Here is a 112271-nt window from a genome sequence, read left to right on the forward strand (position 1 = left end):
CAGCCGAGCGTGGGGGAATCGGCGACCGACGACAACGCGGCGAGGCGCGGTGCCAGGCGTCGGGAGCCCGGCATGATCGGCGAGACACCCCCTAGGCGCGACGTCCCCACGGAGACCCGGCCGTACGAAGCGTCCCCGCACGACGCCTCGTACGGCCGTCAGGCTGTCCGCGCCCCACTGCGGGCGCCCCGCGCGGTCACCGGGCTCACGTGGTTGTCAGGGTTCCACGCGCGCGTGGACCTGCTCCGCCAGCTCGCGGCGGTAGTCCGCGTACGCGGCCCGCAGCGCGGTGCCCGGCCAGCCGTCGGGGAGCAGCGGCCAGGGCAGCACCGGGTCGGCCAGCAGATGCCGTACGACGGCCGCGAACACGGTGAGCCGGTCGGCGGGCCCTGGGGCATGGGCCACCCGGTCGAGCAGGGCCCGCGCGGTGGCCGCCCAGGCGTTCAGCGGCCACAGCTCCGCGGCCAGCTCGGCGGCGGGCCGGCCCGGCCGGGCCGTGTAGTGCTGGACCACGGGGTCCAGGTCGTCCGGCAGCGGGCGGAGCAGGTTCGCGGGGCGCAGCCAGACCCCCTCACGCAGCTCGGCCAGGCGCAGCCCGGCGAGCCGGGTGCGCAGCTCGGCGCGTTCGGCGGGTCCGCGGCCGGTCGCGGTGACGACCACCATCTCCCAGTCGCCGTCCCACGCGCGCGTGTGCGGCCGTACGGCCTCGTCCTGGCGGCGCCGGCGTTCCAGCAGCCGGTCACCGATGCGGTAGCCGGTACCGGTGCGGCGCAGATCCCCGGCGGCCGTCATCCGGCTGAGCGCGGCCCGCAGCGTGGAACCGCCGACGCCGAACGGCGCCACCACGCGCGCGAGGTCCTTCGCCGGCAGCTCCGGCGGGTTCGCGCCCAGCAGCAGGCTCAGCACGACCGACCGCGCGGACAACGGGCGCAGGTCGGGTTCGTTCGTCGGCATGGCCTCGTACTCTACGGCGCACAGCCGGTCGTTGCACTATTGCTGCGACCGCGGCGTGAGTGCAACACTCCGTTCATGGCCTCGACAGTCGCGCACCCGCAGCAGGACGCCGCCACCCACGCCCCGGCTCACACCAACGCCCGCGCCGCCGCAGAGAGAGCCACTCACGCCGTCACCAACCAGCCGCCGCCCCTCGCGCCGTACGACGCGTCGGACGACACCGCCCTCCTGGAGGGCCTGCGCCGGGAGGGCGCCGGATGGGCCGAGGAGGACGTCCGGCGGCTGGGCCGGCGGGCCGGGAGCGCGCAGGCGCAGGAGTGGGGCGACCTGGCCAACCGGCACGAGCCGGTGCTGCGCACCCACGACCGCTACGGCCACCGGATCGACGAGGTCGAGTTCCATCCCAGCTGGCACCACCTGATGGAGGTGGCCGTCAGCGAGGGACTGGCCGGAGCGCCGTGGGCGGACGAGCGGCCCGGCGCCCATGTCGCGCGCACGGCGGGCGGGCTGGTGTGGGGGCACGCGGAGGCCGGTCACGGCTGCCCGACCTCGATGACGTACGCGGCGATCCCCGCGCTGCGCCGCGAGCCCGCGCTGGCCGCGGTCTACGAACCCCTGCTGACCAGCCGGGAGTACGAGCCCGGCCTGCGGATCCCGACGCGGAAGCGGGGCCTGCTGGCAGGGATGGGGATGACCGAGAAGCAGGGCGGCTCCGACGTACGGACGAACACCACGACCGCCACGCCCACCGCCGAGCCCGGCGTCTACACGCTGCGCGGACACAAGTGGTTCACGTCGGCGCCGATGTGCGATGTGTTCCTGGTGCTGGCGCAGGCCCCGGGCGGTCTGTCCTGTTTCCTCGTCCCGCGCGTGCTGCCGGACGGGACCCGCAACCCCTTCCGCGTCCAGCGGCTGAAGGAGAAGCTGGGCAACCGCTCCAACGCCTCCTCCGAGCCGGAGTTCGACGGGACGGTCGCCTGGCTGGTCGGCCCGGAGGGGCAGGGCGTCAAGACCATCATCGAGATGGTCAACTGCACCCGCCTGGACTGTGTGATGGCCTCCGCGACGCTGATGCGCAAGACGCTGGTGGAGGCGGGCCACCATGTGCGGCACCGCACCGCGTTCGGCGCGCGGCTGCTCGACCAGCCGCTGATGCGCAATGTCCTGGCCGACCTCGCCCTGGAGTCGGAGGCCGCGACCACCCTGACGCTGCGGCTGGCGGGCGCCGCCGACCGCGCGGTGCGCGGGGACGCCGGGGAGCGGGCGCTGCGCCGGATCGCGACCGCCGTCGGCAAGTACTGGGTCACCAAGCGCGGCCCGGCCTTCACCGCCGAGGCGCTGGAGTGCCTGGGCGGCAACGGCTATGTGGAGGAGTCCGGGATGCCGCGGCACTACCGCGAGGCGCCGCTGCTGTCGATCTGGGAGGGCTCCGGGAACGTCAACGCCCTCGACGTGCTGCGCGCGCTGGGCCGGGAACCGGCCGTGGCGGAGGCCCTGTTCGCCGAACTGGCCCTGGCGCGCGGTGCGGACGCCCGGCTGGACGCGGCGGTCGCCGGGCTGAAGGACGGTCTCGCCGAGGCGTCTCCCGCGGGTGCCCGCAGGCTCGTGGAGCGGATGGCGCTCGCCCTTCAGGCGTCCCTGCTCGTCCGGTTCGCCCCGCCGGCCGTCGCCGACGCCTTCTGCGCGACGCGGCTGGGCGGCGACTGGGGGTACGCGTTCGGCACGCTGCCGGGGTCGGCCGACCTCGACGCGATCCTCGACCGGGCGCTGCCCGGGGGCGACTGACCGCCCGCGCGGAGCGCGGTGTCCGCCGGTCCCGCCGCGTTGTCACCGCCGTGGTGCAGACTCGCGATCATTCGGCACCACGGCTGGGGGGCGACGTGTTCACGGGGTCGACGAGGCCGACTGGGCTTCGCTGCGGCATGCGTACGGCAGCGCGGAGGACGTGCCACGGCTGCTCCGGGGCCTCGCCTCCCCGGACCCCGCCGAGCGGGAGACCGCGCTCGACGGGATGTACGGGGCCGTGCACCACCAGGGGGACGTCTACGACTCGACGCCGGCCTGTGTCCCGTTCCTTTTCGCGCTGCTCGCCGAGGAGGAGGTGGCGGAGCGCGGGAGCGTGCTGGACCTGCTGGTGAGCATCGGTGGGGACGGCGAAGCTGGTGCGGCGGCTGCTGGACTCCGGGCACGCGGTGGCCGCCGCCGAGGCGTGCTGGGCGGTGGAGCGGGACGCGGGTGCGGTGCTGCTTGTACTGCTGCGGGACCTGGAGCGCGACGGCCGTGCGGCGGCGCAGGCGCCGGCGCGGCTAGGGGGTGTCTCGTCGATCAGGCCGGATCAGCGAGCGGCGTCTGACCGGGTCCGCGCGCGTGTGGGACCGACGGACGCCGCGTGCGCGCTCGCCCGGATCACCGGGGACGTCTCCCCCGTCGCGCCCGTGCTGCGCGCCGCCTGGGAGGAGAACTCCCACACCCGCCCGCCGATCGCCGGGTGTCTCGCCGCGCTGGACGGCGCCGCCGCCGCGCCGCTGCGGGACCTGGCCGAGGCGGAACCGGCCACGCGCCGCCGGTACACGGCGCGGACGGACGTCCACGGCAGCCACGACGTGCTGGGCGACGAGGAGCCGCTGCGGGTGTGCCGTGCGGTCGCGACGCGGTAGCCACCCGGCCGACACCACTGTGACCTGCGGCGACGGCGTCCTGAGGGGTGACTGTCAGTGGTGGGGTGCAGACTGGCCGGTGTCTGGGACAAAGACGTCGCGGAGGTGATCGGCATGACCGAGGTACTGCTCGCCGTGGGCACGCGCAAAGGCCTTTTCATCGGGCGCCGGCGAGGTGGTGGCGCGTGGGAGTTCGACGAGAGTCCGTACTTCAACGCGCAGGCCGTGTACTCGGTCGCCATCGACACCCGCGGCTCCGCGCCGCGCCTGCTGGCCGGCGGGGACAGCGCGCACTGGGGCCCGTCCGTCTTCCACTCGGACGACCTCGGGCGCACCTGGACCGAGCCCGCCCGGCCTGCCGTCAAGTTCCCGCAGGACACGGGTGCTTCGCTGGAGCGGGTGTGGCAGCTGCACCCCGCGGCGGCCGAGCCGGACGTGGTGTACGCGGGCACGGAACCGGCCGCGCTGTACCGCTCGGAGGACCGGGGGGAGAGCTTCACGCTCGTCCGTCCCCTGTGGGACCACCCGACCCGCTCGCGGTGGATGCCGGGCGGCGGCGGAGAGGGCCTGCACACCATCCTCACCGACCACCGTGACCCACGCGCCGTGACGGTGGCCGTGTCGACGGCCGGGGTGTTCCGCACCGGCGACGGCGGCGCGAGCTGGGCGCCGTCCAACTCCGGTGTCTCCGCGGTGTTCCTGCCGGATCCGAACCCGGAGTTCGGCCAGTGCGTGCACAAGATCGCCCGGGACGCGGTCACCCCGGACCGGCTGTATCTCCAGAACCACTGGGGGGTGTACCGAAGCGACGACGCGGGCGCGCACTGGACCGACATCGGCGAGGGCCTGCCCTCCACGTTCGGCTTCGCCGTGGCGACCCATCCGCGCCGCGGGGACACGGCGTACGTCTTCCCGATCACCGCGGACTCCGACCGCGTGCCCGCCGGCCGGCGCTGCCGGGTGTTCCGCACGGCGGACGCGGGCAGGACGTGGGAGCCGCTGACGGCGGGCCTTCCGCGGGAGGACCACTACGGCACGGTGCTGCGCGACGCGATGTGCACGGACGACGCCGACCCGGCGGGCGTCTACTTCGGCAACCGCAACGGCGAGGTGTACGCGTCGGCCGACGACGGCGACAGCTGGCGGCAGTTGGCGTCGCATCTGCCGGACGTGCTGTGTGTGCGGGCCGCGGTGGTCGGATGAGGCGGTCGGACGGGGCCGTCGGGACGGTGTCGGGGGTGCCGCGACCGGCCGTTCCGGGCGCCGGGCGTTGGCCACCGGTTGATCGCCGTGTGGCGTACGGCAGTAGGGTGACGCCCGTGGCACCACGACCGTTGCATGAAATCGTCGAACCGGGCTGGGCGAAGGCCCTCGAACCCGTGGCCGGAAAGATCGCCGAGATGGGCGACTTCCTGCGCGCGGAGATCGCCGCGGGGCGCACCTATCTCCCGGCCGGGCAGAACGTCCTGCGGGCCTTCCAGCAGCCCTTCGACGAGGTGAGGGTCCTGATCGTCGGACAGGACCCTTATCCGACCCCGGGGCACGCGGTGGGCCTGTCGTTCTCCGTGGCCCCCGAGGTGCGGCCACTGCCCGGCAGTCTGATCAACATCTTCCGGGAGCTGCAGGCGGACCTGGGGCTGCCGCAGCCGTCGAACGGCGATCTGACGCCGTGGACGCAGCAGGGGGTGCTGCTGCTCAACAGGGCGCTCACCACCGCCCCGCGCAAGCCGGGAGCGCACCGCGGCAAGGGCTGGGAGGAGGTCACCGAGCAGGCCATTCGCGCGCTGGCCGCCCGCGGCAAGCCGCTGGTGTCCATCCTGTGGGGCCGTGACGCCCGCAACCTCCGCCCGCTCCTCGGCGACCTGCCCTCCATCGAGTCCGCCCACCCCTCCCCCATGTCGGCGGACCGCGGCTTCTTCGGCTCCCGCCCCTTCAGCCGCGCCAACGACCTGCTGATCCGCCAGGGCGGCCAACCGGTGGACTGGCGCCTGCCGTGACACCCGTCGGGTTCCTCGCCGTCGACTCCGGTGGGTCCGGTCTGCGAGTCGTCATGGGCACGGTGGAGGGCGGTCCGCTCGGCCGGCGGGAGTCACGCGTCCCGGTGCGGACGGGGGCGCGCGGGATCGACGCCGGGCATCTGATGGAGCAACTGGTGCCGTTGGTGCGGGCGTTGGCCGCCGAGTCCGGGGTGGCGGAACCGGAGTGCGCCGTGGTCGGCGCCGCCGGGTTCGGCACGCTGGGTGACGCGCTGCGCGCCGAACTGCCGGGTGCCCTGGGGCGGGAGTTCGGGGTCCGCCGAGTGGCGCTCGCCGCGGACGCGGTCACGGCGTACGTCGGGGCGCTCGGTCCGCGGCCCGGCGCCGTGATCGCCGCGGGCACCGGTCTGATCGCGATCGGCACGGACCTGACCCGGTGGCGGCGGGCGGACGGCTGGGGCCATCTGCTCGGCGACTGCGGCAGCGGAGCGTGGATCGGCCGCGCCGGACTGGAGGCCGCGCTGCGGGCGCACGACGGACGGGCCGGCGGCTCCACCCGCCTGCTGGCCCACGCCGAGCAGCAGTTCGGCCCGCTGCCGGGCCTGCCCCACGCGCTGTACCCCCGCAGCGACCGCCCCGCCGTGCTCGCCTCCTTCGCGCCGCAGGTGGCGGCCTGCGCCGCGGACGACCCGGTCGCCGCGGACATCCTCCGCGCGGCGGCCCGGCACATGGCCGACTCGGCCGCCGCCGTCTGCCCCGCCGACGGCGCACCGGAAGTGGGCCTGTCCGGAGGTCTGTTCAAGATGGGCGAGCCGCTGCTCGGGCCCGTGCGCGAGGAACTGGCGAAGCGCCTGCCGCACGCCCGTTGCGTACCCGCCGAAGGCGACCCCCTGCGCGGAGCGGTACGTATCGCCACCGCTCTCGCGACGGACACCCTCACCCTCCCGGGGGACGAGAAGCTGCTCTGCCTCACCTCTCCGGAGTAATGATCCGGCCATAAGGTTTCGGCCACACCGGACGGTGCCGCACGGCCCGCCGCGACGAAAACCCGCTGATCAGTTCTGATCTCCACGTAACTCATCAGACAAAACCGGACGGATACCGCTCACCTGCCCCCTCCCCGAACAGGGGAGCCACGGAAGCCACTAACATGCGGCACCATGAGCTCCTCCACTGGGCCCGCGTCCGGCCTGCCAGTACGAATGCCGCGCCCCCGCCAGCCCGGGCGGCACCGCCGACCCGAGCCCCTGGCGGCTCCCGAGGGCGCGCCCGCGCTCGTCCTCGCGGTGCCCGGCGCGCCCAGCGCCGCCACGCGCGGTCTCGCCGAGGAGATCGTGAGCATCGCCCGCTCCGAGCTGCCCGGCCTCGACGCCCGTATCGGGTACGTCGACGGGGACGACACCGAGTTCCCCACGCTCCAGGCCGTGCTCGCGCACGCCGCCGACGAGCGCACCGCCCGCTTCGAGCAGGCACTCGCCGCGGGTGTGGACGCCAAGGAGCCCGAGGGTCCCGTCGCCGTCGTCGTTCCCCTGCTGGCCGGCCCGGACGCCGCGCTGCTGCGCCAGGTCCGCCAGGCCGTCATGGACAGCCGGGTCGCGGCGGAGCTGACCGATGTGCTGGGCCCGCACCCGCTGCTCGCCGAGGCGCTGCACGTGCGGCTGTCGGAGGCCGGCCTGGCCCGCGCCGACCGCGCCCGGCTGTTCACCGTGGCGACCGCGGCGGACGGCATCATCCTGGCCGCCGTCGGCGGCGAGGAGGCCGTGCAGGCGGCCGGGATCACCGGCATGCTGCTCGCCGCGCGCCTCGCCGTGCCGGTGATGGCCGCCGCGCTCGACCAGGAGGGCTCGATCGCCTCCGTGGCCGAGCAGTTGCGCTCCTCCGGCTCGCAGCAGCTGGCGCTGGCGCCGTACCTGATCGGCCCGGAGATCGACACCGCGCTGGTCGAGGCGGCCGCCGCCGAGGCCGACTGCCCCGCCGCCGAGGCGCTGGGCCCGTACCCGGCGATCGGCAAGCTCGCCATGGCCAAGTACACGACGGCCCTGGGCATCGCCCCGCAGCAGCCCCAGGGCGCGCCGGTCCGCTGACCCGGCAGGCACCGCCGTACGACAGAAGAACGAGCCAAGGGCCCGCTCCGCACCCGGAGCGGGCCTTTGGCTCATGGGCCTTTCAGCCGAGGACGACGCACGACGCCGCCGTCACCTCCACGGCTCCCGCGCGCCGCGGCCACCCCGTCGCCGGGTCGACGGCGAACCAGGTCACGTCGCCGGAGCGCTCGTTCGCGACGTACAGGAAGCTCTCCGACGCGGTGAGTGCGCGGGGCCAGTGGCCGCCGCAGGGCACCGTGCCGGTCAGCCGCAGGCTCTCCCCCTCGACGGCGAACACGGAGAGCACGTCCTCGCCGCGGGTGGCCGTCCACACGAACCGGCCGTCGGACGAGACCTCGATGCCCGACGGGTACGCGTCACCGGCCGGAGCCCCGGGCAGCACCGGCGTCTCGGCCAGCGGTCGCAGGGTCCCGTCCTCGGCCTCCCAGCGGCAGACGGTGACGGTGGGGCTGAGTTCGTTGACGACGTAGGCGCGCGTGCCGTCGGGGTGGAAGGCCAGGTGACGCGGTCCGGAACCGGGCCGCAGGGCGGTCTCCCGGTGCGGGACGAGACCGCCCTCCTTCAGGGCGCACACGCGGACGGAGTCGGTCCCGAGGTCGACGCTGAGGACCCATCGTCCGCTCGGGTCGGGCCGTACCTGGTGGGCGTGCGGGCCCTGCTGGCGGGGTGCGAAGGGTCCCGACCCGGTGTGCCGGAGCGTTCCGGACGCGGCGGCGGCGAGTGTGCCGTCGGCGCGCAGCGGTACGACGGTGACGCTGCCGGAGCCGTAGTCGGCGGTGAGGACGTGTCCGGCGTACACGCTGAGGTGGGTGGGTCCGCCGCCGACGCGCACCGGCGCCCCGGCGGGTTCCGGGACCGCGCCGTCCACGCGGTACGCGACCACCGCGCCCTCGGCCGTCTCGCTGACCGCGTAGAGCGTGCGCCCGTCGGGCGCCAGGGCCAGGTAGGAGGGGTCGGGCAGGCCGTCGACGCCGCTGAGGAGCGTGAGCGCGCCGCTGTCCGGGTCGACGGCCGCCGTCACCACCCCGGGGCCGCCGGCCGCCGTGAACGACCCGATGAACGCCCGCCGCCGTTGTCCGCCGTCTGCCACCGCTGTCCCCTCTCGGTCCTGGGCTTCTGCGGTGACGGTAGCAGCGGATCACGGAAGGTCTAGACCAAGCGGGTGAATGTCTCGGAACTGCCGCCTCAGGGACTCGCCGGTCGCGGCTCACGCGGTGGGCAGGCGTCGCTTCGGGCTGCGGCCGGCCGGCGCCACACGCCGTGGGAGTCGCCCCCTCCGCGGGCGGCGGGCCGCACGCGTCCAGGCGCCGCGCGAGGCGGTGCGCAGCGGCGGGCACGCGCCCGGCACCCGACCCCCGGCTGCCGCCTTGCGCGCTCGCCAACCGCCGCGGCACCTCAGCCGGTGGACAGTCGCCCCCACCCTCGCCAGTGGTCACCTCACACGATGTGCCACCAGCCCACGCGGTGGGCCACCGCCCCACGCCCGGCCAGTCGCCGCCCACGCCCAGCCAGTCGCCGCCCACACCCTTCCGGGCGACGGCCGTCCGACTCCCCTGTCGGCCCCGGGCTACGCCCCCACCAGCGGCGACCCCGGCGGCGTCCGCAGCGGAGTCGCCAGTTCGGCCAGCGCGCGCTCGAGGCCGTGCAGGTGGGCGAGCGCCGGTTCCGTGGCCGACGGCTGCGGCGTGAGGCCGGCGATCTCGCGCTCGGCCGGGCCACCGGTCAGCGCCTCGACCGCGGCCTGCACCCGCCAGCACGCGGCTGCCAGCCGGGCGTCGTGGGAGGCCTCCGGGTCGGCGGCGACGGCGACCAGGCCGCGGACCTCGCGGGCGCAGTCGTCCAGCAGGGCGAGCACCCGGCGGGCGCGCCGCTTGCGGCCGAGCATCGGGTTGAGCGGGTGCACCAGCGGGGCGACCGCGAGCCGGACCCGGGCGAGCTGCTGCTCCAGCTCGGCCACGCGCGGGGCGGGGTCGGCGGCCGGGTCGCCGGCGAGCCGGGCGGCGGCCTCGGCGGTGCAGGCGTGCACCGAGCGCAGGGCGCGCTGGATCCAGGCGTCGGTGACCCGGTGGGTGGTCACGGGCAGCACGAAGAGGACCGCCAGGACGGCGCCCAGCGCGCCGATGCCGGTCTCGGCGACGCGCAGCGCGAGCAGGGCGGGTTCGAGCATGCCGAGGAGGCCGTAGAGCAGCTCGGCGAGCAGGGTGACGCAGAGCATCATCCAGGTGTAGGAGACGGCGGCCGTGTAGAAGATGCCGAAGACGCAGACGGCGATCAGGGCGGCGGAGGGTACGGCGGCGCCGTGCAGCGGGACGGCGACCAGCAGGCCGAGGCCGATGCCGAGCACCGTGCCGAGGACGCGCCGGAAACCGCGGACGAGGGTCTCGCCGCGCGAGGTGGTGTTCACGAAGATCCACCAGGTGGCGCCAACGGCCCAGTACCACCGCTCCCCGGACACCATCTGGCCCACGACCAGCGCGAAGCCCGCGCCGACGGTCGCCTGGACCGCCTGGCGGGTGGTGATCCGGCCGAGCCCGGTGCCGTCCGGCGGGGCGACGGCGGGCGCGGGGGGCGTCCGGCGCTCGTAGCACCACAGGCCGAACCGCACGGCCGCCGCGGCCGGCACGGACAGCAGGACGGCGGCGTACAGCTCGGGCAGGTGGCGCGGGGTCGCCTGGAGGAACTGCGCGATGAAGTAGGTCATGAAGGCGAACACGCCGAGGCTGTGTCCGCGCGGGCCCCAGCGGCGGGCGTAGACGCCCGCGCCGACCACGGCCAGGAAGAACAGGTCTCGCAGGACGGGCTGGTCGTGCACCTCGGCGGCGACGGCGAGCACGGGCAGGCCGACGACCGGCAGCAGGGCGGTGGTGACGGCCTGGCCGCGCACGGTGGCGTCGGTGACGGTGAACAGGGCGAGCAGCGCGGCGAGGCCGCCGATGACGGCACCGACGAGGGAGTGGCCGGCCAGCCCGCAGACGACGACCGCGAGACCGACACCGAGGACCGCGCGCGTCGCGAAACGCAGCCGCGTCCGCCCCGGATCCGGAGCCACGAACACCCTCTTCAGCACTGCTTACCGCCCCCTCGAGCTGATCGGCACGAAAAAGGCGCCGCGGGATCCGCAGCGCCATCGACCTCACCATGACAGCATCACTGACGCCACTGGCTCAAGTGGCCCGGTCGCGACTGGTCCATTGGCCCATGGGGAAGGGGTGGGATGCGTCCGGCACCGGGCCATCGGACCATGGCGAGTGGTTCAGCCGACGGTCGGCGTGCTGGGCCATTGGTACAGTCGTTCAAGATCATCGAGGAGGAGGCCGCGCACCATGGCCGTGGACGAACTGGACACCCGCATCCTGCGGCTGCTGCTGGAGCAGCCGCGCACGAGCGTGCGGGAGTACGCCCGCATCCTCGGGGTCGCCCGCGGCACCCTTCAGGCCCGGCTCGACCGGCTGGAGCGGGAGGGGGTGATCACCGGCACGGGCCCGACCCTCTCCCCCGCCGCCCTCGGCCACCCGGTGCTCGCGTTCGTCCACATCGAGGTGACCCAGGGCCACCTCGACGACGTGGGCGACGCGCTGGCCGGCGTACCGGAGATCGTCGAAGCGTTCTCCATCACGGGCGGCGGCGATCTGCTCACCCGGGTCGTGGCCCGCGACAACGCCCACCTGGAGGACGTGATCCAGAAGCTGATCAGCCTCCCCGGCGTCGTCCGCACCCGCACGGAGGTGGCCCTGCGCGAGCGCGTACCGCACCGGCTGCTGCCGCTGGTGGAGTCGATCGGGCGGTCGACGAAGGCCTGAGCGGCGCAAGATCCGCACTTTGGCATCCTGGCTTCATGAACACTCTCGGTGGAATCTCGGTCATCTTCGATCTCGACGGAACGCTCGTGGACAGCGAGCCGAACTACTACGAAGCGGGCCGGCAGATCCTCGCCGAGCACGGCGTACCGGACTACACGTGGGCGGATCACGAGCGGTACGTCGGCATCAGCACGCTGGACACCATCGCCGACTGGAAGCGGCGGTACGACCTGAGCGCGCCCACCGAGGAGCTGTTCGCCGCCAAGAACCGCCGCTATCTGGAGCTGGCCCGCGCCGCGACGCCGGTCTACCCGGAGATGCGGAAGTTCGTGGAACTGCTCGCCTCGGAGAAGGTGCCGATGGCCGTGGCGTCCGGCTCCTCGCCCGAGGCCATCGCGGCGATCCTGACCGCCACCGGCCTGGACGCCTTCCTGCGCACGGTCGTCTCCGCCGACGAGGTTCGGCACGGCAAGCCCGCCCCCGATGTGTTCCTGGAGGCGGCCCGCCGCCTCGGCGCGGCCCCGGCCGACTGCGCGGTCGTGGAGGATGCCGCCCCGGGCGCCGCCGCCGCGCACGCCGCCGGCATGCGCTGCATCGCCGTTCCGTATGTCGCCGAGCAGGCCGACGACGCCCCCTTCGCCACGGCGGGTCTGCTCTTCCGCGGGGGGCAGGAGGAGTTCACGGCACGGGCGGCCTACGACTGGCTCGTCCGCGCGGCTGCGGGGTCCTGAGCCACCGGGCCCACGGCGACGCACCAGCAAGAGCCCCTCGGTCCCACGGCCCCACGGTCCCGGCCGATTCGGTCGGGACCGTTGACTCGCTCCAGGCCCACCTCTACCTTCTGGTCGATTACTCGTACGCCATCCGAAATCTCGAACACGCTGAGTCGATCAGAGGAGCAGCATCCATGGCACCGCCCCTCTCCCGCCGGACCCTTCTCCAGTCGGCGATCGTCGCCGCGACCACCTCCGGCCTCGCCGCCACCCCGACGACGGCCACCGCGACCGCCGCGGGCTCCGCCGCCGCGGGACCCTCCGGCTCGGGCTCGGCCGCAGCACTCCCGCCACCGGCCGCCTGGACAGTGCGCCCCTTCGCCCTCAAGGACGTGACCCTCGACAACGGCCTCTTCGCCGACAAGCGCCGGCTGATGCTCGACCACGCCCGCGGCTACGACGTGAACCGGCTGCTCCAGGTCTTCCGCGCCAACGCCGGCCTCCCGACCGGCGGCGCGGTCGCCCCCGGCGGCTGGGAGGGCCTGGACGGGGAGGCCAACGGCAATCTCCGCGGCCATTACACCGGCCACTTCCTCACCATGCTCGCCCAGGCCTACGCGAGCACCGGCGACCAGGCGTACGCGGAGAGGATCCGCACCATGGTGGGCGCCCTCGCCGAGGTCCGCGAAGCACTGCGCCGCGACCCGGTCGTGCTGCCGGCGGAGGGCAGATTCGGCGGGGCGGCGGAGAACCCGCGGGGCTCCTACCAGTACGTCGACCTGCCCTCCGAAGTCCTCGCCGGGAGCCCGGCGATCACCCTCGCCGCCTGGGTCAAGCCCACCCACGCGAGCACCTGGGCCCGGGTCTTCGACTTCGGCGACGACACCACCCGCTACATGTACCTGGCCGCCCGCAACGGCGGCGGCGTCCCACGCTTCGCCCTCACCACCGGCGGCCCCGGCGCCGAACAGGGCATCGACGGCACCGCTCCCCTCCCCCTGAACCAGTGGAGCCACCTCGCCGTGACCCTCGCGGACGGCACCGGCACGCTCTACGTCAACGGCACCGCCGTGGCCCGCAACACCGCCATGACCCTCACCCCGGCGAGCCTCGCCACCCCGGCCCACGCCTGGCTGGGCCGCTCCCACTTCCCCGCCGACCCCGTCTTCGCGGGCGCCTTCGACGGCTTCGACGTCTGGTCGCGCGCCCTGACCGCCGCCGAGATCACCGGCCTGCAGAACAGCCGCCCCGCCGACGCCCCGGCCGGACGCGGCGACCTCGCGTCGTACGCCTTCGACGAGACCGGGGGATCCACCTTCGCCGACGCCTCCGGCCGCGGCCTGACCGCCACCCTGCGCCGCACCTGGGGCGGACCGAGCCACCCCGGCTTCCTCGCCGCGTACCCCGAGACCCAGTTCATCGAGCTGGAGTCGATGACCCGCGGTGACTACACGCGCGTCTGGGCGCCGTACTACACCGCGCACAAGATCCTGCGCGGGCTGCTGGACGCCCACCTCGCCACCGGCGACGACCGGGCCCTCGACCTCGCCTCCGGTCTGTGCGACTGGATGTACTCCCGGCTGTCCAAGCTGCCCGACGCCACCCTGCAACGTATGTGGGGGATCTTCTCCAGCGGCGAGTTCGGCGGCATCGTCGAGGCGATCGTCGACCTGCACGCCCTCACCGGCAAGGCGGAACACCTCGCGCTGGCCCGGCTGTTCGACCTCGACCGGCTCATCGACGCCTGCGCCGCGAACACCGACATCCTCGACGGCCTGCACGCCAACCAGCACATCCCGATCTTCACCGGGTACGTCCGGCTGTACGACGCGACGGGCGAGGAGCGCTACCTCGCCGCGGCGAGGAACTTCTGGGACATGGTCGTACCCCATCGCATGTACGGCATCGGCGGCACCAGCACCGGCGAGTTCTGGAAGGCGCGGGACGTCATCGCGGGGACCCTCAGCGCCACCACCGCGGAGACCTGCTGCGCCTACAACCTGCTGAAGCTCGGCCGGACCCTGTTCTTCCACGACCAGGACCCGGCGTACATGGACTACTACGAACGCGCCCTCTACAACCAGATCCTCGGCTCCAAGCAGGACAAGCCGGACGCGGAGAAGCCGCTCGTCACGTACTTCATCGGGCTCACGCCCGGCCACGTCCGCGACTACACCCCCAAGCAGGGCACGACCTGCTGTGAGGGCACCGGCATGGAGAGCGCCACCAAGTACCAGGAGTCGGTGTACTTCACCCAGGCCGATGGCAGCGCCCTCTACGTCAGCCTCTACAGCCCCTCCACCCTCACCTGGGCCGAGCGGGGCGTCACCGTCACGCAGACCACCGACTACCCGCGGGAACAGGGAACCACTCTCACCGTGCGTGGGCGCACCACCACGTTCGCGCTGCGGCTGCGGGTGCCGTCCTGGGCGACCGCCGGCTTCCGGGTGACCGTGAACGGCCGCGCCGTCGACGGAACTCCGCGCCCCGGCACCTACTTCACCGTGCGCCGCACCTGGCGCAGCGGCGACACCGTGCGGGTCAGCGTCCCCTTCCGGCTGCGGGTGGAAAAGGCCCTGGACGACCCGACGCTCCAGACCCTGTTCCACGGCCCCGTCAACCTGGTCGCCCGCAGCGCCTCCACGGACTACCTGACGTTCGGGCTGTACCGCAACGCCGCCCTCTCCGGCGACCTGCTGCCCACCTTCACGGCCGTGACCGGGAAACCCCTCCACTACACCCTCGACGGCACGGAGTTCGCCCCGTTCTTCGAAGGCACCGAGGACCCCACCCACGCCTACGTCCGCCGCTCCGAACCGCGCGTGATCCTCGGCGGCACCGACTCCGGCGTGGCCAACCCGGCCAAGGCGGACGGCACGACCCTCCTCGACGAGATCTGGGCGGGCGCGCCGTTCGCCGACAAGGGCGCGCTGGTGTCCCGGGTGCGGGCCACCGTGGACGCGTGGGTCGCGGCGGGGCTGATGGGCGGGGCGGACGGCGAGCGGGTGGTGGCTACGGCGAGGAGGGCGACGTATGTCTCTTAGGTTCTCTTAGGGGCTGGTGTCTCTCAGGGGTCTCTTAGGCGCCGATGGTTCTCAGGGCCTGACCGGTGGGCGGACCGCGTCGGCGGTCACGACCGGTGGGCGGGCCCCGCCGGCGGCTACGACCGGTGGGCGGGCCCCGTCGGCGGTCACGACCGGCGGCGCGGCTTGCCGCGCTTGGCGGTGCTGGCTCCGCCGCTCCTGGTCGCCCCGCCGGAGCGGGCGCGCGGATTCTTGCCCGCCGTGCGGGCGCCGGCCGCGGGCTTGCGCGCCTGGTCCTTCCCGGCATTCCCTGCCTTCCCGCTCTTCCCGGCCTTCCCGCTCTTCCCGGCCTTCCCGCTCTTCCCGGCCTTCTCGGTCTTCCCGGCCTTCTCGCCGCTCTCCTGCTGGGGGCGGGTGCGGCCGCGGGTGCTGTTGACCGTGCGGCCACGGACGATGCCGATGAAGTCCTCGACGAGGTCGGTGGTGGCCTCCTCGGGCCAGGACAGGGCGACGCTCGACTGGGGGGCGTCCGTGACCGGCCGGTAGGTGAGGTCGCGGCGGTGGTGCAGACGGGCCAGTGACTGCGGGACGACCAGGACGCCGATGTTCGCCGCGACCAGCTCGATCGCGTCGGCGGTGGTGGCGGGGCGCTCGAAGGCGGGTTCGCCCGGCGGCCGGTCCCAGCCGAGGACGTCGTCGAGGGGGTGCAGGACCACTTCGTCGGCGAGGTCGTCGAGGGTGATCTCGTCCGCCGCGGTGATCACGTGGTCCTTGGGGACCACGACGACGGTGGTCTCGGTGTAGAGGGGGATCGCGCTGAGGACCGTACGGTCGACGGGGAGGCGGACCAGGCCCGCGTCCGCGCGGCCCTCCCGCAGGACGTCGGAGGCCTCGGCGGGCTCCACCTGGACGAGCGTGAGGGGCACGTCGGGCGAGCGCTGCTCCCAGACCCGCACCCACTTGGCGGGCGTCACTCCGGGGACGTACGCGAGCCGGAACGAGGGGGAATCCGCCGAGTCGGTCATTCCGCCAGGTTACCGGCTGTGGTCGGAGGCCCCGTCGGCGGCCGATAGTCTGGACTGCATGAAGTCGCACCAGAGCACCCAGACGATGAAGCCCGCGACCGCGGCGAAGAAGCTGGGTGTGTACCTCCCCGCCACCCCCGCCGAGTTCCAGGAGGGTGTCGTCTCGCGCGCCGAGCTGAACGAGCTCCAGGCGAACCCGCCGGAGTGGCTGCGGGAACTGCGACGCAACGGTCCGCACCCCCGGCCGGTGGTCGCGGCGAAGCTGGGCGTCTCCATCGCCGGCCTCGCCCGCGGCGGGGTCACGGAGGCGCTGACCACCGAGCAGATCGAGGCGCTGAAGCAGGAGAGCCCCGAGTGGCTGGAGAAGGAGCGCGCCACGCAGGCCGAGGTCCGCAAGGAGGCGGCCCGGCTGAAGCAGCGCGCCGCGGAGCGCGCGCAGCAGGGTGACGGGCGCGCCTGACACGCGAGCGGCGGCCGAGGACCGGTGCCGGCGACCGGCGACCGGGACTGACTGGCGACTGGCCGACTGGCCGACTGGCGACTGCTGGTAGGCAAGGCGACAAACGGACTCGTCGACACACAGCACACAGCGACACCCGGGAGCCGGTGTGACCGACCGACACGGCATCGACCAGCCCGCCGGCCACCTGCCCTTCGTCGCCCTGGTGGTGATGGAGGCGGCCACGGCCGGGGCGGAACCCCTCTACCAGGAGAACTTCGTCCTGGTGCACGCTCCGGACGAGGCATCCGCCCGCGCGCGGGTCGTGCGGCGGGCCCGGGACGCGGAGACCGGCTACCTGAACGACCGGGGGCAGACGGTCACCTGGCGGCTCAAGGCGGTCGTCGACGTCAAGCAGGCCGAGGACGCCGACCTCGCCAAGGACGCCGACCTGTACACCCGGCACTTCCGTGACTGGGCGGCGTACGAACGGGTCGAACCCCTGCTGTCCCGGGACGGCGACCCGGCGTAGACCGCTCGGCTGTCGTGCCGGGCCGGATACGGTGCCGCTCGCGGTGGGCCGGTGCGTGCCGGGGACCTCGCATGGGGCCGCGCCGGACCGGGTACACGGGGGGACCGACCGGACGTCGGGAGGCACGTGATGAGCATGAGCGAGCAGACACCGTCCCAGGCCGAGGGTGAACGCGACGACGACGTCACCGGTACCTACGATCCGCCGCGCACCACCCCCTCCCAGGCGGAGGGCGAGCGCACGGACGATGTCGAGGACGTGACGCAGGCGCCGCCGGGCGAGGGCGCGGACCGGCAGGCGGGTTACGCGCGCGCCCGGGACGACGAGGAGCCGGGGGCCCACTCCGGCCAGGAGAGCCAGGCCCGCGAGCGGGTGGTGCCGGGCACGGCGAGCGCGGCCGAGGGCTACGGCGCGTCCGGCGGAACGGCGAGCGGGGAGCCGCTGACCGGTGTCGAGGAGCCGGCGGACGAGCGGAACCGCTGACGGAACCCGTCGGCTGCCTCCTCGGTCCCCGGCGGCGGCCCGCGGAGAGCCGGAGGTGAGGCGCATGACCTCCGAGACGGTGACGGTGCCCGCCCATGAGGTGGCGCTGGCCGGTGATCTGACCGTGCCCGGGGCCGACGTCCCGGCGGTGGTGCTGTTCGCGCACGGCAGCGGCAGTTCCCGGCACAGTCCGCGCAACCAGGCGGTGGCGGCGGAGCTGAACCGCGTGGGGCTGGGCACGCTGCTGCTGGACCTGCTGAGCGAGCGCGAGGAGCACGAGGACGCGCGGTCGGGCCGGCACCGCTTCGACATCGGTCTGCTGGCCGGGCGGCTGGTGGACACGATCGACTGGCTGGAGCGGCAGGGCGGGAAGAGGGGCTGGGGCGAGGACCTGCCGGTGGGTCTGTTCGGAGCCAGCACGGGTGCCGCCGCCGCGCTGGTGGCCGCGGCGGAGCGACCGAGGCGGGTGTACGCGGTGGTCTCCAGGGGCGGGCGCCCGGATCTTGCCGGTGAGTGGCTGCCGCGGGTGGAGGCGCCGGTGCTGCTGATCGTGGGCGGTGCGGACGAGCTCGTGCTGGGGCTCAACGAGGAGGCGGCGGCGCGCTTGGCGGCGCCGCACCGGATCCATGTCGTGCCGGGGGCCACGCATCTGTTCCCGGAGCCGGGCGCGCTGGAGGAGGTGGCGACGGCCGCCGGCGACTGGTTCCGGGAGCGGCTCGGGACCGGGGCTCAGGGGGCCTGACCGCCGCCTGCCCGCCGACCCGTACGCGGGTTCGCGCGTTGCCCGACCAGCCGCGGGCTTCCGCATCCTTCCGCGCATATGCCTGCCGTGCTTCGCCGTGCTCCCGTGCGCCCCCATGGAAAAAGGAATCCGCAATCCGCCATCAGGTTGAACTGGGCAGTACATGATTCAAGTGCCCGTTCGGTGAAGTGATCACCGAATTCCACGTTTCGACTGAGGCGGGGGTAACCGATGAGCGGTTCCGTCAAGGAACCAGAACAGGCATGGACAGTGGAATGTGCCCCTGGCGCATTCCCTCTGCTCGGCCACGGTATCGCCTTGTTCCGCCGGCCGCTGGCGTTTCTGAATTCTTTGCCGGCGCACGGGGATCTGGTGGAGGTGCGGTTGGGCCCGCAGCGCGCCTGGGTCGTGTGCCATCCGGAGCTGGTGCGCCGGATGCTGCTGGACGCGCAGACGTTCGACAAGGGAGGCACGCTCTACGACAGACTCCGCTCACTGATGGGCGACGGTGTCGTGACCTGCCCGCACGACCGGCACCGTCGGCAGCGACGGCTGCTCCAGCCCGCCTTCCGCCCCTCCCGCGTAGCCGACCACGCGGACCTGATGGGCAAGGAGGCCGAGTCGGTGGCCGCGAGCTGGCAGGCCGGACAGGAGGTCGACGTCAGCGCGGCCATGATGACCGTGACGGCCCGGGTGATGAGCCGGGTGCTGTTCTCCGACTCCCTGGACGCGGCGACCCACGCGGAGGTGCGGCGCTGCCTCGCCGATGTCGTGCGCGGCCTGTTCCTCCGTACGATCGTGCCGGTCGACGCGGTCTTCGCGATCCCCATACCCGCGAACCGCCGCTACCGGCGCTCCGTCGACCGGCTGCACGCGATCGTGGCCGCGGCGGTCGCCGAGCGGCGCCGGGGAGCCCACCGCGACGACCTGCTGGGGACCCTGCTGGCCGCCGCCGCGAGTGACGAGGACGGGGCCGTCACCGACCAAGAGGTCCACGACCAGCTGATCACCCTGCTGCTCACCGGCGTCGAGACCACCGCGCTGTGTCTGGCCTCCGCGTTCGCCCTGCTGGGCCGTGACCCGGAGGCGGAACGGCGGCTGCACGCCGAGCTCGACACGGTGCTCGCCGACGGGCGGCGGCCCGGCCCCGGCGATCTGCCCCGGCTCGACTACACCCGCGCCGTCGTCACCGAGACGCTGCGCCACTCCCCGCCCGGCTGGCTCTTCACCCGGGTCACCACCCGCGACACGGAGCTGGCGGGCCGGCGCATCCCCCGGGGGACGACGGTGCTGTACAGCCCGTACCTGCTCCATCACGACCCCGCGTCCTTCCCGGACCCCGAGCGTTTCCTCCCCGACCGCTGGCTGCCGGGAGGGACCGCCGCCGCGCGGGACCACGCCCTGGTGCCGTTCGCGGCGGGCAGCCGCAAGTGTCTGGGCGACGGTTTCGCCATGACGGAGGCGACGCTCGCCCTGGCGACCATCGCCGCCCGCTGGCGACTGGCCCACCGCCCCTGCCCCTCCCGGGACTCCCGTCCCGCGGTCACCCTGGGCCCGAGGACCCTGCGCATGACCTGCGTACCGCGAACCCGCGAGCGGGTCGGCACCACGCACCGCACGACGATCCGCGTACCGCACTCCCGAACGGCAGGTGACAACGGTGTCGACGACGCATGAGGAAATCACGGCCTCCCGGCAGGGTGGAATGCGCAATTCCAGCCTGAAGGAGCTGATCGACGCGCAGCTGTACATGCCCTTTCCGTTTCAACGGAACCGGCATGAGGCGGAGGCGGCGGCGGGGGTGGAGAAATGGCTGCGGGAGTTCGGGCTGCTGGAGGAACCCGGTGTGGCGGCGATGATCGCGGCCACTCGCCCCGCCGAACTCGCCTCGTACAACAGCCCGGCCGTGGATTCCGGCATCCTCCAGATCATCGCCAATCAAATCGCCTACCAATTCGTCTTCGACGACAAGGCGGAGGAGGTCGGTCACCGCTGGCCGGACAACCTGCTGCCCATGCTCTGCGAGAGCATCGCGATCCTCAGGGACGGCGCGGCGCCGACCACCCGTCTCGGAGCGGCGCTGGCCGACCTGTACCGCCAGGTCCAGGAGCGGTGCACCCCCGAGCAGGCCGCCCGGTGGGCGTGGAAGAGCCGTGAGTACGTCCACGGTCTGCTGTACGAGGCGGTCAGCCAGACCAGCACCTCGCCCGTGCGGATCGACCTGTGCACGTCGATACGCTCGCTCACCGCGGGCATCGAACCGTTCTACCCGCTGTACGAGGCGGCGCAGCCGTGCGAGCTCGCACCGGAGGAGCTTCACCATCCGGTCATGCGGCGCATGGCGCGGCTGTCGGTGGACGCGGCGGTGTGGACGGCCGACCTGTTCTCGGCGGTGAAGGAACAGCGGACGGGCGGAATGATCAATCTGGCGCTCGCCCACCAATTCGAGCACCGCTGTTCCCTGCCCACCGCCGTCACCCTGGCTATCCGGCAGATCAACGGCGCCATCAGCGAGTTCGAAAGGCTCTGGACCGGGATCCGGGCGGAGCTGAGCCCCGCGGGCCTCGGCTACGTGGACGGCATGATCGGCTGGATCAGCGGTTGCTACCACTGGTCGCGCACGGTCCCGCGGTACGCGGACACTGCGGCGACACCCGCGCTGGGCTGACGCTCGACCGACTGGCCCTCCACGCGAGGGCCAGTCATATCTCATTACCAGGCGTAGGCGGCGTCAAACCTCCCAAGCCTCTGATTCACCCGTCCCTGTCGTCTTCCTGCCCCACAAGGGCGTACCACCTGGCATTGAGGGCGTACGCTCGGCGCTGCCCGCCACGACCAGCGACAGGAAGCAGTGGGGCACATGGCGTCTGTGTCACGGCAACCGATCACCCCCTCCCGGCCGTTGTTCGAGCGCCATCGAGAACTCGACGCGCTCGACGACGCGTTGTCGCAGCTGCGCTCCGCCGCTCGTGGGGCACGCTCCCGGCACACCGGACTGCTCACGTTCACGGCCCCGGCCGGAATGGGGAAGTCCGCGCTCCTGTCCGAGGCGCGGATCCGCGCGGCCGGGCACGGCTTCACCGTCCTGTCGGGCGGGGGCAGCGAGACGGAGCAGGAGGTGGCGTTCCGGCTCATCCGGCAGTTCGTGCAACCCGTCCTGGCGACGATGGAGGAGGCGGAGCTCCGCACGTTTCTGGGGAGTTGGTACGACATCGTCGCCGCCGCGCTCGGCCTGGAGGCGACGAACACCTCGTCCGTGCCGGACCCGACCGGAGTGCGCGACGGCCTCGACTGGGTGATGACACGGCTCACCGTGCTGAGGAAGCCCGTCGTACTGCTCCTCGACGATCTGCACTGGGCCGATCTCGAGTCACTGAGCTGGCTGACCTCGTTCGCCCCGCGGGCCGCGGACCTTCCGCTCCTGATCGTGGCCGCCTACCGGCCCGACGACCTGCCGGCGGAGGCGGCCCCATTCCGCACCCTGGTCGAACGGCACGCGAGCCGCCCCTACACGCTGGCTCCGCTCAGCGCCGCCGGCGTGGCACGGATCGTGCGGGAGGAAGTGGGCGAGAGCGCCGAGGACACGTTCTGCGAGGAGTGCTGGACGGTCACCGGCGGCAACCCCTTCGAGACGGTGGAACTCGCCATCAGGCTGGGCGAGCGGAACCTGAACGGCACCGAGGACGACCTGCCCGTCATGCGGAACCTCGCCGCCGCCGTCAAGGGCCCCGGCATCGTCGAGCACCTGCGGGCGCTCGGCACGGCCACCCGCCGTTTCGCGCACGCGGCCGCCGTCCTGGGCGCGCCGTTCTCCCCGAGGCTGGCCGCCGACCTCGCCGCGGTCGGCGAGACACAGGCCGCCCATTCGATCGAGAAGCTGCGCGCGGCCCGCATCGTGGCCGAGGGCGCGAACCCCGACGGCACCCTGGATTTCGTGCACCCGATCATCGCCACGGCGATCTACCGGGACGTTCCCGACGCCCTGCGGGGCGGCATGCACAACGCCGCCGCGGTCGCCATCCGGACGGCGGGGTACGGCATCACCGCGGCCGCCCGCCACCTCCTGGAGGTGCCCTGCGAGGGCAGGCCCGAAGCAGTCGAGTGGCTCCGGGAGGCTGCCCGGGAGTACCTGCGGTCCGGCGCCCCGGAGGCCGCCCGCCGACTGCTCACCCGAGCCCTGCAGGAACCGCCCCTCCCGGAGGACCGCGCCCCGCTGCTGCACGAACTCGCCTGCACCACCTTCCTCATCGACCCCAGGGCCACCGTCATCCACCTCCGTGAGGCGCTGGCGGAACCAGGGATCGAACCCGAGCTGCGGGCCTCCATCGTCTTCAAGCTCAGCCAGGCCCTCGCCCACACCGATCGCATGGAGGAGGCGGCCACCCTCGCCTCCGAGGAGGCACGGCAGACCCACCACCCCCGCGTCCGGCTCCGGATGCTGGCCGACCACTTCGTGTGGAGCATGTTCCGCACCGACGAGCCGGACTCGGCCAACCGCTCCCGCCGACTGAACAAGCTGGCCGACAAGCTGACCGGCCGAGGTCCGGAGGAACGCTGGATCCTGGGGCTGCGGGCATGGGACGCCCTGCTGCGCGGCGAGCCCCGGCAGTCCGTTCTCCGTTACGCCGAGGACGCTCTGCGCGGTGGCATGCGCTGGACCGACGAGAACCGGGGCTTCGAGATCCCCGTCTCCGTCGCCCTGGTGTTCATGTACGGCGACCAGCCGCGCCGGGCCGAGGAGTTGTTCAACGACGGCATGGCCGAGTGCGAGACCAAGGGATGGCGCGGCTCTCATCTCGCCGTCGGCCAGACCCTGTTCGGCTACATCCGCTACCGCCGGGGCAACCTGCCCGAGGCCGAGCACTGGGTACGCCAGGGCCTGCAGACCGCCGAACGCGTCGAAGGCGCCGTCCCCGCCCAGTGGTTCGCCATCGGCATCCTCATCCAGACGCTGCTGGCCCGTGGCAGGATCGCCGCCGCCCGCCGGGTCGCCGACGAGCACCGGTACGGCGAGGTGGTGCCGAACGCCGTGATCTACCCGGACCCGCGGACCGTGTACGCCGAACTGCTGCTGGCCGAGGGGCGTTACACCGAGGCCGCCCAGCTCCTGACCGAGGTCGGTGACTGGCTGGACGGCCGCGGCTGGCGGAACCCCTCCTGGTGCCCGTGGCGGCTGGATCTGGCCGCCGCGCTCGCGCGGACCGCGCCGGAGCGGGCGGTGCGGGTCGCCCGGGAGGCCGTGACGTATGCGCGGGACTTCGGCGCCGCCTCGGTGATCGGGCAGGCGTTGCGCGCCGAGGCCGAGGTGACCGGCGGGCGGGCGGCGCTGGAGCTGTACGCGGAGGCCGTGGAGCACCTGGAGCAGTCGCCGTCGGCGTACGAGCTGGCCCGGGCGCTGGTGGGGCACGGCGCCGCGCTGTCGCGTGACGGCCGGCTGCACGACGCCGCCGACCGGCTGTACCAGGGCCTGGAGGTCGCCGTGCACTGCGGTGCGGAGGCGCTGGCCGCGCGGGCGAGGGAGGAGTTGTCGACCGCCGGACTGCGCCCGTTGCCCCTGCGGTACGCGCAGACGGACACTCTCACCGGGCACGAGCGCCGGGCGGCGGAGCTGACCGCCCAGGGGCATCCGGTCGCGGTGGTCGCCAAGGAGCTGCACCTCACCGAGCAGGGGGTGCGTCAGCTTCTCTCCGCGGTCTACCGCAAGCTCGGTACCGATCCGGCGGGCCTGTCCGAGGCGCTGGAGGCGTTGCCGCGGCCACGGGGGTGAGCCCGGGCCGCGGGTGCGGACGTACGGCTCTCACGAACCCGGTCGTACGGCTCTTGCAGACCCGCTCTCATCTCACGAACCGTCTCACGAGCCCGCGAGGAAGCTGAGGCGTACCTGGCGCTGGGGGTTGTCCCGGTTGGTGTCGACCAGGCACACCGACTGCCAGGTGCCCAGCTCCAGCCGTCCGTTCAGCACGGGCAGGGTGGCGTGCGGCGGGACGATGGCGGGCAGGACGTGGTCGCGGCCGTGGCCGGGGCTGCCATGGCGGTGCTGCCAGCGGTCGTCGGCGGGCAGGAGGGTGTGCAGGGCGGTGAGCAGGTCGTCGTCGCTGCCCGCGCCCGTCTCGATGATGGCGATGCCGGCCGTGGCGTGCGGGACGAAGACGTTGAGGAGGCCGTCGCGTCCGGCGGCCGCCTCCCTGAGGAAGGCCTCGCAGTCGCGGGTGAGGTCGACGACGGTCTCCTCGGAGCCGGAGGTGACGTGCAGCACTCGGGTGGTGAACGCATCTGACATGTCCCCCATCCTGTCCCATCGGACCCGCGCCCGGGCGGACCGGCCGTCCGCGCCGGGAAGATCCCCGGCCCCCACGCTGTTGAGAGCGGCGTGAACAGCGCGCGCGAGGTCGAGGTAGTCGTCATAGGCGCCGGTCAGGCCGGTCTGGCCGGTGCCTTCCATCTGCACCGGTCCGGGTTCCAACCGGAGCGCGACTTCGTGGTGCTGGACCACTCCCCCGGTCCGGGCGGGGCGTGGCAGTTCCGGTGGCCCTCACTGACGTACGGCAAGGTGCACGGGATGCACGCGCTGCCGGGCATGGAGCTGACGGGGGCGGACGCCGGACGGCCGTCGTCGGAGGTGATCAGCGAGTACTTCGCGACGTACGAGCGGACCTTCGACCTGCGGGTCCGGCGGCCCGTCGACGTGCGGGCCGTGCGGGAGGGCCCGGGCGGGCGGCTGCTGGTGGAGTCGTCGGAGGGGACCTGGGCGACGCGGGCGCTGATCAACGCGACGGGCACCTGGGACCGGCCCTTCTGGCCGCGCTACCCGGGCCAGGAGACCTTCCGGGGGCGGCAGTTGCACACGGCGCAGTATCCGGGACCGGAGGAGTTCGCCGGGCAGCGGGTGATCGTGGTGGGTGGCGGTGCCTCCGGTACGCAGCATCTGCTGGAGATCGCGCCGTACGCGGCGTCCACCATCTGGGTGACGCGCCGGCCGCCGGTCTACCGGGAGGGGCCGTTCGACGAGAACGCGGGCCGCGCCGCGGTCGCGCTGGTCGAGGAGCGGGTGCGGCGGGGGCTGCCGCCGCAGAGCGTGGTGTCCGTCACCGGGCTGCCGCTGACCGACGCGATCCGGCAGGGGCTGGCGGACGGGGTCCTGGACCGGCAGCCGATGTTCGAGCGGATCACCCCGGAGGGGGTGGCGTGGGCGGACGGGCGGCAGGTGGAGGCGGACGTCATTCTGTGGGCGACCGGGTTCCGGGCCGCCATCGATCATCTGGCGCCGCTGCGGCTGCGCGAGCCGGGCGGCGGGATCCGGGTCGAGGGGACGCGCGCTGCCGTCGATCCGCGCGTTCATCTGGTGGGCTACGGGCCGTCGGCGAGCACCATCGGTGCCAACCGGGCCGGCCGCGCGGCCGTACGGGACATCAGGCGGCTGCTGGCCGGGGAGCCGGTCGCGGCGTGATGTCCCGTCGCGTCAGCGCTTCGGGCTCTGGCTCTTCTGCTGGGCGTTGAACTCGGCGACGTTGCGCTGGTGTTCGGCGTAGTCGGCGGTGAAGCGGGTGTCGCCCGGCTTGACCGTGACGAAGTACAGCCAGTCGCCCGGCGTGGGGCTGATCGCGGCACGGACCGCCTCCTCGCCCGGGTTGTCGATCGGCGTGGGCGGCAGGCCCATGCGCTGGTACGAGTTGTACGGGCTGTCGATGCGGGTGTCGTCCAGCGTGGTCTTGAGCGTGGACCGGTTCAGCGCGTAGTTGATGGTGGAGTCCATCTGAAGCGGCATGCCGCGCTCCAGGCGGTTGAAGATCACCCGGGCCACCTTGCCCATGTCCTCCTTGGTGGCGGCCTCGGCCTGGACGATGCTGGCGATGGTGACGGCCTGGTAGACGTTCATGGCGTTGCGCTGGGCGCCGGCCGCGATCGGGGCGCCGTTGAACTTCTTGTTCGCGTTCTCGACCATCGCCGACAGCAGCGCCTCGGGCGTGCTGTTCTCCGCCAGTGGATACGTCGCCGGGAAGAGATAGCCCTCCGGGTTGCCCTCGGCGTCGAGCGGCAGTTTGAGATTGGCCTTGGCCAGGGACTTCCTGGTGGTGCCCGCGGGCAGTTCGAGGGCCTTGTCGACGGCCTCGTAGACCTGGGCGGCGCGCCAGCCCTCCGGGATGACCAGGGACGTGGGCTTCTTCTCCTCCTCGTCCTGGAGGGTCAGCAGCGGCACCGCCACGGCGGTGCCGGCCACGACGGCTCCGGTCGCGATGAGGGCCATGCGGCCTCGGCGCGTCAGTCGGATCGTGCTCCGTGACGGAGTGTTCATCTGCATGCGGGCACGGTAACCCGCATAACCTCACAAACCTGGCATATCTTCATCTTGTCGGCTCCAGTTGCGCGTCACGGCGGACCAGCGCGGCATAGCGGCCCTGGAGCGCCAGCAGCTCCTCGTGCGTACCCCGTTCGACCGCGCGGCCGGAGTCGAGGACCACGATCTGGTCGGCGCCCCGGATGGTCGACAGCCGGTGGGCGATGGTGAGCGTGGTGCGGCCCGCGGAGAGCGCGTCGATGGCCTGCTGTACCGCCTGCTCGGTGCCGGTGTCCAGGGCGCTGGTCGCCTCGTCGAGGATCAGCACCGGCGGGTCGCGCAGGATGGTGCGGGCGATGGCCAGGCGCTGCTTCTCGCCGCCGGAGAAGCGGTGGCCCCGCTCGCCGACCACGGTGTCGTAGCCGTCGGGCAGGGCGGCGATGTGGTCGTGGATCTGGGCCGCGCGGGCCGCCGCGTGCAGTTCCTCGTCGGTGGCGTCGGGCTTGGCGAAGCGCAGGTTGTCGGCGACGGTCGCGTGGAAGAGGTACGTCTCCTGGGAGACCACGCCGACCGCGCGGGCGAGGGTGTCGAAGTCCAGGTCGCGCACGTCGACGCCGTCGAGGGTGACCCGGCCGCCCGTGACGTCGTACAGCCGCGGCACGAGATAGCCCAGTGTGGACTTGCCGGCGCCGGTCGGCCCGACGACGGCGAGACTGCCGCCCGCGGGGACGGTGAGGTCGATGCCGTCGAGGACGGGGGCGCCCTCGTCGTCGTAGCGGAACTCGACGTTCTCGAACCGGACCTCGCCCTTGACCTTCTCGAGGCGGACCGGGCGGTCCCGTTCGGTGATGTCTATCGGCAGGTCGAGATATTCGAAGATGCGCTGGAAGAGCGCGAGCGAGGTCTGGATCTGGACGCCGGTGCCGAGCAGGCTCACGGTCGGGCGGAACAGGCCCTGCTGGAGGGAGACGAAGGCGACGATCGTGCCGAGCGAGACGTCCGGGCCGCCGAGGGCCAGGGCGAGGCCGGCCGTCCAGTAGATGACGGCGGGCAGCGCGGCCATGACGATCGTGATGACCGCCATCCGCCAGCGGCCCGCCATGTTGGAGCGCACCTCCAGCTCGACCAGGCGCTCGGACTCGTCGGCGAACGTCTTCGTCAGCGACTCGGCGCGGCCCATGGTGCGGCCGAGCAGGATGCCGCTGACCGAGAGCGACTCGGTGACCGTGGCGGCCATGGTCGCCATCTGCTTCTGGCGCTGGGTGGTGATCCTGCGGCGTTCGTTGCCCACCCGGCGGCTGATCCAGACGAAGACCGGGAGCAGGAGCAGCGAGACGACCGTCAGCCGCCAGTCGAGGGCGAGCATGGCGACGATCGTCGCCGTGACGCCGGTGAGGTTGGAGACCAGAGAGGTCGCGGTGGAGGTGACGGTGGCCTGCATCCCGCCGATGTCGTTGGCGATGCGGGACTGGACCTCGCCGGTGCGGGTGCGGGTGAAGAACGCCAGCGACATGCGCTGGAGGCGGCCGTAGACCGCGGTGCGCAGATCGTGCATGACGCGCTGGCCGACGGTGGTGGAGATCAGCGTCTGGAGCACGCCGAAGACGCTGGTGAGCACGGCGCTGAGGATCATGCCGAGGGCGAGCAGGGTGAGCAGGCCGGTGCGACGCTCGGGGATCGCGACGTCGAGGATCGCCTTCAGCAGGAAGGGCGTGGCGACCGAGACGACCGACGAGGCGGCGACCAGGAGGCCGACGACGGCCAGCCGGCCGCGGTAGGGACGGAAGAGCGCGAGGATGCGGCGCACCTGCCGGGGCTGTTCCCCGGCGTCGGCGGGCGGGCTCCAGTGGGGTTCGTTGTCGGGGTGCATGGCTCCTACGGAGGTGGGGCGGCGGGTGGCGGTGCGGTGGGGTCCGACCCGCCTGGGGCGAACGATTGAGGATGGTAGCTCATTGTTACCTATACTCACAATGAACGGTGTCCTGATATTGTTCCCGTATGACCACCCCTGATCCCGAGGCCCTGCTCGCCGAGCAGCTGCTGCGGCTGACCCGCCGGGTGCACCGCATCCAGAAGCGCCATCTGGAGCAGCGCGGCCTGGGCATCACGCCCGCCCAGTCCCGCCTGCTGCGCACCCTCGCGCACTACGGCTCGCCGCCCCGTATGGCCGATCTCGCCGAGCGTCTGGAGGTCGTGCCGCGGGCCGTGACCACGCTGGTGGACGGACTGGAGGCGAGCGGGAAGGTGCGCCGGGTGCCGGATCCGGCGAACCGCCGGGTGATCCGCATAGAGCTCACGGACGACGGCCGCGAGGCGCTGCGCGAGCTGCACGGGGCGCGGCGGTCGGCGGCGCAGGAGATCCTGGCGCCGCTGACGGAGGATCAGCGGACGGTGCTGGAGGGGTTGTTGGACGCGCTGGTGGACGGGTCCGGCGAGCGGGGTCGCTGAAACCTTTCGCGAGGTGGGAGCGGCGTCGGGAGGCCGCGGCCACCGGGGGAGGGTGGCCGCGGCCTTGTCGTTCGCGGTGGGGTGATGGCGGTTCAGCAGCGCCGGCGGTCCTCGGTGAGGACTCCCTGGACGGTCGTCAGCGTGCGGTCGTAGCAGGTCGACGGGTCGGCCGGGCCGGCCGGGCCGGCCGGGCCCGCCGGGGATCCGTACAGGCGGTAGCGCTCGCTCGTCGTGGCGACCGCGTGCCGTTGGTCGCGCGGGACGTTGACGGTGTAGGTGGCGTCGCCCGTGTAGGTGTCGTCGAGCCGTGACCACGCGATGCGGCGGTCGTCCTGTGGGCTGCCGTCGTGTGTGGGGCCGTGCTGTGTGGTGACGGATGTGGCCCGGTCGCCGAGGGTCAGCACCGTGCGCAGCCGGTCCGCCGCGCCGAGGGTGGTCGTGCCGGCCATCGTGTACGTCCGGTGGGCGCGCGTGGTCCGGGCAGGTCCGCGCCCGTCGACGGTGACCGTCTCGTGGTCGGTCCACTGCGCGTCGAGCGCGTCCGTGGTCTCGCCGTCGGTCCAGCGGTGCGCGGAGGTGTGGGCGAGGGAGCGGCTGACGGTGGTGGCGACGCGGCCGTGGGAGGTGTCGACGTAGCCCGAGACGGTGAGCCGGTGGGCGGCCTCGGTGTCCGCGCGGTGGCCGTCGTTCTCCGGACCCGGTGTGTAGACGGAGGAGTTCGCCGGCGCGCCCTCCCGGTGGACGGTGAGCCCGCCGGGGACGTGGGTGCGCTTCTCGTCCTGCCAGACGAGGACGTTCACGGGGGTGCTCCAGCCGGGGCGGCCCTCGGGCAGGCCGGCGACGGAGACCTCGATCCGGTGCGGGCGGCCGTCGTTGAGGAGTCCGGCGAAGGGGGTGAGGTCGTAGGCGATCGGCTTGATGTCGAAGGCGCGCGGACCCGGGACGACGTACCAGAGGAAGGGGTTGGACCAGCCGCCGGTCCACACCGTCGGGAACGGCGTGGCGATTCCGGCCAGTCGTCCGTCGACCCGGAGCTGTACCTCGCGGTACGGGCCGTCGTCGGCCTGGCAGGAGTACGGGGCGGAGGACGGCACCGTGAGGTACCAGTACTCCTCGCAGCCGCCGCCGGAGCCGGTGGCGTACACCTCGGCGACGACACGTTCGGTGTTGCGCGGGGTGGTGAGGGTCGGTCCCTTGGTGGGAGTCGATCCGTCGGCGGTGGGCGGTTCCTCGGTGAGGGTGAGGACGCGGTCGGGGGTGTCCGGCGGGGCGGGTGTGGTGGGCGTGGCCCGGTAGAAGGTCAGGGTGACCTTGACGTCGATGACGCCCGTGTAGGTGTCGTCGACGACGTTGCCGATCAGCATCTCGACGTCCTGGGCGCGGCGGAGGGTGTCGCTGTAGCGCGTGACGTCCTTCTCCACGGACCAGGTGATGCCGTCCGGTGACGGCTGCGGGGTGGAGGTGCGGAAGATCTCGACGCCGCCGACCTGGAGGTGGCCGAGACGGTCGTACTGACGGCCCTTCACCTTGCCGTCGAGGCGCAGCACGACCTTGCTCCAGCGGTCGCCGCAGCCGTCGGGTGGGGTGTAGGTGCCGCGGTAGGGGGTGAAGTCGCGGAACCGGGCTTCGGCGAGGGTGACTTCGCAGGACTCGGCGTCGGGCTTCGGGACGGGCGGGGCGGCGGTGAGCGGGTCGTGCCAGTCGGTACCGAACTCGGCGGGGACATCGGCTGCTTGGGCGGGGGCCACCGAGGGCAGGATGCTGACCAGGAGGGTCGCTCCCGCCAGCACCGCGCCCCTTCTGAGCATGGACATGATGAGCCGGTTTCTCATGGCGGGTGTTCTACGGGGGTTCGGCGGCGGCCGCAATGAGGCATCCCCGGCCGCGTGCGGGCCACCGTCCGGCCACCGCTTGCCAGTCTGTGCGGTCCCGTGGAAAACCGTTTGCTATTGACCATGTCCCGCGGCGAACCTTTCACGGTTTGGTGCCGCCGTTCATTCCCTGACCGAGCCCCTGGGACGTCATGCAGATCCAAGACCTTCCGTATCCCGACCCGGGTGTGCCCGACGCGCGCTCGGGGCCCCGATTCCTGTGGTGGCTCTTCCGGAACCAGCTGGGCGGCCAGCTGAAGTCGCTGGCCTGGGGCCTGCTGCACTTCGTGTCCGTGTCCGCGCTGCCGTTCTGCGTCGGGTTCGCCGTCCAGGCCGTCGTCGACCGCTCCGGCTCCCGGCTCGCCCTGGCGGGCGGGCTGCTCGCGCTGTGCGGGATCGGCGTCGCGGTCGGCGACACCTTCCTGCACCGCGCCGCCGTCACCAACTGGATCGGCGCCGCCGCCCGCGTCCAGCAGTTGCTCGCCCGCAAGGCCGCGCAGCTGGGCTCCGCGCTGACCCGGCGGGTCGCAGCCGGCGAAGTGGTGGCCGTCTCCACCGGCGACGTCGAGAAGATCGGCTGGTTCGTCGAGGCCGTCTCCCGGTTCACCGCCGCCGCCCTCACCGTCGTCCTGGTCGCCGCCGGACTGGTCGTGTACCAGCCCGCGCTCGGGGTGGTCGTCGCCATCGGCGTGCCCGTGCTGGCGGTCGCGGTGCTGCCGCTGCTCCCCCGTGCGACCCGGCGCGCCGACATCCAGCGCGAGAAGGCGGGACGGGCCACCGAGCTGGCCTCCGACACGGTCGCCGGCCTGCGGGTGCTGCGCGGCATCGGCGGCGAGGAACTGTTCCTCGACCGCTACCGCCGCGCCTCCCAGGAGGTCCGCCACGCGGCCGTGCGCAGCGCCCGGATGTGGGCGCTGATCTCCGCCATCCAGGTCCTGCTGCCCGGACTGCTGCTCATCTCGGTCGTCTGGTACGGCGTCCACCTGGCCCGCGACGGCCGGATCACCGTCGGCGAGCTGGTCACCGTCTACAGCTCCGTCATGATCATGACCTACCCGCTCCGCCACTTCGAGGAGATCGCCATGGCGTACTCCTTCTCGCGCCCCTCGGCCCGGCGGGCCGCGCGCGTGCTGTCGCTGGAGCGGGCCACCGACACCGACGGGACACGCGCCGCCGACCTGCCCTCCGGCGATCTGTACGACCCGGCCACCAGGCTGCTCGCGCCCTCGGGTCTCCTGACCGCCGTGGTGTGCGGCGACCCGGACGCGGCGGGGCGGCTCGCGGAACGGCTGGGCGGCCACGCCGCCGAGGCGGGCACGCCGGTGCTCCTCGGCGGCGTGCCGCTGGACGAGCTGCCGCTCGACACCGCGCGTACGGCCGTCCTCGTCCAGGACAAGGACCCCGTCCTGCTCTCCGGCACCCTGCGGGAACTGCTGGACGTCCCGTCCTCGGGTGCCGTGGGCGCCGAGCAGGCGCTGGCCGCGGCGCAGTGCGGGGACGTGCTGGCGGCGCTCGCGCAGAGCTCGCTGGACATCGACGACCCGCTGGACGCGCGGATCACCGAGCGCGGCCGGTCCCTCTCGGGCGGTCAGCGCCAGCGGCTCGCGCTGGCCCGGTCGCTGCTGACCAACCCGCAGGTGCTGGTCCTGGACGAGCCGACCTCCGCCGTCGACTCCCACACCGAGGCCCGCATCGCCGAGGGCCTGCGGAACCTGCGCGACGGCCGCACCACGGTCGTCTTCACCTCCTCGCCGCTGCTGCTCGACCGCGCGGACCGGGTAGTGCTGGTCCACGAGGGCCAGGTCGCGGCGGTCGGGCCGCACCGGGAGCTGGTGCGCGACGAGCCGCGGTACCGCGCGGTGGTGACTCGCGAGACCGAGGACGAGGCGGCTGGGGCCGCTGGTGTCGCGGCCGTCGAGTCCGCCGGCGGACTCGACGAACTCGGTGAACTCGCCGAACTGAACGAACTGGAAGAGATCGAGGAGACCGCATGATCGGCGTGGCGCCACCGGACTACGACCCGGCGGCCCCGACCACGGCGAGCACCCTGCCGGTCGGCGCCCCCGCGACCGTACGCGCCTACGTGGCCGAGCTGTTCCGCCGGCACCGCCGTGCCTTCCTGCTCCTCATCGGTGTGAACACGGTCGCCGTGGTCGCCTCCATGGCGGGCCCCTACCTGCTGGGCGGGCTCGTCCAGCGGGTGACCGACGGGGACCGGGAGCTGCACCTGGGCCTCACGGCGACGCTGTTCGTCGTGGCACTGGTCGTCCATGCCGGGTTCGTGCGCGAGGTGCGGCTGCGTGGGGCGATGCTCGGCGAGCGGATGCTGGCCGATCTGCGCGAGGACTTCCTCGTCCGGTCGGTCGGTCTGCCCCCGGGCGTCCTGGAGCGGGCGGGCACCGGTGATCTGCTCTCCCGGATCACCACCGACATCGACCGGCTCGCCAACGCGATGCGCGAGGCCGTGCCCCAGCTGGCGATCGGCGTCGTATGGGCCGGGCTGCTGCTGGGCGGACTGGTCGTCACGGCGCCGCCGCTGGCCGCCGCGGCGCTGCTCGCCCTGCCGCTGCTCGTGGCCGGCTGCCGCTGGTACTTCCGCCGGGCGCCGTCCGCGTACCGGTCCGAGGCCGCGGGGTACGCCGCCGTGGCCGCCGCGCTCGCCGAGACGGTGGACGCCGGGCACACCATCGAGGCCCACCGGCTGGGCCGACGCCGGGTGGAGCTGTCGGAGCAGCGGATCCGTGAATGGACCCGCTGGGAGCGGTACACCCTCTGGCTGCGGTCGGTGCTGTTCCCGGTCATCAACCTCACCCATGTGACGGTCCTCGGTTCGGTGCTGATGGTCGGCGGGGTGTTCGTGCTGCACGGGTGGCTCGACGTGGGGCAGCTCACCACGGGCGCGCTGATCGCCCAGATGCTGGTCGACCCGGTGGGGCTGATCCTGCGCTGGTACGACGAGCTCCAGATCGCCCAGGTGTCGCTGGCGCGGCTCGTCGGCGTCCGCGACATCGAGCCGGACGCCGGGGACGCCTCGGTGCTGCCGGACGGCCGTGACGTGCACGCCGACCGGGTGCGCTTCGGGTACCTCCAGGGCGTGGACGTGCTGCGCGAGGTGTCCCTGAAGGTGGCCCCCGGCACCCGGCTGGCGCTCGTCGGCCCCTCCGGGGCGGGCAAGTCCACGCTGGGCCGGCTGCTCGCCGGGATCTACGCGCCCCGGGACGGCCGGATCACCCTCGGCGGCGCCGAACTGTCCCGGATGCCGGCCGAGCGCGTCCGCTCCCACGTGGCCCTCGTCAACCAGGAGCACCACGTCTTCGTGGGCTCGCTGCGCGACAACCTCCTGCTCGCCCGGACCGACGCCGTGGACGCCGAGCTGTGGGCGGCGCTCGGCGCGGTCGACGCGGACGGGTGGGCGCGGGCCCTGGACGACGGCCTGGACACCGAGGTCGGCTCGGGCGGGCTCACGCTGACGCCGGCTCAGGCCCAGCAGATCGCCCTGGCCCGCCTGGTCCTGGCCGACCCGCACACCCTGGTGCTGGACGAGGCCACGTCCCTGCTCGACCCGCGCGCCGCCCGCCACCTGGAACGCTCCCTCGCCCGCGTCCTCGACGGCCGCACCGTCGTGGCCATCGCCCACCGCCTGCACACCGCCCACGACGCCGACGTCATCGCCGTCGTCGAGGACGGCCGCATCAGCGAACTGGGCAGCCACGCGGAGCTGGTCGCCGCCGACGGGGCGTACGCGGCGCTGTGGAGGTCCTGGCACGGGTGAGCCGAGCGGCGGGCCGGGCGGGATGCGCGGGATGCGGCCGGGTGCCGGCCGGGAAGGCCGTCCGTAGCCGAGGGCGAGCCTCCGCGCGGGGCGACAGCCGAGGGCGAGCCTCCGGGCGGGGCCGTGGCCTAGGGCATCCCCGCGTACGGCCGTAGCCGGGGGCGAGCCTCCGTGCGGGGCGACAGCCGAGGGCGAGCCTCCGGGCAGGGCCGTGGCCGAGGGCATCCCCGCGTACGGCCGTAGCCGAGGGCGAGCCTCCGCGTGCGGCCAGAGACTAGGGCGAGCCGCCGCCGGAGCCCGTCGCCACGGGACAGTTCCTGCCTGCGGCCCTCGCCATGGCAGAGGCTCTGCCATCGGCCTCGCGCCCGCCACCCGAGCCAGGGCGCCCCCGCGTACGGTGGCGGGTGCCCCGCCCCCGGGCCCTTGCCGTTGCGCGGTTCCGAACAGGGGTGGAAGGCTGGATAGCGGCGGCGCCGGCTCGGGGGCGCGCCCGCGGTCCGTGGCGGGCGGAGGCTGTGCCCCCGGCATGGACGGTCGCGGTCCGCCGCCCGCCGCGGTGAGAACGGCACCGTCCCCACCCCCTGGAGGTACCCGTGAACAGCGCCGACGGATGGGGAGACGACGTCTATCAGCCCGACGCGTCCGACCAACGCGAGGACACGGGCGTGCTCGACGCGGAAGACACCCTGGAGTACGACGGTGTCGACGACCCCCTCGACCGGGGCTGGTCCCCTCCGGAGCGACCGTGGGCGGTGGAGCACACCGGTGTGACGGCGGCCGAGCGCCACGCCGGGGAGACCCTGGAGCAGCGGCTGGCCGAAGAGCAGCCCGACCTGGCCGTACCGGACGGCGACGGCCTCGGCGACTCCGCGGACACGGACGGCGAGCTCTTGGACAACGAGGTCGGCGCCGCCCGCTCGGGCCGCCTCGTCGCCCCCGACGAAGGCGCGCACGAGGACGAGGAAGCCGCGCTGGTCGCCACGGACGTCGGCATCGACGGCGCCGCCGCCTCCGCCGAGGAGGCCGCGATGCACATCGTCGACGAGGAATCCCTGTCCGGCTGAGCGCGCCGGTCCCGACCCCTGTCTCCTGTCCCCGCCCCACCTGGAGCAGCCATGCAGCAGGACAAGCACCCCGACTACCACCCCGTCGTCTTCCGCGACCGGGCCGCCGGTTACGCCTTCCTGACCAGGTCCACCGCGACCAGCGACCAGACCATCGAATGGGACGACGGCGAGACCTACCCGGTGGTGGACGTGGAGATCTCCTCCGAGAGCCACCCCTTCTACACGGGCAAGGCCCGCACGGTGGACACGGAGGGCCGCGTCGCCCGCTTCGAGCGGCGCTACGGCGAGGGCACCCGCCCGCAGGGCTGACCCTGCCGCCCGGCCGGCCGGGCGGCAGCGGCCCGCCCGAGGCCCGGCACTCAGATCACATTGAGCGCTGCCGCCCCGCCCACTCCCCCGAGCAGCATGAACGCGGGCATCAGCACCTTCAGCTCCACCCAGCCGCCCGCCCGGAACCGCATGCCCTTCGGCGGACCGACCGGATACCAGCGCTTGCGTCCCACCGGGATCGGCCACAGGATCGGGCAGCCGGACACCGTCAGCGCGTCCCCGATGTCGTGCACCAGTGCACCCAGCACCACCGGCAGCCCCAGCCACAGGTACTCCTGGCCCGGCGCCGCGAACAGCCAGTCCGCACCGTTGTTCGGTTTGTCCAGCACTCCCGCGATGATCCACGCGCTGGTCGCGGCGAGCAGCCACACCAGGACATCGCTGCCGGAGCCGCGGGTCGCCCGCCACAGCAGGCCCTCGATCGCCAGGACCATGTGCACGAAGAGGATCGCCAGCACCGCCCAGCGTCCCCCGGTGATCGCCAGCACGGAGGTGCCGCCGCCGATCAGCACCGCCCACAGCCAGGTGTGCGTCAGCGTGCGGTGCCCGCCGGAGCGCCGCGGGTCGCCCTGCTTCTTGGTGGCCTTGTAGACGGCGTACGAGAGCTTGTCGACGATCTCGCACAGGCCGCGCGAGAGGGGACCGAAGGCCCGGGAGATGGTCGCGGCCTTGTGGTCGAGGTCGGGGGCGAGCGCGGCACCGGCGCAGATCAGCGCGCCGGCCAGCAGCACCGGCCACGGCATCGGGTGCCCGGCCGCCGCGGCTGCCGCTCCGACCCCGAGCCAGGCTGCGGCACCGGAGAGTGAGTGTGCTGGTCCCATCATCGCCGCTGCCCGCCCCGTTCCTCGTGTGCCGCTGTCCAGTTGACCGCGTGCGCTGACGCCACGTCGGCGACACAGCGTAGCGTTCGTGATCTTCGTACGGGCATCCGATTCCCGCATCGGGTGGGAGGCCAGGCAAGATGGGGGCGTGACCCTCATCGATCAGTTGCCGCCGACCGCCGACCCCGACGCCCTGTACGAAGCCTTCGAGTCGTGGGCTCAGGAGCGGGGGCTCACCCTCTATCCCCACCAGGAGGAGGCGCTGATCGAGGTGGTCTCCGGGGCGAACGTGATCGTCTCGACGCCGACCGGCTCCGGCAAGAGCATGATCGCCGCGGGTGCGCACTTCGCCGCGCTCGCCCGTGACGAGGTCACCTTCTACACCGCTCCCATCAAGGCGCTGGTCTCGGAGAAGTTCTTCGAGCTGTGCAAGCTCTTCGGCACCGAGAACGTCGGCATGCTGACCGGTGACGCGTCGGTCAACGCCGACGCCCCGGTCATCTGCTGCACCGCCGAGGTGCTGGCCTCGATCGCGCTGCGCGACGGCAAGAACGCGGACGTCGGCCAGGTCGTCATGGACGAGTTCCACTTCTACGCCGAGCCCGACCGCGGCTGGGCCTGGCAGATCCCGATCCTGGAACTGCCGCAGGCGCAGTTCATCCTGATGTCGGCCACGCTCGGTGACGTCTCGATGTTCGAGAAGGACCTGACCCGGCGCACCGGCCGGCCGACCTCGGTGGTCCGCTCGGCGACCCGTCCCGTCCCGCTCTCCTACGAGTACCGGCGCACCCCGCTCACCGAGACGCTGACGGAACTGCTCCAGACCCAGCAGGCGCCGGTCTACATCGTGCACTTCACGCAGGCGCAGGCGGTGGAGCGGGCGCAGGCGCTGATGAGCATCAACATGTGCTCGAAGGAGGAGAAGGAGCGGATCGCCGAGCTGATCGGCAACTTCCGCTTCACCACCAAGTTCGGCCGCAACCTCTCCCGTTACGTGCGGCACGGCATCGGTGTGCACCACGCCGGCATGCTGCCCAAGTACCGGCGTCTGGTGGAGAAGCTGGCCCAGGCCGGTCTGCTGAAGGTGATCTGCGGCACCGACACGCTCGGCGTGGGCGTCAACGTCCCCATCCGCACCGTGCTGTTCACGGCGCTCACCAAGTACGACGGCAGCCGGGTACGTACCCTGCGGGCGCGCGAGTTCCACCAGATCGCGGGCCGCGCCGGACGCGCCGGTTACGACACGGCCGGTTTCGTCGTCGCCCAGGCGCCCGAGCACGTCATCGAGAACGAGAAGGCGCTCGCGAAGGCGGGCGACGACCCGAAGAAGCGCCGCAAGGTGGTCCGCAAGAAGGCACCCGAGGGCTTTGTGGCGTGGTCGGAGGACACCTTCGAGAAGCTGATCGCCTCCGAGCCGGAGCCACTGACGTCCCGCTTCCGGGTGACACACACCATGTTGCTGTCGGTGATCGCGCGCCCCGGCAACGCCTTCGAGGCCATGCGCCGGCTCCTGGAGGACAACCACGAGCCGCGCAAGCAGCAGCTGCGGCACATCCGGCGCGCGATCGCGATCTACCGCTCGCTGCTGGACGGCGGCATCGTCGAGAAGCTGGACAAGCCGGACGCGGAGGGCCGGATCGTCCGGCTCACCGTCGACCTCCAGCAGGACTTCGCGCTGAACCAGCCGCTGTCCACCTTCGCGCTCGCCGCGTTCGAGCTGCTGGACCCGGAGTCGCCGTCCTACGCGCTGGACATGGTGTCCGTCGTGGAGTCCACGCTCGACGACCCGCGGCAGATCCTCGTCGCGCAGCAGAACAAGGCGCGCGGTGAGGCCGTCGCCGCGATGAAGGCGGACGGCGTCGAGTACGAGGAGCGCATGGAGCGCCTCCAGGACGTCACCTACCCGAAGCCGCTGGAGGAGCTGCTCTCCCACGCGTACAACACGTACCGCAAGAGCCACCCCTGGGTCGGTGACCATCCGCTGTCGCCGAAGTCGGTCGTCCGCGACATGTACGAGCGGGCGATGTCCTTCACGGAGCTGGTGTCCCACTACGAGCTGGCCCGCACCGAGGGCATCGTGCTGCGGTACCTGGCCAGCGCGTACAAGGCGCTCGACCACACCGTCCCCGACGACCTGAAGTCCGAGGACCTGCAGGACCTGATCGAGTGGCTCGGCGAGATGGTGCGCCAAGTCGACTCCAGCCTGCTCGACGAGTGGGAGCAGCTGGCCAACCCAGAGGAGATGACCGCCGAGGAGGCCCAGGAGAAGGCCGACCAGGTCAAGCCGGTCACCACCAACGCGCGGGCCTTCCGCGTCCTGGTGCGCAACGCCATGTTCCGCCGGGTCGAGCTGGCCGCCCTCGACCAGATCGAGGAACTGGGCGAGCTGGACGCCGAGTCCGGCTGGGACGCCGAGGCCTGGGGCGAGGCGATGGACAAGTACTGGGACGAGTACGAGGAGCTGGGCACCGGCCCCGACGCCCGTGGTCCCAAGCTGCTGATCATCGAGGAGGAGCCGCAGAACGGCCTGTGGCGCGTCCGGCAGATCTTCGACGACCCGAACGGCGATCACGACTGGGGCATCAGCGCGGAGGTCGATCTCGCCGCCTCCGACGCGGAGGGCCGCGCCGTGATCCGCGTGACCGACGTCGGCCAGCTGTGAGTACAGGAGAAAGGCACCCATGACGAACCCGGCCGAGAGACTGGTCGACCTGCTCGACCTGGAGCAGATCGAGGTCAACATCTTCCGTGGCCGCAGCCCCGACGAGTCCCTGCAGCGGGTCTTCGGCGGCCAGGTGGCCGGCCAGGCGCTGGTCGCCGCCGGCCGCACCACGGAGGGCGACCGCCCGGTGCATTCGCTGCACGCGTACTTCCTGCGCCCGGGCCGTCCGGGCGTGCCGATCGTGTACCAGGTCGAACGGGTCCGCGACGGTCGGTCGTTCACGACCCGCCGGGTCACGGCCGTGCAGCAGGGCCGCACGATCTTCAATCTCACCGCCTCCTTTCACAAGCCTGAGCAAGGGAGCTTCGAACACCAGCTGCCGCCCGCCCGGAAGGTTCCGGACCCGGAGTCGCTGCCGACGGTCACCGACGAGATCCGCGAGCATCTCGGCGCGCTGCCCGAGCAGTTGGAGCGGATGGCGCGCCGCCAGCCCTTCGACATCCGCTACGTGGACCGGCTGCGCTGGACGCCCGAGGAGATCAAGGACGCCGACCCGCGCAGCGCGGTGTGGATGCGGGCGGTCGGCCCGCTCGGCGACGACCCGCTGGTCCACACCTGCGCCCTCACGTACGCCAGCGACATGACCCTGCTGGACGCCGTGCGCATCCCGGTCGAACCCCTGTGGGGCCCGCGAGGCTTCGACATGGCGTCGCTGGACCACGCGATGTGGTTCCACCGGCCGTTCCGCGCGGACGAGTGGTTCCTGTACGACCAGGAGTCGCCGATCGCGACGGGCGGCCGGGGTCTGGCGCGTGGGCGGATCTACGACCTGGAAGGGCGCCTGCTGGTGTCCGTCGTCCAGGAAGGGCTCTTCCGGGCGCTGTAGCTCAGGAGCTTCTGCCGCGCAGCCACCCGAGCAGGCCGCGCGACTGCCGTTCCGGCTGCTGCCGCTGCCGCACGGCCTCCCTCTGCCGCACGGCCTCCCTCTGCCGCCCCGGCCCTCGCCGCCGGCCCGGGTCGGGCTGCCGCTCCGGGCGGGGTTGCAGTTCCCGGTGGGGTTGCAGTTCCGGGCGGGGTGGACGTGCCCGACGGGGCTGCACTTCCGCGTCAAGTTGCCGCTGCCAAGCCCGCCCCATCGGCAGCCCCTCGGCATGGGTCGGATGCGGACGGGCCCCGTGCGGTTCCTGCCCGCATGCGCGCACTGTGTGCCGGGGCTCTCGACGCGGAGCCGGCGGGGACGCGACTCCTGGCGCCGACGACGGCCGCCGCTGCGCCGGGCGTGGGGCCGGACGGTGCTCGCGGGCCTCCTCCAGGGACCGGGTCAGGTCGGCTCGCAGCCAGGCGATCTCGTCCGGATCGTCCGCCGTCGCGATCCTCGCGGTGAGCTGGGCCGCCGGCGACCCCGGGACGCTCTGGGCGGGGGGACCGGGCCGGAATCGGTTCAGGTGGGCCCGTTCGTAGGGGTCCTTGACCAGTTCCGCGATCTGGACCGGGTCGAGGAGCGCGGCCACCGCACCGGCCCGCTCCCAGGGGTCCTCGGCCCGCCGCAGCAGGAAACCCAGGTGACGGCCTCGCCAGTTCCGGGGCCGCAGATCGAGCCCGGCGTCCAACTGCTCGCGCAGTCCAGCGGGCATGCGGCCCTTCATCAGCGGCGCGTTCTTCTCGTCGGCGGCGATCTGCCGTAGCTCGTCGGCGAGATACAGCCAGACGACGACGCGATAACGGTTGACGAAGAAGCGGACCGGCGTGACCAGCCCCAGGCGGGCGGAGCGGGTGAACCGGGTCTCCGTCACACCCATGAGGGCAGCGGCCTCTCGGGTCCCTACCGTGCGCAGGCTGTCGATGAGCGCTTCCGGGAAGCCCTCCGCCGAGCGCAGCCGGTCGACTTCCGCCCGGGGAATCCTGCGGCCTCCGCCTCCCTCGTCGGGCACGGTGCGGACGCGGCCGAGATTCACCGCGAGATCGAACTCCGTGCGCTTCAGCCCGAGTTCGCGGGCGGCCCGGCCCGGCGTCCAGGTGAGGTGGTCCGGTGACGTGATGGTGCTGCCTGACATGTCGGTCTCCCCCGTGGAGTCGTGCGCTCACGCTCCGTGCGTTAGCGGTGACACCAACGTAACCGGTCCGGCCGACAGCGCGGCGAGCCTGTGGATAACTCCGCGGGGGACGACGAACGTGCAGGTCAGAGGTCGGCGGAGGAGGTCCGCTCGGGGTGGCGGGCGTCCACGCCCAGGTGTTCGCCCACCCGGTTGACGAGCAGGGTCATCTCGTAGCCGATCTGGCCGATGTCGGCCTCGGCGCCGCTGAGCACGCACAGACAGCTGCCGCTGCCCGCCGCGGTGACGAACAGGACGGCGTCGTCGAACTCGACCATCGTCTGGCGCACGCTGCCCGCGCCGAAGTGCCGCCCCGACCCCTTGGCCAGGCTGTGCAACCCGGAGGCGACGGCGGCCAGATGCTCGGCGTCCTCGCGTCGCAGTCCCGTGCTCGCGCCCGTCACCAGCCCGTCGTTGGACAGGACCAGTGCGTGCCGCACATGTTCGACGCGTTCCGTCAGGTCGTCCAGCAGCCAGCCAAGTCCCTGGTTGTGCGCCATGTTCCGGTCTCCCCGTGTGATGTCGCCGCCCGGTCCGGACGGGATCTCTCCGTCAGCCTTCCCCAGGACCGGCGTGCGGGCAAGGAGGATGGACGGCATGGCACAGAAGATGACCGACGCGGAATGGCGGGAGTTCGTCTCGTACGGCACTCGCACCGGAAAGCTGTCGACCGTCCGGAAGGACGGGAGCCCTCATGTGGCACCCGTCTGGTTCCTGCTGGACGGGGACGAGGTGGTGTTCACCACCGGTAAGGACACCGTCAAGGGGCGCAACCTGGCCCGCGACGGCCGGATCGCGCTCTGCGTGGACGACGACCGGCCGCCCTACGACTACGTGGTGCTGCGGGGGCGCGCCCGGCTCTCGGAGGACCCGGACGAGCTGCGGCACTGGGCCGCCCGGATCGGTGCCCGGTACATGGGTGAGGACCGCGCCGAGGAGTTCGGGGCGCGCAACGGCGTGCCCGGCGAAGTCCTGGTGCGGGTCACCATCGGCAAGGTCCTGGCGGAGAAGGGCGTCGCCGACTGAGACGTCGCCGGCTGAGGCGTGGGCGACTGAGCCGTGGCCCACTGAGGCGTGGCCCACTGAGGAGGTCCGGTTCGCCGGGCGTGGGCCGCGGTGGCCGGCGCCGTTGGGCCGCCGTGACCCGCGCTGCCCCCGTTCAGACCACGGAGTCGAGCAGCCGGGCGGTGTGCATCCGCCCGGCGTACTCGACGAGCCGGATCAGCACCTCCTTGCCGGAGTCACGGTCGCGTGCGTCGCAGAGGACGACCGGGGTGCCCTGGTCCAGGTCGAGGGCGCGGGAGACGTCGTGGGCGCCGTAGGTGCGGGCACCGGCGAAGCAGTTGACGGCGACCACGAACGGGATGCGCCGGTGCTCGAAGTAGTCCACCGCGGGAAAGCAGTCCTCAAGGCGGCGGGTGTCGGCGAGGACGACGGCACCGAGGGCGCCCTGCGCGAGTTCGTCCCACAGGAACCAGAAGCGGTCCTGGCCGGGGGTGCCGAACAGGTAGAGGGACAGCCCCGAGCGGATGGTGATCCGGCCGAAGTCCATGGCGACGGTCGTGGTGACCTTCTGATCCACGCCGTCGGTGTCGTCGACCAACTGCCCGGCTTCACTGAGCAGTTCCTCGGTGCGCAGCGGGCGGATCTCGCTGACCGCGCCCACCAGGGTGGTCTTGCCCACGCCGAATCCGCCGGCGACCAGTATCTTCAACGCCAGGGCCGTGGTGTCGTCGTCCAGGGCGTCGGAGTTCTCGGAGACCATCGATCACTTCTCTCGGGAGTGCCGGCAACGGTCGACGGCGGGTGGGGAGTGCATCATGGCAACTTCGGTGCCTTTCCGGAGTCTTCGACCGCTCTTGGCCCCTACGGGACTGGATGGCGGCCGTCCGTCTACAGAGCCCGCAATCCTTCGATCACCTCGCGCAGGATCCGTTCGTCGGGCAGTTGGGCGGGCGGCACCGGGCGGCTGACGGTGACGCGGCCCAGCTCCAGCAGGTCGCCGACGAGGACCCGGACGACGCCGACGGGAAGGTCGGCGCCCGCGGCGAGTTCGGCCACCGACTGGGTCTCCACGCGACACAGGTCGATCAGGGCGCGGTGTTCGGGGCCCAGCGGGCCGTCGTCGTCGCGTCCGGCCGCGCCCGGGTCGAGCGTGACGAGGGCGATGAGGTCGAAACGCACTCCGGCAGGACCGGGTTTGGTGCGTCCGCCTGTCATGGCGTACGGACGCACCAGGGGCCCGGCCTCGTGGTCGTACCACTGGCTGCCCGCCTCGCGTAGGGCGCCGGTCGTCTCCTCGGTCGTCATGGCCGTGGTCCGCTCTTCCGTCTCATCCGGCGGCGGGCGGACGCGCGGTCGCGGACGGGTGCGGGGCCACGTGGGGCGGCGTGGCCGCGCGCGGGGGCGTGTACAGATGCTCGCCGACCCGCTTGACCAGCCGGGCCATCTCGTACGCCACGAGGCCGATGTCGGCGGTCACGGCGGTGAGGACGGCGAGGCAGGAGCCCTCGCCGGCGGCGGCGACGAACAGGAAGGCGTCGTCCATCTCCACCATGGTCTGGCGTACGCCTCCGGCGCCGAAGTGCCGGCCGGCGCCCTTGGCGAGGCTGTGGAAGCCGGAGGCGACCGCGGCGAGGTGTTCGGCGTCCTCGCGGCCCAGGCCGCTGGAGGCGCCTACGGCGAGTCCGTCGTTGGAGAGCACCACGGCGTGGCGGACCTCGCGGACCCGCACCACCAGGTCGTCCAGCAGCCAGTCGAGTTCGCCGGACCGCTGGGCGGCCCTCGGGTCCTGGATCATGCGGGGTCTCCTTCGCTGCTGTCGGGGCCGGGCGCGGGGTACGGAACGGTGCCGCGGCCGGGGCGGCGCCCGCCGCCGCGGACCCATCCGTCGCGGTAGGCCGTCATCCGGTCCCGTACGAGTTCGGGGGTGCGCCGGTCGTCGTCCCGCGGCGCGGGCGGCCGGGCGGGCTCCTCGGGGCGGTGGTCGCGCAGTTGGGGGGCGAGATGGCTCTGCCGTACCCGGCGGGGCAGGTAGTCGGGGTCTCCGGGGGTGTCGGGGCCTCCGGGGGTGTCGGAGCTTTCTGGAGGGTCGGGGGGACGGTGCAGGCGCAAGGCGGTGACTCCCGGGGGCGGAGGTTCGGGGCTGTGCTCCGCGACGGCCGGGGCGGGCGGGGGCACGGGGGCCACCAGCGCGGGCCGGTCGGCCGGGGAGGGGACGGCCTGGACGGGCGTCTCCTGGTGGCGGGGGCCGCCGGGCACGCGCGCGTGGACGCGTTCCTCGGCCTGCTGGGCCACGGCCGGCTCGCTGGGGGAACGTTCCGCCGCGCCGCTGTGCAGCAGGGTTCTGGGCAGCAGGACGACGGCAGTAGTGCCGCCATAGGGTGAGGTCCGCAGGTGCACCTTGATGCCGTGCCGTGCCGCGAGTCTGCTGACCACGAACAGGCCGAGCCGGTCGCTGTCGAACAGGTCGAGCGCCTCGGACCGGGCGATGCGCCGGTTGGCCTCGGCGAGGGTCTCCGGGCCCATGCCGAGACCGCGGTCCTCGACCTCGACGGCGTATCCGTTGCCGACCGGCTCGCCTGTCACGCGTACGCGGGTGTGGGGCGGCGAGAACTGGGCGGCGTTCTCGATGATCTCGGCGAGCAGGTGGGTGAGGTCGGCGACGGCGGCGCCCACGACAGAGGCCTCGGGGAGTTGGCGTACCTCCACGCGCGCGTAGTCCTCGATCTCGGACACGGCGGCGCGGACCACGTCGGTCAGGGAGACCGGCCTGCTCCAGGCCCGGCCGGGTGCCGCGCCGGAGAGGATGATCAGGCTCTCGGCGTGGCGTCGCATCCGCGTGGTGAGGTGGTCCAGGCGGAACAGGTCGCCGAGTTCGTCGGGGTCCTCGGAGCGGCGTTCCATGCTGTCCAGCAGGGTGAGCTGGCGATGCACGAGGACCTGGCTGCGGCGGGCGAGGTTGACGAAGACGCCGGAGATGCCGCTGGCCAGTTCGGCGCGTTCCACGGCGGCCCGCAGCGCCGCGCGGTGCACGGTGCCGAGGGCCTCGGCGACTTGTCCGGTCTCGTCCTCGGCGGGCGGTCCGGGCGGGGCCTCCGCGCGGACGTCGATCTCCTCGCCGGCGCGCAGTTTCCGCATCGCCTCGGGGAGTTTGCGGCGGGCGATCTCCAGAGCGCTGTTGCGCAGGCTCACCAGCTCGACGACGAGGCCCCGGCCGATGCGCACGGAGATGACGAGGGAGGCGGCGACGGCTGCCAGGCCGAGCAGGACGGCGGCGCCGGCCGGGGTGAGCAGTCCCCGGGTGAACGGGTCCGCGCGGTCGGCGACGCCGCGTGCCGCATCCTGCTCGATGCTCCGCATGCCGTCCTGTACGCGCGCGTGTGCCCGCTGCCAGGTGGCCTCGGGTGCCGCCGCCACCGCGCGGGCGCCCGCGCTGCTGTCCAGGACCCGGTCCTCCAGGTCGCCGACGGTGGCGTAGTCGGGGCCTTCGGCGAGTTCCCGCCAGGCGGCGTGTTCGGCGCCGCGCAGGTCGGCGACGGCGGACTCGGTGAGGGTGCGACGGGTGTCGACGGCGCCGGTGAACAGCCGCAGCCGCTCGCCGGTGAGGCCGTCGGCGAGGCGCGCGCTGCCCAGCAGCGCGTCCTCCTGGGCCAGTGCCTCGCCCGCGCGGGAGAACTCCAGCAGCACGCGCGCGTCGGAGCCGAGTGCGGCGTCCTGGACGCCGGTGAGCGCGCCGCCCATGCGGAAGGCGGTCGTGATGGTGCCGGTGTACCGCTCGTACGTCTCGTTCCAGCCCGCGCGGCGGTCGAGTACGGCGGTGCGCAGCGAGCGCAGTTCCCCGGCGCCGGTGACGAACGCGGCGAGGCGCTGGGCGACTCCGGCGGGCAGTTCCCGGCCGTCGGCGACGGTGCCCCGCTCGCCGAGGCGGAGCCGTGCCACCGCGCGGTCGGTCTGCGCCGCGAGCCGTTTCAGCTCACCGCTTCCGCCGGCCGACGGATCGGTCGCGTACCGCACGGCGGCGGCGCGTTCGGCCTGGAGGGCGGCGACGGCGTCCGCGACGGGGGCGCGGACCTCGGCGTCCACGCGCTGCACCTGGCGCAGTCGCGTGACGTCCTGGGCGGTGGTCACGGTGGCGTACCCCCACAGGGCCAGCAGGGAGACGACGGGCACCATCAGCAGACAGATGATCTTGGCGCGGACGGTGCGCGGCCGTATGTGCCAGGGGTTCCGGGGCGCGGCGGCGGGTTCCGCGGGCGTGTCCGCGCCGTCGGCGGGGCCCTCGTCGGCGGGTGGTCCGGCGTGGGCGCGGCGGCCGCGCACGGCGGGCGGGGGCGGCGTCTCGTCGCCTGCGGTCGGGGTCGTACGGGGTGTACGCATGGCCTCCTCGCTCGGGAGAGGAGTCGGGGTCAGCGGGCGGCGGTCTCGACGGGTCGCTGGGCGGAGGCGGTCGCCTCGCGCTCGCCCGCCGTCGGCGACAGGGCGACGAAGGCCGAGGTCAGGAAGAGATAGGACCCGAGGCCGACGGCGAGGGGGAAGACGAACTGCATCGCCGAGGCCCCGGGCAGCGGCTCACCGGACGGCGTGACACTGACCCGCACGGCGAGCATGCCGGTGTAGTGCATGCTGCTCACCGCCGCGCCCATGACCAGGGAGGCGACCGTGACGGCGACGGGCGCCTCGATGTTGAGCGCCGCCCACAGGGCCGCCGTCGCGGCGACGACCGCGATGACGACGGAGAGCGCGACCAGCGCCGGGTCGTAGGTCACCTCGCCGTGCAGGTGTACGGCGGCCATGCCCAGGTAGTGCATGCTGGCGACGCCCAGGCCGGTGGTGAGTCCGCCGAGCAGGAGCGAGCGGGTGCGGCCGGGCCCGTAGCCGACGGCGAAGACGCCGGCGCAGACGACGACCATGGCGACGAGCAGGCTGAGCACGGTCAGCGGTACGTCGTAGCGGATCTCGGTGCCGCCGACGCTGAAGCCGAGCATGGCCACGAAGTGCATGGTCCAGATGCCGGTGCCGATGGCGGAGGCCGCGGTGATCAGCCAGTTGCGGCGCGAGCGCCCGGTGGCGCCGAGAGCGCGCACGGTGCAGCGCAGCCCGAGTGCGGCGCCGGTGCAGGCCATCGCGTACGACAGCACGGGGGTCAGCCAGCCGAAGGCGGCGTGGTCCAGGTGTCCCATGGCCCCGGGACGCTAGGGGGGCAGGGGCGCACAAAGGGGGCGCATTTCGAAAGCTGGTGGAATATGACGCACAGATGTACCTGAACGATCGCGTCACGCTCGAACGTGTGCGCCGAGACGTCATCCGTGTCGGTGAGAGATCATGCGGAACATGAGCGACGACCGCACGCACGTCCAGGAGTTCTTCACCGCCCGCGCGGCCGACTGGGACAGCCGGTTCCCCGACGACGGCCCCGCCTACGCCGCCGCGGTCGCCGAACTCGGGGTGCGCGCGGGCGACCGAGTGCTCGACGCGGGCTGCGGCACCGGACGTGCCCTGCCGCCGCTGCGCGCGGCCGTGGGGCCGTCGGGCGTGGTGCTCGGGGCGGACCTGACGCCGGCGATGCTGGAGGCCGCCGTACGGGCCGGGAGGGACCGGGACGGGCGGCTGCTCCTCACCGACGTGGCCGCACTCCCGCTGCGGACGGGGTCACTGGACGCGGTCTTCGCGGCCGGCCTCATCGCCCATCTGCCCCAGCCGGCCGCGAATCTGCGGGAGCTGGCGCGGGTCGTGCGCCCCGGCGGCCGGCTCGCCCTGTTCCATCCGATCGGCCGCGCCGCGCTGGCCGCCCGCCACGGGCGGCAGATCACTCCGGACGACCTCCGCGCGGAGCCCCGTCTGCGTCCGCTGCTCGCCGCGTCGGGCTGGCGCATGACCTCGTACGCCGACGAGGACGCCCGCTTCCTGGTGCTCGCCGTGCGCGAGGGCTGAGCCATCACGTGCAGTGCGCGAGGGCCGAGCCATGACACTTGCCGTGTGTGAGGGCTGAGCCACCGCACTCGCCGAGCGCGGAAGCCGAGGCCGCCGCCTCCGCCGTACGCGAAAGGCGAGCCGCCGCCTCCGCTGTACGTGAAAGGCGAGCCGCCGCCTCCGCTGTACGTGAGGCGAGCCGCCATCACCGCCGCGCGCGACGGCTGAGCCGTCACACGGCCTGGTGCGCCGTCACAGCCGTCACACCCGCCCTGCCACCGCCGCCGCGAAGACGTCGGGCCGGTCGAACATGACGTTGTGTCCGGCGCCGGGCACGGTCACCACTCGCACCCCGGCGGCCTCCAGGCCCGGCCGGCCGTCGAGTTCCCCGCTCAGCTCGCCTTGCAGAAAGACTCGTTCGACGGGCAGTCCCGCGAGGATGGCACGCATCATCGGCCGCGATCCGCGGCGCAGCGCGACGGCGCTGCGGTGCAGGGCACGCGGGTCGGCCAGCCGCATGGTCGCCGCCCACACAGGACCCACGTTTTCCAGCACGCGCGCGTAGCCGCCGTTGACGAAATCGTCCTCCTCGTAGGAGGCGATTCCGCTGCTCCCCGCGGTGGGCGGCGGGGACGCGTCGAGGTTGGCCTCCGTCAGGACCAGGCGCGAAACCAGGTCCGGCCGCCGGTGGGCGAGCACGAGGGCCACGGCGCCGCCCATGCTGTGCGCGATCAGCTCGGCGCCGCGTACGGCCGCGGCGTCGAGTGCGGTCGCGAGCGCGTCGGCGTGCTCCTGAAGGCTGTATCCGAAGTCCGCGGGCCGGTCGCTGATGCCGTGCCCCGGCAGGTCCACGAACAGGCTTCGTCTGCCCGCGAGTTCCGCGCGGGCGGCGATATGGGCGTGATAGGTGGCCGACGCCGACCCGAGCCCGTGGACGTAGACCCGCGCGGGTTCCGCGCCCGGTGTCTCCGTCCACCGGATGTGACCGCCCGCGCCGTCGAACTCCGCCTGCCGCATCGTGCGCCCTCCTTCGCCGTGGCCGGTTGCCGACCCACCGGAGACAATACATCGGTGACGATGTATGGCGGCAACGAGGTACAGTCTGGCGTGCGGGAGAATGCGGGCATGCTGGAGCTCGCCATCCTCGGATTCCTCTACGAAGCCCCGCTGCACGGCTATGAACTGCGCAAACGCATCACGGCGCTGACGGGGCACGTGCGGCCGGTCGCGGAGAGCACGCTGTACCCCGCGATCAAGCGCCTGGAGCGGGCGGGCCTCTTGGAACGCGCGACGGAGCCCGGGGCGGTCGCCGCCCCGCGGCATGTGCTGTCCTTGACCGACGAGGGCAGGCGGGAGCTGCGTCGTCGGCTCGCGGAGCCCGCAGAGCGCGACATCACCGACGAGAACCGCTGGTTCACGGTGCTCGCCTTCCTCCGCCACCTGGACGGCGCCGGCGCCCAGGCGGCCGTACTGCGCCGCAGGCTGGCCTTCCTGGAGGAGCCCGCGAGCTTCTTCTACGACGGTGACCGTCCGCTCGCCGCGGAGGAGCTGGACGATCCGTTCCGGCAGGGCGTCCTCACCATCGCGCGCGCCACGTCCCGGGCCGAACTGGGCTGGCTGCGGGCCACCCTGGCAGCACTCGAAGGCTGATCGCCAGGTGCCGCCCCCTTCTGCGGCGGAAGCTCCAACTCTAGGTTGGGAGACAGCGGTTGAACGATCAGCGGCGATCGGCGCCGTGAACCTCACAGGGGAAGGTGGTCGGCATGTTCGGCAGGGTGCGGGATGCGTGGGGGAAGTTCCGGCGTGCCGCGCGGGAGGAGCGGGCCGCGGGCCGTGACACACGGACGCACAACCTTTTCGAGGCTGCCGCCGTCTACGTGTCGGCGTGCGCGGAGAACGACCAGGAGCGGAGCGACGAGGCGGCGGGCTGGGTGTCGCCGGAGGCGCTGTCGTTCGGGGTGAACGAGCTGGCGTGCCGGGCCGTCATCGCGCTCGCGCGGGAGCGCGGAGAGGCGCCGCAGACCGTGGCCCGGGATCTCCTGGGGCTACCGGCGGCCTGACGCCCGGGGCTCGTCGGAGGTGGTTTCGCCCGGTCTTCACCGAATCACCGCAGCTCCGCGCGGCTGTAGGAGTCGTGACAAGCGGCTCCCGGGCGCACTAGGGTGCGCGCCGTTGGACGAACCCCTGGGGAGGCTGTGATGGCCGGTACGGACGAGGACGCCGTCGCCGCCGAGGACGATGCGCTGTATGTGCTGACGGCGGTGCTGCTGACACCGGCGAAGTTCCCGAGCGTGCTGGGCGACGACTATCCGGAGGCCTGCGCGGCACTCGGCCTGGCGCCGCTCGCCGACGGGTACGGCCTGGTGCTGGGGCAGGACGGCGACGGCGCGCGGTGGACCGTTGTCACCGACGACGTGTCGCTGGTGGCCGTGGCCATCGCCTCCTGGGACTGCGGGATGGAGTACGACCTGTCGCCGGACGAGCGCAGCGTGGTCGCCGCGCTGCCCGGCTGGCCGCTCGCGGTGGCCGTGGCGGCGCCCGGAGTGCCCGCGCCGCACGACCCGGGACCCGAGGTGGCCGGACGGCCGCCGCTGACGCCACCCGACACCGGCACCTGGGGCGCCGCCCAGCGGCGGCTCGGGGCTGACGAGATCGCCCTCCAGTGGGCGCAGTGGCGGGAGCAGATCGACGACGCGGAGTTCACCGCCCCCGGCGGTGGCGGGGAGGGCGGAAAGGGGCCCGGGCACAGCGGTGTGCGGCGGGTTCTCGCGGAGGCGCGCGCGTACGTGGACAGCCCGCCGCCGCTGGGGCGGGTCCGGTCGTCGTTCGCCCCGGGCGACGCGCGGACGCTGCGCGCCGACGGTCCGGGCTGGTCTCTGGTGGCCAGGACCGACGACATCGCGTTCGTGCTGCTCGACGAGGTGCCCGGCGAGGTGCTGCCGGTGGGGCGCGGGCCGGAGCTGCCCGGATTGCTGGAGGCGCTGGACAAGATGGCCGTACGGCCGAGCTGAGCGGTGCGGGTCGCGCCGTCCCACCGGTGGGCGGGCGGCGCGACCGGAGCCCGCTCGACCGTTCTCACCCGCGCCCCGCCGCGACGGGGCTAGGGGGTGTCTCGTCGATCAGGCCGGATCAGCGAGCGGCGTCTGGTGCCGTGCATCGCAAGGCGGAGGAGGGAGTCGATGCGATGGGGGTACCCCCGCGCGAGCGCAGCCGAGCGTGGGGGAGTTGACGACCGACGACAACGCGGCGAGGCGCGGTGCCAGACGCCGGGAGCCCGGCATGATCGGCGAGACACCCCCTAGCGGCCGAGCTCCTTGCGGGTCACGCGGCGCAGCCTGCGCCGCTGTGAGGGGTCCAGGGCGAGATACGCGGCGGCCGGGACGCCCAGCACGATCAGCAGCGCGGCCCACCAGGGCAGCCAGATCCAGAGGATGAGTCCGACCGCCACACCTCCTGCGGCGATCTTCGCGTTCTTCGACATGTGCGTCGCCTCCTTCGCGGCCGGTGCCGCTCTCTGCTGGGAAGAACGGCCCCGCGTCGCGGGCGGTTCCGAGCCGCGCCCCTGAGACATCCCTGATGCTCGCCCCTTAGGGATAGTGGGGCTGCCCTAAGCCTTCCCCGCCAGTGACCCAGTTCACAACCTCAGCATGCCGGGTCTGCCGATCGCGTGCTGTACCCTCGGCGACTCCGACCGCAGGTAGTCAAATTTGAGGAATGCGACGCGCTGTGCAGTGGACTTCCCCGGCAACCTCCTCCGAGATCCCCGAACTGGCCCGCTGCCCCGCGGTGTTCATCCCCGGCGACCCGGCCCGCACCGGAGGCGTCGCCTTCTGGCGGCCCGACGGTGAGGCCCCGCCGGGCGTCGCCGCCGCGACGGTCACGGACCTGACCGTCGCGCTGCCCGGTGACCAGGGCGTGGAGCCGGTCACCGTGCCCGCCGTCGTCCTGCCGGTGCGGGCGGCCCTTCCCGTCCTCACGCGCGCGCGTGTCACCGGCCAGGGACACCGGGCGACCGTGTTCTGGGGCGCGGCCGCGCTGCTGGCCCTGCGCTTCACGGCGCGCGGTCTGCTGCTGCCCGGCCTGTCCCCGGACGACCACGACGCGTGGCGCGCGGGACCGCTGCGCGCGGACGAGACCGAGCAGGTGCGCCGGCTCGCCGCCGCGATGCCGCCCGAGGCGCACGCCGTCCCCCTGGCGGACGCCGAGCCGCTGCGGCTGCCGGACCAGGAGGGGCTGCTGCGGTGCTTCCTGGACGCCGTCGCCGACACCCTGCCGCGCTCCCCCGCCGCGCCGCTCGTCACCGGCGGACCGGCCTACGCCGCGCCGGAGCCGCAGCACCTGCCCGGCCAGCGGGCCTGGGCCGCCGACGTCGCCGCGGGTCACGACGCGGGCGTACGGATCTCCCTGCGGATCGAGGTGACCGGTCTTTCGGACGCGCAGGTGGAGGCGGAGGAGGCGGCTCCCGCCTTCCGGGCCGTTCCGCAGGTGCACCTGGTCAGCGACCCGTCGCTGGTCGCGGACGCGGCCGACGTGTGGGCGGCGACGGACGCCGCGGGCGCCTTCGGTCCGCGGGCCCGGATGGACGCCCTGGTGGCGCTGCGCCGCGCGGCGCGGGCGTGGCCTGCCCTGGGTCCGCTGCTCTCGGCCGCTGTGCCGGACGCCGTGGAACTCGCCGACGACGAGGTCACCGAGCTGCTGGGCGACGGCGCCGCGGCGCTCGCTGCCGCCGGAGTCGATGTGCACTGGCCGAGGGAGCTGGCCCGGAATCTGACCACCCGCGCGGTCGTCGGCCCGGCGGACGACGAGCCGCGCGGCGGCAGGGTCTCCGCGGACACCCCGTCGTTCCTGTCCGCCGACGCGCTGCTCGCCTTCAGCTGGTCGTTCGCGCTCGGCGACCAGCGGCTGACCCGGGAGGAGCTGGACCGGCTCGCCGAGGCCAACCGCCCCCTCGTCCGGCTGCGCGACCAGTGGGTGCTGGTCGACCCGAGGGAGGCGCGCCGGGCCCGCGACCGGCAGGACCGCAAGGTCACCCCGATCGACGCGCTCGGTGCCGCACTGACGGGCTCCACCGAGGTCGACGGCGCCCGGGTCGAGGTGCGGGCCACGGGCTGGCTGGCCGGGCTGCGGGAACGGCTCTCCGACCCCGAGAGCCAGGAGCCGGTCCCCCAGCCCGCCGCCCTCGCCGCGGAACTGCGCGACTACCAGCGGCGCGGCCTGAGCTGGCTGGCCCGGATGACGTCGCTGGGGCTGGGCTGCTGCCTCGCCGACGACATGGGCCTCGGCAAGACCGTCACGCTGATCGCGCTGCATCTGCACCGGCAGACCGACCCCTCGGCCGCCGGCCCGACACTGGTGGTCTGTCCGACGTCCCTGATGGGCAACTGGCAGCGCGAGATCGAGAAGTTCGCGCCCGGCACACCGGTGCGCCGCTTCCACGGTGCCCGGCGGGACCTGGAGGGCCTGGCCGACGGGGAGTTCGTGCTCACCACCTACGGCACCATGCGCCTGGACGCGCGGCGGCTGGCCGAGGTGCCGTGGGGTCTCGTGGTGGCCGACGAGGCCCAGCACGTGAAGAACCCGTACGCGGCGACCGCGCGGGCCCTGCGTTCCATCGGCGCACGCGCGCGCGTGGCGCTCACCGGCACCCCGGTGGAGAACAACCTCTCGGAGCTGTGGGCGATCCTCGACTGGACGACCCCGGGGCTGCTGGGCCGGCTGGGCACCTTCCGCGCGCGGTACGCGCAGGCGGTCGAGAGCGGCCGGGACGCCGCCGCCGCGGACCGGCTGGCGCGGCTGGTGCGCCCGTTCCTGCTGCGCCGCCGCAAGTCCGATCCCGGGATCGCGCCGGAGCTGCCGCCGAAGACGGAGACGGACCACGCGGTGTCGCTCACCCCGGAGCAGACGGGGCTGTACGAGGCCGTGGTGCGCGAGACGCTCGCGGAGATCGCGGACGCCGACGACATGGCGCGGCGCGGACTCGTCGTGAAGCTGCTGACCGGTCTGAAGCAGATCTGCAACCACCCGGCGCAGTACCTCAAGGAGGAGCACCCGAGGATCGCCGGGCGCTCCGGGAAGCTGGAGCTGCTGGACGAACTGCTCGACACCATCCTCTCCGAGGGGGCGGGCGTCCTGGTCTTCACGCAGTACGTGGCGATGGCGCGGCTCCTGGAGCGGCATCTGTCCGCGCGGGGGGTGTCCTCGCAGTTCCTGCACGGCGGGACGCCCGTGCCGCAGCGGGAGGCGATGGTGCGGCGCTTCCAGGACGGCGAGGTCCCCGTCTTCCTGCTGTCGTTGAAGGCGGCGGGCACCGGGCTCAACCTCACCCGCGCGGAACACGTCGTCCACTACGACCGCTGGTGGAACCCCGCCGTCGAGGCGCAGGCCACCGACCGCGCGTACCGCATCGGCCAGACCCGGCCCGTGCAGGTGCACCGGCTGATCGCGGAGGGCACGATCGAGGATCGTATCGCCGAGATGCTGAGCCGCAAGCGGGAGCTGGCCGACGCGGTGCTCGGCTCCGGCGAGGCCGCGCTGACGGAACTGTCGGACGCCGAGCTGGCCGAACTGGTGGAACTGCGAGGGAGCACGCGATGAGCCGGAACGACGACGACACCGAGCGCACCTTCGCCGCGCTGCCGCCCGCGCCGGGGCGGGGTTTCGCCCGAACGTGGTGGGGTCAGGCCTGGCTGAAGGCGCTGGAGGACGCGGCGCTGGACGCCAAGCAGGTCAAGACGGGCCGCCGGCTCGCGCGCGCGGGTGCCGTGGGCGCGGTGTCGGTGCGGCCGGGCCGTATCACGGCGGTCGTGCAGGACCGCGACCGTACCGCCCACCGGGCCGACGTCCTGCTGGAGGAGCTGTCCGACGAGCAGTGGGACCGCTTTCTGGAGCTGGCCGTCGAACGGGCCGGGCATGTCGCGGCGCTGGTCGACCGTGAGATGCCGCCCCACCTCGTCGAGGACGCCGCGGCGGCGGGGATCGAACTGCTGCCGGGGCTTGGCGATCTGGAGCCGGAGTGCGACTGCGGTGCCTGGGATCACTGCGGGCACACGGCCGCGCTCTGCTACCAGGTGGCGCGGCTGCTCGACGAGGACCCCTTCGTCCTGCTGCTGATGCGCGGCCGCGGCGAGCGGGCCCTCGTCGGCGACCTCCAGGCGCGCGGCACCGTACGCGCGGAGACACCCTCGGCGCCGGCCGGTGTGGACGCCGCGGAGGCGTACGCGGCCGGTGACATCCTGCCGTCGCTGCCCGCCCCGCCAGAGCTGCCCGACCGGCCCGGGCTGCCGCCGTCCCTGGACGCCGAGGCCGCGCCCGCGCCGGGCGTCGACCCCGCCGCCCTGGAGTTCCTGGCCGCCCGGACCGCCGTCGAGGCGCATCGGATGCTGGCGGACGCGCTGAAGGGCGACGCGGAAGACGGCCTCGCGACCGAGTTGTCCGTCGCGCAGGACGCGGTCCGGCTCGCAGCGGGCGCGCCCGGGCGGACGCTGTCGGAGCGGCTGGCCGAGGGCTCGGGGCGCGGCCGGGAGGGCCTGTCGGCGGCCGTGCGGGCCTGGGAGCAGGGTGGCGCGGCGGCCCTGTCGGTGCTCGACGAGGAGTGGGCGGTCGAGGGCGACGCGCTGGTACGCGCGCGTGCGGCGCTGGAATCGGCCTGGGAGGAGGACGAGCGGCCGACGCTGCGGGCGCGGGCCAACCGGTGGACGGTCGTCGGCGCGCCGAGCCAGCTGCGCCTGGACCGGGACGGCCGCTGGTGGCCGTACCGCAAGGAGCGAGGCCGCTGGGCCCCCGCCGGCGGCCCGGCCCAGGACCCGGCGACCGCGCTGGCCACGGCACAGGTCCAGGGACCCGAGGACGGGGACTGCTGACGGGGGCTGCTGACGAGAGACTGCCGACAGCGCCCTGGCCGTAGCTCTCACCTGCGAGGGGGTACAGCCCGGCGGCTGCGCCCCCGCCCGGCCCTCGCACGGCACTCCCCGCGCGGGCCGCCGTTTTCCGGCCACTCCCATGATCCGCACGCGGGAGTCGGTATCGCGCCGCCCCTCGCCCCGGTAGATGGCTGGAGCACTAGGAGTTGACTACCGTCGCCGGTCCGAACGCTCGTTGTGCGAACCTACGACGACGGGGTCCCTGCCTGCGGAGGCTTTCATGCCTTCCACTCCTAGCTGACTCCCCTTGATTGGCTGTGTACTCCTCACACAACCGCGAGCCCCCCAAGCTCTCGCATGCGCTGTCCCGCACAGACAACGCGTCCGGGGTTTCCCGACCGTCTCCGAAAGAGGACCGATCATGACCGCGCACACCCAGGAAGCAGGCATCCAGGAGCTCGAGCGCACCTGGCTCGAAGAGGCGATCGGACTGGCCACCACCAGCGTCGCGAACGGCGGTGGCCCGTTCGGCGCCCTGGTCGCCAGAGGCCGCGAGGTCGTGGCGTTGGGGAACAACCAGGTCACCGCGACGCTGGACCCGACGGCGCACGCCGAGGTGAGCGCGATGCGTGCCGCCTGCAAGCAGCTCGACAGCTTCTCGCTCGAGGGCTGTGTCCTGATCACCTCGTGCGAGCCGTGCCCGATGTGTCTGTCCTCCGCGCTGTGGGCGCGCGTCGACCGGATCGTCTTCGCCGCCGACCGGCACGACGCCGCGGTGGCCGGCTTCGACGACCGCAAGTTCTACGACCTGTTCGAGAAGCAGCCCGCGTCGATGTGGCCCATGTCCATCGAGCGGCTGGACCTGCCGAACCGCACGGCGCCGTTCGACGCGTGGCTGGCGAAGGCCGACCGCATCGACTACTGACGGGGAGGCCGCGTGGAGATCGAACGCGAGCACACGATGCACCACTCGACGATCGGCCCGGCGACGAAGGACGTGGGCTGGGCCAGGGATGGTGCGCCCGAACGCGTGCTCTCCTGTCGAGAAGCAGACGATCTCCGTGCGGGACTGTTTCGCGCCGTCCAAGAACCAGCCGGTGATGGCCGGTGAGCGAGGCGGTGGACCAGAGGCCCGCGGAACGTTCGGGACTTCCGGGGCGTACGCGGCACCCGGGGCGTACGCGAGAGGCGCGGCGGGTGCGGAAAACGGAGGTCGCGGAGGCTGCTCCGGCCGACTCCGGCCTGCTGATCGGCGGGCATACACCGACGACGCTCGTGCTGCTGCGGCATGGTGAGACGCCGCTGACGCCGGAGAAGCGGTTCTCCGGCAGCGGCGGCTCGGATCCGTCGCTGTCCGAGGCCGGCCGGCGCCAGGCCGAGGCGACCGCGGCGGTGCTGGCCGCCCGACGCGGTGTGCAGGCGATCGTCTCCTCACCGCTGCGGCGCTGCCGGCAGACAGCGGAGACGGTCGCCACGCGGCTGGGCCTGGACGTCCGGGTCGAGGAGGATCTGCGCGAGGCGGACTTCGGCGCCTGGGAAGGGCTGACCTTCGCGGAGGTGCACGAGCGCTACGCACGGGATCTGACGGCGTGGCTGTCCTCCCCGGCTGCGGCACCCTCGGGCGGCGGCGAGCCGTTCGAGGCGGTGGCGCGGCGGGTGGCGGCGGCGCGGGACGCCTTGCTGGCGCGGCACGCCGGAGAGATGGTGCTGGTCGTCTCCCACGTCGGCCCGCTGAGGACACTGGTCCGGCTGGCGCTGCGTGCGCCGGCGGAGGCGCTGTTCCGGATGGAGCTGGCGGCGGCGTCCCTGTCGGCGGTGGCCTACTCCGCGGACGGAAATGCGTCGCTACGGCTGCTCAACGACACGGGACACCTTCGGTAGGCGGGACGTTTCACGGGAAGCCGCGGCCGATTCCGGCCGCGGCTTCCCGCGCCTTCACGGCAGTCGGCCTTCGGCGAAGGACGGGACCGGCGGTTCGAGGCCGCTGGGAAGGTGGCTGGGAAAACCGCTGGGCAGCTCGGTGGGGAACCCGCTGGAAGCCACTCGGGAAACCGCTCGGCAGCTCGCTCGGGAACCCGGAGGGCAACGACGGCACCCCGCTGGGCAGTCCGCTCGGGATCCCGAACGACGGTTCCGGCGCACGGCTCGTTCCCGGCCCGTTGGACGGCCGCTCGTCCGGCGCGCCGTCGTCGCCGGATGCCACCAGCACCACCACGACGACGATGACGACGGCCACCAGGGCGGCCAGGGCGACGAGGAGCGGCGTACGCCGCCTCGGCGGGGGCCCCGGGTCCCCGCGAGCCGGTCCGAAGCCGTACGGCGGCGGTGTGCCGCTCGGTGGTACTGGCGGCTGAGGCGGTGGGGGCGGTCCAGGCGGTGGTGGATGTCCGGGCGGCGGCGATCCGGGCGGCGGGGGCGGCGTGGCCATACCGCCAGCGTCCCGCCCCACCGGTCATGACGCGACCCCCGCGCGGAGTTGGGCACGGACTCATTCCCTGGACCGCATGATTCCGTGGCATTCCGCGCGGGGTGCCTAACCCCGCGCGGAGGACGTGACTCCGCGCGGAGACCGATATCCAGGCGGGGAAAGCGACTTCAGGCGAAAGCCGACACCCCACGCGCAGAACGCCGACCCCGCCCGGACCACCGCCACGCGGGAACCCTCACTTCACGCAAGGACCCCCGAGCCCCCGGGCATCGGTCATCCACGAACCCTCAATCGCTCAGCCGCGAACCCCCAGCAGATGGTCCATGGCCAGCTGGTCCAGCTGCTCGAAGGCCATGCCCCGCGCGGCGGCAGCGTCGACGTCGAACTCCTCGAACGCGGACCGGTCGGCGAGCAGCGACTGGAGGCCGTCGGCCGCCGTGGGCTGGGCCAGTTCGTCCAGGCGGGCGGCGCGCAGGGCCTCCTGGACCTTGGGGTCCGCGCGGAAGGCCGTCGCACGCTCCTTGAGGATCAGGTAGTTGCGCATGCAGCCGGCGGCGGAGGTCCACACGCCGTCCAGGTCCTCGGTCCGCGGCGGCTTGAAGTCGAAGTGGCGCGGGCCGGTGTAACCGGCGCTCTCCAGGAGGTCGACCAGCCAGAAGGCGGAGCGCAGGTCGCCGGCGCCGAAGCGCAGGTCCTGGTCGTACTTGATGCCGGACTGGCCATTGAGGTCGATGTGGAAGAGCTTGCCCGCCCACAGCGCCTGCGCGATGCCGTGCGGGAAGTTCAGCCCGGCCATCTGCTCGTGCCCGACCTCGGGGTTGACGCCGTACAGCTCGGGCCGTTCCAGGCGCTCGATGAACGCGAGCGCGTGGCCGACGGTCGGCAGCAGGATGTCACCGCGCGGCTCGTTCGGCTTGGGCTCGATGGCGAAGCGGATGTCGTAGCCCTGGGAGGTGACGTACTCGCCGAGGAGGTCGAAGGCCTCCTTCATCCGGTCGAGGGCGACGCGTACGTCCTTGGCGGCACCGGACTCGGCGCCCTCGCGGCCGCCCCAGGCGACGTACGTCTTGGCGCCCAGCTCGACGGCGAGGTCGATGTTGCGGATGGTCTTGCGCAGTGCGTAGCGGCGCACGTCGCGGTCGTTGGCGGTGAACGCGCCGTCCTTGAAGACGGGGTGAGTGAAGAGGTTGGTGGTGGCCATCGGGACGGTCAGCCCGGTGGCGTCCAGAGCCTGGCGGAAGCGCTTGATGTGGGACTCGCGCTCGGTGTCGGAGGACCCGAACGGAATCAGGTCGTCGTCGTGGAAGGTCACGCCGTAGGCGCCCAGCTCGGCCAGACGCTGGACCGTCTCGACCGGGTCGAGGGCGCGCCGCGTGGCGTCGCCGAACGGGTCCCTTCCCTGCCAGCCGACGGTCCACAGGCCGAAGGTGAACCTGTCCTCGGGGGTGGGCTGGTAGCTCATGCCGCGGCTCCTTGCTCGCTTGTGTTGCTGCCGACTATTTCGTCATGGCGGTTTACAAATTAGTATGCGGTCGCGTCTCTGGGAAGAGACAAGGTGGTTCCAGTCGCCTCCGAACCTCACCACCGGACCACACCGTCCCGAACCTCACCATCCACCACATATCCCCGCTGAGCCGCGGAAGAGGGAGAGCCCCGATGTCAGCAGCCGAGGGTCCGCTCGTCGTCGGTGTGGACACGTCCACGCAGTCCACGAAGGCGCTGGTCGTCGACGCGGCGACCGGGCAGGTCGTGGCGAGCGGCCAGGTGCCGCACACCGTCTCGTCCGGCGCGGGCCGCGAGAGCGACCCGCGGCAGTGGTGGGACGCGCTGTGCGAGGCGCTGCGCCAGTGCGGTGACGCCGCCCACGAGGCCGCCGCGGTGTCCATCGGCGGACAGCAGCACGGCCTGGTCACGCTGGACGAGCGGGGTGAGCCGGTGCGCCCCGCGCTGCTGTGGAACGACGTGCGCTCGGCACCGCAGGCCCGCCGGCTGGCCGAGGAGCTGGGCGGCGCCAAGTTCTGGGCGGAGCGCACCGGGTCCGTCCCGACCGCGTCGTTCACGGTCACCAAGTGGGCCTGGCTCGCGGAGCACGAGCCGGACGCGGTCCGCGCCACCAAGGCGGTGCGCCTGCCCCACGACTACCTGACCGCACGGCTCACCGGGCAGGGCACCACCGACCGCGGTGACGCCTCCGGGACAGGGTGGTGGGCGTCGGGCAGCGAGTCGTACGACGCCGAGATCCTCGCCCACGTGGGGCTCGACCCGGCGCTGCTGCCCCGCGTGGTGCGGCCCGGCGAGGTGGCCGGCACCGTGCGCGACAGCCACGACCTGCCGTTCTCCAAGGGCACCCTGGTCGCGGCGGGCACCGGCGACAACGCCGCCGCCGCGCTGGGCCTCGGACTGCGTCCGGGTACGCCGGTGATGAGCCTCGGCACGTCGGGCACGGTCTACGCGGTGTCCCGGCACCGGCCCGCCGATCCGACCGGAATCGTCGCGGGTTTCGCCGACGCGCGCGGCGACTGGCTTCCGCTGGCCTGCACCCTGAACTGCACACTCGCCGTGGACCGTGTCGCGCAGCTGCTGGGCCTGGACCGGGAGGCCGTCGAGCCCGGCACGACCGCCACGCTGCTGCCGTTCCTGGACGGCGAGCGCACCCCGAACCTGCCGCACGCCTCCGGGATCCTGCACGGCCTGCGGCACGACACCACCGCCGGGCAGCTGCTCCAGGCCGCCTACGACGGGGCCGTGCACGCGCTGCTCGGCGCGCTCGACCAGGTCCTCGACGCGGACGCGGACCCCTCGGCTCCGCTGCTGCTGATCGGCGGCGGCGCCCGTGGCACGGCCTGGCAGCAGACTGTACGACGGCTCTCCGGGCGCCCGGTGCAGGTGCCCGAGGCGAGGGAACTGGTCGCGCTGGGCGCCGCCGCGCAGGCCGCCGGGCTGCTGACCGGGGAGGATCCGGCGGCGGTCGCCCGGCGGTGGGACACCGCGCGGGGACCTGTGCTTGAGGCCGTGGAGCGGGACGAGGAGACGCTGGCCAGGATCACCGGGGTACTCTCCGACGCGGCCCCGCTGCTGGAGCGGAGCCCACGGACCAGCTGAGAACGGACGGAGGCATGACCGCACCGCTGCACGACGGCCACCCGGGCGGTCCGGGACGCGCGCCGCACGAGGCACAGACGGCCGCCGGACCCGGGCGCGCGCCGCACGAGGCCCGCGCGGCGGTTCCCGGGCGCGCGCTGCCCGACACCCAGCAGGGCATGCGCCGCCGCAATCTCGCCCGGGTGATGCACACGGTCAGCGCCGAGGGACCGCTGTCCCGCGCGGCGGTCGCCTCGCGCATCGGGCTGACCCGGGCGGCGGTGTCGACGCTGGTCGACGAGCTGATCCGCACGGGCCTGCTGGAGGAGCTGGGCCCCGAGCGGCCGGGCCGGGTCGGCCGGCCCGGCTCCGCGCTCGCGGTCAGCGCGCGGGGGCCCGCCGGGATCGGCGCGGAGATCGGCGTCGACCATCTCGCGGTGTGCGCGGTCGACCTGCGCGGCGAGGTGCGGGCCCGCGCGGTGCGGCACGGCACGAACCGGGGACGCGCGCCCGAGCCGGTGATCGAGGAGCTGACAGGGCTGGTACGGCAGGTCGTCGCCGAGGCGGACCGCGAGGGACTGTGGCCGGCCGGTCTCGCCGTGGCCGTGCCCGGTCTGGTCGCCAGGGACGGCCGTACGGTCGTCCGCGCCCCCAACCTCGACTGGCACGACCTCGATCTGGGCACCCTGCTGCCCTTCGAGGCCGGGCTGACCGTGGACAACGAGGCCAACTTCGGCGCGCTGGCCGAACTCTGGCTCGGCGAGGGCACGCCGCCCGACTTCCTGCACGTCTCGGCCGAGATCGGCATCGGCGCGGCGGTCGTCGTCGGCGGTGGCCTGCTGCGCGGCACGCGCGGCTTCGCGGGCGAGCTGGGCCATGTGCCGGTCCGCCCCGACGGGCCGGAATGCGCCTGCGGCGGGCGCGGCTGCCTGGAGCAGTACGCCGGTGAGGAGGCGGTGCTGCGGGCGGCCGGTCTGGAGCCCGGCGAGGACCGGGTGGGGCTGCTCGCCGACCGCGCCGAGGAGGGCGACGAGGACGTACGACGGGCCCTGCGCGACGCGGGCGAGGCGCTGGGCATCGCGCTCACCGGGGCGGTCAACCTGCTGGACCCGGAGAGCGTGGTGCTGGGCGGCGCGCTGGCCGGTCTGGCGCCCTGGCTGCTGCCGTCGCTGCGCTCGGAACTGGCCCGGCGTACGGCGGGGCCGCCCTGCCCGGTGTCCGTCTCCCGGCTCGGCCCGCAGGGCCCGTTGCTGGGGGCGGCGCACTCGGTGGTCCGGGGGGTGCTGGACGATCCGGCGGCGGTGGCGGGACGGGCGTGAACGGGTGGGTCTGATCCGGGTCGGTCTGATCCGGGTCGGTCTGATCCGGGGCTGGTCTGATGTGGGGCTGGTCCGAGCCGGGACAGGCCTGAACCGGGACAAATCCGAACCGGGACGGGCCTGATCCAGGGCCGCCGCGGCATGCGCCCCAACGCCAACCACCCGTGTGGGTGAGCGAGTTGTCCACAGCGGCGCGCTTGTCCACGGAAGATCGCCGGGCCCTTCTGCCCGTCCCCGAGGCGCCGTACCGTGAATCACGCGAGCCGCACCCGTCCAGCGACGACGGCGGTGTGCGGGGCGTGAGGACTCAGGGGATCCATCTGTCGAGCGGGGGGGAACGGCTCATGTCCGGCGAGCAGACACGCATTCTGACGGTACGGCCCGAACCGGGCGAGTATGCCTGGACGTTCGGCGGCGCGCCGCCCATCGCCCGGATCGCGCCGGGCACGGTGCTCGACCTGTACACCGAGGACTGCTTCGCCGGGCGGGTGCGCTCGGAGAAGGACCTGGTGTCCGAGGTGTGCGAGTTCCCGTTCCTCAATCCGCAGACGGGGCCGTTCCACATCGAGGGCGCCGAGCCGGGTGACACGGTGGCGGTGCACTTCGTGTCGATCGAACCGGCCCGGGACTGGGCCGCGTCGACGACCGTGCCGCTGTTCGGCGCGCTCACCTCGACGCCCACCACGGCCACCTTGCAGCCGCCGCTGCCGGAGACCGTCTGGATCTGGCAGCTGGACCGGACCCGCCGGACGGCGTTGTTCCGGGCGCACGACAGTGACATCGAGATCGAGCTGCCCCTCGATCCGATGCACGGCACCGTCGGTGTCGCTCCGGCCAACCTGGAGGTCCGCTCGGCCCTCGTGCCCGACGCGCACGGCGGCAACATGGACACGCCCGAGATGCGGGCCGGCGTCACCTGCTATCTCGGGGTGAACGTCGAGGGAGCGCTGCTCAGCCTGGGCGACGGGCACGCGCGGCAGGGCGAGGGCGAGACCTGCGGGGTGGCCGTGGAGTGCGCGATGAACACCGTGGTGATCGTCGAACTCCTCAAGGGGCTGCACACGCCGTGGCCGCGCATCGAGTCGGACACCCACATCATCTCCACGGGCTCCGCCCGTCCGCTGGAGGACGCGTTCCGGATATCCCAGCTGGACCTGGTGCGGTGGCTGGTCCGCGACTACGGGTTCAGCGAGCTGGACGCGTACCAGTTCACGACCCAGGCCGTGGAGTCGCCACTGGCCAACGTGTGTGACACGAACTACACCTGCGTGGCCAAGCTCCGCAAGGCATGGCTCCCGGACCGCGAGACTCACCGCGGACTGCACGCCCGACTGCGCGAGACGGCGGCGACGCTGCGGGGCTGATCCCGCGCGCGCCGCACCGGCCCCGCGCAGAGCACTCGAAAGGCACTCCCCCATGGAACGGGCACGACCGCTCCCCACCCGGCGACGGCTCCTCAAAGGCGCCGCCCTCGCCGCCGTCCCATACGCGCTGCTGCCCGAGACGCGGGCCGACGCGCGGACCCGGGCCCCCGACCACCCGCTCGCCGTCTGGCATCCGGCGCACACCGCCAACTACACGCCGGCGAACCGGCCCACGAGCCACCCCGTGGACTTCGTGGTCATCCATGTCACCCAGGCCTCCTACTCGACCACCCTCGGCGTCTTCCAGAACCGCAGGAAGGAGGTGTCCGCGCACTACGTGGTGCGCTCGGCCGACGGCGGTCTCGCGCAGTGCGTCCGCGAGGCGGACATCGCCTGGCACGCGGGCAACTGGGACTACAACACCCGCAGCATCGGCATCGAACACGAGGGCTGGGTGGACCAGCCCGGCTACTTCACCGACGCCCTCTACGAGCAGTCGGCCCGGCTCACCGCGTCGATCTGCGACAGGTACGGCATCCCGAAGGACCGCGCGCACATCATCGCGCACTACGAGGTGCCGGGCTCCGACCACACCGATCCCGGGCCGCACTGGGACTGGAGACGGTACATCCGGCTGGTCAACCGCGCTTGATGCGGGCCGGCGCCGTCTACAGCCGATCGGGTGAGCGCGGTCGAAACGGTTGTCGGACCGTTCGGCCGGAGTGACGATGTTGCGAGCCGTGCCGTGCCGGCCCGTCAGGGCACGACCGTGCCGGTCCCACTACGGCACGACCCGTGCCGCCCGACCACGGCACGACCGTGCCACCCGCACCATGGCACGCCCGCACCGCACGTGAGCACGACGCCAGCCACATCGCCTTCCGGGAGGCCGAGGTGACCGATCCCTGGGTGGCTCTGGAGCCGGGAGCCGACCCCGTCGAGCGCGCGCGGATCCTGCGCCGCGCGCACGAGACGTTCACCGAGGCGGGCACCGTGCCCCGGCCGGTGCGGGCGGTGGTCGCCGACTCATGGCGACGGTCGGCGCGGGCCGGCGTCGGACCGGACGGCGGGGCGAGCGTGGAGCTGACCGACGGCGACCTCGGCGCCTACCGGGCGGAACATCCGCTGGCCCGGGTGATGCCGCTGTGCCGGGAGCTGATGGGCTCGTTCGCCCTGGACGGGGAACACCTCCTCGCGGTGTGCGACGCGCACGGCCGGCTGCTGTGGGTCGAGGGCCATCCGGCGACCCGCCGGCAGGCGGGGCGGATGAACTTCGTGCCCGGTGCCCGGTGGGCGGAGAGCGCGGTGGGCACGAACGCCCCCGGCACGGCGGTCGCCCTCGACCGGCCGGTGCAGGTCTTCGCGGCGGAGCACTTCGTCCGCCGGGTCCAGTCCTGGACGTGCGCGGCGGCACCGGTGCACGATCCGCGCACCGGGCGGGTGCTCGGCGCCGTGGACATCACCGGCGGGGACGGGCTGGCGCACCCGCACAGCCTGGCGTTCGTGCAGGCCGTCGCCCGGGCCGCGGAGTCCCAGCTGGCCCTGCTCGACCCGGGCAGGCCCGCGGAGGACGCCGTGGAGCTGTCCGCGCTGGGCCGGGACGAGGCGACGCTGCTCACCGCGGGCCGCCGGATCCGGCTGAGCCGTCGGCACAGCGAGATCATGGTGCTGCTCGCCCGGCACCCGGAAGGACTGACCGGCGACGAGTTGCTGTCGGCGCTGTACGACGACGAGTCGGTGACGCCGGTGACGCTGCGCGCCGAACTGACCCGGCTGCGCGGGGTGCTGGGCCCCGGGTTGCTGGCCTCCCGGCCCTATCGGCTGACCGTCCGGGTCGAGTCGGACGTCGCCGTCGTCGAGCGGCGGCTGGAGTCGGGCGCCGTCACCGCGGCCGCCGCGGCCTACGCCGGGCCGTTGCTGCCCGGGTCCCGGGCTCCGGCGGTGGTCCGGCTCAGGCAGCGGCTGGCGGACGGGCTGCGGGCGGCGCTCATCGCCCGCGGGGACCCGGATCTGCTCGCCGACTGGGCGCACGCGCCGTGGGGTGAGGACGACCTCGACGTATGGCGGGCGCTGGCCGCTGTGCGGCCGACGGCACCGGTGCGGGCGCGGCTGGCCGCGCTTGACGCGGAGCTGGCGGCGGCGCCGCCGGAGCCGGTCCGGCGGCCGGGCCTGCCGGGCCTGCCGGGCCTGCCGGGCCTGCCGGGCCTGCCGGGCCTGCCGGGCCTGCCGGGCCTGCCGGGGCAACAGATGCCGCCCGGCAGAGGCATCCGCCCGGCACCCGGCCCGGGACGAGTGGCCGGGAGCCGGGCGGGGAGGCCACGGCCGAGCGCAACGTAGCCGCAACGTCCGCCTCCCTACCCTCCCGCACCGAGAGCCGTCCGACGGCGGGCGGCACCGCACCAGGAGGCTGGACCAGCATGACCCGTTACGCGGCACCCGGCACACCGGGCGCGATCGTCTCCTACCAGTCGCGCTACGACCACTTCATCGGCGGCGAGTACGTACCGCCGGCCCGCGGTCGGTACTTCGAGAACCCGAGTCCGGTCAACGGTCTGCCGTTCACCGAGGTGGCGCGGGGCACCGCGGAGGACGTGGAGCGGGCGCTGGACGCGGCGCACGCCGTGGCGCCGGCGTGGGGCCGCCGCTCGGCGACCGAGCGCTCGGACATCCTGCTGAAGATCGCCGACCGGATGGAATCGCACCTGGAGCAACTGGCGGTCGCCGAGAGCTGGGAGAACGGCAAGCCGGTCCGCGAGACGCTGGCCGCGGACATCCCACTCGCCATCGACCACTTCCGCTACTTCGCGGGCGCGGTCCGCGCGCAGGAGGGCTCGATCGCGGAGCTGGACGACGACACGGTGGCGTACCACTTCCACGAACCGCTCGGTGTGGTGGCGCAGATCATCCCGTGGAACTTCCCGATCCTGATGGCGGCCTGGAAGCTGGCGCCGGCGCTCGCGGCGGGCAACGCGGTCGTCCTCAAGCCCGCCGAGCAGACCCCGGCGTCCGTCCACTACTGGATGAGCCTGGTCGCGGATCTGCTGCCGCCCGGCGTGGTGAACATCGTCAACGGTTTCGGCGAGGAGGCGGGCAAGCCGCTGGCGTCCAGCCCGCGGGTGGCGAAGGTCGCCTTCACCGGGGAGACGTCGACGGGGCGGCTGATCATGCAGTACGCGGCGGAGCATCTGAAGCCGGTCACGCTGGAGCTGGGCGGCAAGTCGCCCAACATCTTCTTCGATGACGTCTGGGAGAAGGACGACGATCTGCGGGACAAGGCGCTGGAGGGGTTCACCATGTTCGCCCTGAACCAGGGCGAGGTGTGCACCTGCCCGTCCCGGGGGCTGATCCAGCGCGGCGCCTATCCCGACTTCCTGGAGGCGGCGATCGCCCGCACCGAGCAGATCAAGGCCGGGCACCCGCTCGACACGGACACGATGATCGGCGCGCAGGCCTCCGGCGACCAGCTCGCGAAGATCCTCTCCTACCTCGACATCGGCCGGAAGGAGGGCGCCAAGGTCCTCACAGGTGGCGAACGCCTCGAACTCGACGGCGAGTTGAAGGGGGGCTACTACGTCCAGCCGACGATCTTCGAGGGCGACAACCGGATGCGGATCTTCCAGGAGGAGATCTTCGGTCCGGTGGTGTCGGTGACCTCGTTCGACGACTTCGACGACGCCATGAAGATCGCCAACGACACGCTGTACGGCCTGGGCGCCGGCGTGTGGACCCGCGACATCAACACCGCCTACCGGGCCGGCCGTGCCATCCAGGCGGGCCGCGTCTGGACCAACTGCTACCACGCCTACCCGGCACACGCCGCCTTCGGCGGCTACAAGCAGTCGGGCATCGGCCGCGAGGGGCACAAGATGATGCTGGAGCACTACCAGCAGACGAAGAACCTGCTGGTGTCGTACTCGCCGCGCAAGCTGGGCTTCTTCTAGGAGCAGAAAGAGGGCGCCTGACCTGGACGGTGCCCGGCAGGCGCCCTCTCGTACCACTTCACAGCAGACAGGCACTTCCTTCCCCGTCCGAAAACGTTGCGCTCCGGATAATTGAAATCTGTGCCCGCGAACCGAGATTTCAACGGAGTGGGATTCCTCACCGCACACGGACCGCCGCGGCGTGCTACTGTCGATCTCAGTTGCAGTTGTGGTTCCCGAAACTTCATGTGCTGTCCAGGCGGCTTCTGCGCCACTGGGAGCGCTTTTGTATCTCCGGTCTTTTTCCGGACGGGGTGATCATCGCGGCGACACGGTGTCCGCGCAGCGCGGATCCCGATGCACTGCCCCAAAGGAGATATGACATGGCTACTGGCACCGTGAAGTGGTTCAACGCGGAAAAGGGCTTCGGCTTCATCGAGCAGGACGGTGGCGGCGCCGACGTGTTCGCCCACTACTCGAACATCGCCGCCTCCGGCTTCCGTGAGCTGCTCGAAGGCCAGAAGGTGAGCTTCGACATCGCGCAGGGCCAGAAGGGCCCGACGGCCGAGAACATCGTTCCCGCCTGACACTGACGCGCACTGTGTAGCTGGGGCCCGCATCCTTCGGGGTGCGGGCCCCAGCTGCTCGCGTTTCCCGCCATGGCTTCAGCCGTGGAGGACGACGAGGAATCCGCGGGCGCACCGCACACGGATCCGCCGTCTGAAATGTGGATGCATTCCTTCGTGACCGTCCCAAAGGCGACGCCTCGGCTATCGCATCCATATTTCATCACCCATGTAAGCACCTGCGCCGCACGGACTTCTGTCGGCCGGAGTCGCTTTCGCGTTCCACCGGCCCAATCTTGCAATTCTCCGTGCCGCTCATCGCTGCGGGAATTCCTTGATATGTGCCGTATCGAGGAAGGTTCCGCATGAACCGCACACGCACGAACAACCGCTTCGCCCCCACCCGTAAGAGCAGTGCCGACTCCGGGAGGGGTGGCAGCCGATTCAGCTCGTCGGTCCCGCGCCGTTCCGGTGGACCGAGCCGTTCCGGCGGTTACGGCCGCCGGCCCGCGGCGGTCCAGGGGGAGTTCGCCCTCCCCCGGACGATCACTCCCGCGCTTCCCGCCGTGGAGGGCTTCGCCGATCTCGACATGCCCGGGGAACTGCTGGCCGCGCTCGGCTCGGAGGGCGTGACCGTACCGTTCCCGATCCAGGCCGCGACCCTGCCGAACTCCCTCGCCGGCCGGGACGTCCTCGGCCGTGGCCGCACCGGCTCCGGCAAGACCCTCGCCTTCGGGCTGGCGCTGCTGACCCGTACGGCCGGTCAGCGCGCCGAGGCCAGGCAGCCGCTGGGACTGGTCCTCGTCCCGACGCGTGAGCTGGCGCAGCAGGTCACCGACGCGCTCACCCCGTACGCCCGCTCCGTGAAACTGCGGCTGGCCACGGTCGTGGGCGGAATGTCGATCGGCAGGCAGGTGAGCGCGCTGCGCGGTGGCGCCGAGGTCGTCGTCGCCACACCGGGACGCCTCAAGGACCTCATCGACCGCGGCGCCTGCCGGCTGGACCAGGTTTCCATCACCGTCCTCGACGAGGCCGACCAGATGGCCGACATGGGCTTCATGCCGCAGGTCACCGCCCTGCTCGACCAGGTCCGCCCCGAAGGCCAGCGCATGCTGTTCTCCGCCACCCTCGACCGCAACGTCGACCTGCTCGTACGCCGCTACCTCAGCGATCCCGTCGTGCACTCCGTCGACCCTTCGGCCGGCGCCGTCACGACGATGGAGCACCACGTGCTGCACGTCCACGGCGCCGACAAGCACACGGCCACGACCGAGATCGCCGCACGCGACGGCCGCGTCATCATGTTCCTCGACACCAAGCACGCCGTCGACCGCCTCACCGAACACCTCCTGAACAGCGGGGTACGGGCCGCCGCCCTGCACGGCGGGAAGTCGCAGCCACAGCGCACCCGCACGCTGACGCAGTTCAAGTCCGGGCACGTCAACGTGCTGGTGGCGACCAACGTCGCGGCGCGCGGCATCCACGTCGACAACCTCGACCTCGTCGTCAACGTCGACCCGCCGACCGACCACAAGGACTACCTCCACCGCGGCGGCAGGACCGCCCGCGCCGGCGAGTCCGGCAGCGTCGTCACCCTGGTCACCCCGAACCAGCGCCGTGCCATGACCCGCCTCATGGCAACGGCCGGCATCGTCCCGCAGACCACTCAGGTCCGCGCCGGCGAAGCGGCCCTGCACCGCATCACCGGAGCCCAGGCCCCCTCCGGCATCCCGGTCGTCATCACCGCACCGGTGGTCGAACGCCCCAAGAAGCGTGGCGCCACCTCACGCGGCCGACGCCGCCCCGCCTCGGCGGCCCGCCGCGCGGCCGTACGGCAGTCCACCACCGGTACCGCGGCGTAAAGCCTTCTTGATCAGGAAACCGACCATCCCATCATCAGGCCCTTCGCCTCGCCGCTGACCACGAGGGCCGAAGCGGAGCGTGCGATGCGCTGCCGCCGGCTCGTGGCTCTGCCCGTGGTCGACGAACAGGGCAACGCTCTGGGTGTCCTCGCCCTCTCCCGCTGAACCGCGTCACGGCGGTCGGACCCGTCTCTCCTTCTCCTTGTGAGGCATCATGCGCTGTGTCATCGCCCGCTTCCCGTTCGACTTGACCAAGAGCGGAGTGCTGGAATCGATGAAGGGGGTCAAGCCCGAACCGGTCACCGGCGCGTCCGTGATCGTCGGACGACGCCACTACCCCGCCAAGCAGGTCGGCCAGGTCATCACCCGCCAGGACCGCCGCGATTTCAGTACCGGCGAAGTCCTCCGGGCCATGTCCCGGCTCGGTTTCACCTGTCGCGCCGTTCCGCACCCCCCAGCGGTGGATCAGTGGTCGGAATAGCTGAAGTCGCCCACGGTCCACGCGCTGACGTCCTCGATCGCGACGCGGTACATCCCACCCGTCTCCGGGATCCCCACCGTGCCCTGCAGGATCCGGGCGACATGGAAGTGCAGATGCGTGGGCGGCCCGTCCTTCTTCGCGGGGGTGTCGAAGACAGCAGCGAACTCGCTCAGGTGGGCGGAGTCCGTCAGCACCTCCGACACCCTCTTCCTCCACACCGCTTCGGGAGCCAGGCGACCGGTGATGACAGCGCCACTGGTCACCACGGTCAGGGACATCTGATTGCTCTGCCCGGACTCCACACGGGCGGCGATGTCAATGATCAGCTCGTCAGGCTTCGGCATGAGATCGGATTCTATGCACCGGCCGGCCCGGGCTGCTCGGGCGGTCTCACCACCGGGCAAGACGACGGGCGCAGCCGGTTCCCTCGTTGCCCCGACGGGGTTGTCCAGTCCATCGGTCGCATCCTGAGGCGTGCGTGCCCGCCGGTATCGGCGGCAGCCAGTCCTGGTGGACAAGGCACCACCGGCGGCTCTTGAGCAGCGGAGGACCCCGCCGGCTGCCGGGGTCCTCGGTGTCGTGCCGGGTCAGGTCATCGGTGCCGGGGCGCCGTGGCATGTCGCGGGCTGACGCCCGGTACGGGCCACTGCGTGGGCCTGTGCCGGCGGGCCTCGTCCGCGCCGGCGGTCGGTGCCACCTCGGGTGGCCTCGTCATCAGGCCGAGGACTTCGACTGCGTTTGGCGGCTTTCGGCGCGCAGTCGCTCGTTGATGCGCTGGGCTTCTTCGAGCTGGTCTTCAAGGATGATGATGCGGCAGGCGGCCTCGATGGGGGTGCCTTGGTCGACGAGTTCGCGGGCGCGGGCGGCGATGCGCAGTTGGTAGCGGGAGTAGCGGCGATGGCCGCCTTGCGAGCGCAGCGGGGTGATCAGGCGGTGTTCGCCCAGGGCGCGGAGGAAGGCGGGGGTGGTGCCGAGCATCTCGGCTGCCCGGCCCATGGTGTAGGCGGGGTAGTCGTCGTCGTCGAGGTTGTCGACGGGACGGGGTGTGCCAGGGGGCATAGACCTCTTCTTCCGGGGACGCGTCGGGGGGCCCGGGTGCCGTACCGGCACCCGGGCCCCGAGCTTTCAACACCATCTACCGGCAGACTGCGCCGGCCTTCTGTGTCCGCAGGCTCTGCCCGGGAGGGCGGGGCTGCGGGGATCGCGGATGCGTGACCGTGGACCACCTTCCAATCCGGGGCCTGCGGTACCCGGGTGGGCTGTGTCCCCTCCCGGGCGATCCTGATGGCGTTCGGCTCCTTACTTTCGGTTACAGAGTTGTACTGCTGGATACCACGGGTACTGCTCACGGCCCCCGGCAGGGGGGCCGTGTCCTGCTTCACCTGCTTGCGCGGCAGTTCGTGTCTGCCGCACCACTCCGACTTCCTGAGTACAGGAAAACAGTAATCCCGCGGTGAGCCAATGTCTACCGTCGCCGTGACAGATTTTCTTCTTGGCCGAGTCAAGGAGTTCTATGACACGTGCGTTCGAAAGTGGTTTTCCGAAACGACCGGGAGCACGACCTCGACCTCCGCACGGCTCATCTACCTGACGGAGGAAGAGCCGCCGGGCCGCGCCTCGCGCCTGCGCGGGGAACCGCTTGAGGGCGCCGGGGGCCTTCACTTGCCTTCTGTGGTCAGCGTCCAGCCTGGCGGCGAAGCGTCTTCGCGCCCGGACGGCACGCCCCAGTCGTCGGCCGAACACGGTCGGACCGCGTGAATCGGCAGCCCCGCCTCCCGGGGCGTAGGAACAGGCCGTGGCCCTCAAACCTGCCCCGCCAGGAACACCAGCTTCGATCCGGGGCGACCGACATCTGCCGGTAGACCTCGGGCTTCGGCAAGCCCTCAGGATTGACCGGCGCCGGGCGGTGGCGGGCTACGGCTGCGGCAGTACTCCCCGGCGGAAGGTCTCGACGCCGTCCACGCGGCGGACGTGGTGGGGCTCGATGTAGACCGCCACGCGGGTCTCGCCGGGGATCAGCCACGGGAACGTCTCCGTGCCGAGGTACTTCCGCGCGATGCGGTCCATGACGCGCAGGGCGGGTGGGCCCTCGACGAAGCGGACGGCGCGGCCCCGGATCTCCACGCGGTGGTAGGGGTTCTGCGTGTCCATGCAGGACAGGGAGAGCCGGGGGTCGCGTCGCAAGTTCTCCTCCTTCACGCGGCCGACCGACGTGTTGACGACGATGAGGTCGCCCTCCAGGTCGGCCCACATGGGGGTCAGTTGCGGGGAACCGTCCGGGTTGAGCGTCGCCATCTGCCAGAACCTGGCCTCGGTGAGCCACGTGCGGGTGATGTCGTCCAGGGTGATCGGCATGGGGCTGCTCCTCGTCGGTGGACCGGGCGTTGCCTCTCTACCCGGGTTCGCCGCGGCGGACTCCGATGCCGGCCGTCACGCCCACCCCTGCCCCATGCCCCCGGCCCCCGAAGGTGGCCCCGTGCGGCGTCGCGAACAGCGGGACGCCGCACGGGCGTTGATCGGGTCGGCGGTCAGCCCGCGTGGACCTTCAGGGCGGTGCGGACCGCGGATTCGAGGGCGCCCTCGATCCACGCGGGTTTGACGGAGGTATGGTCGCCGGCGAAGTGCAGCGGGCCCTCGGAGGTCGGGATGTCCGGGAACAGCTCCGCGTGCTGGCCGGGAAAGAGCACGGACGCCTCACCGTAGGCGTAGTGGTCCCGCATCCACGACTGGGTCTTGCACTTGGTGGTGAAGAAGACCTCGCAGCGGCGGCCGAAGACGGCCTGGACCCCGGCGAGGGCGCGCAGATAGCGCTCCTCGTCGGCGTAGGCGTCCCACTTGAGGGCGTCGTCGGCCCAGCTGTAGGAGGCGAGCATGACGCCGCCGTCGCTGCCTTCCATGGGGTGGGCGTGCTCGAAGTACATGAAGCGGTTGGCGTTGTCGCTGACCGAGCCGCCACCGCGCACATGGGCGGCTTCCGGGTCGTCGTGCGCGGCGGGCCGGAAGGCGGAGAAGCACTTCCTGTACTCGTCGGGGACGGTGACGCCGAGGGCCTTCACGGACCGGTGCGCGCCGAGGTAGGCGCCGTCGGTGACCCGGCCCGCGCGGTACTTCTCGTACAGGCCGTCCTCGATGGAGTCGAGCTCCTGTTTCCACTGCTCCTCGGTGAACTCCCACCAGCGCCGGGAGAACTCCAGGAGCACCTTGGTCGCGGCGTCGTAGTGCAGTTCCGTGATGGCCCTGCGCTTGCCGTAGCTCAGCGGCGGGTCGAAGGCCACGTGGCGCAGTCCGGAGAAGGGGACGGTGATGATCGCCTCGTCGCCCTCGAAGACCTCCGTGACTCCCCCGTGGCCGGTCTGGCAGTCCTCCGAGACGGTGTGCACCCGGACCTTGCCACCGTCGCGTTCGATGCGTACGGCGCGCCGGTCGAGGCGGACCTTCCCCTTCACCGGCGCGTACAGGGCGTCGACGAGCTTCGCGGTGCCGCCCTTGATCTCCCAGAAGCGGGTCCTGGGGTCGATCAGCGCGCTGGACAGGAAGCTGTGCAGGAAGGAGAGGTGGAGCCGGGAGGTGAGGTTCTGGATGGTGCCTACGAGGTCGATGGTCCTGGTGTCCAGCCCGGCGACCTCGGTGAGGTAGCGGTACATGGACCAGTGGCCGTACCTCTTGAGGACCTCGGCCCACCCGTCGACGAGGGCGGTTCCCTCCTTGCCCCGGATGAGCCGGTGCGCGGGTTCGAGGGCCTCCGCGAGGATGGCGGCGGCGGTCTTCGTGCGGTTCGGGCCCGTGATGCCGAAGGTGTCGTTGACCTTCTCGGGGTTCTTCTCGTAGTCGGCACGGCGCACATGGACGCCGTTGACGTGGATCCAGGTGCGGTTGGCGCGTCGCGTCGGGTTGTCCACCTCCACGTCCACCAGGAGGAATTCCTGACGCGGCAGGTCGAACTTCTCGAGCAGGGCCATCAGGAGCGGGTGGCTCTCGGGCAGCCGCATGGCCCCGCCCTCGGCGTACTGCAAGGGGTCGGCGAAGGGCTGGGCCCCGTCCTCGTGGCCGCCCTTGCGGAACGTCTTGATACGGCCGCCGACCCGGTTGCCGTTGGCCTCGATCACCACGACGTCGTGGCCGGCCCGGTTCAGCAGGTCGGCGGCGAGCAGTCCGGCGGGGCCGGCCCCGACGATCAGGACCCGTTTCGTCCCTCTCCCCCGCCTGGGCGGCAGGCCGTTCCTCACGGCCCTCAGATAGGCGGGGACGAGCGGCTGGTCGCGCTCGTCGTGGACGACGATGGCGCGGGCCACCGTGGTGTACGCGTCCTCGCCGATGCCGGGCGGCGCGGCGTCCCGAGCCGTCGCGGGCGCCGGGGCGGGACTCAGCGCGGTCGCGGGGGCGGCGGAGGCGGCGGTGAGCCCGGCGGCGAGTGCCGTGGCACCGGCGGTCGTGACGACGGTGCGCCGCGAGGGGCGCGGGTCGGGGGCGGCGGAATCCGCGCTCGGCGCGTCCGCGGGGAGCGTGGCGACAGCCGTGGAGGGGGTCGAAGCCGCCGAAGCGGTCGTAGTGGTCGAGACGGCGGAGCCGGTGGAAGCGGCGGAGTTGGTGGTAACGGCGGAGTCGGTGGAAGCGGTCACGTCCTGGGCGGTGATGTCATGTGTGCTCATCGCGCACCACTCTTGGCATCGCGGCGGCACCGGCGAAGTGCCTTCACGCGGACGGGAACCGCAAACCACTCGACCGGTGACTGAGCCGTCCGCCCTGCTTGACGAGCATCGCGCGGCGGCAGCGTACGGAGGCCCGTGTCGGTCGTCAGTCCCTTCTCACGACCACTACTTCGTCCCGTGCGCTCCAGCGGCGCCGCTCGGTCTTGGGCGGGTTGAGGCGGATTCCGTGGGACGGCGCCGTGGACGCGTCGGCGTGGTCGCGGTAGCCGATGGCGCACTCGCCCCGCTGGCGCGCCGCGGCCACGACCGTGGCGTAGGCCGTCTCCTGGTCCGGCCGGACGTAGTCGGACGCGGGCCTGAGCCGGACTCCGCTGCCGTCCGCGGAGAAGAGTTCTTCGAACACCGCCGCCAGGTGCCGGTTCTGGGAGATCTGCGCCATCAGCAGACCGATGAGCTTGCCGCTGATGATCACGTCGGCTCCGGGGCCGAGGGGTGCCAGCGGCCGGTTGCGGTCGTCGATCAGCTCGGTAACGACGGGCAGTTCGCGTCCGGTGGTCCGTTCGAGGCGGCGCAGGAGCAGCAGGGTCACGAGGGTGCGCAGGTCGGGCTCGTCCCCCGGACGGAGGGGGTCGGAGCCGGGGTCGGGGTCCCGGCCGAGCACGATCACACTGTCGTAGGAGGCGATCTCCAGGCCACCCAGCGTGCCGGGGCGGGTGACGTCACCCCGCCGCAGGGTCAGGGTCAGCCCGGCGCCGGCCTGCGTGTCCGCGTCGTCGACCTGCCGGCCGGTGACCTCTCCGTCCTCCGCGACCACGTCGATGGCCGAGCCGGGCCGGGCGCAGCGGCGCAACTGGTCGACGATGAGGGGTGCGCGGCGGTTCCAGCCGAGCAGGAGCACCCGTTCGGGCCGCGCGGGCGGCGACTGGGCAGGCGCCCACGCGGCCTCGTCCACCAGGTGCGCGCAGTCGTCCAGGCGGACGGTGTCGTCGTCGTGGGAGATGAGGACGAGCAGGTCGTCGGGGCCGATCGGGGTCTGCGGTGGCGGGCTGAGGAGGGGAACGGCTCCCCGCATCAGTCCGACGACGCTCGATGTCGTGTACGCCAGCAGCGCGTCGCCGAACGGGCGTCCGGTCAGGGCCGGTTCGGAGGTCAGGTAGAACTCGTCGCCGGCGAAGTCCAGGAGTTCGCGGTGGACGAGGGAGATTCCGGGGCGGCGGGCGGCCTGCACGATCAGCGCCGCCGTGATGGTGTCGCTCTCCAGCACGACGCCGCGCGGTCCCGCGGCGAGGGCCGCCGCGGACCGGTAGTGGTCGTCGCGTACGGCGGCGACCACGGGCGGGCCCGTGTCGGGGTCGGGCAGCGCGGCCCGGATCGCCAGCAGCGTCTTGACCACCTGGGCGTCGGCGTCGGGCGCGTCGTGCGGCAGGACGAGAACGACACCGGCCTCGGCCGGATTGGTCAGGGCGAGGACGGCCGGATCGGTGGGAGGACCGCTGCGGCAGATCACCCGGGTACGGCCGTAGGGCCCCACCTTGGTGCTCAGTTCCTCCTCCATCGCGGTCTTGTCCCGGTCGGCCAGCACGGCGACCGTCGCGCCCCGCTGGTTGGCGTGGGCGGCGACCAGTTCGCCCACCACCGTGAAGACCTGCTCCGACCAGCCGAGCACCACGGCGTGGCCGCGTTCCAGGACGGTGGAACGGCCCCGGCGCAGGGCGATGAGCCGCTCGGTCAGGGCGGTGGTGATCAGGCCGACGAGGGTGGAGACGTACAGCAGGGCGACGAGGGCGAGCAACACGGACAGCGCCACCCGCAGCGGTGCCCCGGTGGCGCCGCCCAGCCGCAGGGTCTCTCCGGTGAGCCGCCACACCTGTGTCAGGCGCGACCCGAGAGATGCGGGGGCGTCCGGGTCGGTCCACACCAGCACCGCGCTGGCCGGCACCACCACGGCCAGGCACAGCAGGGCCAGCCAGCCCACGAGCGCCGGGGCGCCGCGTGTGAGGGTGCTGTCGAACCAGTAACGGACCCTGTCTCCGAGCGGAGTACGCCGCGGCGCCACCCTGTCCCCCTGTCGCCGATCTGCCGGTGCGGGCCGGCACGGCGTCTCCCCGCTACCCCTGCGACGCCCGCCCACCAGCACAGGAGTGTGCTGGCCCGGTCACCGGGAGGGGTGAGGATCGCGTGGGTTTCACACCTTCGGGCAGATCCCGCCGTTGACCAGCTCGGCGCCGATCTTCTCGTACGGGTCCTCGAGCTCGATCTCCTTGGCGATGGAGACACTGTCGTTGGTGTTCGTGGGGGCGCCCCACTTCTTGTCCAGGGCGTTGCGGCCCTTGGGGCCGAGGGTCACCTTCACAGGCAAGCAAGGAAACTGACAAGCTGGTTCCAGGGTTCTTGACAGCAGGTGACTCAAGTAGCCGACACACGGAGTCGGAAGGTGGTCCGGAGGGATGGTGCGGGTTCAGGTCGTCGGGGATCAGCTGGTGGCCCGCCTGCCGTGGCGCCTGGCCCTGGCCGCCGGGAGGCGGACGGTGCGCGTACCGGTGGCCGCGGTGACGGACGTACGGGTGGAAAACTCCTGGTGGCGGGCGCTGCGCGGTTCACCCGGCCGGCGCTACCGCTTCCGCGCGGCACGGTGGGCCGCGGGTGAGCGAACGCACGGAAAGGGCCGGGACTTCGTCGCGCTCGCGCAGGGCGGACCGGCGCTGCTCATCGATCTGGAGCACTGGCGCAGCCCGTACGCCCGGTTGGCGCTGACCGTGGAACACCCCGCGGAGGTCATCAGTCTACTGAAGAAGTCGGCAAAAAAGTTGAGTCAGAGTGTGTAAAGGACGAGGACCGCGGGTAGCAACCGAGTGGACGAAGTGGACACTGGAAGGAAGTGGCGAGGGGGTGATCCCTGTGCTGATGCGCACTGATCCGTTCCAGGAGCTCGACCGGCTCACCGAACGGCTGTGGGGTACGGCCGCCCGTCCGGTGGCGATGCCCATGGACGCGTGGCGTGAGGGCGACACCTTCGTCGTCCAGCTCGACCTGCCCGGTGTGGCGGCCGAGTCGATCGATGTGAACGTCGAGCGGGACGTGCTGACGGTCCAGGCCGAACGCAGGCCGACGTACGGCGACGACGCGGAGCGGGTGATCTCCGAGCGGCCCACCGGATCGTTCAGCAGGCAGCTGTTCCTGGGCGAGTCGCTGGACACCGAGCGGATCGACGCCTCGTACGAAGCGGGCGTGCTGACGCTGCGGATCCCGGTCGCCGAACAGGCCAAGCCCCGCAAGATCGCCGTCATGGGCGGCGACCGCAAGGAACTCGGCAGCTGAGAGTTCCTTCCGGCCGGTCCGAGACGGAAAGGGCGGCTCCGCACGGCGCGGAGCCGCCCTTTCCGAGTCACGGCACACCACGGGGTCGTGTCCACCGGCTCCTGGGTGACTACCGCTCGGCCGCCGGTTCCGCGACCTCCGCCTGGGCCGGCCGCAGCAGCTGGTCGCCGACCCGGTAGCCGGGGCGCAGGATCACCGCGCAGACGGGCCGTTCGACCCGGTCGGAGCGCGTGCAGGAGACCGCCTCGTGCACGGCCGGGTCGAAGGGCTCGCCCGGCGTGCCGAAGGACCGCAGCCCCAGCGCGGCGAGTTCCCTCTCCAGCACCTCGGCGACGCGCCGGAACCCGCCGGTGACCTCGCCCTGCGCGCGGGCCTCGTCGATGGCGTCCAGGACGGGCAGGAGGCCGGCGAGCACGTTGGCGACGGCCACCTCGCCGACCGCGCGGCGGTCGCGCCGCACCCGCGCGCGGTAGTTGTCGAACTCCGACCTCAGGCGTTGCAGGTCCGCCGTGCGCTCGCGCAGGCGCGCCCGCAGGACGTCGGCCTCGCCGGGGGCGGCGGCGTCCGTGCGGGGAGCCGGTTCGACGGGGCCCGGACGGCGGGGCTCCAGGCTGCTGCCCGGTCCCCGCTGCGGACCGTTGCCCCGACCCCGCTCCAAGCCGTCGCCCGGACCCCGCCGCCCGTTCTCCCGGACGATCGACAGCGGACGGTCGCCAGGGCGGCCGGTGCTGTGTGCACGGGTCATCCAGCACCCTCCTGCCGCTTGTCGTCGTCGACGATCTCCGCGTCCACGACGTCCTCGTCCTGCCCGGCGGTGCCGGCCTCCGCACCGGCTGCCCCCTGACCGCCCTGACCGCCCTGACCGCCCTGGGCCTGCTGGGCCTGCTGGGCCTGCGCGTACATGGCGGTGCCCACCTTCTGGGCCGCGGCGGTGACCTTCTCGGCGGCCTGCCGCAGGGTCGCGGTCTGCTCGCCGTCCTCCGGCTTCGCCTTCAGCGCCTCCTTCAGCTCCGCCAGCGCGCCCTCGACCTCGCCGCGGACGTCGCCGGGGATCTTGTCGGCGTTGTCGGCGAGCAGCCGTTCGGTCTGGTAGGCGACCTGTTCGGCCTGGTTGCGGGTCTCGGCGGCCTCGCGCCGACGCCGGTCCTCCTCGGCGTGCTGCTCGGCCTCGCGCATCATGCGGTCGATGTCGTCCTTCGGCAGGGAGGAGCCGCCGGTGACCGTCATCCGCTGCTCCCGGCCGGTGCCGAGATCCTTGGCGGAGACGTGCATGATGCCGTTGGCGTCGATGTCGAAGGCGACCTCGATCTGCGGGATACCGCGCGGTGCCGGGGGCAGACCGGTCAGCTCGAACATGCCGAGCTTCTTGTTGTACGCCGCGATCTCGCGCTCGCCCTGGTAGACCTGGATCTGCACCGACGGCTGGTTGTCCTCGGCGGTGGTGAAGATCTCCGACCGCCGGGTCGGGATGGTCGTGTTCCGCTCGATGAGCTTGGTCATGATGCCGCCCTTGGTCTCGATACCGAGGGACAGCGGGGTGACGTCGAGCAGCAGGACGTCCTTGACCTCACCCTTGAGGACACCGGCCTGCAGGGCCGCGCCGATGGCGACGACCTCGTCCGGGTTGACGCCCTTGTGCGGGTCCTTGCCGGTCAGTTCCCGCACCAGCTCGGTGACCGCCGGCATCCGGGTCGAGCCGCCGACCAGGATGACGTGGTCGATGTCGGACACCTTGATCCCGGCGTCCTTGATCGCGTTGTGGAACGGGCCCTTGCACCGCTCCAGCAGGTCCGCCGTCAGCTGCTGGAACTGGGCGCGGGTCAGCTTCTCCTCCAGGTGCAGCGGACCCTCGGCGGAGGCCGTGATGTACGGCAGGTTGATCGTCGTCTCGGAGGACGAGGACAGCTCGATCTTCGCCCGTTCCGCGGCCTCCCGGAGCCGCTGTACGGCCATCTTGTCCTTGGACAGGTCGACGCCGTAGCCGTTCTTGAACTGTTTGACCAGGTGGTCGACGACGCGCTGGTCCCAGTCGTCGCCGCCCAGGTGGGTGTCGCCGTTGGTGGCCTTGACCTCGACCACGCCCTCGCCGATCTCCAGCAGCGACACGTCGAAGGTGCCGCCGCCGAGGTCGAAGACGAGGACCGTCTGGTCGTTCTCCTTGTCCAGGCCGTACGCCAGGGCCGCGGACGTGGGCTCGTTGATGATCCGCAGCACCTTGAGCCCGGCGATCTCCCCGGCCTCCTTGGTGGCGGTGCGCTGGGAGTCGTTGAAGTACGCCGGGACGGTGATCACGGCGTCCGTGACGTCCTCGCCGAGGTAGGCCTCCGCGTCCCGCTTGAGCTTCTGGAGCACGCGTGCGGAGATCTCCTGGGCCGTGTACCGCTTGCCGTCGATGCTCCCGGTGTCGGGGAAGCGCCACTGCGCCTCGCCCATGTGGCGCTTGACGGAACGCATGGTGCGCTCAATGTTCGTGACGGCCTGGCGCTTGGCGACCTCACCGACCAGCACCTCGCCGTTCTTGGCGAAGGCGACCACCGACGGGGTGGTCCGGGCCCCTTCCGTGTTGGTGATGACCGTCGGCTCGCCGCCCTCCAGCACGCAGACGACCGAGTTGGTGGTGCCGAGGTCGATTCCCACTGCGCGTGCCATGGGTCCTCTCCTCCCTCCGCGTCCCCGGCCCGAAGCGGATTCTCCTCACTGAGAAACTGGATAAATTTCGTTCTGCGAATTGTCAATGAGTCCCGGTTCGACACTCATTGGGGGCTTTCGGGACCGGCGTTCCGCACGCGCCGGGGAGCGTGCGGAGCGCGCGGTCACACCCGCCACCAGTCAGCCCGGCGCAGCAGCCGCAGCATGAGGCGCCAGAGGAGATCGGGGTCGTCGAGGACGAGGGGCGCGGACCGCTCCGTGGGGGCCCGTCCGACGCGGACGGGTGCGGGCCGGCCCGTGGCCGCACGGCGCGACGCTGCGGCGTTGCGGGCGGCGTCGTAGGCCGCGCGGCGCCCGGGATCGCGGAGTGTGTCGTAGGCGGCGAAGACGTCGGCGAGGTCGTCCGGCGCCGTGGGATCCCGGGGCCCGGCGTCCGGGTGCAGCGCGCGCACCAGCCTGCGGTACGCGGAGGTGATCTCGCGGGTGGAGGCGGAACGTGGCACGCCGAGAACCGCGTAGTGGTCGCGCGGCTGTCGCTTCCCGGGCATGGTCATCACCTCACCTACCCATTGCCAGTATGCCCGGTTTGCGGTAGGCCATCTCTCACGATCCGTCCTGCCGCATTTCAGGGAACTCTCGCCTGTTCGCACCGCGGAATGTGACGCGGCTCCTACGCGGGAACCGCTCCGGCGCGGAGCATGGGCCGGGTCGGCCCGCCGTCGAGTGGGCGAGCCCACGGGAAGGAGTTCCGCACATGGCCGAGCACGTGCACGTCCGTGTCAACCAGGGCATGGCAGTCAGCGAGAACGGCGAGCTGGTGGAACACTCCGCCTGCCGCTGCGGGGCGACCTGGACCAGGACCTACCAGGCGCCCGAGGAGGGCTCCGAGCAGTAACCGGGCATTCCGCCCCCTCCGCGCGCATTCCGTGCGCGATCATGAGTGGCGTGGACACAACCGAACGAGAAGACGGACGGCAGCAGCTGGACGCGGTGAGCGTCCACAACGCGAAGCAGACGCTTCTGCGGTTCCTCGGCCGGGCGGGGGTCGGCGCGGACGACGCGGCGGAACTGATCGGCCTGGTGGAGGCCGGCGCGCTCGCCCTCGCGCACGAGAGAGTCGACGAAACCGGGCGGCGCGGGCCGTCGGCGCCCAAGGGCGAGGCCTACGACACCGGGTGGCTCGACGGCGCCCAGGCGGCGGCCGACACGCTCGGCGAGCTGGCCCGACGGGCCCTGCGGGACGCCGTCGCCTCGCATAGCCCGGAGCACTCCGCAGGCGCCCGCCCCCGCGTCACCCGAATGCAGGTCGAACGGGCGAAGGTGGCGGTCGTCCCGCTGTACCGGTCGTTCGCCGCGGACTCCGACCTCGATCCCGAAGTCTCCGACCAGGTGCTCGGCGCGGTCCTCGCCACCATGGACCCGGGGCGACGCGCCGCTTACCCGGGACGGCTGGCCGCGTTCGTCGCGGACCACCGCGAGCGGCTGGAGCGGCTGTACGCGCGGTTCGGACCGGGCAGTCCCGTCCCCGTGCACGGCCGCTACTCCCTCGTCCACTCCCCCGCCGGGGTCGCCGTCCTCGAACGCCTCGCCACGGCCCCCGCGGAGCTGCGCCGGGAGTGGGACGCCGCCGAGCTGCCGCCCGCCTGGCTGGACGGGCTCACCACGGCCTGGGGCTGACCCGAACGCTCTCGTCACTCCGTCGCGGCACGCGTGTGGCCGTGGCCGGGACCGGGCACTCGGGGCGGGTCCGTGAGTCCGAGGGAAGGTGCGGTCACGTGGAGGATCGGGGCTACGACGACGAGGGCGGTGCGCCCCTGGCGGGCTACGCCGGGATCGCGGGAGGGTTCGCGCTGGGGGTGGCGGCGTACGCGACGGTGTTCCGGCGGCTGGGGCGGCGGGTGCCGGACCAGGTGCCGCCGTGGGATGTGCTGCTGCTGGGGACGGCGACGTTCAAGGTGGCGCGGCTGCTGTCCAAGGACAAGGTCACCGGCTTTCTGCGGGCGCCGTTCACCCGCCGCGTGGCGGAGGGCGAGGCCAGCGAGGTGATGGACCAGTCGCGTGGTGGCCCGGCCCGGCGGGCGGTCGGCGATCTCCTGTCCTGCCCGTTCTGCGTGGGCGCCTGGGTCGCCGCCGGACTGACCGGTTACTACGCCTGGTCGCCACGGCCCGCCCGGCTGGTGTGCGCGGGGCTCAGCGCGGTCACGATGGCGGACTGGCTGCAGTACGCCTGGACCGGGACCCAGCAGGCCGTCGAGGGCTGACGTCAGGGGGACAGGCCGCAAAACAGGAGCAGGGCGAGGAGTGTGCGTATGTCCATGTCCCTTTCGGTGCCCTTGACGGTCGACGCCCGTGAGCACGGGCTGACCGGTGACGGGGTCACCAACGACCAGCCCGCGTTCCAGCAGCTGGTGGACACGTTGGGCGCCGCCTGCGCCGCGGACGGCCGCCCCCGGACCATCCGGGTCCCCGCGGGGCGGTACGTGATGCGCGACCGGCCGACGCTGTGGCGCAGCGGGGTCTCGCTGATCGGGGCCGGCCGCGGTGCCACCTGCTTCGTCCTGGCGAATCCGGGCGCGCCGCGCACTCCGGTGCCGCTGGCGTGGTTCACCACCGCGCAGCACGGCGCCGGCCCGGACCGGTACATCGCGGACGTCACCTTCGCGCACTTCGAGATCGACGGGTCGGCGGTGTCGACGGAGGGGTACGACGTCCTGGCCAAGGGGCTGGGGCTGCAGTACGTGCTGCGGGGCCGGTTCAGCGACCTGTACATCCATGACACCGCGGCGACCGGTTTCGGCTGCGACTTCCTCCAGGACACGGTGGTGGAGGGAGTGCTGGCGCAGCGGTGCGGGCGGCAGGACCCGGGCGAGGAGATGGGCGGCGCGGGCATCGGGATCGGCATCGGCGGCTGGGGTGCGGTGGAGCGGCTGACCGTCAGCGACTGCACCGCGGTCGGCAACGGCACGAACGGCATCTTCCTGGAACTCCAGCAGGAGCACTGGGAGCCGCCGCGCGGTATCCGGATCACGTCCTGCCACTGCGAGGACAACCGGTTCGGCATCTCCGACTGGGGCGCCGACGGGCTGATCGTCACCGCCTCGACGATGATCGCGAACCACGAGGCCGGGTTCGACGTGTCCTCCCAGGGCACCACCAGCGTCGGCGGGCGCGGCGGCATCGTCACCGGCTGCGTCATCGACGGCAACGTGCGCGACGGCATCGGCTTCGGCAACAGCCCCGGCCCCTACGCCTTCCGCGGCAACCGGATCAGCAGCAACGGCCGCTACGGCTTCTGGGACCACAACCTGGAGGGCGGCGACCAGGGGCCCGCCTCGGACGTCGTCCTGGAGTCCAACGACATCCGCGACAACGCCCTCGACGGCGTCCGGGTCGACGCCGGGCTGCGCGCTCCGGCGCTGCTCGGTAACCGGATCCGCGACAACGGACGGCGCGTGGCGCCGGAGGCTTCCGGGGGCGGCGACGGCGTGCGCTGCGAGCCGCTGGCGCTGGTCGACGAGGGCGCGCAGTGGCCGCCGGACGGTCACCGGGGCAAGCGGGTGACGGTGGACGGGCAGAGCGCGCTGGTGACGTACAACACCGCGACCCGGCTCGGTCTGGCCCCCTGGCGGCCGGGCGCGCCGACCGCGTGGCGCGACGGCACACCGGCGCCCGGCGCGGCGTACCGGCTCCCGGGCGGTCCCGGGACCCGCGCGGGGGTCACCGTCGACGCGCCGGTGACCGACGTCCAGATGGACGGCAACCGCGTCTGGGACGACCGGCCGCCCCCGTCGCAGACGTACGGCCTGTGGATCACGGCCGACGGCCGGATGACCGGCGGGCGCGTCCGTGACAACGACTTCACCGGCAACACCGATGGGGCGACGCGGTTCGACACCGCGCCGGTGGAGGTGCGGTGGCGGGACAACGACGAGTGACGCCCCCTCAGACCACAGCCGAGTGACGCCCCGTCATGAGTGACGCCCCGTCAGACCACAGCCGGCTGTGGGTCAGGCCCCGGCCGGCTGTCGGTCGCTCGGCGCGCGCGGTTTCGGTCGGCGCTGCTCAGCGCGGCTGGGGAGCCTTCCTGCTCCCCGTGTCGCTGCCCAGGCGCAGCCGCGCGCCCTGGCGGAGGAGTTCCTCCTGGACGAGTTCGGCGGGCACCTCGCGGGGGGTGCGCCCGGAGCGGACGGCCAGCGCGGCGCAGACACCGGCGGCCTGACCGGTCGCCATGGAGATGGGCATGACGCGGTACGAGGAGTGCGCCACGTGGGAGCCGGAGATACAGCGGCCGGCGACGAGGATCCGTTCAGTGTCGCGGGGCAGCAGGCAGCGCAGCGGGATGTCGTAGAAGCGGCCCTGCGGGACGCGCATGAGGATGGTGCCGGAGCCCTTCGGGTTGTGGATGTCGACGGGGTACGCGCCGTGCGCGATGACGTCAGGGAAGGACCGGGCCTCCATGATGTCGTGGCCGGTCAGGTGGTAGTCGCCGAGGATGCGGCGGGTCTCGCGGACGCCGATCTGGGTGCCGCTCTGCACGACGTACGACTTCTCGAAGCCGGGCACGTGCAGCCGCAGGAACCGTTCGATCTGCTCCAGTTGGCGGCGGGCGGTGTACTCGGCGCGGGTCAGGTCCCACACGTCGATGCCCAGCGCCCCCGTGACGCGGGTGCTGTTGACGCTCACCTCGCCGGCGTGCGGGGTGCCGAAGAAGAGGATGTCCTCGCGGGGCAGGGTGAGTTCGCCCGCCTTGGTGGCCTCCTCGACGAGGTTCCACAGTCCGTGCACGCCCTTCCACTGGTCGGGGTGTTCGCGGACGTACTCGGCGAACCGCGGGCGCAGGAAGTCGACGACCCGGAACATCAGCGTCATCGGCTGCACCAGCCCGTCCTTGGGGCGGCCGATCTCGAAGGACGCCCCGCAGGCGGTGGCCACGTCGCCGTCTCCGGTGCCGTCGACGACGACGTCCGCGTCGATCACCACCGGCCCGGACTTGGTCTCGAAGACCACCCGCCAGCCGTTGTCGAGCGGCAGCGCGGTGGAGGCGAAGGAGTGCAGCAGCAGGCGTACTCCGGCGTCGTCCAGCAGGTCGAGGAGGGTGAGCTTGTAGACCTCCGGGTCGAACGGCACGGTGTAGCCGGTCTTCAGGGACGGCGGGACGCAGCCGCCGCGCGAGTTCAGCCGGTCCAGGAGCTGCCACAGGAACCCGGCGACCACCGCCTCGCCCTCGCCGTGGTCGGGCGGCAGCAACGGCACGCCGTCCTCGCCGGGTTCGGCGAACACCGCCTGTTTGCGCTCGTTGTGGAACGACATCAGCGGCATGACGAGGGCCGCGGTGGCGTTGCCGCCGAGGAAGCCGTAGCGCTCCACGAGGACGACCTCCGCGCCGGCCTCGGCCGCCGCGCAGGCCGCCGCGGTGCCGGCCGGTCCCCCGCCGACGACCAGGACGTCCGTGCGACCGCCGTCGCGGGCGGGGCGCGGCGGCAGGGTGATGGTCCGGGACTGTGCGGGTGGTTCCAGGATCGGCATCGCTTCTTCCCGTCGGCAGGTGGATCCGCTGCGGCAGGCCCGGCGTCCGGCGCGGCGGGGGCGGCGGGCCCGGCGGCGGATGTCAGGTCGCGGTCCCGGTACCCGGCCTGAGGAGGTGCAGGCCCGGCTCGGCGACTTCGGGGACGGCCGGGGCGGCTGCGTCGAGTGAGTCGAGCACCGAGCCGAGACGCGTACAGGTCTCCCGGGCGCGGCCCCGCAGCCGCCGCACGGCATCCTCGAAGTCGCCGCGCCGCTGCGGGAACTCGTCCCAGAGCCGGTCCACCTCGGCCAGCAGCAGCCCGGCCTGCTCGCGGGCGACGCCGACGAGGGCGGGGGCGCCGAGGCGGCGGGCGAAGTCGAAGACCTTGCCGGAGTACGGCAGCGGCAGCACGGGCAGCCCGGACAGCGCGGCGAAGATCAGGAAGTGCAGGCGCATCCCGACGACGAGGTCGAGATGGCTCATGAAGCCGAGGACCTGGCCGGGGCTGTAGACGCTGTGCAGGATGCGGCCGCGGTCCGGGGCGGTCATCCGGGAGAGCACGCCGTGGGCGTGGTGCACGTCCTGGCGTTCCATCGGGACGAAGACGACATGGGCGTCGAGGCGGCGGACGAGGAAGTCCGCGACGTCGGCGAGGAGCGCGTGGTAGTCGCCCTCGTCGAGCTTCTCGGCGGCCCGGCCGGGTTCCCGGACCGACATCCCGACCAGCCGGTGGACGTCGGCGGGGATGCCCTCCTGGCGCATCATCTGGTCGGTGAAGGGCTCGGGCGGCAGCAGCAGCGCGGGGTCGGCGGTGACGATGATGTCGCGGTCGACGCCGGCCTCCTCCAGGACGAGGTGGGACTCCTCGTCGCGGACGACGACCTCGTCCATGGCGGACAGCACCGCGCGCACCGCCTCCCGGTCCTCCGCCTCGCGCAGCGGACCGGCGCCGATGGCGTAGGCGAAGGTGCGTACGCCGCGGGCCTGGGCCGCGCCGACCACCCGGAGGTAACGGCGGGCCTCGCCGTCGTAGAGGATGCCGCCGCCGCCGACGACCAGCAGGTCGAGGCGGGAGACGACGTCGAGCACCTGCCGCTGCGGGACGCCCTCCCAGTCGACCACCTCGTCGAGGGTGGGGTGGTGGGCGCGGGTGTGCTCGGCGTTGCGGCTCAGGGCGACGAGTCGCGCCCCTGGGCGGTGGGTACGCAGACAACTCAGGATGCAGCTGAGGATGGCCTCGTCGCCGAGGTTGAAGCCTCCGTAGGAACCGAGCAGTCCGATGCGCGGGCTCGCTTCGGTGAACCGGGGGGGCTGAGCGGTGGTGGTCATCCGGCACTCCTGTTCCGTGGCGGGTCGCTGCCGCGGGTTCGGGCCCGAGTTGCCGTCACAAGTCGGGAGAAACACCCTGCCGAGGCACTTTTCGGCGGACGGTGTCCGGGCAGGTCGGGCGGCGGACGGCCGGTACGCCGGGTACGCCGCCGTGTCATACGCACGGCAGCCGCGAGGTGTGTCGCGGCGGAGCCCGTCACCGCCGGGGCCCGAGGCCGGGGCCGCGGCCCGTGCTGTCCTGGACCGGCCCGGACGTCGGCGCGGCGGTCGACTCCCGCGCCCATCCTTCCACGGCTCCTCGTGGGCCACCATCGGGACCGCGGCCGGGCCTTCGGGGTCCGGTGCCGTCCCGAGGCCGGGTTCGCCGGGGGTGACTTCCGGGTTCCCGGGCCGGTCTGGTGCAGTCGGGTTCCCGGGCCGGTCTGGTCGACTCGGTTTCACGGGCGGCCTGGGTGATCCGGCCGACTCCGGGCAGCTCCGGCCGGCTCGGGCCGAGGGGCGTGGGCCGCCACTTCCCGTCGAGGCTCCCGCCGTAGGGGCTGATCCCTCGCGCCCCAGCCCTCAGCCGGGGCCGTCCCGCGCGCCCCCGGCCCTCACCCCCCGGGGCGCCCTTCGTGCCCCGCCCCCGCTGGCCGTTGCCCTCCCTCTCTCACCCCTGCCGTCCCCCTCCCGGCCCCGCGCCCCGCGCCCCTTCGGGTGCCGTAAGAGATTCCCGGCATGGCGTGGGACCAAAGGGAGACCGGGGGTGCCGAGTCGCGTCGGCCGGTGGGGCGAGGGAGCGGTCACGCTTCGTACATCACCCGGTTGCAGTACATCACCGAGCCCGCGCCGCCCTGAGGACGGAGGCTGTTCGGGCGCCCCGGCGGTCCGCCGACACTCCGGCGGACGGGTCGCACGGTCGCCCGGCGGCCATGCGGGCCCTCCGCGTCCCGCACCGGAGCACCGGTCCGCCGTCGCCCCAACGGAGGAGGCTGAATGAGCACCCTTTCTTCCCGGACCTGGCAGCACGCCGTCGTCACCGGCGGCGCCGGGTTCGTCGGCTCGCACCTGTGCGCCGCCCTGCTGGAGTCGGGCGCCGCCGTCACCTGCGTGGACGACTTCAGCACCGGCCGGCCGGAGAACGTGACGCCGCTGCTCGACCGCCCCGGGTTCACCCTGGTGCAGGCGGACGTCGCCGCGGGCATCCCCGTCGACCGGCCACCGGACCTGGTGCTCCACTTCGCCTCCCCCGCCTCCCCGGCGGACTACCTGCGCCTGCCCCTGCACACGATGGAGACCGGCAGCCTCGGCACCCGTCACGCCCTGGAGCTGGCCCACCGCTCCCGCGCCCGGTTCGTGCTCGCCTCGACGTCCGAGGTGTACGGCGACCCGCAGCAGCACCCGCAGGACGAGCGGTACTGGGGCCATGTCAACCCGGTCGGCCCGCGCAGCGTCTACGACGAGGCCAAGCGCTACGCCGAGGCGCTGACCACCGCGCACGCGGACAGCGAGGGCACCGACACCTGCATCGTGCGGCTGTTCAACACCTACGGCCCCCGGATGCGCGGCCACGACGGCCGGGCGGTGCCGACGTTCATCCGCCAGGCGCTGGACGGCGAGCCCCTCACGGTGACCGGCGACGGCCGCCAGACCCGCTCCCTGTGCTACGTCGACGACACCGTGCGCGGCATCCTCGCCGCGGCGGCGCACGGTATGCGCGGCCCGGTGAACATCGGCAACCCCGCCGAGATCACCATGCTCGACCTGGCCCGGCTGGTGATCGGGCTGACCGGCTCCGGCTCCGAGATCCGCTTCATCGAGCGGCCGACCGACGATCCGGCCGTGCGCTGCCCGGACATCACCCTGGCCCGCGACAAGCTCGGCTGGGAGCCGGAGGTGGACGCCGAGGAGGGGCTGCGCCGCACGATCGACTGGTTCCGCTCCGGCGCGGAGCACTGAGCCCGCCGTCCTCCGTCGCCCCGCCCGCCCGCCGCGACCCCGCGAAGCCGACCGCCCCTTCGCCGAAAGGCCTGGCCCTCCATGCGCATCCTCGGAATCAACGCTCTTTTTCACGACCCCGCCGCCGCTCTGGTGATCGACGGCCGTACCGTCGCCGCCGCCGAGGAGGAGCGGTTCTCCCGCCGCAAGCACGGCAAGCGGCCGGTGCCGTTCTCCGCCTGGGAGCTGCCGGAGAAGGCCGCCGCGTGGTGTCTGCGGCGGGCCGGTCTGCGCCCGCAGGACCTGGACGCCGTCGCCTACTCCTACGACCCCGCGCTCGCCCGCCCCGCCGACGCGATGGGCCTGGACGACCCCTGGGACCACCTGCGGCAGACATACGCCCGGGAGGCCCCGAACTTCCTCAAGGAGGTGCTGCCGGGCCTCGACCCGGACATCGTCCGCTTCGTGCCCCACCACATGGCGCACGCCGCGTCCGGCGCGTTCTGCGCGGACGGCGCCGAGGACTCCTCCGTGCTGGTCCTGGACGGCCGCGGCGAGCGCGCCTCGCACCTGGCGGCGCGCCGGGTCGGCGACAAGCTGGAGCCGCTGTACGCCCAGGACCTGCCGCACTCGCTCGGCCTGGTCTACGAGGAGCTGACCGCCCATCTGGGCTTCCTGCGCTCCTCCGACGAGTTCAAGGTGATGGCCCTCGCCTCGCACGGCACCCCGCGGATGCTGTCCGAGCTGCGCCGCTACGTCCACCCGACCGGCGACGGCGGGTTCCGGGCGACCGGGGTGCCGTGGGAGGAGTTCTGCCCGCCGCGCGGCGCCGAGGAGCCCTGGACGCAAGCGCACGCGGACGTGGCCGCCAGCGCCCAGGCGGTGCTGGAGGAGACCCTGCTGGACCTGGTGCGCTGGCTGCACGGCCGTACGCACGACAGTGTGCTCACGCTCGCCGGCGGCGTCGCCCTGAACTGTGTCGCCAACTCGCGCATCGCCCGCGAGGGCCCCTTCTCCCGGGTGTGGGTGCAGCCCGCGGCCGGTGACGCGGGCACCGCGCTGGGCGGCGCGCTGCTGCTGGCCGCCGGGGAGGGCGAGACGCCGGAGCCGATGACCGGCGCCGACCTGGGCCGGGACTGGACGGACGCCGAGCTGGGGGCGTGGCTGAAGACGGCCGCCGTACCGTTCGAGCGGCCACCGGACATCGCGGCGACGGTGGCGCGCACGCTCGCGGACAACGGGATCGTCGCCTGGTTCCAGGGGCGTTCCGAGTACGGTCCCCGGGCGCTCGGCCACCGCTCGCTGCTGGCCCACCCCGGGCACGCGGGCAACCTCGAACGCCTCAACGACGTCAAGGGGCGCGAGCAGTTCCGGCCGGTCGCGCCGATGGTGCCGGCCGACCGCGCCGCCGAGATCTTCGACGGGCCGCTGCCCAGCCCGTACATGCTGTTCGTGCACGACGTGGCGGAGGACTGGAAGGACCGTATCCCCGCGGTCGTCCACGTGGACGGCACGGCCCGCATCCAGACCGTCGACCCGGCGCGGGAGCCGCTGGTGGCGCGGATGCTGAGCGAGTTCGAGAAGCTGACCGGGCTGCCCGTGGTGGTCAACACGAGCCTCAACACGGCCGGCCGGCCCATGGTGGACGACCCGCGCGACGCGCTGGAGTGCTTCGGCTCCTCGCCCGTCGACCTGCTCGCCATCGGCCCGTACGCGATCCGGCGCGGCGACTTCTTCCGCGCCTCCGGCGACGGGAGGGCCTGATGGGCGAGCCCGCGTACGCCGTGGTGATCCCCACCCTGGGCCGGCCGAGCCTGGGCGTCTGTCTGCGGGCCCTGGCCGCCGCCGAGGGGCCCCCGCCTCGGCGGATCGTCCTCGTCGACGACCGGGCAGGGGCGGCGGGCGCCTCGCTCATGGCCGAGGTGCCCGAGTCGCTGCGGCCCCGCACGACGGTCGTCCCGGGCGGCGCCCGGGGACCCGCCGCGGCCCGCAACACCGGGTGGCGGGCGGCCGGTCCCGTGCCGTGGATCGTCTTCCTGGACGACGACGTGGTGCCCGGCCGCACCTGGGCCGCCGACCTCGCCCGGGACCTCGCCGCGGCGACGGAACGGACCGCCGCGGTGACCGCGCGCATCGAGGTGCCGCTGCCGGAGGACCGGCGCCCCACCGACTGGGAGCGGAACACCGCCGGGCTCGCCACCGCCCGCTGGATCACCGCGGACATGGCGTACCGGCGTACGGCGCTGGAGGCCGCGGGAGGTTTCGACGAGCGGTTCCGGCGGGCGTTCCGGGAGGACGCGGACCTGGCGCTGCGGGTGACCGCCGCCGGGTGGTCGGTGGCCGAGGGTTCCCGGATCACGACCCACCCGGTGCGGCCCGCCGACCGCTGGGTGTCGGTGCGGCTCCAGGCGGGCAACGCGGACGACGTCCTGATGACCCGGCTGCACGGCCGCGGCTGGTGGCACCGGGCGGACGCGCCGCGGGGGCGCCTCCCGGGGCACTTCGCGGTCACCGGGGCCGCGGTGACCGCCCTCTCCTGCGCGGCGCTGCGCCGGCCGCGGGCCGCCGCGGTGTGCGGCGCGCTGTGGCTCGCCGGGACGGCGGAATTCGCGCTGGCCCGCATCCGCCCGGGCCCACGGACCCGCGACGAGGTCGTCACCATGGCGCTGACCGGCGTCGCCATCCCGCCGACCGCCGTCTGGCACTGGCTGCGGGGGCAGATCATCCACCGGGGAACCGTCCCGTTCACCCCGTCGGCCACCGCCGGACCGCCCCGGCCCCTGCGGGATGCCGAGCCGGAACAGGTGGGCTCATGAGCACACGTCCCTGGATCTACACAGGCCCCGGGAAGCCCGCCGGTGACCCGGAGGAAGGCCTTCTGTCGCGTGCGTACGCCTGCGGCTGCGAGGAGCGGTCGGCGACCGTGCGTCACGGCCCCGCCCACACCCACCACCCCGCCGACGACCTCCCCTCCGCCGTTCTCTTCGACCGGGACGGGACGCTGGTCGTCGACGTGCCGTACAACGGCGACCCCGCGCGGGTCGTGCCGATGCCGACGGCGCGTGCGGCGGTGGACGCCGTGCGGGCGCGGGGTGTCGCGGTGGGGGTGGTGAGCAATCAGTCGGGTGTGGCGCGCGGGCTGCTGACGCGGGAGCAGGTGGAGTCCGTGCAGCGGCGGGTGGAGGAGGTGCTGGGCCCGTTCGGGGTGTGGGCGGTGTGCCCGCACGGGCCGGACGACGGCTGCGGCTGCCGAAAGCCCGCCCCGGGGCTGGTCCTGGCGGCCTGCGCGCGCCTCGGCGTGGACCCGGCGCGCGCCGTGGTGATCGGTGACATCGCCGCCGACCTGGGCGCGGCCCGCGCGGCGGGCGCGCGCGGCATCCTCGTCCCGACGCCCGCGACCCGCCCGGAGGAGACGGCCGCCGCCCCGGAGACCGCGCCGGATCTGCTGTCGGCGGTACGGCTTGCCCTGGGCGGCAGGCGGCCGGGCTCCGACGGATCCGCGAGGCCGCCGTACGTCGCGTGCGTCGGGCGCGTCGGGCGCGGGCCCGTGCCCGCTCCCGGCGACGCGCCGCACCACACCCCCGGCACGGCGTCCGGCACCGACGCCCCGCGCCCCATCGGCGCCCCGCACGCCACCGACACGCCGCGCTCGACCGGCGGCGCCACCCACCCCACCGACGCACCCCCCGCCTCCCCCGGCACCGTCCGAACGGCGGCCCCCTCATGACCGCGGCCCCCCGGACCCTCGTCGTCCGTCTCGACAGTGCCGGAGACGTGCTGCTCGCGGGGCCGGCCGTGCGGGCGGTGGCCGCCGGGTCGGCGTACACGGCGTTGCTGTGCGGGCCGCAGGGCGAGCAGGCGGGTCGGATGCTGCCGGGGGTGGACGAGGTGCTGGTGCACGACGCCCCGTGGGTGGGTCTGGAGCCCGCACCGGTGTCCCGGGAGGAGACGCGGCGGCTGCTGGGGACGCTGGCGGAGCGGCGCTTCGACCGCGCGCTGATCCTGGTGTCGTACCACCAGAGCCCGCTGCCCGCGGCCCTGCTGCTGAAGGTGGCGGGGGTCGGCTGGACGGCGGCCGACTGCGAGGACTATCCGGGCGCGCTGCTCGATCTGCGCCACCAGCGGCGTCCGCACCGGCACGAGGCGCTGGCCGCGCTGGATCTCGCCGAGGACGCCGGTTTCGCGCTGCCGCCGGGCGACGACGGGGCGCTGCGGGTGCGGACTCCGCCGGACACCACCCATCTGACGGGCCCGGAACCGTACGTGGTGCTGCATCCGGGTGCCGCCGTGCCGGCCCGCGCCTGGAGTCCCGGCCGGGCGGCGCGGGCCGCGGCGGCGCTGGCCGCGGAGGGCTACCGGGTGGTGGTCACCGGTGGGCGCGGGGAGCGCGAGCTGACCGCGCGGGTGGCCGGGCGGCACGCCCTGGACCTCGGCGGGGCCACCGATCTGCGGGAGCTGGCCGGGGTGCTGGCCCGGGCCCGGGTGGCGGTGACGGGGAACACCGGTCCGGCGCATCTGGCCGCCGCGGTCGGCACTCCGGTGGTGTCGCTGTTCGCGCCGGTGGTGCCGGCCGAGCGGTGGCGGCCGTACGGCGTGCCGTCGGTGCTGCTGGGCGACCAGCGGGCCGCCTGCGCCGGGACGCGGGCCCGCCGCTGTCCCACGCCGGGGCATCCCTGCCTGGACGGGGTCGGCGACGCGGAGGTGCTGGCCGCGGTGGCCGCGCTGAGCGGCGACGGAGGAGACGACCGAGTGACCGACCGACCAGTCGGGATGAATAACTTGACGGAGACAAGAAAGACGGCGAACAAGACAACTGTGACAAAAGGGGCAGATGAGCGAGGAGTGGCCTGGTGAACATTCTGCTGTGGCATGTGCACGGCTCCTGGACGACCGCGTTCGTGCAGGGCCCGCACACCTACCTCGTCCCCGTGCTCCCCGACCGCGGCCCGGACGGCCTCGGTCGCGCCCGCACGTTCTCCTGGCCGGCCTCCGTACGCGAGCTGTCCCCGGACGAGCTGCGTGAGGCGGAGGTCGACCTGGTCGTCCTCCAGCGCCCGCACGAGCCGGAACTGGCCGCACGCTGGCTGGGCGGCCGGCGCCCCGGCCGGGACGTGCCCGCGGTCTACCTGGAGCACAACGCCCCGGACGGGAACGTGCCGGACACCCGGCACCCGTTCGCCGACCGCGACGACCTGACGCTCGTCCACGTCACCCATTTCAACCGTCTGTTCTGGGACAACGGCGGCACCCGCACCGAGGTCGTCGAGCACGGCATCGTCGACCCGGGGCACCAATACACCGGCCGGCTCCCCCGCGCGGCCGTCGTCGTCAACGAGCCCGTACGGCGCGGCCGGTACACGGGTACGGACCTGCTGCCCGCCCTGGCCGAGGCCGCGCCGCTGGACGTGTTCGGCATGCGCACCGAGGGCCTGGCCGCCCACCTGGGGCTGCCCGAGGAGCGGTGCCGGTCCGCCGACCTGCGGCAGAGCGAGCTGCACGGGGCGATGGCCGAACGGCGGCTGTATCTGCACCCGGTGCGCTGGACCTCGCTGGGCCTGTCCCTGCTGGAGGCCATGCACCTGGGCATGCCGGTGGTGGCGCTGGCCACCACGGAGGCCGTGGAGGCCGTACCGCCCGGCGCGGGCGTGCTGTCCACCCGCCCCGAGGTGCTGGCCGAGGCCGCCCGCCGCTATCTGGCGGACCCGGACGCGGCGTACGAGGACGGGGCGCGGGCCCGCCAGGCGGCCCTCGCACGGTACGGGCTCAAGCGCTTCCTGAACGACTGGGAGCGCGTGATCACGGAGGTGCGCTCATGACCGCATCGGTCGGTTCCCTGACCGCCGCCCTGGACGCCGGTGCCCCCGGCTCCCTCGACATCGCGCTGGTCTCCGAGCACGCCAGTCCGCTCGCCGCGCTCGGCGGGGTGGACGCGGGCGGCCAGAACGTGCATGTCGCCGCGCTCGCGAGCGCCCTCGCCGACCGCGGGCACCGGGTGACCGTCTTCACCCGCCGGGACAGCCGGGAGCTGCCCGACCGGGTGCCGCTGCGCGACGGCGTCGAGGTGCACCACGTGCCCGCCGGGCCGCCCGAGCCGCTGCCCAAGGACGAACTCCTGCCGCACATGGTCGAGTTCGGGCACTATCTGACCCGGGTGTGGCGGACCCGCCCGCCCGACGTGGTGCACTCGCACTTCTGGATGTCGGGCCTGGCCTCGCTGCACGCGGTGCGCGCCCTGGACCTGCCGCTGCTGCACACGTATCACGCGCTCGGCACGGTCAAGCGCCGCCACCAGCAGCTCGCTGACACCAGCCCGCCGCAGCGCATCGCGCTGGAGACCGAGGTCGGCCTCGGCTGCGACCGGGTCATCGCCACCTGCCGGGACGAGGTCGCAGAGCTGACCCGGATGGGCGTACGCGCCGACAAGGTGAGCGTGGTGCCGTGCGGCGTCGACACCGAGCTGTTCACCCCCCAGGGCCCGGCCGCCCCGCGCGGCCCCCACCCCTACCGGCTGCTCCAGCTCGGCCGCCTGGTCCCGCGCAAGGGCGCCGCGGTGTCCATCGCCGCGCTGAGCCTGCTGCCCGACACCGAACTGGTGGTGGTCGGCGGGCCCCCGGCGGACCGGCTGGACGAGGACCCCGAGGTGCGCCGACTGCGCGAGATCGCGCGCCGCGCCGGGGTCGCCGACCGGGTCCGGTTCACCGGCGGGGTGCCCAGCCGGCAGGTCCCGCCGCTGCTCCGCGGCTCCGACGTGGTGCTGTGCCCGGCGGACTACGAGCCGTTCGGCATCGTGCCGCTGGAGGCGATGGCCTGCGGTGTCCCGGTCGTGGCCAGCGCGGTCGGCGGCCAGCTCGACACCGTCGCCGACCCCGGCACCGGACGCTTGGTCCCGCCGCGCGACCCGCGGGCGCTGGCCCGGGCGGTCGCCGATCTCCTCGCCCGCCCCGAGGCCCGCCGGGCCTGCGGCGCCGCCGGACGCCGCCGGGTGCTGCGCCGCTACACCTGGGACCGGGTCGCCGCCGAGACCGAGGCGGCGTACTGCGCCGTCCTCGACGCCGCTCCGGCGGCCGCGACGGGGGTGGTGTGAGGCAGCGTCCGAGGGAGCACCGACCGTCCCCCCGTCCCCGCCGCGAGCCCGACGTTCGAAGGAGGTGCGGGTCCCGCCGCCGTCGCCGCGACGCGGCAACGCCCGACCAGTATGAGCGAATCCCCTGCACTCGCCGCCGCCCGACTGCACTGCCGGTCCCTGGAGCAGGCACTCGTCCGACTGCGCACCGACGGCCTCGGCCGGATCGCGGACTGGGGCGGCCGGCTGGCCGCCGTCCTCCCGCCCGGCGGGCGGCTGCTCGCCGCGGGCAACGGCGGCAGCGCCGCCCAGGCCCAGCACCTGACCGCCGAGCTCGTCGGCCGCTACCGGCAGGAGCGGCCCGCGTTCTCGGCGATCTCCCTGCACGCGGAGACCTCCAGCCTCACCGCCATCGGCAACGACTACGGCTTCGACCAGGTCTACGCCCGTCAGGTCGCCGCCCACGGCCGGCCCGGTGACGTGCTGATGCTGCTGTCCACGTCCGGGCGCAGCGCCAACCTGATCAGCGCTGCCGTCGCGGGCCGCCGGGCGGGGCTGCGGGTCTGGGCGCTGACCGGGCCCGGCCCGAACCCGCTCGCCGAGGCCGCGCACGAGGCGCTGTGCGTCGACGCCGACACCACGGCCACCGTGCAGGAGGCCCACCTGGTCGCCGTACACCTGCTCTGCGAGGCCTTCGACGCGGCCCTCGGCACCGAGTTCGCCGTCCGAGAGCGGGCCACCGTCGCCGGGAGGGTGTCGTGATGGCGCCGCGGCCGCTGGTGGTCGTCGGGGACGTGCTGCTCGACGAGGACGTCGAGGGCGTCGCCACCCGGCTGGCCCCGGACGCGCCCGCGCCCGTCGTGGACGTCACCGACGACCGGCGCCATCCCGGCGGGGCGGGCCTCGCCGCGGCGCTGGCGGCCCGCGGCGGGCGTGAGGTGGTCCTGGTGACCGCGCTCGGCGACGACGCGGCCAGTCACGCGGTGCGCCGGCAGCTGCGCGGCCGGGTGCGGCTGGTGGAGATCCCGCTGCACGGCAGCCTGCCGGTGAAGACCCGGGTGCTGGCGGGCGGCCGGCCGCTGGTCCGTATCGACCGGGGCGGCGGCGAGCCCGGACAGCCCGAGCCCGGCGAGCCCGACGAGGCGGTCCGCAAGGCGCTGGCCGAGGCCCACGCCGTGCTCGTCGCCGACTACGGGCGGCACACGGCGCGCGCCGTACGCCGCCACCTGGAGGCGGTCGTCCCGCGCACCCCGCTGGTCTGGGACCCGCACCCCAAGGGCGATCCTCCGGTGCCCGGCGCCCGGCTCGTCACCCCGAACGCGGGCGAGGCGCGCAGCCTGTGCCCCGGCGACGGCGAGTCGCTGCGCGCGTACGCCGAGCGCGGCTCACGGCTCGCGGACCGCTGGCAGGCGGCGGGCGTCGCCGTGACGCTCGGCGAGCGCGGGGTGCTGCTGACCCGGCCCGCCGGGGGTACGCCGATGCTGGTGCCGGCACCGTACAAGGCGAGCGGTGATCCGTGCGGGGCGGGCGACTGCTTCGCCGCGACGGCCGCCGCCGCGCTCGCCGACGGCGCGCTGCCGGAGGAGGCGGTGCAGCGGGCGGTCGCCGAGGCCGCCGCGTTCGTGGCGGCGGGCGGCGCCGGGAACCCGGCACTGTGGCGGACCGAACCGGACACCTCGGTGCGGCAGGCGCCCGCCACGGACCCGTTCGCCCTCGCCGAGCAGGTACGGGCGCGCGGCGGCACCGTCGTGGCCACCGGCGGCTGCTTCGACCTGCTGCACGCCGGGCACGTCGGGCTGCTGGAGAGCGCGCGGCGGATCGGCGACTGTCTCATCGTGTGCCTCAACTCGGACGCGTCCGTCGCCCGCCTCAAGGGGCCGGGCCGGCCCATCAACCCCGTGGCGGACCGGGCGCGCGTGCTCCAGGCGCTGGGCAGCGTCGACGCCGTCGCGGTGTTCGACGAGGCGACCCCGCAGCGGCTGCTGAGCCGGCTGCGGCCGGACGTGTGGGTGAAGGGCGGCGACTACTCCGTGCAGGAGCTGCCCGAGGCGGAGACGCTGGCCGCGTGGGGCGGGCAGGCCGTGGTGCTGCCGTACCTCGACGGCCGGTCCACCACCGTGCTGGCCCGCCGGGCGGCGCGGGCCGCCGTCCGGCTGAAGCCGGGAGGGCCGGCGGCGTGAACGGGAATCCGCGGCCCGGGCGCACCGCCCGGCCGAGCGTGCTGGTGCTGCGCGCGCTCGGGCTGGGCGACCTGCTGACCGCCGTACCCGCCCTGCGGGCGCTGCGCCGTCATCTGCCCGGCCACGAACTGGTGCTGGCCGCGCCCGGGCGGCTGGCCGAGCCGGCCGCCGCGACCGGGGTGGTCGACCGGCTGCTGCCCGCCGAGGCCCCGGACCGGGCCGTGCCCACCACGCTGGCGTGGCCGGGCCCCGGCCCCGACGTGGCCGTCGACCTGCACGGCAACGGCCCGCCCAGCCACCTCCTGCTCCAGCGGCTGCGCCCCGGCCAGCTGCTGGGCTACGCCCACCCCGGCACGCCCGGCCTCCCGGGCCCGGTGTGGCGGGAGGACGAGCACGAGCGGGACCGCTGGTGCCGGCTGCTCACCTGGTACGGCATCCCCGCCGACCCCGCCGACCTGTGGATCCCGGCGCCCGCGACGCCCTCCCCCGCGCCCGGGGCGGTCGTGATCCATCCCGGCGCGGACGCCGCCGCCCGCTGCTGGCCCGCGGAGCGCTTCGCGGCGGTGGCGCGGGCGCTGCGCGCGCAGGGTCACGACGTCGTGGTGACGGCGGGCGCCGGCGAGACCGCCCTGGCCGGCTGTGTCGCCGCGCGCGCCGGACTGCCCCCGGACCGCGTCCTGGGAGGCGCCGCCGACGTGCCCTTCGACCGGCTCGCCGCGCTGGTCGCGGGCGCCCGCTGCGTGATCGTCGGCGACACGGGCCTCGCCCATCTGGCCACCGCCCTGGGCACCCCGTCCGTCGTCCTCTTCGGCCCGGTCTCCCCCCGCCTGTGGGGCCCCCCGCCCGACCCCCGCCACCACGTCCTCTGGCACCCCGACGACGACCAGTCCCCCCGCCCCGGCGACGCCCACGGCCGAGTCCCGGACGGACGGCTGCTGCGGATCACGGTCGAGGAGGTCCTGACGGCGGTACGAAGCCTCCCGGAACCGAACCCCACCCGCACCGCGGCACGGCACGGCTCAGCCGCCGCTCCAACGCCGATGGAGGTCCCGGCCCGTCGTTGAGCTGCCCGGGGGGGTGGGCGAGGACACGGCGGCCGGGGGCCGTGCGTGGACCGGGGCGGTGTCTGGGGCCGGGGCGGCGCAGTGCCCGGAACCGCCTGCGGCGGTCCGCCCGGACGGCGCCCCGGGGCCGGGCGAACGCCCCCGTGCCCCAGTCGTGCGGCGCGCTCAGGCCGCCGTTTCCACCTCCGGCGTGCGCTCCAGTGTGCGGAGTGGGGTGACCGAGGGCTGGGTGCGGCGGCGGTGGAGGAGGTGGCCCGTGGTGATGGTGGCGGCGATGACGATGCCGCCGGCGACCAGGGCGCCGCGGGCGCCGGCGAGTTCCATGAGGAGGCCGAGGGCGGGCGGGCCGGCGAGGCCCCAGCCGGTGCTGATGCTGCCCCACACGCCGAGGACACGGCCGCGCAGGTGGGCGGGCGGGTCGGTCTGCAGGACGGTCGTACCGGCGGTGTCGGAGACGGACTCCACGACGGCCATGGGCAGCACCAGGACCAGCAGCACGGCGAGCGACGGGGACAGCCCGGCCAGCACCTGGAGCAGCGCGCCGGACGCGGCGAGCGTGCCGACGAGCCGTACGGACGGCTTGCGCAGCCTCGCGCCGAGCACCGCGCCGAGGATGCCGCCGACGGCGAGCACGCTGGACACGGTGCCGAAGGACCCGGCGCCGCCCGCGAGCGGACCGGTGACGAGGACGGCGAGGGTGAGGCCGTAGTTGCGGCCGAAGACCGCGCTGACACCGGTGATCCCGGCGAGCGCGACCAGCCGGGGGCGCTTCGCGAAGAACGCCAGGCCCTCGCGGACGGTCATGTCGCCGCTCTGCCGCCCCTTGTGCTTCGCACCGGCAAAGCCCCGCTGGGCGGGGATCTTCACGACCGTGGTGGCCGCTCCGGCGATCGGCCGCAGGAACGGGATCACGGAGGCCACGAAGAGGAAGGACAGGCCGTTCGCGGCGTAGGCGGCGCCCGTGCCGAGGAAGCCGACGGCCACCCCGGCGAACGCGGTACCGGCGAGCCGCCCGGCGCTGTGCACCAGGGAGCCGACGCCGATGGCGGAGGGTACGTCCTCCGGCCGGACCAGGTCGTTGCCCAGGAGCGCGCAGGCGGGGCCGTCGACGGTGGCGATGGTGCCGGTCACGGCGGCCAGCGCCAGCAGGACGGTCAGGTCGAGCCGGTCGGTCGCCACCAGCACGGCCGTGACCAGGGCGACCAGGCCGAGCAGGGCCTGGCTGACCATGGCGGTCAGCTTCCGCGGCCAGCGGTCGACGGCGGCGCCGCCGATCAGGCTGATCAGCAGCGCGGGCGCGGCCTGCACGGAGATGGACAGACCGGTCGCGGCGGCGGACCCGGTGATCTGCAGGACCAGCAGGTTCTGCACGGTGAGCTGCATCCACGTGCCGGCGTTGGACACGAAGTTCGCCAGCGACCACCAGCGCATGCTGCGGTAGCGCAGGGACCGCCACGGTGAGGGGGAGGCGGCGGGCGCGGGCACCGCGGCGCCGGACGCCGGGGTGTCGGCGGGGGCCGTCGGGAGCACGTGGACGGTGGTATCGGGAACAGGGGAGGAATCAGACACGGCGATACTCGGCAGGGGTGTCCGGAGGACTCCGGAGGGATCGGGAAATCCACGGGAGTCGGAACACCGGCTGCGCTGCGCGGTCACTCCACGGGATGCTTCGAACGAGCGCCGCCCATCGTGGCAGACGGGACCCCCGAGTGCTGACCGGCCGCCCTCGCCGCGGAACGCCCGGAACGGGCGACTCCCGCCCGCGTCACGCCACTTGGCCCACCCTGTGCACTTGCTCACAAGCCCCGCCGGGACACCTTCTGCCGCACTCGGGTGCACTCCTCACCGCCCGCGTTACGCCCACCCCCCGCACGGGCACCCGGGAGTCTGGGCGGGCCCGCCCGGGAGCCGCCGACATCACGATGGAGGGAGCGACATGGGACACGGAGGAAACGTCATCGAGGAGCTGGTGACGGACCACCGCGAGGTCGAGACGCTCTTCGGCCGCATCGAGGCGCTGCCGTCGGGCGACAAGGACCGCAAGGTGTACGCGGACCAGGTCACCATGGAATTGGTGCGCCACTCCGTGGCCGAGGAGGCCCACCTCTACCCGGCCGTGCGCGCGCATGTGCCCAACGGAGACGCGATGGCCGACAGGGAGCTCGAGGACCACGCCAAGGCGGAGCAGATCATGAAGGATCTGGAGCGCTGCGACGCGGACGACCCCGAGTTCGACCGGCTCATCGGCATGCTCATGATGGAGATCCGCTCGCACGTGGCCGACGAGGAGGAGAATCTCTTCCCCATGCTGCGCCAGTCGTGTCCGGCGGAGACCCTCGACGAACTGGGCGACAAGGTGCGGCAGGCGAAGAAGATGGCGCCGACCCGCCCGCACCCGTCCGCCCCGGACAAGCCCCCGGCCAACAAGCTGCTCGCGCCCGGCGTCGGAATGGTCGACCGGATGCGCGACATGCTGACGGGCCGCGGCAAGAAGGACTGAGCCGCACCCCCCATCCGGGGCGGTACGTCCTTCGGTGAACCCACAACCCCCCACCCGAAACGACCGCCATGGAGGTGTCATGGCCGGCATCACACCCCCCGACCTGCAGAAGGCCCTGTCCGGCGCGGAGTACCCGACGGACGCCAAGAAGCTGGCGAAGGTCGCCCGGGACAACCACGCGCCCAAGGAGGTCACCGAGCGGATCAAGAACCTGGGCAAGCAGGAGTTCCAGAACCCGGCCGAGGTGAGCAAGGCCGTGTTCCGCAACGAGTGACGACGAGTGACTCCGGCCCGCACAGCACACCACAGCTGTGCGCACAGCACGGCGGCCGTGGCCCACAGCCACGGCCGCCGTCGTGTGTGCCCACCGGGATCGGGGCCTCAGTGATCCGGGGGATCCGGGACCGGGGATCCGGGACCGGGCCTCAGCGATCGGGGGCCTAAGCGATCCGGGACCGGGCCTCGGCTACCCGACCGGGCCTCAGCCCACATACCTCCGCGCGGGCGAGTCCCGCCGCGCCTCCTCCAGCGCCACCAGCCGCTCCTCCAGGTCGGGCGGCACCGGGTCGCGCTGCCGCAGCACCCACGGCAGCCCGGCCGCGGCGTGGGCGAAGGCCCGCGCGGAGGCCCGGTCGTGCGGCACCGTGCGCAGCAGGTACCAGGTCCGGCGCAGCGCCGACTGCCAGGGGCGGCGCAGCCAGGTGAACCAAAGGGTGTTGCGCAGACCGAGGACACGCCGGTGGGTGCTGTCACGGACCGGGGAGGCGGCGTGGTGGATGGTGATCTCGGGGACGTAGCAGAGCCAGTGCCCGCGGCGCAGCAGGTCGGTGGCGAGCAGTTCCTCCTCGCCGCCGAGCCACAGTCCGGGGTGGAAGCCGCCCGCCGCGCGGAAGGCGTCGGCGCGCATCACGGTGGCGGCGGCGAGGAACGAGCCGAGGGCGGGGCCGGGCAGCCAGCCGGGCCCGGTGAGCGGCGAGTCGCGCAGCTCGGCGACGACGGGGTCCTCCTCCCCCGAGGGCTCGACGACGATCCGCGCGGTCACGGCGGCGACCTTCGGGTGGGCGTCCAGCACGTCCGCCGCGCGGCGCAGGGAGCCGGGTTCCCACCAGGTGTCGTCGTCGCAGAAGGCGACGTAGGGCGTGCGGACGTAGCGCACGGCGAGGTTGCGGCCGACGGCTCCAAGGTTGCGTCCGGGGCGCAGCAGCAGGACCTCGGGGTGGTCGCGGGCGACGGCGTCGGCGGTGCCGTCGGTCGACCCGTTGTCGGTGACGATCACCCGGGGCCGCTCCGGCAGGTCGCGCAGGGTGCGCAGGGTGCGCAGCAGTTCGGGGCGGCGGTCGCGGGTGATCACGACGACCGTGGTGCGGCCGTCCGGGCGGGCTGCTTCGTGGGTCACGGCCGGCTCCCCTCCAGCAGTCGGGCGGCTTGTTCGACTCGGTCGGGCAGCGGGGCGCGGTGCCTGAGGGCGGCGGGCAGCCGGGCGAGCGCTCCGCGCAGCGCGGCCCCCGCCGCGGGCTCGCCCCGTACGGCCGCGGCGGCGAGCCGGGCGGTGTCACGCAGGGCGACGGGGGCGGGGCGGCGCAGCCAGGCGGTGAGGAGTTCGTTGCGGCGCTGGACGGCGGAGCGGCCGGGCCGTTCGCCGGGGTCGGGGTGGTGCAGGGCGGTCACGGAGGGCACGTAGCACACGCCCCAGCCGCGGGCGGCGAGGTCGTAGGCGAGCAGGGTCTCCTCGCCGCCGAAGAACAGCACCGGGTGGTAGCCGCCGGCGTCGAGGAAGGCGCGGCGCCGCACCACGGACGCGCAGGCGAGGAAGCCGAGCACCGGCGTGCCGGGGAGCCCGGGGTCGGGCGGCAGCGGTGAGGCGGCGAGGACGGAGTTCAGCGGGTCCTCGGCGGCGTCGGGGCCGACGAGGGTGCGCGCGGCGAGCAGTCCGAGGCGCGGGTGCGCGTCGAGGACGTCGGCGGCGGTGGCCAGCGCGCCGGGCGCCCACCAGGAGTCGTCGTCGCTGAACGCGACGTACGGCGTGGTGGCGTGGCGTACGGCGAGGTTGCGGCCGAGGGCGCCGGTGTTGCGGCCGGGGGTGAGGACGCGGGCGCCCACGGGGTGGTCCCGGACGGCGGCGGCGGTGGCGTCGGCGGAGTCGTTGTCCACGACGATGACGGGGGGCCGCTCGGGCAGTTCGGCCAGCCGGTCCAGGGTGCGCAGCACGCTCGCGCGGCGGTTGCGGGTGATCACGGCGACGGTGATCCGCCCGGCCGCGGGCGCGCGGGACCGGACGGCGTCGGGCAGGGCCTGCTGGTGCACGCCTCACGTCCTTTCGTCGAGGAGCCTGTGCACGGCACCGACCACGTCCCGGGCCGTGCAGTCGTCCGGGGCGAGCAGCACGCTGGGCACGCCGTCCGGGCGGCGCGGTGCGCCCGGCGGGACGAGGGAGACGACCGGGGTGCCGGTGGCGGCGGCCAGATGGGCCGGGCCGGGCGCGCCGGTCACGACGGCGTCGGCGGCGCGCAGCACCCCGGCGAACCGCCTGGGGTCGGTCCGGCCGCCCAGGTCGACGGCGATGTCCCCGCTGACGTGCCGGGTCAGCGCGGTCTCGTCCTCTCCCCCGGTGACGACGACGCGGTGTCCGGCGTCGGCCAGCGCGGCGACCGCCTCGGCGCACCGGTCCGGGTCCCAGGCGTGGCCGGGCGGCCCGCCGCCGGGGTGGACGACGACGTAGGGCCCGGCGCCGGTGAGCTGGGCGGTGTCGGGCGGGGGCACCACCCGCAGCCGTCCGTCGTCCCCGGGGCGGGGGCGGAAGCCCAGCGCGGCGGCGGTGCCGAGGACGGCCCGGGCGCCTGCCTCGCCGCAGGCGGCGACGCGGTTCACGCGCGCCCTGAGCAGCAGCTGCTCGGTGGGGCGGGGGCTGTGTCCGTCGGGGGCGAAGACGAGGGCGACGTCGTAGGCCTCGGCCCGCAGCCGACGCACCAGCGGATCGTCGTCGTCCGCCCGGCCGCCCTCGGGGGGCTCCCATACGACGACGTCGTCGACGTGGGGCAGCAGCCGGGCGGCGGGCGCGCCGCCGGGTCCGCACAGCACCGTCACGGGGTGCGCCCGGGTGGCGACCGCGCGGACGGCGGGGCCGGCCAGGAGCGCTCCGGTGAACCCGTCGAGTGGTACGACCAGCGCCTTCACCGCTCGTCCACCCCCGGGTCGCCGGGCGCGGAGTGCTCGGCGAAGCAGGCGATGGTCCGCTTGAACCCTTCCTCCCAGGGGACTCTGGGCGCCCAGCCGTAGAGCTCCCGGGCGAAGGTGATGTCGGGCCGGCGCCGGGCGGGGCCGTGCGCGCGGCCGGGCCGGTACTCCAGGCGGGAGGAGGAGCCGGTCAGGTGGATGACCCGGCGGGCGATCTCCTCGACGGTCACCTCGTCGTCGCCGCCGATGTTCACGGGCCGTACGGCCCGGCTGGCGGCCACCCGCAGCACGCCCTCGACGATGTCGTCGACGTAGGCGAGCGAGCGGGTCTGGCTGCCGTCGCCGTCGACGGTGAGCGGGGCTCCGGCGAGCGCCTGCCGGATGAAGGTGGGCAGTGCCTGGCGGCCGTCCGCCCGCATCCGCGGGCCATAGGTGTCGAACAGACGGACGATCCCGGCGTCGGTGCCGCGGGCGGTGGCGCAGGCGGTGGTCAGAGCCTCGGCGAACCGCTTGCCCTCGTCGTGGGCGCTGCGCGGTGCGACCGGGTCGACCTGCCCCCAGCAGTCCTCGCGCTGCGGATGCGCGGCGGGGTCGCCGTAGACCTGGCAGGCGGAGGCCAGCAGGAAGCGGGCGCCGTCGCGCTCGGCGACGGCCAGCGCGTTGCGGGTGCCGGGCCCGGCGGCGTCCAGTGCGGCGAGGCGGCAGCCGAGGCAGTCGGCGGGCGAGGCAGGGCCCGCGAAGTGCAGCACCAGGTCGTAGGGGCCGGGCAGGGCGCCGGGGCAGCCGGGGGCGCTCACGTCCCGCTCCAGGAACCGGAATCCGGGGCGTCCGGCCAGATGGCGGATGTTGTCGAGGGAGCCGGACGACAGGTCGTCCAGGCAGTCGACCTCCACCCCGGCATCGATCAGACGTTCGCATATATGGGAGCCCAGAAAACCGGCGCCGCCGGTGACCAGGGCCCGTTTCCAGGCGGGCCGGGACATCGGCAGCGGTATCGCGGAGAACGCCATCGGCGTCATGTACACGGCCTCCTTCCGCCGATGAGGGCCCTGTTCCCCCGTCGAGGAGGATGGACGGCGAGCGGCGCCCGAGTGCCCCGCGGGGCCGCTTTCATACTCCGACGTCCGGTGCGGCTGTGCCACATGAGGCGCAGGTGACGGACGTCCCGCGGGCGTCACCCGTCCGGCGGTCCCGTTCCCCCGTCCGTCCCCCGGCCGTCGCCGTCCGGCCACCCGGCCGGACGGCGCCGTCTGGTGCACTTCCCCCGGTACCTGGGAAAGTTGACGCGACCTCAGGGGGGATGTGTGACACGACAGGTGACGAGACGTCAGAAGCGGTTCCCCGCGGGCAGAACGGTCCTGGCACTCCTCACGGCGCTCGGCTCACTGGCCGGTGCGGCCCTGATGGGGGCGGCACCGGCCGGCGCGGCGTCGGCCGTCCGCATCGCCCCGGGCGTGGGCTACGAGGTGTTCGACCTCCAGGCGGCCCAGGGACCGGCCCGCGCGCATGTGCTGGCCATCGATCTGCGCCACCCCAAGGTCCGCCTGGACCTGCTGTATCCGGGAGCGGTGGCCGCGCGGGCGACCGTGTCGCGGCTCGCCGACGGCCAGGGTGCCGTCGCGGGCGTCAACGGGGACTTCTTCAACATCACCGAGACCCAGCACCCCGGCGTCGAGGCGACCGGCGCGAGCGTCGGACCGGCCATCGCCGGCGGCCGGACGCTGAAGGCGGCGGTGCCGGACGGGCAGCGCTTCGGCCCGGCCCTGCCGCCCGGCACCTCCACCCGGGACGTGTTCGGCGTGGGCGTGGACCGCAGGGCCCGTCTGGACAGCCTGGCCCTGGACGGCTCGGTCACCACCGCCGCGGAGCGCGTACCGCTCGGCGGTCTCAACCAGTACGCCCTCCCGGTCGGCTCCGTCGGCGCCTTCACCGCGGACTGGGGCAACGCCTCCCGGGTGCGCGCCACCTGCGGCACCGACACCGAGCGCGCCGCGCCGTGCAGCACCGACACCCACGAGGTGACGGTCCGCGACGGCCGCGTGGTGACGACCGATCCGAACCCGGGCGGCGGCCCGATCGCCCCCGGCACCACCGTCCTCGTCGGGCGCGAGGCGGGTGCCCAGTGGCTGCGCAAGCTCTCCGTCGGCGACGCCGTACGGGTGAGCCACCGCCTGGTGGCCGCCCGGTCCCGCATCCCCTACCGCTTCGTCGTCGGCGGCTATCCGGTGCTCTCCGACGGACAGCCCCTGCCCGGCCTCGACAACCGGACCGCGGCCGTGCGCTCCGCGGTGGGCCTCGCGGACGGCGGCCGGCGGGTCCTGCTGCTCTCCCTCGACGGCTCCCCCGAGTACCGCACCGGTCTCACCATCGCCGAACTGGCCGACGTCCTGCGCCGCCTGGGCGCGGACGACGCCTTCAGCCTCGACGGCGGCGGCTCCTCCACCCTGGTCGCCCGCGCCCCGGGCACGACCACCGTCACCGTCCGCAACCACCCGGCGGGCGGCACCGAACGGCCGGTGCCGAACGGGATCGGGGTGTTCTCGGGCCCGTGACGACCACGCCCGAGGCCGGCTGTGACCCTACGGGGCAGGCCGTGCCCCCTACGGCCTGAGGCTGCTGACGATGTCCGCGGTCGCCGTCAGGCCGCTGTGGATCGTGGGGGCCACGCTCGTGCTCGCCAGGTAGAAGCCCAGCAGCAGGCAGACCAGCGCATGGGAGATCTTCAGGCCTCCGTTGCGCAGGAAGATCACCGCCAGGATCAGGAGCAGCAGCACCACAGAGATGGACACGGCCATCGTCAACCTCCTCCGCCACGCCGTCACGCGTCCGGTTCACGGCGTTCGGCCGCAAGTGTGGCGTAGCGGAGGGTTCGTCCGGGCGGCTGACCTGTCCTCCGAACGTGTGGTGTCTACGCCGGGTGGTGGGCGTCGAGGAAGGCTTCGAGGCCCGCGAGGTCGTCGGTGTTGAGGTGGTCGACGCCGGCGGCGAGGAGTTCGCTCCACACGGCGTGCCGCTCCGGGCCGGGCTGGTCGGGGGTGGCCCAGAAGCGGACCCGCTGCCCGCGCTCGTGCGCGGCGGCCACGATGGCGTGCAGCTTCTGCCGCTCGGCCGCGTGGAAGGGGCCGGTGCCCTGCCAGGTGAAGTGCCGCGTCCAGTTGTCGCTGATCAGCGGCGCGAAGGAGGCGGGCGCGGGGCCGCCGAGGTCGGTGAGCCGGCCGTCGTAGAAGGCCCGGCGGACGGTCTGGGCCTCCATGGGCGCGCGGGCCGCCCGGTCGCCGGAGATCACGGCGGTGACCGGGCCGGGGAACACCTGGCCGTGGGCGTAGGTGGTGAACAGGTGGCGGTAGCGGCGCAGATGCCGGTCCAGTTCCGCGTATGTCGTCGAGCCCTCGGTCTTGAGGTCGATCAGGAGCTGGAGGGAGCCGCGGTGGCCGCGGTAGACGGAGCCGTGGTGGGCGCGGACGCGGGCGGCGAGGGGGTCGAGGTAGAGGGCTTCCAGGGTGCGGGCCGGGTCGAGGTTCTCCGGGTCGTGGGCGACGAGGAGTCGGTCGCCGACGAGGAAGATGTCGGCCTCGACGCTGCCGAAGCGGTGGTCGAGGGCGTCGAGGAGGGGGCGGGGGTGCTCGTAGTCGTTGTGGGCGTGGGCGCGCCACAACGGGCGGGGTCCGCGGGGCTTCCCGGCGGCGAACGCGCCGCTCGCGGGCAGGGCGACGGCGCCCGCGAGGGCGGCGCCGAGGGTGGTGAGGGCTCTGCGGCGGGTGGTGAGGGCCATGCACTGCCTCCCTTGGGGTGCGGGACGGGACGCAGCGAGTATGCGATCGACCGGGGCTCAAGTGTCCGGTGTGTGCGGTGAGTTGGCCGGAGGGCCGCCGGTTGTTCACTTCGGTGCGGGAGCGCACACGGAAAGGCCCGCCCCTGGTGGGGCGGGCCTTCCTGAAGGTATGCCGGCTCGTCAGGGGGCCTGGATGTCCACGAGTTCGGCCAGCGCCGCGCGGTGGGCGCCCGCGGTGCCGTAGGCGATCGAGTCGGCCTTGGCCCGCTTCAGGTACAGGTGGACGGGGTGCTCCCAGGTCATGCCGATCCCGCCGTGCAGTTGCAGTGCCTCCTCGGCGGCGCGGACGGCGACCGGCGCGGCGTAGGCCTGGGCGACGGCGACCGCGACGTCGGCGTCCTCGCCGGTGGCCAGTGCGTCGGCCGCGCCCCGGGCGGCGGCGCGCAGGCTGACGACCTCCAGCCACAGCTGGGCGAGCCGGTGCTTGAGCGCCTGGAAGCCGCCGACGGGCCGGTTGAACTGCTTGCGGTCCTTGAGATAGCGGACCGTCTCCGTCAACGCCCAGTCGGCGACGCCCAGTTGCTCGGAGGCGAGCAGTCCGGCAGCGGTGCGCAGGGCGCGGCGTACGGCGGGTTCGGCGGTGCCGATCCGGCGGGCCGGGGCGCCGTCGAGGGTGACCGTCGCCGGCGGCCGGGTGAGGTCCAGCGACGTCCGGGGGGTGACGGTCGCGGCGGCGGCGTCGACCGCGTACAGCTCGCCGTCGTCGCCGGGCACGAGCAGGACGTCGGCGACGGCGGCGTCCGCGATGCCGGTCAGCTCCCCGTGCAGGAGCCCGTTCTCGACGCGTACGGTCTTCACCGCGCCGCCCGCCGCGACGTTCAGCGCGACGGCGAGGGCGCCGACGCTCCGGCCGGACGCCAGCTCCGCGAGCAGGTCGTCGGCGTCGTCACAGGCCAGCAGCGCCTCGGTGGCGACGACCGCACTCGTCAGATAGGGCACCGGGGCGACGGCGCGCCCCAGCTCCTCCAGGACGACGGCCGCTTCGCGGTGGGTGGCGCCCTGGCCGCCACGGTCCTCGGGCACCAGCAGCCCGGCGAGGCCCATGCCGTCGGTGAGCGCCTTCCACAACTTGAGGTCGTGCGGGGCGTCCGTCTCGACGCGCGCGATGACGGCGGCCGGGTCGCAGTGGTCGGCGAGCAGGTCCCGGACGGCGGCGCGCAGCGCCTCTTCCTCCTCCGAGTACAGCAGGTCGGGGTCGGTCATCGGGCGAGGTCCTTCCAGGCGACGTCCTTGTCGGTGCGCGGTTCGGCGGGCAGGCCGAGGACGCGCTCGGCGACGATGTTCAGCAGGACCTCGCTGGTCCCGCCCTCGATGCTGTTGCCCTTGGAGCGCAGATAGCGGTACCCGGCCTCGCGGCCGGTGAAGTCCACGTGCTCGGGGCGGCGCATGGTCCAGTCGTCGTACAGCAGGCCCTCCTCGCCGAGGAGTTCGACCTCCAGGCCGCTGATGGCCTGGTTGAGGCGGGCGAAGGCGAGCTTCATGCCGGCGCCCTCGGGACCGGGCTGTCCGG

99 protein-coding genes and 4 pseudogenes (1 of these 103 running past the window's edge) are annotated in these 112271 nt (G+C 73.5%); 64 read left to right on the forward strand and 39 right to left on the reverse strand.

What is annotated here, in order from left to right; genetic code table 11:
* Window positions 1–216: 216 nt before the first annotated feature.
* Window positions 217–954 (reverse strand): PaaX family transcriptional regulator C-terminal domain-containing protein, encoded by a 738-nt coding sequence (locus tag ACIG0D_RS30365; RefSeq protein WP_399807169.1) that lies wholly within the window; start codon window positions 952–954, stop codon window positions 217–219.
* A gap of 75 nt (window positions 955–1029) precedes the next feature.
* Here ACIG0D_RS30365 and ACIG0D_RS30370 point away from each other — a divergent pair, with 75 nt between their 5' ends.
* The 7 genes and pseudogenes from ACIG0D_RS30370 to ACIG0D_RS30400 all read left to right on the forward strand — a co-directional run bounded on the left by ACIG0D_RS30370 (window position 1030) and on the right by ACIG0D_RS30400 (window position 7671).
* On the forward strand, window positions 1030–2739 hold the full coding sequence (locus ACIG0D_RS30370) for an acyl-CoA dehydrogenase family protein (protein WP_399807172.1): 1710 nt from the start codon (window positions 1030–1032) through the stop codon (window positions 2737–2739).
* A gap of 130 nt (window positions 2740–2869) precedes the next feature.
* Window positions 2870–3110: pseudogene (locus ACIG0D_RS30375) on the forward strand (HEAT repeat domain-containing protein); the annotation flags it as partial.
* On the forward strand, window positions 3099–3611 hold the full coding sequence (locus ACIG0D_RS30380; protein ID WP_399807585.1) for a hypothetical protein: 513 nt from the start codon (window positions 3099–3101) through the stop codon (window positions 3609–3611). The pseudogene ACIG0D_RS30375 and the gene ACIG0D_RS30380, both read left to right, overlap by 12 nt.
* 57 nt (window positions 3612–3668) lie before the next feature.
* On the forward strand, window positions 3669–4814 hold the full coding sequence (locus tag ACIG0D_RS30385; protein WP_399807176.1) for a WD40/YVTN/BNR-like repeat-containing protein: 1146 nt from the start codon (window positions 3669–3671) through the stop codon (window positions 4812–4814).
* A gap of 116 nt (window positions 4815–4930) precedes the next feature.
* Window positions 4931–5608, forward strand: coding sequence for a uracil-DNA glycosylase (locus ACIG0D_RS30390; RefSeq protein ID WP_399807179.1), 678 nt, complete (start codon window positions 4931–4933; stop codon window positions 5606–5608).
* Window positions 5605–6573 carry an N-acetylglucosamine kinase gene (locus ACIG0D_RS30395; protein WP_399807182.1) on the forward strand — a complete coding sequence of 323 codons (969 nt, stop codon included), beginning with the start codon at window positions 5605–5607 and terminating at the stop codon, window positions 6571–6573. The genes ACIG0D_RS30390 and ACIG0D_RS30395 overlap by 4 nt, the downstream gene beginning before the upstream one ends.
* A gap of 174 nt (window positions 6574–6747) precedes the next feature.
* Window positions 6748–7671: a sirohydrochlorin chelatase gene (locus ACIG0D_RS30400; protein WP_399807185.1), complete on the forward strand. Its 924-nt coding sequence runs from the start codon at window positions 6748–6750 to the stop codon at window positions 7669–7671.
* Between the two features lie 82 nt (window positions 7672–7753).
* Here ACIG0D_RS30400 and ACIG0D_RS30405 read toward each other — a convergent pair whose 3' ends face one another.
* Together ACIG0D_RS30405 and ACIG0D_RS30410 are read right to left on the reverse strand one after the other, a co-directional pair.
* Complete coding sequence (locus tag ACIG0D_RS30405) at window positions 7754–8782, reverse strand: lactonase family protein (RefSeq protein WP_399807187.1); 1029 nt, start codon at window positions 8780–8782, stop codon at window positions 7754–7756.
* Window positions 8783–9259: 477 nt separating this feature from the next.
* Complete coding sequence (locus ACIG0D_RS30410; RefSeq protein ID WP_399807190.1) at window positions 9260–10759, reverse strand: FUSC family protein; 1500 nt, start codon at window positions 10757–10759, stop codon at window positions 9260–9262.
* A gap of 256 nt (window positions 10760–11015) precedes the next feature.
* Between ACIG0D_RS30410 and ACIG0D_RS30415 the strand changes: the two genes are divergently transcribed.
* From ACIG0D_RS30415 to ACIG0D_RS30425, 3 genes are all read left to right on the forward strand, one after another.
* A complete protein-coding gene (locus tag ACIG0D_RS30415) occupies window positions 11016–11492 on the forward strand; it encodes an Lrp/AsnC family transcriptional regulator (RefSeq protein WP_365764574.1) in 477 nt (158 codons plus the stop codon).
* A 35-nt stretch (window positions 11493–11527) separates the two neighbouring features.
* A complete protein-coding gene (locus ACIG0D_RS30420) occupies window positions 11528–12223 on the forward strand; it encodes an HAD family hydrolase (RefSeq protein WP_399807193.1) in 696 nt (231 codons plus the stop codon).
* Between the two features lie 176 nt (window positions 12224–12399).
* A complete protein-coding gene (locus tag ACIG0D_RS30425; RefSeq protein WP_399807196.1) occupies window positions 12400–15249 on the forward strand; it encodes a beta-L-arabinofuranosidase domain-containing protein in 2850 nt (949 codons plus the stop codon).
* A gap of 146 nt (window positions 15250–15395) precedes the next feature.
* Here ACIG0D_RS30425 and ACIG0D_RS30430 read toward each other — a convergent pair whose 3' ends face one another.
* Complete coding sequence (locus ACIG0D_RS30430) at window positions 15396–16253, reverse strand: LysR substrate-binding domain-containing protein (protein WP_399807199.1); 858 nt, start codon at window positions 16251–16253, stop codon at window positions 15396–15398.
* 58 nt (window positions 16254–16311) lie between these two features.
* On the opposite strand from ACIG0D_RS30430, the gene ACIG0D_RS30435 reads away from it, so the two are divergent.
* The 7 genes from ACIG0D_RS30435 (at window position 16312) to ACIG0D_RS30465 (ending at window position 24216) form a co-directional block, all read left to right on the forward strand.
* On the forward strand, window positions 16312–16713 hold the full coding sequence (locus ACIG0D_RS30435) for a DUF5997 family protein (protein WP_399807201.1): 402 nt from the start codon (window positions 16312–16314) through the stop codon (window positions 16711–16713).
* A gap of 148 nt (window positions 16714–16861) precedes the next feature.
* Window positions 16862–17224 (forward strand): DUF4288 domain-containing protein, encoded by a 363-nt coding sequence (locus ACIG0D_RS30440; RefSeq protein WP_399807204.1) that lies wholly within the window; start codon window positions 16862–16864, stop codon window positions 17222–17224.
* A 135-nt stretch (window positions 17225–17359) separates the two neighbouring features.
* A complete protein-coding gene (locus tag ACIG0D_RS30445; RefSeq protein ID WP_399807206.1) occupies window positions 17360–17707 on the forward strand; it encodes a hypothetical protein in 348 nt (115 codons plus the stop codon).
* Window positions 17708–17771: 64 nt separating this feature from the next.
* Complete coding sequence (locus ACIG0D_RS30450) at window positions 17772–18449, forward strand: dienelactone hydrolase family protein (protein WP_399807208.1); 678 nt, start codon at window positions 17772–17774, stop codon at window positions 18447–18449.
* Between the two features lie 231 nt (window positions 18450–18680).
* On the forward strand, window positions 18681–20126 hold the full coding sequence (locus ACIG0D_RS30455) for a cytochrome P450 (RefSeq protein WP_399807210.1): 1446 nt from the start codon (window positions 18681–18683) through the stop codon (window positions 20124–20126).
* Between the two features lie 28 nt (window positions 20127–20154).
* Window positions 20155–21117, forward strand: a complete 963-nt coding sequence (locus tag ACIG0D_RS30460; protein WP_399807213.1) for a (-)-alpha-amorphene synthase — start codon at window positions 20155–20157, stop codon at window positions 21115–21117.
* Window positions 21118–21309: 192 nt separating this feature from the next.
* On the forward strand, window positions 21310–24216 hold the full coding sequence (locus ACIG0D_RS30465) for an ATP-binding protein (RefSeq protein ID WP_399807215.1): 2907 nt from the start codon (window positions 21310–21312) through the stop codon (window positions 24214–24216).
* A gap of 84 nt (window positions 24217–24300) precedes the next feature.
* Here ACIG0D_RS30465 and ACIG0D_RS30470 read toward each other — a convergent pair whose 3' ends face one another.
* Window positions 24301–24729 (reverse strand): secondary thiamine-phosphate synthase enzyme YjbQ, encoded by a 429-nt coding sequence (locus tag ACIG0D_RS30470; RefSeq protein ID WP_399807218.1) that lies wholly within the window; start codon window positions 24727–24729, stop codon window positions 24301–24303.
* A gap of 90 nt (window positions 24730–24819) precedes the next feature.
* On the opposite strand from ACIG0D_RS30470, the gene ACIG0D_RS30475 reads away from it, so the two are divergent.
* A complete protein-coding gene (locus ACIG0D_RS30475) occupies window positions 24820–25896 on the forward strand; it encodes an NAD(P)-binding domain-containing protein (protein WP_399807221.1) in 1077 nt (358 codons plus the stop codon).
* A 12-nt stretch (window positions 25897–25908) separates the two neighbouring features.
* Here the strand turns inward: ACIG0D_RS30475 and mltG are convergent, their stop codons facing one another.
* Together mltG and ACIG0D_RS30485 are read right to left on the reverse strand one after the other, a co-directional pair.
* Window positions 25909–26748 carry an endolytic transglycosylase MltG gene (gene mltG / locus ACIG0D_RS30480; protein ID WP_399807224.1) on the reverse strand — a complete coding sequence of 280 codons (840 nt, stop codon included), beginning with the start codon at window positions 26746–26748 and terminating at the stop codon, window positions 25909–25911.
* A 43-nt stretch (window positions 26749–26791) separates the two neighbouring features.
* Complete coding sequence (locus ACIG0D_RS30485) at window positions 26792–28594, reverse strand: ABC transporter ATP-binding protein (RefSeq protein ID WP_399807227.1); 1803 nt, start codon at window positions 28592–28594, stop codon at window positions 26792–26794.
* Between the two features lie 128 nt (window positions 28595–28722).
* Here ACIG0D_RS30485 and ACIG0D_RS30490 point away from each other — a divergent pair, with 128 nt between their 5' ends.
* Window positions 28723–29172, forward strand: coding sequence for a MarR family winged helix-turn-helix transcriptional regulator (locus ACIG0D_RS30490; RefSeq protein WP_399807230.1), 450 nt, complete (start codon window positions 28723–28725; stop codon window positions 29170–29172).
* A gap of 92 nt (window positions 29173–29264) precedes the next feature.
* Here the strand turns inward: ACIG0D_RS30490 and ACIG0D_RS30495 are convergent, their stop codons facing one another.
* The gene (locus tag ACIG0D_RS30495) at window positions 29265–31004 is read right to left on the reverse strand and encodes a peptide-N4-asparagine amidase (RefSeq protein WP_399807233.1); all 1740 of its coding nucleotides are present in this window, start codon (window positions 31002–31004) and stop codon (window positions 29265–29267) included.
* Between the two features lie 191 nt (window positions 31005–31195).
* Between ACIG0D_RS30495 and ACIG0D_RS30500 the strand changes: the two genes are divergently transcribed.
* The 4 genes from ACIG0D_RS30500 (at window position 31196) to ACIG0D_RS30515 (ending at window position 36191) form a co-directional block, all read left to right on the forward strand.
* Window positions 31196–33037: an ABC transporter ATP-binding protein gene (locus tag ACIG0D_RS30500; RefSeq protein ID WP_399807236.1), complete on the forward strand. Its 1842-nt coding sequence runs from the start codon at window positions 31196–31198 to the stop codon at window positions 33035–33037.
* The gene (locus tag ACIG0D_RS30505) at window positions 33034–34815 is read left to right on the forward strand and encodes an ABC transporter ATP-binding protein (RefSeq protein ID WP_399807239.1); all 1782 of its coding nucleotides are present in this window, start codon (window positions 33034–33036) and stop codon (window positions 34813–34815) included. The genes ACIG0D_RS30500 and ACIG0D_RS30505 overlap by 4 nt, the downstream gene beginning before the upstream one ends.
* Window positions 34816–35408: 593 nt before the next feature.
* Entirely contained in the window at window positions 35409–35879 is a 471-nt protein-coding gene (locus ACIG0D_RS30510; protein ID WP_399807241.1) for a DUF5709 domain-containing protein, read from the forward strand.
* A gap of 51 nt (window positions 35880–35930) precedes the next feature.
* Entirely contained in the window at window positions 35931–36191 is a 261-nt protein-coding gene (locus ACIG0D_RS30515) for a type B 50S ribosomal protein L31 (protein ID WP_399807245.1), read from the forward strand.
* Between the two features lie 50 nt (window positions 36192–36241).
* Here the strand turns inward: ACIG0D_RS30515 and ACIG0D_RS30520 are convergent, their stop codons facing one another.
* The gene (locus ACIG0D_RS30520) at window positions 36242–37036 is read right to left on the reverse strand and encodes a metal-dependent hydrolase (RefSeq protein ID WP_399807247.1); all 795 of its coding nucleotides are present in this window, start codon (window positions 37034–37036) and stop codon (window positions 36242–36244) included.
* 145 nt (window positions 37037–37181) lie between these two features.
* Between ACIG0D_RS30520 and ACIG0D_RS30525 the strand changes: the two genes are divergently transcribed.
* Window positions 37182–39695, forward strand: coding sequence for a DEAD/DEAH box helicase (locus tag ACIG0D_RS30525; protein WP_399807250.1), 2514 nt, complete (start codon window positions 37182–37184; stop codon window positions 39693–39695).
* A gap of 19 nt (window positions 39696–39714) precedes the next feature.
* The gene (locus ACIG0D_RS30530) at window positions 39715–40581 is read left to right on the forward strand and encodes an acyl-CoA thioesterase II (RefSeq protein ID WP_365764534.1); all 867 of its coding nucleotides are present in this window, start codon (window positions 39715–39717) and stop codon (window positions 40579–40581) included.
* A gap of 325 nt (window positions 40582–40906) precedes the next feature.
* Here the strand turns inward: ACIG0D_RS30530 and ACIG0D_RS30535 are convergent.
* Window positions 40907–41749 (reverse strand): annotated as a pseudogene (locus ACIG0D_RS30535) (DUF6397 family protein); the annotation flags it as partial.
* Between the two features lie 125 nt (window positions 41750–41874).
* Window positions 41875–42288: a roadblock/LC7 domain-containing protein gene (locus ACIG0D_RS30540; RefSeq protein WP_399807254.1), complete on the reverse strand. Its 414-nt coding sequence runs from the start codon at window positions 42286–42288 to the stop codon at window positions 41875–41877.
* A gap of 97 nt (window positions 42289–42385) precedes the next feature.
* Here ACIG0D_RS30540 and ACIG0D_RS30545 point away from each other — a divergent pair, with 97 nt between their 5' ends.
* Window positions 42386–42814 (forward strand): PPOX class F420-dependent oxidoreductase, encoded by a 429-nt coding sequence (locus ACIG0D_RS30545; RefSeq protein WP_399807257.1) that lies wholly within the window; start codon window positions 42386–42388, stop codon window positions 42812–42814.
* Window positions 42815–42947: 133 nt separating this feature from the next.
* Here the strand turns inward: ACIG0D_RS30545 and ACIG0D_RS30550 are convergent, their stop codons facing one another.
* From ACIG0D_RS30550 to ACIG0D_RS30570, 5 genes are all read right to left on the reverse strand, one after another.
* Window positions 42948–43553: a GTP-binding protein gene (locus ACIG0D_RS30550; protein ID WP_399807260.1), complete on the reverse strand. Its 606-nt coding sequence runs from the start codon at window positions 43551–43553 to the stop codon at window positions 42948–42950.
* A gap of 128 nt (window positions 43554–43681) precedes the next feature.
* Window positions 43682–44098 carry a DUF742 domain-containing protein gene (locus ACIG0D_RS30555; protein WP_399807262.1) on the reverse strand — a complete coding sequence of 139 codons (417 nt, stop codon included), beginning with the start codon at window positions 44096–44098 and terminating at the stop codon, window positions 43682–43684.
* A gap of 22 nt (window positions 44099–44120) precedes the next feature.
* Complete coding sequence (locus ACIG0D_RS30560) at window positions 44121–44588, reverse strand: roadblock/LC7 domain-containing protein (RefSeq protein ID WP_399807265.1); 468 nt, start codon at window positions 44586–44588, stop codon at window positions 44121–44123.
* Window positions 44585–47167, reverse strand: a complete 2583-nt coding sequence (locus tag ACIG0D_RS30565) for a nitrate- and nitrite sensing domain-containing protein (RefSeq protein WP_399807268.1) — start codon at window positions 47165–47167, stop codon at window positions 44585–44587. The genes ACIG0D_RS30560 and ACIG0D_RS30565 overlap by 4 nt, the downstream gene beginning before the upstream one ends.
* 29 nt (window positions 47168–47196) lie before the next feature.
* The gene (locus ACIG0D_RS30570; protein WP_399807270.1) at window positions 47197–47970 is read right to left on the reverse strand and encodes an MHYT domain-containing protein; all 774 of its coding nucleotides are present in this window, start codon (window positions 47968–47970) and stop codon (window positions 47197–47199) included.
* A 151-nt stretch (window positions 47971–48121) separates the two neighbouring features.
* Here ACIG0D_RS30570 and ACIG0D_RS30575 point away from each other — a divergent pair, with 151 nt between their 5' ends.
* Entirely contained in the window at window positions 48122–48721 is a 600-nt protein-coding gene (locus ACIG0D_RS30575; RefSeq protein ID WP_399807273.1) for a class I SAM-dependent methyltransferase, read from the forward strand.
* Between the two features lie 240 nt (window positions 48722–48961).
* Here the strand turns inward: ACIG0D_RS30575 and ACIG0D_RS30580 are convergent, their stop codons facing one another.
* On the reverse strand, window positions 48962–49717 hold the full coding sequence (locus ACIG0D_RS30580) for an alpha/beta fold hydrolase (protein ID WP_399807275.1): 756 nt from the start codon (window positions 49715–49717) through the stop codon (window positions 48962–48964).
* A gap of 108 nt (window positions 49718–49825) precedes the next feature.
* Between ACIG0D_RS30580 and ACIG0D_RS30585 the strand changes: the two genes are divergently transcribed.
* From ACIG0D_RS30585 to ACIG0D_RS30595, 3 genes are all read left to right on the forward strand, one after another.
* A complete protein-coding gene (locus ACIG0D_RS30585) occupies window positions 49826–50350 on the forward strand; it encodes a PadR family transcriptional regulator (RefSeq protein ID WP_399807277.1) in 525 nt (174 codons plus the stop codon).
* A gap of 113 nt (window positions 50351–50463) precedes the next feature.
* Window positions 50464–50760 carry a hypothetical protein gene (locus ACIG0D_RS30590; protein WP_399807279.1) on the forward strand — a complete coding sequence of 99 codons (297 nt, stop codon included), beginning with the start codon at window positions 50464–50466 and terminating at the stop codon, window positions 50758–50760.
* 138 nt (window positions 50761–50898) lie between these two features.
* Window positions 50899–51711: a hypothetical protein gene (locus ACIG0D_RS30595; RefSeq protein ID WP_399807282.1), complete on the forward strand. Its 813-nt coding sequence runs from the start codon at window positions 50899–50901 to the stop codon at window positions 51709–51711.
* A gap of 287 nt (window positions 51712–51998) precedes the next feature.
* Here the strand turns inward: ACIG0D_RS30595 and ACIG0D_RS30600 are convergent, their stop codons facing one another.
* A complete protein-coding gene (locus ACIG0D_RS30600; protein ID WP_365767901.1) occupies window positions 51999–52181 on the reverse strand; it encodes a hypothetical protein in 183 nt (60 codons plus the stop codon).
* 233 nt (window positions 52182–52414) lie between these two features.
* On the opposite strand from ACIG0D_RS30600, the gene ACIG0D_RS30605 reads away from it, so the two are divergent.
* From ACIG0D_RS30605 to ACIG0D_RS30625, 5 genes and pseudogenes are all read left to right on the forward strand, one after another.
* Window positions 52415–55294 (forward strand): DEAD/DEAH box helicase, encoded by a 2880-nt coding sequence (locus ACIG0D_RS30605; RefSeq protein ID WP_399807285.1) that lies wholly within the window; start codon window positions 52415–52417, stop codon window positions 55292–55294.
* A complete protein-coding gene (locus tag ACIG0D_RS30610) occupies window positions 55291–56559 on the forward strand; it encodes an SWF or SNF family helicase (protein ID WP_399807287.1) in 1269 nt (422 codons plus the stop codon). The genes ACIG0D_RS30605 and ACIG0D_RS30610 overlap by 4 nt, the downstream gene beginning before the upstream one ends.
* A gap of 421 nt (window positions 56560–56980) precedes the next feature.
* A complete protein-coding gene (locus ACIG0D_RS30615; protein ID WP_399807290.1) occupies window positions 56981–57484 on the forward strand; it encodes a nucleoside deaminase in 504 nt (167 codons plus the stop codon).
* A 12-nt stretch (window positions 57485–57496) separates the two neighbouring features.
* Window positions 57497–57670: a hypothetical protein gene (locus tag ACIG0D_RS30620; protein ID WP_399807292.1), complete on the forward strand. Its 174-nt coding sequence runs from the start codon at window positions 57497–57499 to the stop codon at window positions 57668–57670.
* 149 nt (window positions 57671–57819) lie between these two features.
* Window positions 57820–58440, forward strand: a pseudogene (locus ACIG0D_RS30625) (histidine phosphatase family protein); the annotation flags it as partial.
* 842 nt (window positions 58441–59282) lie between these two features.
* Here the strand turns inward: ACIG0D_RS30625 and xylA are convergent.
* Entirely contained in the window at window positions 59283–60449 is a 1167-nt protein-coding gene (xylA, locus tag ACIG0D_RS30630; protein WP_399807295.1) for a xylose isomerase, read from the reverse strand.
* A 194-nt stretch (window positions 60450–60643) separates the two neighbouring features.
* Here xylA and xylB point away from each other — a divergent pair, with 194 nt between their 5' ends.
* The 10 genes and pseudogenes from xylB (at window position 60644) to ACIG0D_RS30680 (ending at window position 71580) form a co-directional block, all read left to right on the forward strand.
* Window positions 60644–62089, forward strand: coding sequence for a xylulokinase (gene xylB / locus ACIG0D_RS30635; protein ID WP_399807298.1), 1446 nt, complete (start codon window positions 60644–60646; stop codon window positions 62087–62089).
* A 14-nt stretch (window positions 62090–62103) separates the two neighbouring features.
* Window positions 62104–63387 (forward strand): ROK family protein, encoded by a 1284-nt coding sequence (locus tag ACIG0D_RS30640; protein WP_399807300.1) that lies wholly within the window; start codon window positions 62104–62106, stop codon window positions 63385–63387.
* A 344-nt stretch (window positions 63388–63731) separates the two neighbouring features.
* Window positions 63732–64751, forward strand: a complete 1020-nt coding sequence (locus tag ACIG0D_RS30645; protein ID WP_399807303.1) for an acetamidase/formamidase family protein — start codon at window positions 63732–63734, stop codon at window positions 64749–64751.
* A gap of 52 nt (window positions 64752–64803) precedes the next feature.
* The gene (locus ACIG0D_RS30650; protein WP_365766969.1) at window positions 64804–65403 is read left to right on the forward strand and encodes an N-acetylmuramoyl-L-alanine amidase; all 600 of its coding nucleotides are present in this window, start codon (window positions 64804–64806) and stop codon (window positions 65401–65403) included.
* A 242-nt stretch (window positions 65404–65645) separates the two neighbouring features.
* Window positions 65646–67088, forward strand: a complete 1443-nt coding sequence (locus ACIG0D_RS30655) for a GAF domain-containing protein (RefSeq protein WP_399807571.1) — start codon at window positions 65646–65648, stop codon at window positions 67086–67088.
* 80 nt (window positions 67089–67168) lie between these two features.
* Window positions 67169–68692 carry an aldehyde dehydrogenase family protein gene (locus tag ACIG0D_RS30660; RefSeq protein WP_399807307.1) on the forward strand — a complete coding sequence of 508 codons (1524 nt, stop codon included), beginning with the start codon at window positions 67169–67171 and terminating at the stop codon, window positions 68690–68692.
* A 362-nt stretch (window positions 68693–69054) separates the two neighbouring features.
* Complete coding sequence (locus tag ACIG0D_RS30665) at window positions 69055–69258, forward strand: cold-shock protein (RefSeq protein ID WP_399807310.1); 204 nt, start codon at window positions 69055–69057, stop codon at window positions 69256–69258.
* A gap of 344 nt (window positions 69259–69602) precedes the next feature.
* On the forward strand, window positions 69603–71099 hold the full coding sequence (locus ACIG0D_RS30670; RefSeq protein WP_399807313.1) for a DEAD/DEAH box helicase: 1497 nt from the start codon (window positions 69603–69605) through the stop codon (window positions 71097–71099).
* Window positions 71100–71138: 39 nt separating this feature from the next.
* Window positions 71139–71264, forward strand: a pseudogene (locus ACIG0D_RS30675) (CBS domain-containing protein); the annotation flags it as partial.
* Window positions 71265–71313: 49 nt separating this feature from the next.
* Entirely contained in the window at window positions 71314–71580 is a 267-nt protein-coding gene (locus ACIG0D_RS30680) for an SCO5918 family protein (RefSeq protein WP_399807315.1), read from the forward strand.
* Here ACIG0D_RS30680 and ACIG0D_RS30685 read toward each other — a convergent pair.
* From ACIG0D_RS30685 to ACIG0D_RS30710, 6 genes are all read right to left on the reverse strand, one after another.
* Window positions 71565–71924 (reverse strand): hypothetical protein, encoded by a 360-nt coding sequence (locus tag ACIG0D_RS30685; RefSeq protein WP_399807317.1) that lies wholly within the window; start codon window positions 71922–71924, stop codon window positions 71565–71567. The genes ACIG0D_RS30680 and ACIG0D_RS30685 overlap by 16 nt on opposite strands.
* Window positions 71925–72294: 370 nt before the next feature.
* On the reverse strand, window positions 72295–72639 hold the full coding sequence (locus tag ACIG0D_RS30690) for a MerR family transcriptional regulator (protein WP_399807319.1): 345 nt from the start codon (window positions 72637–72639) through the stop codon (window positions 72295–72297).
* 855 nt (window positions 72640–73494) lie between these two features.
* Window positions 73495–73935: a PPOX class F420-dependent oxidoreductase gene (locus ACIG0D_RS30695; protein WP_399807322.1), complete on the reverse strand. Its 441-nt coding sequence runs from the start codon at window positions 73933–73935 to the stop codon at window positions 73495–73497.
* 173 nt (window positions 73936–74108) lie between these two features.
* Window positions 74109–76229, reverse strand: a complete 2121-nt coding sequence (locus ACIG0D_RS30700) for an FAD-dependent oxidoreductase (RefSeq protein WP_399807325.1) — start codon at window positions 76227–76229, stop codon at window positions 74109–74111.
* A gap of 145 nt (window positions 76230–76374) precedes the next feature.
* Window positions 76375–78285, reverse strand: a complete 1911-nt coding sequence (locus ACIG0D_RS30705) for an NAD-binding lipoprotein (RefSeq protein ID WP_399807327.1) — start codon at window positions 78283–78285, stop codon at window positions 76375–76377.
* Between the two features lie 129 nt (window positions 78286–78414).
* Complete coding sequence (locus ACIG0D_RS30710) at window positions 78415–78588, reverse strand: hypothetical protein (RefSeq protein WP_399807587.1); 174 nt, start codon at window positions 78586–78588, stop codon at window positions 78415–78417.
* Window positions 78589–78676: 88 nt separating this feature from the next.
* Here ACIG0D_RS30710 and ACIG0D_RS30715 point away from each other — a divergent pair, with 88 nt between their 5' ends.
* Both ACIG0D_RS30715 and ACIG0D_RS30720 read left to right on the forward strand, forming a co-directional pair.
* Complete coding sequence (locus ACIG0D_RS30715; RefSeq protein WP_399807330.1) at window positions 78677–79054, forward strand: hypothetical protein; 378 nt, start codon at window positions 78677–78679, stop codon at window positions 79052–79054.
* 73 nt (window positions 79055–79127) lie between these two features.
* The gene (locus ACIG0D_RS30720; protein WP_399807573.1) at window positions 79128–79547 is read left to right on the forward strand and encodes an Hsp20/alpha crystallin family protein; all 420 of its coding nucleotides are present in this window, start codon (window positions 79128–79130) and stop codon (window positions 79545–79547) included.
* A gap of 109 nt (window positions 79548–79656) precedes the next feature.
* Here ACIG0D_RS30720 and grpE read toward each other — a convergent pair whose 3' ends face one another.
* The 3 genes from grpE to ACIG0D_RS30735 all read right to left on the reverse strand — a co-directional run bounded on the left by grpE (window position 79657) and on the right by ACIG0D_RS30735 (window position 82744).
* The gene (gene grpE, locus ACIG0D_RS30725; protein WP_399807333.1) at window positions 79657–80292 is read right to left on the reverse strand and encodes a nucleotide exchange factor GrpE; all 636 of its coding nucleotides are present in this window, start codon (window positions 80290–80292) and stop codon (window positions 79657–79659) included.
* On the reverse strand, window positions 80289–82196 hold the full coding sequence (gene dnaK, locus ACIG0D_RS30730; RefSeq protein WP_399807336.1) for a molecular chaperone DnaK: 1908 nt from the start codon (window positions 82194–82196) through the stop codon (window positions 80289–80291). The genes grpE and dnaK overlap by 4 nt, the downstream gene beginning before the upstream one ends.
* Before the next feature lie 164 nt (window positions 82197–82360).
* Window positions 82361–82744 (reverse strand): J domain-containing protein, encoded by a 384-nt coding sequence (locus tag ACIG0D_RS30735; protein WP_399807339.1) that lies wholly within the window; start codon window positions 82742–82744, stop codon window positions 82361–82363.
* 206 nt (window positions 82745–82950) lie between these two features.
* On the opposite strand from ACIG0D_RS30735, the gene ACIG0D_RS30740 reads away from it, so the two are divergent.
* The 4 genes from ACIG0D_RS30740 to ACIG0D_RS30755 all read left to right on the forward strand — a co-directional run bounded on the left by ACIG0D_RS30740 (window position 82951) and on the right by ACIG0D_RS30755 (window position 86131).
* Window positions 82951–83091 carry a hypothetical protein gene (locus tag ACIG0D_RS30740; protein WP_399807342.1) on the forward strand — a complete coding sequence of 47 codons (141 nt, stop codon included), beginning with the start codon at window positions 82951–82953 and terminating at the stop codon, window positions 83089–83091.
* Between the two features lie 50 nt (window positions 83092–83141).
* Window positions 83142–83873, forward strand: a complete 732-nt coding sequence (locus tag ACIG0D_RS30745; protein WP_399807345.1) for a hypothetical protein — start codon at window positions 83142–83144, stop codon at window positions 83871–83873.
* A gap of 98 nt (window positions 83874–83971) precedes the next feature.
* Window positions 83972–84457 carry a DUF1360 domain-containing protein gene (locus ACIG0D_RS30750; RefSeq protein ID WP_399807347.1) on the forward strand — a complete coding sequence of 162 codons (486 nt, stop codon included), beginning with the start codon at window positions 83972–83974 and terminating at the stop codon, window positions 84455–84457.
* A gap of 48 nt (window positions 84458–84505) precedes the next feature.
* Entirely contained in the window at window positions 84506–86131 is a 1626-nt protein-coding gene (locus ACIG0D_RS30755) for a right-handed parallel beta-helix repeat-containing protein (protein ID WP_399807350.1), read from the forward strand.
* Between the two features lie 127 nt (window positions 86132–86258).
* Here ACIG0D_RS30755 and ACIG0D_RS30760 read toward each other — a convergent pair whose 3' ends face one another.
* Complete coding sequence (locus ACIG0D_RS30760) at window positions 86259–87722, reverse strand: FAD-dependent oxidoreductase (protein WP_399807352.1); 1464 nt, start codon at window positions 87720–87722, stop codon at window positions 86259–86261.
* Window positions 87723–87804: 82 nt separating this feature from the next.
* The gene (locus ACIG0D_RS30765; protein ID WP_399807355.1) at window positions 87805–89031 is read right to left on the reverse strand and encodes a polysaccharide pyruvyl transferase family protein; all 1227 of its coding nucleotides are present in this window, start codon (window positions 89029–89031) and stop codon (window positions 87805–87807) included.
* A 975-nt stretch (window positions 89032–90006) separates the two neighbouring features.
* Here ACIG0D_RS30765 and ACIG0D_RS30770 point away from each other — a divergent pair.
* The 10 genes from ACIG0D_RS30770 (at window position 90007) to ACIG0D_RS30815 (ending at window position 101255) form a co-directional block, all read left to right on the forward strand.
* Window positions 90007–90969 carry an NAD-dependent epimerase/dehydratase family protein gene (locus ACIG0D_RS30770; protein ID WP_399807357.1) on the forward strand — a complete coding sequence of 321 codons (963 nt, stop codon included), beginning with the start codon at window positions 90007–90009 and terminating at the stop codon, window positions 90967–90969.
* An 81-nt stretch (window positions 90970–91050) separates the two neighbouring features.
* Window positions 91051–92712, forward strand: coding sequence for a carbamoyltransferase (locus ACIG0D_RS30775; RefSeq protein WP_399807360.1), 1662 nt, complete (start codon window positions 91051–91053; stop codon window positions 92710–92712).
* The gene (locus tag ACIG0D_RS30780) at window positions 92712–93764 is read left to right on the forward strand and encodes a glycosyltransferase family 2 protein (RefSeq protein WP_399807362.1); all 1053 of its coding nucleotides are present in this window, start codon (window positions 92712–92714) and stop codon (window positions 93762–93764) included. Before ACIG0D_RS30775 ends, ACIG0D_RS30780 begins: the two co-directional genes overlap by 1 nt.
* Window positions 93761–94675: an HAD-IIIA family hydrolase gene (locus ACIG0D_RS30785; protein WP_399807364.1), complete on the forward strand. Its 915-nt coding sequence runs from the start codon at window positions 93761–93763 to the stop codon at window positions 94673–94675. Before ACIG0D_RS30780 ends, ACIG0D_RS30785 begins: the two co-directional genes overlap by 4 nt.
* Window positions 94672–95802 carry a glycosyltransferase family 9 protein gene (locus ACIG0D_RS30790; RefSeq protein ID WP_399807366.1) on the forward strand — a complete coding sequence of 377 codons (1131 nt, stop codon included), beginning with the start codon at window positions 94672–94674 and terminating at the stop codon, window positions 95800–95802. The genes ACIG0D_RS30785 and ACIG0D_RS30790 overlap by 4 nt, the downstream gene beginning before the upstream one ends.
* Complete coding sequence (locus ACIG0D_RS30795) at window positions 95799–96764, forward strand: glycosyltransferase (protein WP_399807369.1); 966 nt, start codon at window positions 95799–95801, stop codon at window positions 96762–96764. The genes ACIG0D_RS30790 and ACIG0D_RS30795 overlap by 4 nt, the downstream gene beginning before the upstream one ends.
* A complete protein-coding gene (locus ACIG0D_RS30800) occupies window positions 96761–98032 on the forward strand; it encodes a glycosyltransferase (protein ID WP_399807371.1) in 1272 nt (423 codons plus the stop codon). Before ACIG0D_RS30795 ends, ACIG0D_RS30800 begins: the two co-directional genes overlap by 4 nt.
* Before the next feature lie 111 nt (window positions 98033–98143).
* The gene (locus ACIG0D_RS30805; RefSeq protein WP_399807374.1) at window positions 98144–98773 is read left to right on the forward strand and encodes an SIS domain-containing protein; all 630 of its coding nucleotides are present in this window, start codon (window positions 98144–98146) and stop codon (window positions 98771–98773) included.
* Entirely contained in the window at window positions 98773–100191 is a 1419-nt protein-coding gene (gene rfaE2 / locus ACIG0D_RS30810) for a D-glycero-beta-D-manno-heptose 1-phosphate adenylyltransferase (RefSeq protein WP_399807377.1), read from the forward strand. The genes ACIG0D_RS30805 and rfaE2 overlap by 1 nt, the downstream gene beginning before the upstream one ends.
* Window positions 100188–101255, forward strand: a complete 1068-nt coding sequence (locus tag ACIG0D_RS30815; RefSeq protein WP_399807380.1) for a glycosyltransferase family 9 protein — start codon at window positions 100188–100190, stop codon at window positions 101253–101255. The genes rfaE2 and ACIG0D_RS30815 overlap by 4 nt, the downstream gene beginning before the upstream one ends.
* A 165-nt stretch (window positions 101256–101420) precedes the next feature.
* On the opposite strand, the gene ACIG0D_RS30820 is transcribed toward ACIG0D_RS30815, so the two are convergent.
* Complete coding sequence (locus ACIG0D_RS30820; RefSeq protein ID WP_399807575.1) at window positions 101421–102686, reverse strand: MFS transporter; 1266 nt, start codon at window positions 102684–102686, stop codon at window positions 101421–101423.
* Window positions 102687–103191: 505 nt separating this feature from the next.
* On the opposite strand from ACIG0D_RS30820, the gene ACIG0D_RS30825 reads away from it, so the two are divergent.
* Window positions 103192–103755 (forward strand): hemerythrin domain-containing protein, encoded by a 564-nt coding sequence (locus ACIG0D_RS30825; RefSeq protein WP_399807383.1) that lies wholly within the window; start codon window positions 103192–103194, stop codon window positions 103753–103755.
* Between the two features lie 79 nt (window positions 103756–103834).
* Window positions 103835–104029: a DUF2795 domain-containing protein gene (locus ACIG0D_RS30830; RefSeq protein ID WP_399807385.1), complete on the forward strand. Its 195-nt coding sequence runs from the start codon at window positions 103835–103837 to the stop codon at window positions 104027–104029.
* Between the two features lie 207 nt (window positions 104030–104236).
* On the opposite strand, the gene ACIG0D_RS30835 is transcribed toward ACIG0D_RS30830, so the two are convergent.
* From ACIG0D_RS30835 to ACIG0D_RS30850, 4 genes are read right to left on the reverse strand one after another with little or no spacing between them, the layout of a single operon-like run.
* The gene (locus ACIG0D_RS30835) at window positions 104237–105151 is read right to left on the reverse strand and encodes a glycosyltransferase family 2 protein (RefSeq protein WP_399807388.1); all 915 of its coding nucleotides are present in this window, start codon (window positions 105149–105151) and stop codon (window positions 104237–104239) included.
* Entirely contained in the window at window positions 105148–106044 is an 897-nt protein-coding gene (locus ACIG0D_RS30840) for a glycosyltransferase family 2 protein (protein WP_399807577.1), read from the reverse strand. Before ACIG0D_RS30840 ends, ACIG0D_RS30835 begins: the two co-directional genes overlap by 4 nt.
* An 18-nt stretch (window positions 106045–106062) precedes the next feature.
* A complete protein-coding gene (locus tag ACIG0D_RS30845; RefSeq protein ID WP_399807391.1) occupies window positions 106063–106929 on the reverse strand; it encodes a glycosyltransferase family 9 protein in 867 nt (288 codons plus the stop codon).
* The gene (locus tag ACIG0D_RS30850) at window positions 106926–107939 is read right to left on the reverse strand and encodes an NAD-dependent epimerase/dehydratase family protein (protein ID WP_399807580.1); all 1014 of its coding nucleotides are present in this window, start codon (window positions 107937–107939) and stop codon (window positions 106926–106928) included. Before ACIG0D_RS30850 ends, ACIG0D_RS30845 begins: the two co-directional genes overlap by 4 nt.
* 306 nt (window positions 107940–108245) lie before the next feature.
* Between ACIG0D_RS30850 and ACIG0D_RS30855 the strand changes: the two genes are divergently transcribed.
* Window positions 108246–109481, forward strand: a complete 1236-nt coding sequence (locus ACIG0D_RS30855; protein ID WP_399807394.1) for a phosphodiester glycosidase family protein — start codon at window positions 108246–108248, stop codon at window positions 109479–109481.
* Window positions 109482–109529: 48 nt separating this feature from the next.
* Here the strand turns inward: ACIG0D_RS30855 and ACIG0D_RS30860 are convergent, their stop codons facing one another.
* The 4 genes from ACIG0D_RS30860 to ACIG0D_RS30875 all read right to left on the reverse strand — a co-directional run.
* The gene (locus tag ACIG0D_RS30860; RefSeq protein ID WP_365768608.1) at window positions 109530–109724 is read right to left on the reverse strand and encodes a hypothetical protein; all 195 of its coding nucleotides are present in this window, start codon (window positions 109722–109724) and stop codon (window positions 109530–109532) included.
* A 113-nt stretch (window positions 109725–109837) separates the two neighbouring features.
* On the reverse strand, window positions 109838–110701 hold the full coding sequence (locus tag ACIG0D_RS30865; protein ID WP_399807398.1) for a phosphatidylinositol-specific phospholipase C/glycerophosphodiester phosphodiesterase family protein: 864 nt from the start codon (window positions 110699–110701) through the stop codon (window positions 109838–109840).
* Between the two features lie 180 nt (window positions 110702–110881).
* Window positions 110882–111964, reverse strand: coding sequence for an acyl-CoA dehydrogenase family protein (locus tag ACIG0D_RS30870; protein ID WP_399807400.1), 1083 nt, complete (start codon window positions 111962–111964; stop codon window positions 110882–110884).
* Window positions 111961–112271: the 3' portion of an acyl-CoA dehydrogenase family protein gene (locus ACIG0D_RS30875; protein WP_399807402.1), read on the reverse strand. The gene runs 874 nt beyond the window's last position; the window shows 311 of its 1185 coding nt (coding positions 875–1185); the start codon falls outside the window, past its right edge; the stop codon is at window positions 111961–111963. The genes ACIG0D_RS30870 and ACIG0D_RS30875 overlap by 4 nt, the downstream gene beginning before the upstream one ends.

Origin of the sequence: Streptomyces sp. NPDC052773, assembly GCF_044547145.1 — a bacterium.
Taxonomy (GTDB): domain Bacteria; phylum Actinomycetota; class Actinomycetes; order Streptomycetales; family Streptomycetaceae; genus Streptomyces.

Coding starts and splice junctions, on each gene's coding strand:
- ACIG0D_RS30785 (WP_399807364.1), top strand. CDS start 93,761: ATGAGCACACGTCCCTGGATCTACACAGGCCCCGGGAAGCCCGCCGGT.
- ACIG0D_RS30660 (WP_399807307.1), top strand. CDS start 67,169: ATGACCCGTTACGCGGCACCCGGCACACCGGGCGCGATCGTCTCCTAC.
- ACIG0D_RS30665 (WP_399807310.1), top strand. CDS start 69,055: ATGGCTACTGGCACCGTGAAGTGGTTCAACGCGGAAAAGGGCTTCGGC.
- ACIG0D_RS30435 (WP_399807201.1), top strand. CDS start 16,312: ATGAAGTCGCACCAGAGCACCCAGACGATGAAGCCCGCGACCGCGGCG.
- ACIG0D_RS30450 (WP_399807208.1), top strand. CDS start 17,772: ATGACCTCCGAGACGGTGACGGTGCCCGCCCATGAGGTGGCGCTGGCC.
- ACIG0D_RS30765 (WP_399807355.1), bottom strand. CDS start 89,031: ATGACCACCACCGCTCAGCCCCCCCGGTTCACCGAAGCGAGCCCGCGC.
- ACIG0D_RS30780 (WP_399807362.1), top strand. CDS start 92,712: ATGGGCGAGCCCGCGTACGCCGTGGTGATCCCCACCCTGGGCCGGCCG.
- ACIG0D_RS30455 (WP_399807210.1), top strand. CDS start 18,681: ATGAGCGGTTCCGTCAAGGAACCAGAACAGGCATGGACAGTGGAATGT.
- ACIG0D_RS30865 (WP_399807398.1), bottom strand. CDS start 110,701: ATGGCCCTCACCACCCGCCGCAGAGCCCTCACCACCCTCGGCGCCGCC.
- ACIG0D_RS30770 (WP_399807357.1), top strand. CDS start 90,007: ATGAGCACCCTTTCTTCCCGGACCTGGCAGCACGCCGTCGTCACCGGC.
- mltG (WP_399807224.1), bottom strand. CDS start 26,748: ATGCAGATGAACACTCCGTCACGGAGCACGATCCGACTGACGCGCCGA.
- ACIG0D_RS30595 (WP_399807282.1), top strand. CDS start 50,899: ATGGCCGGTACGGACGAGGACGCCGTCGCCGCCGAGGACGATGCGCTG.
- ACIG0D_RS30575 (WP_399807273.1), top strand. CDS start 48,122: ATGAGCGACGACCGCACGCACGTCCAGGAGTTCTTCACCGCCCGCGCG.
- ACIG0D_RS30600 (WP_365767901.1), bottom strand. CDS start 52,181: ATGTCGAAGAACGCGAAGATCGCCGCAGGAGGTGTGGCGGTCGGACTC.
- ACIG0D_RS30590 (WP_399807279.1), top strand. CDS start 50,464: ATGTTCGGCAGGGTGCGGGATGCGTGGGGGAAGTTCCGGCGTGCCGCG.
- ACIG0D_RS30550 (WP_399807260.1), bottom strand. CDS start 43,553: ATGGTCTCCGAGAACTCCGACGCCCTGGACGACGACACCACGGCCCTG.
- ACIG0D_RS30445 (WP_399807206.1), top strand. CDS start 17,360: ATGAGCGAGCAGACACCGTCCCAGGCCGAGGGTGAACGCGACGACGAC.
- ACIG0D_RS30545 (WP_399807257.1), top strand. CDS start 42,386: ATGGCACAGAAGATGACCGACGCGGAATGGCGGGAGTTCGTCTCGTAC.
- ACIG0D_RS30570 (WP_399807270.1), bottom strand. CDS start 47,970: ATGGGACACCTGGACCACGCCGCCTTCGGCTGGCTGACCCCCGTGCTG.
- ACIG0D_RS30540 (WP_399807254.1), bottom strand. CDS start 42,288: ATGGCGCACAACCAGGGACTTGGCTGGCTGCTGGACGACCTGACGGAA.
- ACIG0D_RS30645 (WP_399807303.1), top strand. CDS start 63,732: ATGTCCGGCGAGCAGACACGCATTCTGACGGTACGGCCCGAACCGGGC.
- xylB (WP_399807298.1), top strand. CDS start 60,644: ATGTCAGCAGCCGAGGGTCCGCTCGTCGTCGGTGTGGACACGTCCACG.
- ACIG0D_RS30650 (WP_365766969.1), top strand. CDS start 64,804: ATGGAACGGGCACGACCGCTCCCCACCCGGCGACGGCTCCTCAAAGGC.
- ACIG0D_RS30520 (WP_399807247.1), bottom strand. CDS start 37,036: ATGATGGGACCAGCACACTCACTCTCCGGTGCCGCAGCCTGGCTCGGG.
- ACIG0D_RS30505 (WP_399807239.1), top strand. CDS start 33,034: ATGATCGGCGTGGCGCCACCGGACTACGACCCGGCGGCCCCGACCACG.
- ACIG0D_RS30515 (WP_399807245.1), top strand. CDS start 35,931: ATGCAGCAGGACAAGCACCCCGACTACCACCCCGTCGTCTTCCGCGAC.
- ACIG0D_RS30825 (WP_399807383.1), top strand. CDS start 103,192: ATGGGACACGGAGGAAACGTCATCGAGGAGCTGGTGACGGACCACCGC.
- ACIG0D_RS30605 (WP_399807285.1), top strand. CDS start 52,415: ATGCGACGCGCTGTGCAGTGGACTTCCCCGGCAACCTCCTCCGAGATC.
- ACIG0D_RS30555 (WP_399807262.1), bottom strand. CDS start 44,098: ATGACGACCGAGGAGACGACCGGCGCCCTACGCGAGGCGGGCAGCCAG.
- ACIG0D_RS30870 (WP_399807400.1), bottom strand. CDS start 111,964: ATGACCGACCCCGACCTGCTGTACTCGGAGGAGGAAGAGGCGCTGCGC.
- ACIG0D_RS30610 (WP_399807287.1), top strand. CDS start 55,291: ATGAGCCGGAACGACGACGACACCGAGCGCACCTTCGCCGCGCTGCCG.
- ACIG0D_RS30370 (WP_399807172.1), top strand. CDS start 1,030: ATGGCCTCGACAGTCGCGCACCCGCAGCAGGACGCCGCCACCCACGCC.
- ACIG0D_RS30400 (WP_399807185.1), top strand. CDS start 6,748: ATGAGCTCCTCCACTGGGCCCGCGTCCGGCCTGCCAGTACGAATGCCG.
- ACIG0D_RS30465 (WP_399807215.1), top strand. CDS start 21,310: ATGGCGTCTGTGTCACGGCAACCGATCACCCCCTCCCGGCCGTTGTTC.
- ACIG0D_RS30740 (WP_399807342.1), top strand. CDS start 82,951: ATGGCCGAGCACGTGCACGTCCGTGTCAACCAGGGCATGGCAGTCAGC.
- ACIG0D_RS30775 (WP_399807360.1), top strand. CDS start 91,051: ATGCGCATCCTCGGAATCAACGCTCTTTTTCACGACCCCGCCGCCGCT.
- ACIG0D_RS30800 (WP_399807371.1), top strand. CDS start 96,761: ATGACCGCATCGGTCGGTTCCCTGACCGCCGCCCTGGACGCCGGTGCC.
- grpE (WP_399807333.1), bottom strand. CDS start 80,292: ATGACCCGTGCACACAGCACCGGCCGCCCTGGCGACCGTCCGCTGTCG.
- ACIG0D_RS30415 (WP_365764574.1), top strand. CDS start 11,016: ATGGCCGTGGACGAACTGGACACCCGCATCCTGCGGCTGCTGCTGGAG.
- ACIG0D_RS30585 (WP_399807277.1), top strand. CDS start 49,826: ATGCTGGAGCTCGCCATCCTCGGATTCCTCTACGAAGCCCCGCTGCAC.
- ACIG0D_RS30495 (WP_399807233.1), bottom strand. CDS start 31,004: ATGAGAAACCGGCTCATCATGTCCATGCTCAGAAGGGGCGCGGTGCTG.
- ACIG0D_RS30460 (WP_399807213.1), top strand. CDS start 20,155: ATGCGCAATTCCAGCCTGAAGGAGCTGATCGACGCGCAGCTGTACATG.
- ACIG0D_RS30580 (WP_399807275.1), bottom strand. CDS start 49,717: ATGCGGCAGGCGGAGTTCGACGGCGCGGGCGGTCACATCCGGTGGACG.
- ACIG0D_RS30690 (WP_399807319.1), bottom strand. CDS start 72,639: ATGCCCCCTGGCACACCCCGTCCCGTCGACAACCTCGACGACGACGAC.
- ACIG0D_RS30530 (WP_365764534.1), top strand. CDS start 39,715: ATGACGAACCCGGCCGAGAGACTGGTCGACCTGCTCGACCTGGAGCAG.
- ACIG0D_RS30760 (WP_399807352.1), bottom strand. CDS start 87,722: ATGCCGATCCTGGAACCACCCGCACAGTCCCGGACCATCACCCTGCCG.
- ACIG0D_RS30715 (WP_399807330.1), top strand. CDS start 78,677: ATGGTGCGGGTTCAGGTCGTCGGGGATCAGCTGGTGGCCCGCCTGCCG.
- ACIG0D_RS30680 (WP_399807315.1), top strand. CDS start 71,314: ATGCGCTGTGTCATCGCCCGCTTCCCGTTCGACTTGACCAAGAGCGGA.
- ACIG0D_RS30805 (WP_399807374.1), top strand. CDS start 98,144: ATGAGCGAATCCCCTGCACTCGCCGCCGCCCGACTGCACTGCCGGTCC.
- ACIG0D_RS30560 (WP_399807265.1), bottom strand. CDS start 44,588: ATGATCCAGGACCCGAGGGCCGCCCAGCGGTCCGGCGAACTCGACTGG.
- ACIG0D_RS30425 (WP_399807196.1), top strand. CDS start 12,400: ATGGCACCGCCCCTCTCCCGCCGGACCCTTCTCCAGTCGGCGATCGTC.
- ACIG0D_RS30790 (WP_399807366.1), top strand. CDS start 94,672: ATGACCGCGGCCCCCCGGACCCTCGTCGTCCGTCTCGACAGTGCCGGA.
- xylA (WP_399807295.1), bottom strand. CDS start 60,449: ATGAGCTACCAGCCCACCCCCGAGGACAGGTTCACCTTCGGCCTGTGG.
- ACIG0D_RS30820 (WP_399807575.1), bottom strand. CDS start 102,686: ATGCGCTGGTGGTCGCTGGCGAACTTCGTGTCCAACGCCGGCACGTGG.
- ACIG0D_RS30420 (WP_399807193.1), top strand. CDS start 11,528: ATGAACACTCTCGGTGGAATCTCGGTCATCTTCGATCTCGACGGAACG.
- ACIG0D_RS30470 (WP_399807218.1), bottom strand. CDS start 24,729: ATGTCAGATGCGTTCACCACCCGAGTGCTGCACGTCACCTCCGGCTCC.
- ACIG0D_RS30670 (WP_399807313.1), top strand. CDS start 69,603: ATGAACCGCACACGCACGAACAACCGCTTCGCCCCCACCCGTAAGAGC.
- ACIG0D_RS30860 (WP_365768608.1), bottom strand. CDS start 109,724: ATGGCCGTGTCCATCTCTGTGGTGCTGCTGCTCCTGATCCTGGCGGTG.
- ACIG0D_RS30365 (WP_399807169.1), bottom strand. CDS start 954: ATGCCGACGAACGAACCCGACCTGCGCCCGTTGTCCGCGCGGTCGGTC.
- ACIG0D_RS30485 (WP_399807227.1), bottom strand. CDS start 28,594: ATGCACCCCGACAACGAACCCCACTGGAGCCCGCCCGCCGACGCCGGG.
- ACIG0D_RS30850 (WP_399807580.1), bottom strand. CDS start 107,939: ATGGCGTTCTCCGCGATACCGCTGCCGATGTCCCGGCCCGCCTGGAAA.
- ACIG0D_RS30685 (WP_399807317.1), bottom strand. CDS start 71,924: ATGCCGAAGCCTGACGAGCTGATCATTGACATCGCCGCCCGTGTGGAG.
- ACIG0D_RS30615 (WP_399807290.1), top strand. CDS start 56,981: ATGACCGCGCACACCCAGGAAGCAGGCATCCAGGAGCTCGAGCGCACC.
- rfaE2 (WP_399807377.1), top strand. CDS start 98,773: ATGGCGCCGCGGCCGCTGGTGGTCGTCGGGGACGTGCTGCTCGACGAG.
- ACIG0D_RS30735 (WP_399807339.1), bottom strand. CDS start 82,744: ATGCCCGGGAAGCGACAGCCGCGCGACCACTACGCGGTTCTCGGCGTG.
- ACIG0D_RS30695 (WP_399807322.1), bottom strand. CDS start 73,935: ATGCCGATCACCCTGGACGACATCACCCGCACGTGGCTCACCGAGGCC.
- ACIG0D_RS30565 (WP_399807268.1), bottom strand. CDS start 47,167: ATGCGTACACCCCGTACGACCCCGACCGCAGGCGACGAGACGCCGCCC.
- ACIG0D_RS30755 (WP_399807350.1), top strand. CDS start 84,506: ATGTCCATGTCCCTTTCGGTGCCCTTGACGGTCGACGCCCGTGAGCAC.
- ACIG0D_RS30640 (WP_399807300.1), top strand. CDS start 62,104: ATGACCGCACCGCTGCACGACGGCCACCCGGGCGGTCCGGGACGCGCG.
- ACIG0D_RS30700 (WP_399807325.1), bottom strand. CDS start 76,229: ATGAGCACACATGACATCACCGCCCAGGACGTGACCGCTTCCACCGAC.
- ACIG0D_RS30430 (WP_399807199.1), bottom strand. CDS start 16,253: ATGACCGACTCGGCGGATTCCCCCTCGTTCCGGCTCGCGTACGTCCCC.
- dnaK (WP_399807336.1), bottom strand. CDS start 82,196: ATGGCACGCGCAGTGGGAATCGACCTCGGCACCACCAACTCGGTCGTC.
- ACIG0D_RS30830 (WP_399807385.1), top strand. CDS start 103,835: ATGGCCGGCATCACACCCCCCGACCTGCAGAAGGCCCTGTCCGGCGCG.
- ACIG0D_RS30500 (WP_399807236.1), top strand. CDS start 31,196: ATGCAGATCCAAGACCTTCCGTATCCCGACCCGGGTGTGCCCGACGCG.
- ACIG0D_RS30490 (WP_399807230.1), top strand. CDS start 28,723: ATGACCACCCCTGATCCCGAGGCCCTGCTCGCCGAGCAGCTGCTGCGG.